Origin of the sequence: Bartonella rhinolophi, assembly GCF_036576165.1 — a bacterium.
Lineage (GTDB): Bacteria > Pseudomonadota > Alphaproteobacteria > Rhizobiales > Rhizobiaceae > Bartonella.
Genome location: NZ_JBAFWY010000006.1, coordinates 1 through 106,088, shown reverse-complemented (window position 1 = coordinate 106,088; position 106,088 = coordinate 1). Strand labels below are relative to the sequence as shown.

General features: G+C 38.6%; 117 protein-coding genes, 2 tRNA genes and 2 pseudogenes. 35 read left to right on the top strand and 86 right to left on the bottom strand.

What is annotated here, in order from left to right; genetic code table 11:
* From V5N67_RS05245 to V5N67_RS05220, 6 genes are all read right to left on the bottom strand, one after another.
* A partial coding sequence (locus V5N67_RS05245; protein WP_332060670.1) for a phage tail protein occupies nucleotides 1–187 on the bottom strand: 187 nt, incomplete at its 3' end.
* A gap of 5 nt (nucleotides 188–192) precedes the next feature.
* Nucleotides 193–2,043 carry a phage tail tape measure protein gene (locus V5N67_RS05240; RefSeq protein WP_332060844.1) on the bottom strand — a complete coding sequence of 617 codons (1,851 nt, stop codon included), beginning with the start codon at nucleotides 2,041–2,043 and terminating at the stop codon, nucleotides 193–195.
* Nucleotides 2,040–2,102 (bottom strand): hypothetical protein, encoded by a 63-nt coding sequence (locus tag V5N67_RS06835; RefSeq protein WP_442879245.1) that lies wholly within the window; start codon nucleotides 2,100–2,102, stop codon nucleotides 2,040–2,042. Before V5N67_RS06835 ends, V5N67_RS05240 begins: the two co-directional genes overlap by 4 nt.
* A 74-nt stretch (nucleotides 2,103–2,176) precedes the next feature.
* Complete coding sequence (locus tag V5N67_RS05230; protein WP_332060843.1) at nucleotides 2,177–2,437, bottom strand: phage tail assembly protein; 261 nt, start codon at nucleotides 2,435–2,437, stop codon at nucleotides 2,177–2,179.
* Nucleotides 2,438–2,439: 2 nt separating this feature from the next.
* Nucleotides 2,440–2,946: a phage major tail tube protein gene (locus V5N67_RS05225; protein WP_332060842.1), complete on the bottom strand. Its 507-nt coding sequence runs from the start codon at nucleotides 2,944–2,946 to the stop codon at nucleotides 2,440–2,442.
* Nucleotides 2,946–4,337, bottom strand: coding sequence for a phage tail sheath subtilisin-like domain-containing protein (locus tag V5N67_RS05220; protein WP_332060841.1), 1,392 nt, complete (start codon nucleotides 4,335–4,337; stop codon nucleotides 2,946–2,948). Before V5N67_RS05220 ends, V5N67_RS05225 begins: the two co-directional genes overlap by 1 nt.
* A 133-nt stretch (nucleotides 4,338–4,470) precedes the next feature.
* On the opposite strand from V5N67_RS05220, the gene V5N67_RS05215 reads away from it, so the two are divergent.
* Nucleotides 4,471–4,722, top strand: coding sequence for a type II toxin-antitoxin system Phd/YefM family antitoxin (locus tag V5N67_RS05215; RefSeq protein WP_332060840.1), 252 nt, complete (start codon nucleotides 4,471–4,473; stop codon nucleotides 4,720–4,722).
* Nucleotides 4,723–4,767: 45 nt separating this feature from the next.
* Here the strand turns inward: V5N67_RS05215 and V5N67_RS05210 are convergent, their stop codons facing one another.
* Both V5N67_RS05210 and V5N67_RS05205 read right to left on the bottom strand, forming a co-directional pair.
* A complete protein-coding gene (locus V5N67_RS05210; RefSeq protein ID WP_332060839.1) occupies nucleotides 4,768–5,094 on the bottom strand; it encodes a HigA family addiction module antitoxin in 327 nt (108 codons plus the stop codon).
* Nucleotides 5,095–5,117: 23 nt separating this feature from the next.
* Nucleotides 5,118–5,394, bottom strand: a pseudogene (locus tag V5N67_RS05205) (type II toxin-antitoxin system RelE/ParE family toxin).
* Between the two features lie 121 nt (nucleotides 5,395–5,515).
* Here V5N67_RS05205 and V5N67_RS05200 point away from each other — a divergent pair.
* Nucleotides 5,516–5,887: a helix-turn-helix domain-containing protein gene (locus V5N67_RS05200; RefSeq protein ID WP_332060838.1), complete on the top strand. Its 372-nt coding sequence runs from the start codon at nucleotides 5,516–5,518 to the stop codon at nucleotides 5,885–5,887.
* Here V5N67_RS05200 and V5N67_RS05195 read toward each other — a convergent pair.
* The 7 genes from V5N67_RS05195 to V5N67_RS05165 are packed head-to-tail and all read right to left on the bottom strand — an operon-like array spanning nucleotide 5,882 to nucleotide 13,388.
* Entirely contained in the window at nucleotides 5,882–6,802 is a 921-nt protein-coding gene (locus tag V5N67_RS05195; protein ID WP_332060837.1) for a Bgr_08870 family protein, read from the bottom strand. The two genes, V5N67_RS05200 and V5N67_RS05195, sit on opposite strands and share 6 nt — an antisense overlap.
* Nucleotides 6,803–6,813: 11 nt before the next feature.
* Nucleotides 6,814–9,954 carry a DUF4815 domain-containing protein gene (locus V5N67_RS05190; RefSeq protein WP_332060836.1) on the bottom strand — a complete coding sequence of 1,047 codons (3,141 nt, stop codon included), beginning with the start codon at nucleotides 9,952–9,954 and terminating at the stop codon, nucleotides 6,814–6,816.
* Nucleotide 9,955: 1 nt separating this feature from the next.
* Nucleotides 9,956–11,062: a phage tail protein gene (locus tag V5N67_RS05185; protein WP_332060835.1), complete on the bottom strand. Its 1,107-nt coding sequence runs from the start codon at nucleotides 11,060–11,062 to the stop codon at nucleotides 9,956–9,958.
* Nucleotides 11,062–11,889 (bottom strand): baseplate J/gp47 family protein, encoded by an 828-nt coding sequence (locus V5N67_RS05180; RefSeq protein ID WP_332060834.1) that lies wholly within the window; start codon nucleotides 11,887–11,889, stop codon nucleotides 11,062–11,064. Before V5N67_RS05180 ends, V5N67_RS05185 begins: the two co-directional genes overlap by 1 nt.
* Complete coding sequence (locus V5N67_RS05175; RefSeq protein WP_332060833.1) at nucleotides 11,886–12,227, bottom strand: GPW/gp25 family protein; 342 nt, start codon at nucleotides 12,225–12,227, stop codon at nucleotides 11,886–11,888. Before V5N67_RS05175 ends, V5N67_RS05180 begins: the two co-directional genes overlap by 4 nt.
* Nucleotides 12,224–12,865, bottom strand: coding sequence for a phage baseplate assembly protein V (locus V5N67_RS05170; protein WP_332060832.1), 642 nt, complete (start codon nucleotides 12,863–12,865; stop codon nucleotides 12,224–12,226). The genes V5N67_RS05175 and V5N67_RS05170 overlap by 4 nt, the downstream gene beginning before the upstream one ends.
* The gene (locus V5N67_RS05165) at nucleotides 12,846–13,388 is read right to left on the bottom strand and encodes a hypothetical protein (RefSeq protein ID WP_332060831.1); all 543 of its coding nucleotides are present in this window, start codon (nucleotides 13,386–13,388) and stop codon (nucleotides 12,846–12,848) included. The genes V5N67_RS05170 and V5N67_RS05165 overlap by 20 nt, the downstream gene beginning before the upstream one ends.
* Nucleotides 13,389–13,464: 76 nt before the next feature.
* On the opposite strand from V5N67_RS05165, the gene V5N67_RS05160 reads away from it, so the two are divergent.
* From V5N67_RS05160 to V5N67_RS05150, 3 genes are read left to right on the top strand one after another with little or no spacing between them, the layout of a single operon-like run.
* Complete coding sequence (locus V5N67_RS05160; RefSeq protein ID WP_332060830.1) at nucleotides 13,465–13,764, top strand: BrnT family toxin; 300 nt, start codon at nucleotides 13,465–13,467, stop codon at nucleotides 13,762–13,764.
* On the top strand, nucleotides 13,751–14,023 hold the full coding sequence (locus V5N67_RS05155; protein ID WP_332060829.1) for a CopG family antitoxin: 273 nt from the start codon (nucleotides 13,751–13,753) through the stop codon (nucleotides 14,021–14,023). The genes V5N67_RS05160 and V5N67_RS05155 overlap by 14 nt, the downstream gene beginning before the upstream one ends.
* A 27-nt stretch (nucleotides 14,024–14,050) precedes the next feature.
* Nucleotides 14,051–14,251 carry a hypothetical protein gene (locus tag V5N67_RS05150; RefSeq protein ID WP_332060828.1) on the top strand — a complete coding sequence of 67 codons (201 nt, stop codon included), beginning with the start codon at nucleotides 14,051–14,053 and terminating at the stop codon, nucleotides 14,249–14,251.
* Between the two features lie 64 nt (nucleotides 14,252–14,315).
* On the opposite strand, the gene V5N67_RS05145 is transcribed toward V5N67_RS05150, so the two are convergent.
* Nucleotides 14,316–14,846 carry an antA/AntB antirepressor family protein gene (locus V5N67_RS05145; protein ID WP_332060827.1) on the bottom strand — a complete coding sequence of 177 codons (531 nt, stop codon included), beginning with the start codon at nucleotides 14,844–14,846 and terminating at the stop codon, nucleotides 14,316–14,318.
* 28 nt (nucleotides 14,847–14,874) lie between these two features.
* Complete coding sequence (locus V5N67_RS05140) at nucleotides 14,875–15,084, bottom strand: hypothetical protein (protein WP_332060826.1); 210 nt, start codon at nucleotides 15,082–15,084, stop codon at nucleotides 14,875–14,877.
* 141 nt (nucleotides 15,085–15,225) lie between these two features.
* Between V5N67_RS05140 and V5N67_RS05135 the strand changes: the two genes are divergently transcribed.
* Nucleotides 15,226–15,489 carry a type II toxin-antitoxin system RelB/DinJ family antitoxin gene (locus V5N67_RS05135; RefSeq protein ID WP_332060825.1) on the top strand — a complete coding sequence of 88 codons (264 nt, stop codon included), beginning with the start codon at nucleotides 15,226–15,228 and terminating at the stop codon, nucleotides 15,487–15,489.
* Between the two features lie 90 nt (nucleotides 15,490–15,579).
* On the opposite strand, the gene V5N67_RS05130 is transcribed toward V5N67_RS05135, so the two are convergent.
* From V5N67_RS05130 to V5N67_RS05090, 9 genes are read right to left on the bottom strand one after another with little or no spacing between them, the layout of a single operon-like run.
* A complete protein-coding gene (locus V5N67_RS05130; protein ID WP_332060848.1) occupies nucleotides 15,580–15,933 on the bottom strand; it encodes a head-tail joining protein in 354 nt (117 codons plus the stop codon).
* Complete coding sequence (locus tag V5N67_RS05125) at nucleotides 15,933–17,009, bottom strand: major capsid protein (RefSeq protein WP_332060824.1); 1,077 nt, start codon at nucleotides 17,007–17,009, stop codon at nucleotides 15,933–15,935. The genes V5N67_RS05130 and V5N67_RS05125 overlap by 1 nt, the downstream gene beginning before the upstream one ends.
* A gap of 12 nt (nucleotides 17,010–17,021) precedes the next feature.
* Nucleotides 17,022–17,390 carry a head decoration protein gene (locus tag V5N67_RS05120; protein ID WP_332060823.1) on the bottom strand — a complete coding sequence of 123 codons (369 nt, stop codon included), beginning with the start codon at nucleotides 17,388–17,390 and terminating at the stop codon, nucleotides 17,022–17,024.
* A gap of 1 nt (nucleotide 17,391) precedes the next feature.
* Nucleotides 17,392–17,658, bottom strand: coding sequence for a hypothetical protein (locus V5N67_RS05115; RefSeq protein ID WP_332060822.1), 267 nt, complete (start codon nucleotides 17,656–17,658; stop codon nucleotides 17,392–17,394).
* Nucleotides 17,622–18,740, bottom strand: a complete 1,119-nt coding sequence (locus V5N67_RS05110) for a S49 family peptidase (RefSeq protein WP_332060821.1) — start codon at nucleotides 18,738–18,740, stop codon at nucleotides 17,622–17,624. The genes V5N67_RS05115 and V5N67_RS05110 overlap by 37 nt, the downstream gene beginning before the upstream one ends.
* Complete coding sequence (locus V5N67_RS05105) at nucleotides 18,730–20,277, bottom strand: phage portal protein (protein ID WP_332060820.1); 1,548 nt, start codon at nucleotides 20,275–20,277, stop codon at nucleotides 18,730–18,732. The genes V5N67_RS05110 and V5N67_RS05105 overlap by 11 nt, the downstream gene beginning before the upstream one ends.
* The gene (locus V5N67_RS05100) at nucleotides 20,277–20,525 is read right to left on the bottom strand and encodes a phage head-tail joining protein (protein ID WP_332060819.1); all 249 of its coding nucleotides are present in this window, start codon (nucleotides 20,523–20,525) and stop codon (nucleotides 20,277–20,279) included. The genes V5N67_RS05105 and V5N67_RS05100 overlap by 1 nt, the downstream gene beginning before the upstream one ends.
* Entirely contained in the window at nucleotides 20,522–22,444 is a 1,923-nt protein-coding gene (locus tag V5N67_RS05095) for a phage terminase large subunit family protein (RefSeq protein ID WP_332060818.1), read from the bottom strand. The genes V5N67_RS05100 and V5N67_RS05095 overlap by 4 nt, the downstream gene beginning before the upstream one ends.
* A 13-nt stretch (nucleotides 22,445–22,457) precedes the next feature.
* Nucleotides 22,458–23,000: a hypothetical protein gene (locus tag V5N67_RS05090; protein ID WP_332060817.1), complete on the bottom strand. Its 543-nt coding sequence runs from the start codon at nucleotides 22,998–23,000 to the stop codon at nucleotides 22,458–22,460.
* A gap of 88 nt (nucleotides 23,001–23,088) precedes the next feature.
* Between V5N67_RS05090 and V5N67_RS05085 the strand changes: the two genes are divergently transcribed.
* Both V5N67_RS05085 and V5N67_RS05080 read left to right on the top strand, forming a co-directional pair.
* Entirely contained in the window at nucleotides 23,089–23,355 is a 267-nt protein-coding gene (locus tag V5N67_RS05085) for a BrnT family toxin (RefSeq protein ID WP_332060816.1), read from the top strand.
* Nucleotides 23,333–23,638, top strand: a complete 306-nt coding sequence (locus tag V5N67_RS05080) for a BrnA antitoxin family protein (RefSeq protein WP_332060815.1) — start codon at nucleotides 23,333–23,335, stop codon at nucleotides 23,636–23,638. Before V5N67_RS05085 ends, V5N67_RS05080 begins: the two co-directional genes overlap by 23 nt.
* Before the next feature lie 76 nt (nucleotides 23,639–23,714).
* Here the strand turns inward: V5N67_RS05080 and V5N67_RS05075 are convergent, their stop codons facing one another.
* The 12 genes from V5N67_RS05075 to ssb form a co-directional block, all read right to left on the bottom strand.
* The gene (locus V5N67_RS05075) at nucleotides 23,715–23,990 is read right to left on the bottom strand and encodes a hypothetical protein (protein ID WP_332060814.1); all 276 of its coding nucleotides are present in this window, start codon (nucleotides 23,988–23,990) and stop codon (nucleotides 23,715–23,717) included.
* Nucleotides 23,987–24,745, bottom strand: a complete 759-nt coding sequence (locus V5N67_RS05070; RefSeq protein ID WP_332060813.1) for a phage antirepressor KilAC domain-containing protein — start codon at nucleotides 24,743–24,745, stop codon at nucleotides 23,987–23,989. Before V5N67_RS05070 ends, V5N67_RS05075 begins: the two co-directional genes overlap by 4 nt.
* A gap of 16 nt (nucleotides 24,746–24,761) precedes the next feature.
* The gene (locus tag V5N67_RS05065; protein WP_332060812.1) at nucleotides 24,762–25,385 is read right to left on the bottom strand and encodes an antA/AntB antirepressor family protein; all 624 of its coding nucleotides are present in this window, start codon (nucleotides 25,383–25,385) and stop codon (nucleotides 24,762–24,764) included.
* A 571-nt stretch (nucleotides 25,386–25,956) separates the two neighbouring features.
* Nucleotides 25,957–26,547: a hypothetical protein gene (locus V5N67_RS05060; RefSeq protein WP_332060811.1), complete on the bottom strand. Its 591-nt coding sequence runs from the start codon at nucleotides 26,545–26,547 to the stop codon at nucleotides 25,957–25,959.
* Nucleotides 26,548–26,550: 3 nt separating this feature from the next.
* Nucleotides 26,551–26,916 (bottom strand): hypothetical protein, encoded by a 366-nt coding sequence (locus V5N67_RS05055; protein WP_332060810.1) that lies wholly within the window; start codon nucleotides 26,914–26,916, stop codon nucleotides 26,551–26,553.
* Nucleotides 26,917–27,207: 291 nt separating this feature from the next.
* Nucleotides 27,208–27,477, bottom strand: coding sequence for a type II toxin-antitoxin system RelE family toxin (locus V5N67_RS05050; protein WP_332060809.1), 270 nt, complete (start codon nucleotides 27,475–27,477; stop codon nucleotides 27,208–27,210).
* Nucleotides 27,461–27,688, bottom strand: coding sequence for a type II toxin-antitoxin system RelB family antitoxin (gene relB / locus V5N67_RS05045; RefSeq protein WP_332060808.1), 228 nt, complete (start codon nucleotides 27,686–27,688; stop codon nucleotides 27,461–27,463). The genes V5N67_RS05050 and relB overlap by 17 nt, the downstream gene beginning before the upstream one ends.
* 184 nt (nucleotides 27,689–27,872) lie before the next feature.
* Complete coding sequence (locus tag V5N67_RS05040; protein WP_332060807.1) at nucleotides 27,873–28,001, bottom strand: AbrB/MazE/SpoVT family DNA-binding domain-containing protein; 129 nt, start codon at nucleotides 27,999–28,001, stop codon at nucleotides 27,873–27,875.
* A gap of 49 nt (nucleotides 28,002–28,050) precedes the next feature.
* Nucleotides 28,051–28,446 (bottom strand): type II toxin-antitoxin system HicB family antitoxin, encoded by a 396-nt coding sequence (locus V5N67_RS05035; RefSeq protein ID WP_332060806.1) that lies wholly within the window; start codon nucleotides 28,444–28,446, stop codon nucleotides 28,051–28,053.
* Nucleotides 28,446–28,643: a type II toxin-antitoxin system HicA family toxin gene (locus V5N67_RS05030; protein ID WP_332060805.1), complete on the bottom strand. Its 198-nt coding sequence runs from the start codon at nucleotides 28,641–28,643 to the stop codon at nucleotides 28,446–28,448. Before V5N67_RS05030 ends, V5N67_RS05035 begins: the two co-directional genes overlap by 1 nt.
* Nucleotides 28,644–28,775: 132 nt before the next feature.
* Nucleotides 28,776–29,345, bottom strand: coding sequence for a hypothetical protein (locus V5N67_RS05025; RefSeq protein WP_332060804.1), 570 nt, complete (start codon nucleotides 29,343–29,345; stop codon nucleotides 28,776–28,778).
* 10 nt (nucleotides 29,346–29,355) lie between these two features.
* On the bottom strand, nucleotides 29,356–29,799 hold the full coding sequence (gene ssb, locus V5N67_RS05020; RefSeq protein ID WP_332060803.1) for a single-stranded DNA-binding protein: 444 nt from the start codon (nucleotides 29,797–29,799) through the stop codon (nucleotides 29,356–29,358).
* Nucleotides 29,800–29,988: 189 nt separating this feature from the next.
* On the opposite strand from ssb, the gene V5N67_RS05015 reads away from it, so the two are divergent.
* The 6 genes from V5N67_RS05015 to V5N67_RS04990 all read left to right on the top strand — a co-directional run bounded on the left by V5N67_RS05015 (nucleotide 29,989) and on the right by V5N67_RS04990 (nucleotide 31,945).
* Nucleotides 29,989–30,270 (top strand): type II toxin-antitoxin system RelE/ParE family toxin, encoded by a 282-nt coding sequence (locus V5N67_RS05015; RefSeq protein WP_332060802.1) that lies wholly within the window; start codon nucleotides 29,989–29,991, stop codon nucleotides 30,268–30,270.
* A 16-nt stretch (nucleotides 30,271–30,286) separates the two neighbouring features.
* A complete protein-coding gene (locus tag V5N67_RS05010) occupies nucleotides 30,287–30,580 on the top strand; it encodes a HigA family addiction module antitoxin (RefSeq protein WP_332060801.1) in 294 nt (97 codons plus the stop codon).
* A gap of 175 nt (nucleotides 30,581–30,755) precedes the next feature.
* On the top strand, nucleotides 30,756–30,947 hold the full coding sequence (locus tag V5N67_RS05005) for a hypothetical protein (RefSeq protein WP_332060800.1): 192 nt from the start codon (nucleotides 30,756–30,758) through the stop codon (nucleotides 30,945–30,947).
* 102 nt (nucleotides 30,948–31,049) lie between these two features.
* Nucleotides 31,050–31,478, top strand: a complete 429-nt coding sequence (locus V5N67_RS05000) for a type II toxin-antitoxin system HicB family antitoxin (protein WP_332060799.1) — start codon at nucleotides 31,050–31,052, stop codon at nucleotides 31,476–31,478.
* A 63-nt stretch (nucleotides 31,479–31,541) separates the two neighbouring features.
* Nucleotides 31,542–31,784, top strand: a complete 243-nt coding sequence (locus V5N67_RS04995) for a hypothetical protein (RefSeq protein ID WP_332060798.1) — start codon at nucleotides 31,542–31,544, stop codon at nucleotides 31,782–31,784.
* A 14-nt stretch (nucleotides 31,785–31,798) separates the two neighbouring features.
* Entirely contained in the window at nucleotides 31,799–31,945 is a 147-nt protein-coding gene (locus V5N67_RS04990) for a type II toxin-antitoxin system YafQ family toxin (protein WP_332060847.1), read from the top strand.
* A gap of 132 nt (nucleotides 31,946–32,077) precedes the next feature.
* Here the strand turns inward: V5N67_RS04990 and V5N67_RS04985 are convergent, their stop codons facing one another.
* The 5 genes from V5N67_RS04985 to V5N67_RS04965 form a co-directional block, all read right to left on the bottom strand.
* On the bottom strand, nucleotides 32,078–32,611 hold the full coding sequence (locus V5N67_RS04985) for an antA/AntB antirepressor family protein (RefSeq protein WP_332060797.1): 534 nt from the start codon (nucleotides 32,609–32,611) through the stop codon (nucleotides 32,078–32,080).
* 273 nt (nucleotides 32,612–32,884) lie between these two features.
* Nucleotides 32,885–33,220, bottom strand: coding sequence for a hypothetical protein (locus V5N67_RS04980; RefSeq protein WP_332060796.1), 336 nt, complete (start codon nucleotides 33,218–33,220; stop codon nucleotides 32,885–32,887).
* A gap of 195 nt (nucleotides 33,221–33,415) precedes the next feature.
* The gene (locus V5N67_RS04975) at nucleotides 33,416–33,814 is read right to left on the bottom strand and encodes a hypothetical protein (RefSeq protein ID WP_332060795.1); all 399 of its coding nucleotides are present in this window, start codon (nucleotides 33,812–33,814) and stop codon (nucleotides 33,416–33,418) included.
* 52 nt (nucleotides 33,815–33,866) lie between these two features.
* On the bottom strand, nucleotides 33,867–34,928 hold the full coding sequence (locus V5N67_RS04970; RefSeq protein WP_332060794.1) for a DUF1376 domain-containing protein: 1,062 nt from the start codon (nucleotides 34,926–34,928) through the stop codon (nucleotides 33,867–33,869).
* Complete coding sequence (locus V5N67_RS04965; protein ID WP_332060793.1) at nucleotides 34,928–35,404, bottom strand: crossover junction endodeoxyribonuclease RuvC; 477 nt, start codon at nucleotides 35,402–35,404, stop codon at nucleotides 34,928–34,930. Before V5N67_RS04965 ends, V5N67_RS04970 begins: the two co-directional genes overlap by 1 nt.
* Nucleotides 35,405–35,528: 124 nt before the next feature.
* On the opposite strand from V5N67_RS04965, the gene V5N67_RS04960 reads away from it, so the two are divergent.
* The gene (locus V5N67_RS04960; protein ID WP_332060792.1) at nucleotides 35,529–36,377 is read left to right on the top strand and encodes a hypothetical protein; all 849 of its coding nucleotides are present in this window, start codon (nucleotides 35,529–35,531) and stop codon (nucleotides 36,375–36,377) included.
* Here V5N67_RS04960 and V5N67_RS04955 read toward each other — a convergent pair.
* A complete protein-coding gene (locus tag V5N67_RS04955; protein WP_332060791.1) occupies nucleotides 36,370–36,768 on the bottom strand; it encodes a hypothetical protein in 399 nt (132 codons plus the stop codon). The two genes, V5N67_RS04960 and V5N67_RS04955, sit on opposite strands and share 8 nt — an antisense overlap.
* A 60-nt stretch (nucleotides 36,769–36,828) precedes the next feature.
* Nucleotides 36,829–37,089 carry a helix-turn-helix transcriptional regulator gene (locus V5N67_RS04950; protein ID WP_332060790.1) on the bottom strand — a complete coding sequence of 87 codons (261 nt, stop codon included), beginning with the start codon at nucleotides 37,087–37,089 and terminating at the stop codon, nucleotides 36,829–36,831.
* Nucleotides 37,090–37,197: 108 nt separating this feature from the next.
* Here V5N67_RS04950 and V5N67_RS04945 point away from each other — a divergent pair, with 108 nt between their 5' ends.
* From V5N67_RS04945 to V5N67_RS04915, 7 genes are all read left to right on the top strand, one after another.
* Nucleotides 37,198–37,815: a LexA family transcriptional regulator gene (locus tag V5N67_RS04945; protein ID WP_332060789.1), complete on the top strand. Its 618-nt coding sequence runs from the start codon at nucleotides 37,198–37,200 to the stop codon at nucleotides 37,813–37,815.
* A gap of 166 nt (nucleotides 37,816–37,981) precedes the next feature.
* On the top strand, nucleotides 37,982–38,356 hold the full coding sequence (locus tag V5N67_RS04940) for a hypothetical protein (RefSeq protein ID WP_332060788.1): 375 nt from the start codon (nucleotides 37,982–37,984) through the stop codon (nucleotides 38,354–38,356).
* Nucleotides 38,357–38,464: 108 nt separating this feature from the next.
* On the top strand, nucleotides 38,465–39,223 hold the full coding sequence (locus tag V5N67_RS04935) for an antA/AntB antirepressor family protein (protein ID WP_332060787.1): 759 nt from the start codon (nucleotides 38,465–38,467) through the stop codon (nucleotides 39,221–39,223).
* 11 nt (nucleotides 39,224–39,234) lie between these two features.
* Nucleotides 39,235–40,026 (top strand): phage recombination protein Bet, encoded by a 792-nt coding sequence (bet, locus tag V5N67_RS04930; protein WP_332060786.1) that lies wholly within the window; start codon nucleotides 39,235–39,237, stop codon nucleotides 40,024–40,026.
* 1 nt (nucleotide 40,027) lies between these two features.
* On the top strand, nucleotides 40,028–40,651 hold the full coding sequence (locus V5N67_RS04925; protein WP_332060785.1) for a lambda exonuclease family protein: 624 nt from the start codon (nucleotides 40,028–40,030) through the stop codon (nucleotides 40,649–40,651).
* 114 nt (nucleotides 40,652–40,765) lie between these two features.
* Nucleotides 40,766–40,984: a hypothetical protein gene (locus tag V5N67_RS04920; protein ID WP_332060784.1), complete on the top strand. Its 219-nt coding sequence runs from the start codon at nucleotides 40,766–40,768 to the stop codon at nucleotides 40,982–40,984.
* Nucleotides 40,985–40,991: 7 nt separating this feature from the next.
* Entirely contained in the window at nucleotides 40,992–42,029 is a 1,038-nt protein-coding gene (locus tag V5N67_RS04915) for a tyrosine-type recombinase/integrase (protein WP_332060783.1), read from the top strand.
* 35 nt (nucleotides 42,030–42,064) lie between these two features.
* On the opposite strand, the gene V5N67_RS04910 is transcribed toward V5N67_RS04915, so the two are convergent.
* Both V5N67_RS04910 and V5N67_RS04905 read right to left on the bottom strand, forming a co-directional pair.
* Nucleotides 42,065–43,108 (bottom strand): DNA cytosine methyltransferase, encoded by a 1,044-nt coding sequence (locus tag V5N67_RS04910; protein ID WP_332060782.1) that lies wholly within the window; start codon nucleotides 43,106–43,108, stop codon nucleotides 42,065–42,067.
* Complete coding sequence (locus V5N67_RS04905) at nucleotides 43,101–44,012, bottom strand: type II restriction endonuclease (protein ID WP_332060781.1); 912 nt, start codon at nucleotides 44,010–44,012, stop codon at nucleotides 43,101–43,103. Before V5N67_RS04905 ends, V5N67_RS04910 begins: the two co-directional genes overlap by 8 nt.
* Nucleotides 44,013–44,173: 161 nt before the next feature.
* On the opposite strand from V5N67_RS04905, the pseudogene V5N67_RS04900 reads away from it, so the two are divergent.
* Nucleotides 44,174–44,371, top strand: a pseudogene (locus tag V5N67_RS04900) (tyrosine-type recombinase/integrase); the annotation flags it as partial.
* A 929-nt stretch (nucleotides 44,372–45,300) separates the two neighbouring features.
* Here V5N67_RS04900 and V5N67_RS04895 read toward each other — a convergent pair.
* The 3 genes from V5N67_RS04895 to V5N67_RS04885 all read right to left on the bottom strand — a co-directional run bounded on the left by V5N67_RS04895 (nucleotide 45,301) and on the right by V5N67_RS04885 (nucleotide 50,520).
* Complete coding sequence (locus V5N67_RS04895; RefSeq protein ID WP_332060780.1) at nucleotides 45,301–46,689, bottom strand: amino acid permease; 1,389 nt, start codon at nucleotides 46,687–46,689, stop codon at nucleotides 45,301–45,303.
* A gap of 546 nt (nucleotides 46,690–47,235) precedes the next feature.
* A complete protein-coding gene (gene hutH, locus V5N67_RS04890; RefSeq protein ID WP_332060779.1) occupies nucleotides 47,236–48,774 on the bottom strand; it encodes a histidine ammonia-lyase in 1,539 nt (512 codons plus the stop codon).
* Between the two features lie 1,669 nt (nucleotides 48,775–50,443).
* A tRNA-Arg gene (locus V5N67_RS04885) sits at nucleotides 50,444–50,520 on the bottom strand.
* Nucleotides 50,521–50,730: 210 nt separating this feature from the next.
* Here V5N67_RS04885 and V5N67_RS04880 point away from each other — a divergent pair.
* Nucleotides 50,731–51,504, top strand: a complete 774-nt coding sequence (locus V5N67_RS04880; protein ID WP_332060778.1) for an NAD kinase — start codon at nucleotides 50,731–50,733, stop codon at nucleotides 51,502–51,504.
* Nucleotides 51,505–51,653: 149 nt separating this feature from the next.
* Nucleotides 51,654–53,057 carry a DEAD/DEAH box helicase gene (locus V5N67_RS04875; RefSeq protein ID WP_332060777.1) on the top strand — a complete coding sequence of 468 codons (1,404 nt, stop codon included), beginning with the start codon at nucleotides 51,654–51,656 and terminating at the stop codon, nucleotides 53,055–53,057.
* Between the two features lie 58 nt (nucleotides 53,058–53,115).
* On the opposite strand, the gene gltX (V5N67_RS04870) is transcribed toward V5N67_RS04875, so the two are convergent.
* From gltX (V5N67_RS04870) to V5N67_RS04840, 7 genes are all read right to left on the bottom strand, one after another.
* Complete coding sequence (gltX, locus tag V5N67_RS04870; RefSeq protein WP_332060776.1) at nucleotides 53,116–54,498, bottom strand: glutamate--tRNA ligase; 1,383 nt, start codon at nucleotides 54,496–54,498, stop codon at nucleotides 53,116–53,118.
* A 10-nt stretch (nucleotides 54,499–54,508) separates the two neighbouring features.
* Nucleotides 54,509–56,170: an NAD+ synthase gene (locus V5N67_RS04865; RefSeq protein WP_332060846.1), complete on the bottom strand. Its 1,662-nt coding sequence runs from the start codon at nucleotides 56,168–56,170 to the stop codon at nucleotides 54,509–54,511.
* 123 nt (nucleotides 56,171–56,293) lie between these two features.
* Complete coding sequence (locus V5N67_RS04860) at nucleotides 56,294–57,673, bottom strand: class II 3-deoxy-7-phosphoheptulonate synthase (protein ID WP_332060775.1); 1,380 nt, start codon at nucleotides 57,671–57,673, stop codon at nucleotides 56,294–56,296.
* A gap of 74 nt (nucleotides 57,674–57,747) precedes the next feature.
* The gene (gor, locus tag V5N67_RS04855) at nucleotides 57,748–59,139 is read right to left on the bottom strand and encodes a glutathione-disulfide reductase (protein WP_332060774.1); all 1,392 of its coding nucleotides are present in this window, start codon (nucleotides 59,137–59,139) and stop codon (nucleotides 57,748–57,750) included.
* Nucleotides 59,140–59,323: 184 nt separating this feature from the next.
* Nucleotides 59,324–59,881, bottom strand: a complete 558-nt coding sequence (locus V5N67_RS04850; RefSeq protein WP_332060773.1) for a DUF2059 domain-containing protein — start codon at nucleotides 59,879–59,881, stop codon at nucleotides 59,324–59,326.
* Between the two features lie 107 nt (nucleotides 59,882–59,988).
* On the bottom strand, nucleotides 59,989–60,693 hold the full coding sequence (gene rpiA / locus V5N67_RS04845) for a ribose-5-phosphate isomerase RpiA (RefSeq protein ID WP_332060772.1): 705 nt from the start codon (nucleotides 60,691–60,693) through the stop codon (nucleotides 59,989–59,991).
* A gap of 326 nt (nucleotides 60,694–61,019) precedes the next feature.
* Nucleotides 61,020–63,314 (bottom strand): ComEC/Rec2 family competence protein, encoded by a 2,295-nt coding sequence (locus V5N67_RS04840; protein ID WP_332060771.1) that lies wholly within the window; start codon nucleotides 63,312–63,314, stop codon nucleotides 61,020–61,022.
* A gap of 113 nt (nucleotides 63,315–63,427) precedes the next feature.
* Between V5N67_RS04840 and gltX (V5N67_RS04835) the strand changes: the two genes are divergently transcribed.
* The 6 genes from gltX (V5N67_RS04835) to V5N67_RS04810 all read left to right on the top strand — a co-directional run bounded on the left by gltX (V5N67_RS04835) (nucleotide 63,428) and on the right by V5N67_RS04810 (nucleotide 70,104).
* The gene (gltX, locus tag V5N67_RS04835; protein WP_332060770.1) at nucleotides 63,428–64,855 is read left to right on the top strand and encodes a glutamate--tRNA ligase; all 1,428 of its coding nucleotides are present in this window, start codon (nucleotides 63,428–63,430) and stop codon (nucleotides 64,853–64,855) included.
* A gap of 261 nt (nucleotides 64,856–65,116) precedes the next feature.
* On the top strand, nucleotides 65,117–66,412 hold the full coding sequence (gene gltA / locus V5N67_RS04830; RefSeq protein ID WP_332060769.1) for a citrate synthase: 1,296 nt from the start codon (nucleotides 65,117–65,119) through the stop codon (nucleotides 66,410–66,412).
* A 581-nt stretch (nucleotides 66,413–66,993) separates the two neighbouring features.
* Nucleotides 66,994–67,746, top strand: a complete 753-nt coding sequence (locus V5N67_RS04825; RefSeq protein WP_332060768.1) for a transporter substrate-binding domain-containing protein — start codon at nucleotides 66,994–66,996, stop codon at nucleotides 67,744–67,746.
* A 77-nt stretch (nucleotides 67,747–67,823) separates the two neighbouring features.
* Entirely contained in the window at nucleotides 67,824–68,543 is a 720-nt protein-coding gene (locus V5N67_RS04820) for an ABC transporter permease (RefSeq protein ID WP_332060767.1), read from the top strand.
* Nucleotides 68,543–69,250, top strand: coding sequence for an ABC transporter permease (locus tag V5N67_RS04815; protein WP_332060766.1), 708 nt, complete (start codon nucleotides 68,543–68,545; stop codon nucleotides 69,248–69,250). The genes V5N67_RS04820 and V5N67_RS04815 overlap by 1 nt, the downstream gene beginning before the upstream one ends.
* Nucleotides 69,251–69,330: 80 nt before the next feature.
* Entirely contained in the window at nucleotides 69,331–70,104 is a 774-nt protein-coding gene (locus tag V5N67_RS04810) for an amino acid ABC transporter ATP-binding protein (RefSeq protein WP_332060765.1), read from the top strand.
* Nucleotides 70,105–70,141: 37 nt separating this feature from the next.
* On the opposite strand, the gene lpxB is transcribed toward V5N67_RS04810, so the two are convergent.
* From lpxB to V5N67_RS04745, 13 genes are all read right to left on the bottom strand, one after another.
* Nucleotides 70,142–71,308 carry a lipid-A-disaccharide synthase gene (lpxB, locus tag V5N67_RS04805; protein ID WP_332060764.1) on the bottom strand — a complete coding sequence of 389 codons (1,167 nt, stop codon included), beginning with the start codon at nucleotides 71,306–71,308 and terminating at the stop codon, nucleotides 70,142–70,144.
* On the bottom strand, nucleotides 71,301–72,173 hold the full coding sequence (locus tag V5N67_RS04800) for an LpxI family protein (RefSeq protein ID WP_332060763.1): 873 nt from the start codon (nucleotides 72,171–72,173) through the stop codon (nucleotides 71,301–71,303). Before V5N67_RS04800 ends, lpxB begins: the two co-directional genes overlap by 8 nt.
* 2 nt (nucleotides 72,174–72,175) lie before the next feature.
* Nucleotides 72,176–73,000: an acyl-ACP--UDP-N-acetylglucosamine O-acyltransferase gene (gene lpxA / locus V5N67_RS04795; RefSeq protein ID WP_332060762.1), complete on the bottom strand. Its 825-nt coding sequence runs from the start codon at nucleotides 72,998–73,000 to the stop codon at nucleotides 72,176–72,178.
* 22 nt (nucleotides 73,001–73,022) lie between these two features.
* On the bottom strand, nucleotides 73,023–73,490 hold the full coding sequence (gene fabZ / locus V5N67_RS04790) for a 3-hydroxyacyl-ACP dehydratase FabZ (protein ID WP_332060761.1): 468 nt from the start codon (nucleotides 73,488–73,490) through the stop codon (nucleotides 73,023–73,025).
* A 1-nt stretch (nucleotide 73,491) separates the two neighbouring features.
* The gene (gene lpxD / locus V5N67_RS04785) at nucleotides 73,492–74,538 is read right to left on the bottom strand and encodes a UDP-3-O-(3-hydroxymyristoyl)glucosamine N-acyltransferase (protein ID WP_332060760.1); all 1,047 of its coding nucleotides are present in this window, start codon (nucleotides 74,536–74,538) and stop codon (nucleotides 73,492–73,494) included.
* A gap of 66 nt (nucleotides 74,539–74,604) precedes the next feature.
* On the bottom strand, nucleotides 74,605–77,001 hold the full coding sequence (gene bamA / locus V5N67_RS04780) for an outer membrane protein assembly factor BamA (protein WP_332060759.1): 2,397 nt from the start codon (nucleotides 76,999–77,001) through the stop codon (nucleotides 74,605–74,607).
* A gap of 209 nt (nucleotides 77,002–77,210) precedes the next feature.
* Nucleotides 77,211–78,359 (bottom strand): RIP metalloprotease RseP, encoded by a 1,149-nt coding sequence (gene rseP / locus V5N67_RS04775; protein ID WP_332060758.1) that lies wholly within the window; start codon nucleotides 78,357–78,359, stop codon nucleotides 77,211–77,213.
* Nucleotides 78,360–78,374: 15 nt separating this feature from the next.
* Nucleotides 78,375–79,190 carry a phosphatidate cytidylyltransferase gene (locus V5N67_RS04770; RefSeq protein WP_332060757.1) on the bottom strand — a complete coding sequence of 272 codons (816 nt, stop codon included), beginning with the start codon at nucleotides 79,188–79,190 and terminating at the stop codon, nucleotides 78,375–78,377.
* Nucleotides 79,191–79,868: 678 nt separating this feature from the next.
* On the bottom strand, nucleotides 79,869–80,429 hold the full coding sequence (frr, locus tag V5N67_RS04765; protein WP_332060756.1) for a ribosome recycling factor: 561 nt from the start codon (nucleotides 80,427–80,429) through the stop codon (nucleotides 79,869–79,871).
* Nucleotides 80,430–80,466: 37 nt separating this feature from the next.
* On the bottom strand, nucleotides 80,467–81,186 hold the full coding sequence (gene pyrH / locus V5N67_RS04760; protein WP_332060755.1) for a UMP kinase: 720 nt from the start codon (nucleotides 81,184–81,186) through the stop codon (nucleotides 80,467–80,469).
* 159 nt (nucleotides 81,187–81,345) lie between these two features.
* Complete coding sequence (gene tsf, locus V5N67_RS04755) at nucleotides 81,346–82,269, bottom strand: translation elongation factor Ts (protein WP_332060754.1); 924 nt, start codon at nucleotides 82,267–82,269, stop codon at nucleotides 81,346–81,348.
* A 104-nt stretch (nucleotides 82,270–82,373) separates the two neighbouring features.
* Nucleotides 82,374–83,147, bottom strand: a complete 774-nt coding sequence (gene rpsB / locus V5N67_RS04750) for a 30S ribosomal protein S2 (protein WP_332060753.1) — start codon at nucleotides 83,145–83,147, stop codon at nucleotides 82,374–82,376.
* A 157-nt stretch (nucleotides 83,148–83,304) separates the two neighbouring features.
* Entirely contained in the window at nucleotides 83,305–84,129 is an 825-nt protein-coding gene (locus V5N67_RS04745; RefSeq protein WP_332060752.1) for an EipB family protein, read from the bottom strand.
* Between the two features lie 137 nt (nucleotides 84,130–84,266).
* Between V5N67_RS04745 and V5N67_RS04740 the strand changes: the two genes are divergently transcribed.
* Together V5N67_RS04740 and V5N67_RS04735 are read left to right on the top strand one after the other, a co-directional pair.
* Nucleotides 84,267–84,728 (top strand): RidA family protein, encoded by a 462-nt coding sequence (locus V5N67_RS04740; protein WP_332060751.1) that lies wholly within the window; start codon nucleotides 84,267–84,269, stop codon nucleotides 84,726–84,728.
* Nucleotides 84,729–84,858: 130 nt separating this feature from the next.
* Entirely contained in the window at nucleotides 84,859–85,281 is a 423-nt protein-coding gene (locus V5N67_RS04735) for an HIT family protein (protein ID WP_332060750.1), read from the top strand.
* Between the two features lie 9 nt (nucleotides 85,282–85,290).
* Here the strand turns inward: V5N67_RS04735 and clpA are convergent, their stop codons facing one another.
* Together clpA and clpS are read right to left on the bottom strand one after the other, a co-directional pair.
* Nucleotides 85,291–87,639, bottom strand: coding sequence for an ATP-dependent Clp protease ATP-binding subunit ClpA (gene clpA / locus V5N67_RS04730; RefSeq protein WP_332060749.1), 2,349 nt, complete (start codon nucleotides 87,637–87,639; stop codon nucleotides 85,291–85,293).
* 12 nt (nucleotides 87,640–87,651) lie between these two features.
* Nucleotides 87,652–88,017, bottom strand: a complete 366-nt coding sequence (gene clpS, locus V5N67_RS04725; protein ID WP_332060845.1) for an ATP-dependent Clp protease adapter ClpS — start codon at nucleotides 88,015–88,017, stop codon at nucleotides 87,652–87,654.
* Between the two features lie 240 nt (nucleotides 88,018–88,257).
* Here clpS and V5N67_RS04720 point away from each other — a divergent pair, with 240 nt between their 5' ends.
* Nucleotides 88,258–89,607 (top strand): SPOR domain-containing protein, encoded by a 1,350-nt coding sequence (locus tag V5N67_RS04720; RefSeq protein WP_332060748.1) that lies wholly within the window; start codon nucleotides 88,258–88,260, stop codon nucleotides 89,605–89,607.
* 32 nt (nucleotides 89,608–89,639) lie between these two features.
* On the top strand, nucleotides 89,640–89,918 hold the full coding sequence (locus tag V5N67_RS04715) for a hypothetical protein (protein WP_332060747.1): 279 nt from the start codon (nucleotides 89,640–89,642) through the stop codon (nucleotides 89,916–89,918).
* Between the two features lie 468 nt (nucleotides 89,919–90,386).
* On the opposite strand, the gene V5N67_RS04710 is transcribed toward V5N67_RS04715, so the two are convergent.
* The 14 genes from V5N67_RS04710 to V5N67_RS04645 form a co-directional block, all read right to left on the bottom strand.
* Entirely contained in the window at nucleotides 90,387–91,784 is a 1,398-nt protein-coding gene (locus tag V5N67_RS04710; protein WP_332060746.1) for an L-serine ammonia-lyase, read from the bottom strand.
* 333 nt (nucleotides 91,785–92,117) lie between these two features.
* On the bottom strand, nucleotides 92,118–92,807 hold the full coding sequence (locus tag V5N67_RS04705) for a nitroreductase (protein ID WP_332060745.1): 690 nt from the start codon (nucleotides 92,805–92,807) through the stop codon (nucleotides 92,118–92,120).
* Between the two features lie 601 nt (nucleotides 92,808–93,408).
* On the bottom strand, nucleotides 93,409–97,620 hold the full coding sequence (rpoC, locus tag V5N67_RS04700) for a DNA-directed RNA polymerase subunit beta' (protein WP_332060744.1): 4,212 nt from the start codon (nucleotides 97,618–97,620) through the stop codon (nucleotides 93,409–93,411).
* Nucleotides 97,621–97,796: 176 nt separating this feature from the next.
* Entirely contained in the window at nucleotides 97,797–101,948 is a 4,152-nt protein-coding gene (gene rpoB / locus V5N67_RS04695; RefSeq protein WP_332060743.1) for a DNA-directed RNA polymerase subunit beta, read from the bottom strand.
* Nucleotides 101,949–102,005: 57 nt separating this feature from the next.
* Complete coding sequence (locus V5N67_RS04690; RefSeq protein ID WP_332060742.1) at nucleotides 102,006–102,167, bottom strand: hypothetical protein; 162 nt, start codon at nucleotides 102,165–102,167, stop codon at nucleotides 102,006–102,008.
* 61 nt (nucleotides 102,168–102,228) lie between these two features.
* Nucleotides 102,229–102,600, bottom strand: coding sequence for a 50S ribosomal protein L7/L12 (gene rplL / locus V5N67_RS04685; RefSeq protein ID WP_332060741.1), 372 nt, complete (start codon nucleotides 102,598–102,600; stop codon nucleotides 102,229–102,231).
* A 103-nt stretch (nucleotides 102,601–102,703) separates the two neighbouring features.
* Nucleotides 102,704–103,222, bottom strand: coding sequence for a 50S ribosomal protein L10 (gene rplJ / locus V5N67_RS04680; RefSeq protein ID WP_332060740.1), 519 nt, complete (start codon nucleotides 103,220–103,222; stop codon nucleotides 102,704–102,706).
* A gap of 366 nt (nucleotides 103,223–103,588) precedes the next feature.
* On the bottom strand, nucleotides 103,589–104,287 hold the full coding sequence (gene rplA / locus V5N67_RS04675; RefSeq protein ID WP_332060739.1) for a 50S ribosomal protein L1: 699 nt from the start codon (nucleotides 104,285–104,287) through the stop codon (nucleotides 103,589–103,591).
* 4 nt (nucleotides 104,288–104,291) lie between these two features.
* Nucleotides 104,292–104,720, bottom strand: coding sequence for a 50S ribosomal protein L11 (rplK, locus tag V5N67_RS04670; RefSeq protein WP_332060738.1), 429 nt, complete (start codon nucleotides 104,718–104,720; stop codon nucleotides 104,292–104,294).
* 12 nt (nucleotides 104,721–104,732) lie between these two features.
* Complete coding sequence (locus V5N67_RS04665; protein WP_332060737.1) at nucleotides 104,733–104,873, bottom strand: hypothetical protein; 141 nt, start codon at nucleotides 104,871–104,873, stop codon at nucleotides 104,733–104,735.
* Complete coding sequence (gene nusG, locus V5N67_RS04660) at nucleotides 104,870–105,400, bottom strand: transcription termination/antitermination protein NusG (protein WP_332060736.1); 531 nt, start codon at nucleotides 105,398–105,400, stop codon at nucleotides 104,870–104,872. Before nusG ends, V5N67_RS04665 begins: the two co-directional genes overlap by 4 nt.
* Nucleotides 105,401–105,420: 20 nt before the next feature.
* The gene (secE, locus tag V5N67_RS04655) at nucleotides 105,421–105,633 is read right to left on the bottom strand and encodes a preprotein translocase subunit SecE (protein ID WP_332060735.1); all 213 of its coding nucleotides are present in this window, start codon (nucleotides 105,631–105,633) and stop codon (nucleotides 105,421–105,423) included.
* Nucleotides 105,634–105,827: 194 nt separating this feature from the next.
* Nucleotides 105,828–105,903: transfer RNA gene (locus V5N67_RS04650), tRNA-Trp, on the bottom strand.
* A gap of 48 nt (nucleotides 105,904–105,951) precedes the next feature.
* Nucleotides 105,952–106,088: EF-Tu C-terminal domain-related protein (locus V5N67_RS04645; RefSeq protein ID WP_455708587.1), on the bottom strand; the 137-nt coding region annotated here is incomplete at its 5' end.

Below are 106,088 nucleotides of genomic sequence, written 5' to 3'. Positions count from 1 at the left end.
CACCTTTAAAGTCTGGATACACCACCCCTGTTAAAGAAAATTCCGCATTGGCAACAGCTGGCAACTGAAGTGCTGCCTTGCGCCCCAATCGCCCTTGCTCTACCCACGGAATATCATAAGACATGTTAAGTGTTTGATACGCTGCCGTTTCAACCGAAAAAATAAACTGTCCCAAAGCCAACATCATGGTGATTAATCCGAAAAGCTTGATGCTATAGCCAAGCGCTGCTGTTTGGCTTGACGTTCAAGGACTTGATTGACCGCAGCCTGAATTTCATCCGCAGAGCCTCTTCCCCCCGAAATATTCAAATTGCTAATAGTGATAGAAGCATCCACTTCCGCAGGCTTTTGAACCATAATCGTCTCGGAAGCATTTAAAGCTTTAATCTTTGCTGCTTCAACGGAGTTTATATGCGTGCTGCTGTTGCGTTGTTGAGGTGGGGTGTTCGTAACAACGGTTGCATCGGTTATTCTTTTTGCGCGTGTACTTGTTTCTTCGGTAAGACTTTTAATCGTCTCAGTTGAACTTTTATCGATTGTAGCGCTAAACCCGAGCTTTTCTTTCATCCAGCTAGGCATCCAACTCGTTAATTTTTTAATCGCACCGCTAAGCCAATTATACATTGTCTGCCACGCGCTTTTCATGCCCTCCCACAGCCCACTAATCAGATTAGCTCCTGCATCCATTAAGTTGACCCCAAACAACCAGTCAATCAATGAATTGATTTTTGTTGCTATCCAATAAAGTGGCGAAAAATCTTTAAAGAAAGTAAAAAGGTTATCAAAAACATCGCTGCATAAAGCAACAAAGGAATCCCATAACTTGCTTAGATAGCTTGTTACCGTATCCCAATTTTTGTAGAGTAGATATCCAGCCCCAACAAGCAATGCAATACCGCCAAGTATCCAGCCTACAGGCGTAGTCATTATAGCTGCCCCAAGTGTGATAAACGTGGTGCTCAGTGCAACTAAGGATGCAATGAGAGGACCAAAAATAAATGCGCTAAGTGCCACAAGACCAACCTTAAACAGGCTTATTTCACCAATCAATGGTTCCATCCATTTAAACCACCCTTTGATTCTTTCCGTGATCCCACTGATATTTTGTCTCAAATCAGAAGTAGGATCACACAAAGCCTTCAAGACGTCTTTTAAAGATTTTGCCCACTTTGTGACGGTTGTTTGAATGAGATCACGATTTTCATCAATCAATGCTGAAAAAGCATCAATCAAATCATTGAGAACTGGCATGAAACGCGCACCAATAAAACTGGCAATCCCACCTAGTTGGCTTTTAAAGGCACCAAGCTTGTCACTTAAATCTGCTGCATACTCTGCAACATCGGCACCTATCATCCACTTTCCTTTTCGCGCATCTGCAAAGAGGTCTTTTATTTTTCCCATGCCTTGCGAAAGCATGGCAGCCATTTCTTTACCATCCCCACCAAAAAGCAGAGCTGCAATATGTTGTCTTTGTGCTTGATTGTTCATCTGACTCATCTTGTCGGTAATTTCTTCCAACAAAATGGAATTGGATTTCAACTTCCCAGAAGCATCTTTGACAGAAATACCAAGCGCCTCAAATCCCATAATACCTCTTTTTTGCCCCGCAAAAGCTTGTGCAGAACGCCTATTCAATACCGCTAAAGATTGTTGAAAAAGTGCAGAAGAAGTCCCCGAATTATCCGCTGCATCGCCCCATAATTGAAGCGCTGCAACACTCATGCCTAAATGCCGTGACGCATGATGAAGACTATCCCCCATGTGCATGGTTTTCATGGTGACAGCAGTCAAGCTTGCCACAAGACCACCACCTGCAAGCCCTAAAGCCCCTGTAAAAATTGAAGCACGACTTGCTGCCGTGCTAAGAGCACCTTGAACACCTTTCAGGCTTGCTGTCATGTTTTTGACCGCAGCAGAAAAGCGAGGAACACCCAATTTATGCGATAAGTCTTGAAACCTCCCTTGTAGACGCTTCAAAGGCGCAGTGATTTTATCCTCAAGCGTTAATCTGACTTTCGCATCGGCAACTTTTTTCGTCATTTCGTTTTATGCCTTTCTGCTGCTTGTTTGCGCCAAAAAATCAATTCTTGTGGCTCCATTTCCATCATGTCTGACAGTGGCCAATGAAAAACTATCGCTATATCCCCTATCAGTTTTGCGGCGGTTTCCCAATCTAGGTATCCCGCCGCTTGATAAAAGACTCCAAGATTTCTCCAATGCCTGACAAATCCTCAATGTCGATTTCTCCCACGGCTTCATAAGGCCAGCTCGAAAGGCGTGCGATCATTGCTATGGTTTGCTCGATACCTTCCTTTTTGTCGACCGCTTGCAAATCCTTTGTTTTGGCACGACGTAAAATGATTTTGGTGTGTTCTTTTCCTTCAAAAAAAACAGGGATGGACAATTTATATGTAATACTTGTTGCTGCTATCATTTTTACATTCCTAAAAATTCTCTATGTTTTGCCAATTGGTCTACACCATTGAATTTCCTCACCATGTTGAGAGCATCTATCTCAACAATCTCAACCTCCTTCTGAACATATTTGAAGTAATGCAGTGTGAATGTCGCTGTAGAGGTTGCTTTGCCTCCTGCTTGCCATTCTGCCATTTCAAAACCTTTGCAAAGCCCTTGCATGGTGATGGCAACACCTTCTGCGGGCGTGCCTTGCGCTTGCATTGAGCCCCGTAGGGAGATGTCAACATCAGAGCGCCCCAGCTGTGTCATCAGCTCTGGTGAACAATCAGAAATCGTCATGGTCAATGTTAAAACCTCAAGCCCCATATCAATCTCAATGGGTACATCCATGCCACCACCACGATAGCTTTCAACGGTGAAATTCAAATTCGGCAAAGTCACGCTTTCACACTTTGCCTGATAGGGAATGCCGTCGACATAAATGTTAAAATATTTCAAAACCCTTGGTAAGACTGGTACTGCCATTACGCCATCTCCTCTAAGTAATCATTGGTAATTTGTGAACGGAACGTGATATGTTCTGCTGGGGTTGTTGGTGTGAACTCCACATTGAAATAAACTTTGCCATCTTCGATCGCACTTGGTGTGTTGAGTTCTGGATCGGGGATGCAGTGCCCACCAAGAATTGCCCCTTGCGCTTTTAAATCACGCAAATAAGCATTGACGCTTTCGCTCACATCGCTCATGTAGGTTTTCTTGATATTTTTATCGACTGCCCACAAATGCCCGCGTAAAATGGCATCGTTAATCATATCTGCGGTTCTCACCACCGATAAAAAAGCAAATTTTCTATCACTTGAAAGGGTACGGTTCCCCCACAAGCGATAGCCATTTTCGCGGATAATTGTTGTAATGTTTTGTTCATTGAGCAGGTTGGCACGGCTTGATCTATCACCGATAGAAAAGTCAATCGGGCGAGCAATGCCAACAATGCCATTGATCACTTTATTGGAAGGAGAATGCCAAAAGCCATGCTCAAAATCCGTTCTAGCAATCACCCCTGCAACGGCTGCACTTGCTGGCTCTTGTGAGATTTTTCCATGACGATTCACTGCCACAAAAGGATCAACGATAATAGCACGCTTTGAATCAAAATCCTTGGCTGTGCTAAGAGCTGCTTCATCTGTTGTGTTTGGTGCATCAAGCACCACAATGGCACGCAGACGTTCAGCAATACCAAGCAACTCTGCTGCTACGGGATTTGATGTGGTGCTTATTTCTGCCCTAGCTGTTGCACCAGTGCCATCACCTTCAATCGTCACACTTGGTGCAGTTTGGTAATCAATGCCATTCTCCTTGAGAACAATAGACGTGATTTTCCCATCGGAAATGACAGCTTCTGCTTTGGCTCCCCCTGCAATTTTAACCGTTGCTTGACTATAACCACTGCCTTGGTTGGTAACATTAATCTTGCTAAGGGTTACAGGGCGTTGATGAGTAAAGCTTGGAGCGATCAAAATGCGTGGTGTTTGCCCAACAATGGATTGTGCTCCAATCAAAGCATGGACACCTTCATAAGCTCCATCTGTATTGACACCACCAAGAACATTGGCAAGAGTTGTATTCTCGTTCTCACCTTCCTTCACCCGCACGACAACAACAATGGCACCCACTTGCTTAAAAATCAGGTCAAGAGCATTAGGCAAAGTGCCACGTCGCTTGCCTGTTTTATCAAGTTTTGCTGCTTGTAAAAGTGATCCCGAAACCAAAACGGGTGTATTCAACGGAAATGCTTGTGTATCGGCATCTGGTGCCGTCCCCACAATCCCGATAACGGCTGATTGAGCTGTACGAAGTGGACGCGTACCGTCATCGGACTCGATAACTTCAACGCCGTGCAAAAAACCTGTTGCCATTTTATGCTCCTTCAAATGATTGGCTGGGTTAAATAAATTCTGAAAAATTATGATGAGAGTGTCGCTCTTAAAAGCTGCTTGATGTTATACGAGTACGTACAACGCGTATTATTCATAATGCTGAGGTGTAGATATGAAGAAATATAGTTTTACAGATATGAACCGTGAAGCTGACAATATTTTGGATGAAGCTATGTCCAAGCCCATAGCTTTAACAAAACGAGGACGTGAGAAGATCATTATGCTTCCCGTCAGTTTATATAACGAATTAATAAAACCCCATTCTGCTATACAATCTTTTGTCTATGCAGACGCACCAAAGAATATATTAAACGAATTAGATTGTGGTTTAGATGATATTTTAAATGACAATGAAAATGTTTAAAGCTGGTAATGTTATTCGTACTGTTTACTTCTAAAGAGAAAGATTCTAGCGGCCATGTTCTATTTGCGCATCCACTCCACGAGCTGTTAATGTTGGAATGGAAGAAACATCAATATCCCGTAGCGCGTGCCATGTATCATAATTCGCCTGCAACTGTAACCATAAGGCTGGTCCATTGCCCAAAAGTTTGCCAATACGTGCAGCTGTAACTGCCGTAACAGGACGTTGTCCCTTAAGAATACTGTGCAAATGCTGTCGTGATATTTGAAGAATTTGAGCAATTTCAGTTTTACTTATATCCAAATTATCCAAGGCTTCAGCTAAGATTTCTCCTGGATGAGAAGGACAACGATCAGGATGGCGTGTAGTCATAGGTCAAACTCCTTCTGAAAAGCTCAATGATACTGTTCTAGAATCAACATGCATCACGTGACCGTCAACAAACTCGAAAGTAATGCACCACGGTCCATTAACATGGATAGTATAACGCGTTGGAGTAAATCCCCTCAGCATATGAAAATTATAGCCTAGTAAATTCACATCGCTCACTTGAGAAGCCGCTTCAAGAGCATCAAGACGACGAATGACACGCTGTTGAAGCCTGCTATCAATTTTACTCTTTCCTGTTTTCCAAAGAGATTGCAGGTCTTTATTTTTAAATGTTTTGATCATAGCAACTCAATGGCTTCATTTTAAATAAAATGTAATGTAATAAGTGACATTTGTCAACAAATATGTTACTATTTAAACAGTACGATGCAATTAACCCCGCTAAACTAAAGGAACTTTACAAATGGATATAAAGCCTATTCGTACTGAAAAAGATTATCAAGAAGCATTGAAAATTGTGTCTGCAATGTTTGACAATCAGCCCGAAATTAATACTCCAGAATTTGATAAAATGGAGGTTCTTGTTTTATTGATTGAAACTTATGAAGCTGAACACTATCCCGTTTCTCCTCCTCATCCAATTGAAGCTATTAAATTGAGAATGGAACAAATGAACTTAACCGCTAAAGACCTTGTCCCTGCGATTGGTCACTTAAATCGTGTTTATGATATTTTAAATGGCAAAAGAAAATTAACACTACGCATGATTAAAAACTTGCATCAGCAATTTAATATTCCACTGACAAGCCTTATCCATCACCATCAAACTTCATGACTTTATAGCATAAACAACTGTTGCATTCACAGGTCGTGTTTCTACTTCACCCGTTGAGGAAATAGTTGCCTTGTGCGTATGGGCACCAGCAGGTTGTGTGTTTGCTGAATCTTGGAAATTACCAAAAGCGGGATTCCTACCACCTATTTGACCAACACCTCTAGTTGTATACAAATACCGAAAATTATGCGTGTGCTGCCCTGCCGTTTCAAGAGTGCAATCATGCGTATGTGATCTGATGCTGTCTTGTTGCTCAGTTGCAAAATCTCTCTCTGGGTCTAAGCCACGACCACTATCTAAGCCGCGTAAAAACATTCCTCTAAAATCAGGAACTTTAAAGGTGGTCTCGCTGTCGGCTCCCCATTGCTCACCTATTGCCTCAAATAATTGCGGATACTCTTCACGCTCATAGGTCGCGCCATCACATAAAAGCCAGCCCCTTGGCACCTGCTGCATGGCAAATGTAGCAATGAATCCAGAAGGAAAAACTTCCCTGATCGCTTGCTTCATTTCATCATACATTTCTTGATAAGAAGCCTCAAGCCCAACGATATCTTCCATTTTATGCTGGTGTACACCCAACAGCGACTTAGCACTGCCAAAGGTAAAATGGTTATTGCTCGATTTGTAGAGTACATAATTATTCGCTGCATCTTGCGCACCTTCCACATCTGCCAAATCAGCAAAAGAGAAGGTTTTATCCGCTGACATTTTACCTTTAAGTTCTGTTTCAAGACCCGTGACATCACTTATCTCATGTGTGTGCTGTAAAGGAGCTTTCTCTTTTACTTGCTTATCAACATCCGCAATTGCCTGATCTATTATTATCAAATTCTCCCGCAAAATCGGAAATTCAGAGCTGATAAAGCGCCCTTCCTGAGGCAATTCCATATTTAACTTTTTTGTCTTTTCCATTTTCCCTCCAATCACAATATGCCTGCACCAAAATCACGCACCATCGACCGTGCCGCAGGACTACCAGTCAGTGTAAATTTCAACCGTGCTTGTTTGGCTGTTTTGTTATCACTTATGAACTTACGCTCCGTCCAAAGCGGCTCGCTCAATTGTTCTGTCTCTTCTAGTTTTAGTGACGTAAAATCACCGTCATCAAATTGAATATCCATTGAAAACACCGAACCACTCGGCAAAAAGGTCTTGATATAGCTTGTTAATTTTGAATTTTCTCCAAAAGCAAAGGCACGTGTAACGTAAGTGGCTTGCTTATGGATTTTGCCCGCAATGAGCTCAATAGGAGCAAACAAAACAGGCGAGAGCTTTTGCGTGCCCTTGAGGATGGCGCGCAGCTGAACTCTCTCACTGAGATATTCCGTTAGACTGAGCAATTGAAACGGGAGAAGCTGGTAAATTGTGCCATTGTTTCTTTCAATTTCAAACACAACAGAACAATCACTGGAAGGCAACTCTATTGCCGCACGCACTTGCAAGTCAGAGCAATCAACAAGATCAAACTCCCCTAACTCTACAATTTTTTCTGTTTGTGTGTAGCGTGCTGCAAGCACACGAAACGTCAGTGCTTCATCTTGGTGGGCTGTCCATGTTTGTGCATTGACTGAAGAAAAGCGCGGACCCGTCACATAAGGATGGCTAGACACGTATCTTTGCTTGTCTACATCAAAATCCCCAAGTTTTGCCAAACCAACCGAATGCTCACTGTCATCGGTCTTAATCACAAAAGCTGTGAGGCGGTCATTTGCCACCGTCAAGGGGACATCATAGCGCGCTTTTGCCCACCCCGTCTTGGCTTGCTTCATCGAATAAGGGGTTTGTGCTTGAACATCAGCAGTGGGAGTGCCATTGTCTGTTGTTACCAAATCAATCATCAAATCATTGGCAGGATTGCCAATTTTACAAAGGTAAAAATCAACCCCTGTTATTTGCCGCGTTTCATCGGGGATGAACACTTGTGCCTGTGGATCAGATTTTGTCCAGACACGCACCGTTGTGGTACGTCGCATCACTTGCACATCAATCACACCTTGCCCCGTAAAAAGACCCGTTGCTGTTGTTCCCCCTTTGCCCCTTGCCACAACATTTTTTGTGCCCGCAGTAATATTTTTAGGAATGCTAAACTTGCCTTCAATGATACCATGGGCATTGGCAGTGTGAAGAGTCTTTGGCAAAACACTCACACCATCAAAGGTAAGGCTTTCTAAGATTTCTCCCTTACCAAAACCTTCAATTTTAAACTCCAGTTCAATTTGCCTTAAGAAATCAATCTGCTCCTGACGCGCGCTCACCAAATTATCTCTGACTGATACAGTCGTGCTCCCTCTTCTCGCTCTTCCCATAAACAATTGATTGGTCATGCCAGAGAGCCATTCTGTGCGTTGTTCATGCCAAAAGTCTGTTGCGGGAGTGAGTGTGAGAGTACCGGGCAGTGGTGCAAAATTTTGATAAGGATTGATTTTTTCACAAGCTGTCTTTAGCTCTTGTGCAATGATGACTTCATTGTCCCAATCAAGGGTGACAGGGGTTTTTAACGTCGCGTAGTAAAATGTTGGCTCAATGGCAAGCTGCAAAATGCCGCTACCAATCGCGCCTGTTTGTGGAAAGCCCTCATCGCGATAGCTGTCATCAAGAAAAGGATCGGCAAACATGCCTTTCTTTGCCACAGGCTCTTTTGAATCCACATTGCTTTTAATGCGCTCTAACTGCATGAGACGATCAAGGGACAAAACCCGCTGAAAATAACGCCACATTTCATCATAGGGGGCAACACGAGTGCCATCATTTTTGACAATGGGGAAATCTATCCAATTGTTGGTTATTGTTGCCAAAGACAACACATCATCAGGCACACTGGGTGCCATGGGATCATCTGCGGAAACCCCTTTGATATAAACCACACTACCTTGCCCATTCATTCCTATACGATCGATACGAGGCAATTTATAAGTATAGCTGACAATAATATCACCCCCTTGCGCACCCTCTGAGAGCGTGATTTCTTGTGCTGTTATTTTATCAGCCATCACTTGTGCACGATAGCGATAAGTGACTGTATAACTACTGCCTGCACGTGGCTCATCACCCATCAATACCCAATCAATCGTATCACCCGTCTTTTTAAAATCTACGCCCTCGACAAATTCCTTGTCGCCTTGGACAACTTTTTCAAAAGACGTAATACTTTTATCAGGCATGCCATCGCGTCCTGAAGCTATCGCACCACGGGTTACATTCACGGTTTTTTCTTTGGTCAGCAAAAGAGAATGAATCGTGGCAAGAGGTGCATAGTAGGTCTTAAAGGTGAAACTTTCCTCCCCTTGCTTGGGAGAAAAAATATGCGTCTCACTTGGAACGACCCCTTCGGAAAAATCTTCCGCTTCTTCATATCTCAAAGCCGCAAGGCGCTTGCGTTTGAAACCATTAATATTGGCTTCCCCCTCTTGAATACTAAAAACCTGATTTCCTCCCTCTTTGCCTAATGCTGTAACACGGCAACCACTCACAATATAATGACCATGGGCACGATCGTAAGTGGCAATGGCTTGCATGGCAGGTTCAAGCAGAGAGGGTGATTTTTGGTCAATCAAAATCCCATCTTGCAGCACATAGACAGGGAAAAACGTGCCTTCCTGTGGATCGTCTTTAAGAGCCCATACAAGCTTTGCTGTCTCGCGTGCTGCCCCTGCTTCACCTTCTGCCAATGTCCCTGAAACTTGCCCTAATAATTGGGGATCATCTTCATGGGTGATCCATTTTTTTTGAAGTTTCACACCGATTTCGCTGCGCCCCATCATCGAAACATTCTCTAAGACAGCTTCTGAAACGGGGAAAATATCCCCTGCTATAAAAATCTTCCCCTCTGTCAATGTGACAGTTTGGCTGTCTTTGTGAATAAAAGCATCAGCACGCTCAATACGATCACCTTCTTTGGCAACCAATCGTCCCAAACGGTCATGGCGCCCTCTGATAATTGTTTGAACTTCATTTAACTCGCCACTTTGCAGAAACGGACGCTCCCCATAAAACACAACACTTTGTTGCTCATCTCTGCCCACCGATCGATCAATTGCAAAAGGTAAACCACTTTCATGCTTCATCTTAAAACCTCAATAAAATTTTAAATTGTGTGCGAACATCGGCTCGTAAAGGAATCTTTACAGGTGTTTTGATGATCTCAACGCCCCCGATGAGCTCCTCAGATTGTAGCCAAAGCTTTCCCAAAGGTATGTTTTTTGCTGGAGTTGCATGGACTAAAACAGAAACGGAAGCGGCTTTTCTGCCATCAACATCCTGAAAATCTGTACGTGCAGCCAGTAAGACCCTTGTGCCTGTTCTTGAAGGCTTCAATTGTTTGCCTGAATGGCTATAAACGCCCTCCAATGCCTGTTCGACGGGCTGGACAATGTTGCATCTGCGAATACCAATGAGAGCATTTTCCTCATCTCTCAACACAAGATAAAGGGTTCGCTTTTGAAACCATCCTGCTAAAAAGATACTCCGCTCATGCTGGTTGACAGACACCCAAGGAAAGTTCGCCCCCTCCCATGAATAGTGCAGCTCTTCCCAACTTAATTCTTCACCAGTATCATCTATCCAATTGCCAATTAATTCGCCTTCTTCTTTGCGAAGAGTGTGATTAATCTCTACATCTTGCCCAAAGGAAAACAGCGTATTGCTTGCCACCATACGCACACCGCTTTCGCGATCAAGCAGCGCATTGTCTAACCTTGACATGTTACCTTCAACAGCCCCAACGCTATAACCATGGGTGGCACGTCGAAAGTCAGAGCGCAAACTTTTCGAAAGGTTGGTGATCTCCACAATTGCTTTCAGTTGGCTTGGTTCAGGCAAGCGGTCAAAAGCAAGCTGGAAGGAATTCCACCATGCACGCCTTACCCATGCTGCTCTAAAATCTGCGGAAAGCCCTAGCCATGCTAACCCCATATCAATGGCTGCGAGAGAGCCACGTATCTTTTGCCATTGAGACCCTGTATCAAGCAAATCATAAAGATTGGGAACATAAGGGGTTAACTCACCAAGTCCGTATTCTTCAATCAGCCACGGCAAAAAGCGAGGGGGGCGTGTAACAAGTTTAGAGCGTGAAATCCCCGAAATAATGTCATCAACATCTTGATGAAAATCACAAACATCCGCAAGGCACCTCTCAAATTCTGTTGCATTGTTGGCAAGCAAAGACCCAACCATTAGCGTGCCCGACCTTTAAAGTTTAAGATCACTGTTCCAACGGACAACACTTCTTCCGCTGAAACTGCAATATCCTCCATGGGCTCCAGAGCAATCACTTTCTGCACACCAGCAATCATCAATTTTGAAACCCACCATGATAAACTCAACTGGCGACCAAGAACTTGTTCTTGCCTCCATGCTGCTCTTAAATTGGCTTCCATTTTTGTGAGAATGGTCAATGCTGTTTCTGGTAACAGCCAAACATCTGCCTCCAAATCCACCACCTTTGCCACAGCGGCGTGAACAATGATCGTATCATTGGTCATAATCACACTTTTCTCATGAAGGGCGTTTGAGACTTTCTCTAAAAGCTCTTGGCTCACGGTTTCTGCTTCATTATTGCCAAAAAGTGCAACATGAATGGTGGGGTCTCTCCCTTTCCGATAAATGATTGCATCCTTCACCCGATGATCGGCTGACAGAGCAACAAACTTGTAATAAGGCTCCGTCCCACTGGCTTTCCCGCTGCGCGCATGAAGCTTAATACGTTCACGATACCTATCATCATCCTCATCCTCCATGCGTTCAACACCGTGCCACTCTCCCAACTCATCAAGAGAACTGCCTGTAGAAAAATCAAGAATATTATCACGCGCAGCGTCATTAATGCGCTGCCTTAACAACAGTTCTCTGTAACTAAAAGCCTCAATCACTTTGACTGCGGGATCACTTTCGAGAAATGTATAATTAGGCAAAAGTTCTTTTAAATGCGCAAGAGCGCAAGCGCGTATCTCTTCAAAAGAAAGTTCTGCGATGATCTCTGGTTTGGTAAGTGCTTTACTCATTTTATCAGCAGTCCTTCCATGGTAATGGGCTTGCCCGATGGCAAATAAACCCCCGCAAACGACAAGGACACTTTGCCAGCCGCAACCCATTTCAAATTAATTTCCTTCAATTGAAAGCGTGGTTCCCACCGATCCAGTGCCTCTGCAATAGATGCATAAAGTGTGACAGCAAAAGCATCATTGACGGGTGCATCTATCAGTTCAGGCACACGTGAACCATAATCACGCCGCATTACACGCGTCCCAATGCGTGTGGAGAGAATATCAAATATTGATTGGCGCAAATGATCGATGCTCGAGAGGGATTTTCCTGTTTGCCGATCCATTCCTATGCTCACTTTGGCACTCCTGTTATCGAACCACCAGAAGCAACACCGCCGTGGACATGGGATGCCCCAACATTTTTACCATTATGGGTAAGAGAGCTACCATTGATGGAAACGCCACCCCCAGCTTTTAGGGAAATATTGCCATCGGCATTTAAGCTTACATCACTTTCTGACACAATCTTAATGCCATCAGGGGCTGTCAGCTCTAATGTGCCTCCCTCTCCTTTAAGGCAAACGCCATCAGCAATGTTCAGGATAAACTTGCCCCCTGATTTGATCGAGAGTGCATAGGTGTTTTGCGCATCATCATATTCAATGGTTGTCCCATCAGGATAGAGGGTTTTGTGGATACTCCCCTTATCGGCTACCTGATTGGCATCTGTATGAATGGAGCCAACAATCACCCCTTGTGATAAATCCCCCGATGAGGACACAACAACAACTTGCTCTCCCACATCACGTCCCTCATAGGAACAAGTATTCCCCGCACGGGCTTGGGTGTCTGGAAGCCAGTCACTTACCAAATTGCCACTTTTTACCCGATAACGTGCGTTTTTATGGTCAACATGGCTAATCTTACCCACCACAACCATATTTGCCACACGACGCTTGAGATCGGTGATTTCTTTATCGCGCCGCTCTCGCATGAAAAACCTCGATTTTTTGATATTTATCCTCGTTGCTCACCCCTGTTTCGGGATCAAATCCTATAAGGGGCTCAACACAACTTGCTGCTATGTTTCCTTCGTCTGCATCAGGAATATTCGTCACATAAATAACCTCAAAGGTTAAAATGGCTCCATGGAGTGCTAAAACACCATTATCACCAAAGGCAAAAGCAATATTTTGTAGCCGACAGCTCTCAACCTTGTTATTTAAATGGGGATTGGCATGGAAAACATTTTCGACTTCCCATGCCAATTTATCTACACAGCGCGCACCATTTTCTTCTGTTGCATAACATTCAACATCAACGGTTAAAATACGCCGCCTCAAACCATAATCATGTCCCTCATCCAACGTCTCGCTTTGTGTAGACACGTTAATGGCAGGCATGTTCTCAGACGAAAAATTAAAGTCCCGCATATTGAAAACACGCTCACCAGCAGATGTCTTGGCTGCCTTTATCAATGCAACAAAATTTTCTCTTATCGTCTCTCTTGGGAACATAAATGCTCCTATTTAATAATTTGATTTTTTTTTATTTTTGCTGTATTTGTGGATACATTTTAATATACATTACGTTATGACATTAAACATCAAAATTCATGGTATAAACTGGGATAAAGGAAATTGGCCTAAATGCGCTAAACACGGTGTCTCCAAAAAAGAAATTGAGTATTTATTTACTGATCCCAACAATCTTTTCATGGAGCAAGATCCTAACATCCAAGAAGAACGCTTCAGAGCTATTGGAAAAAACTATAATGAACGATATATTTTTTTAGTTTTTACCTTAAGAACAATAAATAACAAATTATTCGTGCGCCCTATTAGTGCCCGTTATATGCACCAAAAGGAGATCGATTTTTATGAAAACCTCTAAATTAAAAAAAATACCCATTTTCAAGACAGATGAAGAAGCAGAAAATTTTGTTGATACTGCTGACCTGACTGATTATGATTTAACTAACTTTAAGCCTGTTCATTTCGAATTTTTACCGAAAGAAGCTTCTGTTAACATTCGATTACCTCAAGCACTTATGAAAGCTTTAAAAGAAAAAGCTAAAAATCAATCTGTCCCTTATACACGCTATATAAGACACCTCATCGAACAAGACCTACAAAAAAGTCATCGAAAATAATTTTATCTTTATTGGAAAGAGCAAAACATGAACAATAATCACTATACATATCGTGTTTTGTGGTCACAAGAAGATGAGGAATATGTTGGTTTATGTGCTGAATTCCCATCCCTTTCATGGTTAAGCAATCAAGCCGAGGATGCTTTAAAAGGTATTATGAACCTCGTTTCAGAAATCGTTGAAGATATGCAACGCAATGGAGAAAATACCTCTATCCCTTTAAAATAGGTATATCTTTCTCCTGCTTTTAGTGAATCTCCCCACTTAAAAGAGGGGAGAATATTTTATGTTTTTAAGCTACTTTTTTTATAGGATTTTCTAAAACTCGTTTTGCTTCTGCAATTAACGCTTTATAGCTTTTGTTTTCTTCTTCTAATCTAAAAGCTTCAACAAGACGCGCATGAATAGGTCCCAAAAGATACAAGGCTTTTTCGGCAGGTCTCATCTCATCCCAATAGTGTGGCAAATCAAACCGTGTATCGCGGTCACAATCAACAGATTGGCTTTTTAATTTCTTCTCACATTCAATAAAATATTGACGGGCTTTTCTACCCTTCTCATTCCTTTCAACCATAGCAAGCTCTTTCGCCATATCTAAAGTGAGACGATATTCTGTCATGCTTACATTTTGACGCTCCCCCGTTTTGGGAAACGTTAAAATATAGTCTCTTTTAGAAACAAATTTATATGTTTTTATGCGATTTTTAATCCATGTTGTAAAATCGCGACCTACTTCTAAAAACGCATGCAATTCACGTGCATTGACCGTTTGAACAGTTTCCTGATCAATAACCTCTTCTGATATTGGTATGAGAGTGTTCATGATGAACTCCTATGCAGTTAGACGTTTTTCATTGACATCCAAAAAGAATGTCGGGTGCTGAAAAACACGGTGCATAGTCCGTCGTTACACCTTCCCCATAAGGGTATTGTATAGTGTAACCACACCCGACAGCATCATTATACGCAACAAGCGCATGACGAGTCAAAGTCTTTAATGTGCGGAGAAGAGATTGTATCGGCAATCCACCCGCTATGCATTTAAGGTGTTTTTCAGGCACCTGAATCAATATTAGATACATTATTACGATTTTGTCAAGAAAGAAAATTTCCTTTCGTTAAAATAATCAAAATGATACTGTACTTGAAATTAAATCATATTTGTATTACAGTGAAATACAAGCAATCTAGGAAAAATCATCATGGGAACTAGTCGTATGGTTCAAGCGCGCGTGCCAGAAAATATCCAGAGTGTTGCCAATAAGGTCATTCAGGAATCTGGCTTGTCCGTTAGTGATGTGATTAGAGTATTGATGACCCGTATCGCACAAGATAAAGCTATTCCATCCGTCTTGTTTCAACCTAATGCAGAAACAAGAGCGGCTTTTTCTGAACTCGATAAAAACAATCTAAAAAAGTTTCATTCCGTAGACGAATTATTTGATGATTTACATGCAGATGATTGAACGTAGCGCGTCTCGGTTCTCATTCAGAGCTTGATCTTTAACTTCCCTCCTATGATAAATGATAATACATCATTAAACAAAAGCGCATCGTTATTTTTCCTCACGCAAAATCAGCTTATACATGCCCGATTCTGAAGCTTGTACATCCGTCACAATGAAGCGCTCTTGAGAAGGAGCAGCTTCGTTGTTTTCAGGAGACATCACAACAACACTATCTTGAAGCTTTGGTGGCAATCCGCCAATATCATTGATGCAAACATCAAGTTCTTTTTTGGGGATTGTCGTGCGTGTTCTGCTTCCTGCTTCCGTTTCTGAATGTTGAATGCCGTAAATCGCTGTGATCTCAAAAGACTGCCCTGTCTCCTTTCTCGTATAGATGACAGGCTGTCCAAAACTGTTGCGTACATCTTCAACCATTTTTTTAAGCAGCCTGTGCCATCGCATCATTTGGCTCCTATAACGCCTTTAAAGAGCATCTCAGGGCGTGTGCAAATATAGAGTGGATAGCTGTATACTTCAGGTTTGACCCATGCATTACGATCGTGATCGACTATCAGCATCGTGTAAAGAGGCTTTCCAACCGTATTGGCAAAATCTAAAGATTCACCCGGTGCAAAAGTTTTCTGGAACACACCTGGGGCATCAACGGGTAAGAATTGACACTCATCAGGCTTAATCCCTATTGCACGTTTCGTACCCGCTTTAGCACCAATGTTATAATTATGAATGCTTCGATAGTTAATAAAAGTCACCCCAGCAAAATCAAAACTACCAAAGCTCCCTGCCCCAATAGCACTTGGTGTTGCAACACCTTTTGCACTGTTTAATGTCTGTGCCATCGCTGTATTTAAATAGGTTTCACGAATGGTTTTGTGGTTTTTTAACTTGGAAAAGAATTCATTTCCACAAAGCCCTATAATGCGCGAACGATCCGTAAAGGCACCACTTGAAACTTCAATCATTTTCATAATCACTTGATCGACAATATCAGCAACATCTGTCTCCTCTTTGTTCAGTTGAAAGTCGAGTGGCTCTGGTGGCTTGATTTCCCATTCCTTATACCAATCGACAATCACTGATCCGTCTGCATCAAGAACAACACCTTGAATAGCTCCAAGCTGCATATTTTCCCATGTCAGCTCAATTTCAGAAATCAACTTCTTTTGTTTTTGAGCAATATATTTCATTGCCGTTTCGAGTTGATCTTCTGTACCAAATTCCCGACGATTTTGAATCTCTTCTGATTTTACAGTATCACTCTTGGCAATACGGGTTGTTTTAAAAAACCGAAGATTACGATACCCTCTGTCCCCTTCAACTAAAGGAGCACCGCGTTCACTCGTTTGGATCAGTGACAAAGTATTGTCACGCCTTTCAATGCCTACAACTGTCGTGCTGGTTTCAACTTCCTCAAAAAGATTAAGAGAACTGATCAAGCTTGGCTGAAACTCATAATTTTCAATTGCTTTCATCATTGTTGCTGCTGAGAAAGCATCATGTTTAAAAAAGTTCATATCCATATGCGCATGCTCCTATCGCAACAGTATTTTGTTTTTTTGTTCTAAAGATTTAATGGCTGTTTCTTTTTGCTTATCCGTCATGACACTTGGCCATAACAATTCAGATGCTTTCACACTACACAAGCGCGCCGTAATGACTCCCCGCCGATCCCCACTGGTTGCATCAACATTGGCATAAGAAATGCCTGCTGGTATCTGGCTTCCATCTACAGCGGTGGGACGAAACGGTACATATTTCCCTGTTGTCGTCACCATACCCATGACAGTTCCTGCCGTAATCTCTGCTCCTGATGCGAAGGTAACCTCTTCATTTGATAAATCGGGATCATAGCGCCCAAGATATGCGCTATCACGCGTGTCTTCATAAAAAATATTGCTCATTTTACTTCCTTCCTAAGGCTGCTTTCCAAGCTTGTTGCCATTTTGCATGAATTTTTTCTTTGCTATTCCCATCACCATGAGAAGCATAAGGGGATGCTTTTAAAGACGCACTCTTGGAGGAAGCTGCTATCAAAACAGCATGACGGGCTTTCTCTACACTCATCCCACTGTTAATAGCTTTCGCAGCATCAAAAGATACACCCAAACGCTTTGCTTGCTTTTCAAGATTTGTTAATGCGCGTGCACGCTTTCTCTCTTGTTCACGCACTGTCTGAATGTTTTTGCGTGTGTCTTCATCACCATCTTCTTCGTCTTCTCCTTCTTCGTCATCTTCGTTGAAGGCTTCGGCATTAACATCGATGTCGTCTTCTTCTTCATCGGTGACGTCGATAATTTCTTTTTCCTCATCCTCTTGGATAATCTCTTCTTCGGCGCGGTATTTTGTGCGTGCCATGGGTTTGCTCCTTCTTCATCTATTGCTGTTGGGGGATGTTTTATGGAATCCATCAAGGCTTCCAAAGCCTGCGCAAATGTGCCTTGCGCATCTGCTAATCCAAGTCTAATTGCTTGAGTGCCTATAAAAGTGTCTGCTTTCGTCTCTCGAATGGCAGCAGCATTCATGGGTCTGTTTTGCGCAACCAAATCGACAAACATATCGTAGAGAAGCGCACAATCTGCTTGCATTTTTTCAAGCGCTCTCTCGGCTAATGGCTCATGAGGGTTGCCATGGATTTTATGGTCACCCTCAAAAACAAATGTCCATTTATACCCCTGTTTTTCATCCGCACGGGATTGGTCAAGATGGGCACAAACAACACCAATCGAACCCACAACCCCCGTGCGTGCAATCCAAATTTGAGATGCTGCGCAAGCAAGCGCATAAGCCGCAGAGCAAGCAAATTCATTGGCATGTGCCCAAACGGGTTTGTTATAGAATTGCGAAAGCGTGCGAAACTCTTCGACCAAATCAAACACGCCGCCTGCTTCCCCGCCACCGCTATCAATATCTAATAAAACAGCCCGAACATCAGGCTGTGCAATGGCTTCACGAAAAGAGTGCCCCAAACCTTCATAAGAGGTCAGTCCTGACACAGCACCAAGCCATGCACCACGGCGCACGAGCGTGCCATGAATGGGGATAATCGCAACATTGCCCCGCACCACATAAGTTTCAGGGGGAGTTAAAGCTGCCACGTCCTTTTCCGAGAAAGCTCCAACCGCAAATTTCTCCCCTTCAAAAAGACGCGGAGCAAGCGCATTTAAAATGACATCAAGCTTTGTGGAGGCAAGCATATGAGGCACACCAAAAAGGCGTGATGCCACAAAAGGCAGATCAAGGTTATTCGCCATGGCTTTGTGCCTCGCTGCCTTGATTGCTCTCATAGTCATCGTCAGAATCTTCAGAATCAATGGCTTTATAATCAATAGAAAAGTCTGCTAAATCCGTATCAAAGGATAAGCCGCGCTCTTGAGCATCTTTGCGCTCTTCTTCAAGTTCGATGTGAATGGTGTCAATGTCAAAACCGCGTTCAGCAAGCGCCATACGCCGTGTTTTTAGCCCCGCTCGAATTTCTTCTTTCTCTGCTGAAATATCCTTGCTTGGATCAATCATTTCGAGAGGCGGTGCAAAGCTTTCACATTGTATCCATGGCAAATAATTTTCTTCCCAGCCTGGCAAATCCACACGTCCAGAAAGCACTGCCATTTCAACAAAACGTTCCCAAACAATGCGGTTGAACTGAAAGGCTATAATATGTTCGCGCCATTGTTTGATCTGGCGTCTAAATTGAATGATCGATGTGCGCACATTGGAAAAATTCCCCCGTGTTACATCACCTGTCACAACCGCATAAGGCATGTTGAGTCCTTTGCAAATTTTCAAAGTAGTGCGATATTGAAAAGGCTCATAAGAACCGCCAACCTCTACGGGATTGGAAAATTTGATGTCCGTGTTCTCTTCCATTTCTTGAACAGCACCTGTCTCAAGTGGAAAAAGCTCTGCTTGCGGTTCCTTCTTATTGCTTTCTTCGCGATTATCAGATGCATACGCGTTACTAGCATTGGGATTAGACTTTATAACAAACGCCATGAAAAGGGCTGCGTTTCTTTTTCTATCAAGCTCTGCGTCATCGTAAGCCTCAAGCTGAAAAATTTTTGTCAAGCAGCGCGTTACTTTCGGCGAGCCACGCAATTGTCCTGCAATACGGCGTTCTTTGACATGTATCACCATTTCAGCAGGGACTCTTACACGCTCTTGATTTCCAAACGCTCCACTCAGTGGACTGCTATCATAAGGATGATGCTGCCAAAAATGATAAGCAACACGCTTACCACTGGCATTAAACTCAATCCCCATACGGATATAATTGCCTTCAATTTCAGCAACCCCGCTATAGGTTAAATCAAGCATTTCTGCGGGATAAATTTGCAATTGAAGAGGCACACCTGAACGCCCATAAAGGTCAACATAATGCAGCCTTACAAAACATTCACCCGTTAAAAAAACTTCTCGAGCAATGGTTGCTTGAAGACCATAAAAATTGGCATCTTCGTCATAATCAGCCTCATCAACCCATTGCCACCAAAGATCAAGCAGCTTCTTCTTTTCTTCTTGAAAGCCTTCAATTTTAGGATAAGGCTTAATCCCATCACTAACTGCTGCCGAGACCCATTCTTCTGTTGCAGAGCCATAAAGGGCTTCATTATCATAGAGCCACCTTGACCGTGCAATAATTGTATCGCCTGCTGCTTCAATTGCTTGGTTGATATGTTTTTTAGCAGGATTTAACCCGCGCATTCGGCGACTATAGCTAGCAGCTTCGAAAGGTGGATTATGGTCACCAGAAGCACGAAAAAGACCCGTTATTTTATTGAATAATCCAGCCATTAATAACCGCGCCTCGCATCAATATAAAAAATACGAGAGCTTCCATGTCCTTCGAGCTCTGCTATTTGCTTATCTAGCATGGCAAGTGCCTTGCGTAATTCCTCTACAGAACGGTTTCCCACTTGCTTGTCACCATGACGTACAAATTGCGCCCCTGAATAAAGAGTCTCCTCAAGTTGTTCACGTCGTTTTTTTAACTCCGCAATTTTTTCACTTTTGCTATCCAACTGACTCAAATTCTCACTCATAAATAATTCCAATCTTTTTGCATATATGGACTAACTGACCTCCTTAGTTGTTTCCTTTGAGGCTGTGGTGTCTGAAGCTGTGTTGGAAAAGATTCTGTATTCTCGGAAGATGCCTCCATATTTTTGAGACTTTCCAAGCGCTCTTCTAAAATATCAACTTCCTCATTCAGGTTTAGACCTGCTGAAATCAGACCTTGCAAAGCGGCATAAGCATAGACGCGGCAATCTAGAGCCTCGTTTCTTGCCTTCTCACTCTTTTGCCATTCTATCCGCTTAAAGCCTTTGAAATATTTGATGACCTTTTTTTCAGCTGTCAGCTGCTCGAAATATTCCTGATCGAGGTTTATATGAAAGTGCGTTGCACCAGCTCCTGAAGCCTCGGCACCCGATTTCTTGAACCGTGCTGTAATAATATCTTTGGCAGCATCAACCCCGATCACATAGAGATTAATCTGCCCTTTATTGTTCTTGCTCGGACGACGTGGCCAGACCGCACGCCAGCCTGCCTGCCCTTTAATTCCCCATATGCGTCTCCCCTCACGAGGGCGCACATAGTTATAAACCGCCTGTGTGTGACTGCCTCCTGTATCAATACAAGCAGCTGTGATCCTGATGCCATTTTTGTAACCTTGATGTGGCCAGCGTCTTGTCAAATATTCATCTAATTGATCCCACACTTCAAAGGAAGACGGATCACCAAGGATGACTTGATAATCAATATGCCAGCTTTCTTCACCACGCCCCCACCCCACAACTTCCAATTCTAACCGATCATTTTGCACGTCAATCCCCGCTGTCAACAACACAGCCTGTGGGGGTGCAATGGGGTAATCTTCACGCCGTGCATAAAGGCTCTCAGGATCAATAACCTCGCCCGTTCTATCTTCCCAAGGTTCGCCAAGGACAGTGTTAACAAAAGGCTGCAAAAGCGCAGGATCATCTTTGGCATCTAGAAATTCACGCGCACATTCTCCCCATGTCAGCCATGGCGAATAGAGTGCTGAAATATGATAAGAACGTAAATTGGGTCGGCTGGATTCACTGGTGGGAACCCAACATGCCCCCCGTTCTTCAGACATCAAATCTGCTTTTCGGTGCTCGGCATGTTCATGCCCACAATGGGCACAAACAAAAACTGCCTTTTCGGGGGATCCTTTTGGCCACTTAATTTGCGACCAAACAATCGGCTGTAACACACCACACCCATCACAGGGGATGTTGTAATATCTCTGATCCCCAAGTACAAAATCTTTGGCTATACGGCTTGTGTCACGATGGGTGGGTGTAGACAATTTAAAAATCTTTCTTTGCACAAAAGTCGAGGTACGCTTTTCGGCAATCACCACGGGATCACCTTCATTATCCACACTCAGAGGATAAGCATCGACTTCATCGAGGATCAAATAGCGAATAGGCATCGAACGCAGCCCAGCAGCACTGTTGGCTCCTGTCAGCATGAGAACACCCCCACTAAACTCTTTTGAAAACATCGTATTCCCACTGTCACGCGCGCGTGCTGGAGCAATACGTGCACTCAAAGCTGGACTTGCTGTAATCATTGGATCAAGACGCGTCTTAGACAGTTTCTTTGCTGTCTCAACAGTCGGCATCACATAGAGTGCGGGGCTCGGACTATAATGGATAGCATAACCACAGAAATTTAATCCTGCCTCCGACATGCCAACCTGCGCCCCTTTCATCACAACCGTTGTTTCAATCGGCACATAAGAGGAAAGATTATCCATGATCTCGCGCAAATAGGGCGTACGCTTGGTTCTCCATAATCCAGATTCAGCACTTGCTACGGTACTTAAATACCTATTCTTATCTGCCCATTCTGAAACCGTATAGGGTGGATCGGGTCGTCGCGCTTCATTGGCATGCGAAAAAAACTCTTTTACCGCACGATCATCATCCATTGTTCACTCACTCTTATTCAGAGGTGCTCAGATCATCATGATAAGGAACAGGAATATCAACGGCTTCAAGCAAAGCCTTTCGCATGTAATAATCAATCGCACCAATCAGGCTGGCTGCATCACACCCAATCTGGGCAGCAATGCTGGCACCAAAACGATGGGGAAAATTCAACATCGCATCACGATGCGCTTTTCCGAAATCATGCGCTGCTTTCTTCACCTCTTCCCGATCAACCGTTGTCTCACGCAAGCGTTCAAGCGCTATCTGTTCGCTTTCAAGCGCAACTTGCATCCTCTTGAGTTTGATTTCGTATTCATTGGCTCCATCCATGGAGTTCTGTTTAATCTTTGCATAAGGCTGACTGGCAGATTGTAACCGCTTTGTGGGGTTCTTATTCCATATGGCTCTCGCAACCGTTTCATTGACCGAACCATCCGCAAAAAGTGCCTCATCAAATTTGCCCGTTTTAAATCGAGAGACAACAGCATTGGGAGAAACACCCATCTTTTTGGCAAACGCACGAACCGATATCCCCTCACGACCCTTTTTATTCATTGAATATTTGCCTGTTTGAATAGTTTATAGGAATTATCGTACACTTTAATTTATTTACAGCATCATATTTTTAGTGTACATAAAATATATGAAGATAGTGTGGGATGAACCAAAAAGAGCTTTGAACATTGATAAACATAAGCTTGATTTTGCAGATGTTATTTATTTTGACTGGGAGCATGCTTTTATTGACGCAACACATTCAAACCGTATGAAAGCTATTGGACGCTTTGCTGATGGTACAACAGTTGTTATTTTTGTAAAGCTTGGCACTGAAGCAATATCCGTTATCAGTTTCCGTCATGCAAATAAGAAAGAAAGAGAGGTTTTCAATGACTATCAAAAAAACCTTTAAAGATGCACACGATTACACAAAAGAAGACTGGGAAGCTGTGAACTCACCACCTCTCACAGATGAAGAACTTGCACGCTTAAAACCAGCGAAAGAAGTTTTACCTGCTTCCTTTTTCAAATATATAGCAGAGGAACGCCGTAAGCGTGGGCGTCCACCAATTGAATCCCCCAAACAAGCGATTACCCTGCGCCTTGATCCCGAAGTTGTTGCCTCTTTTAAAGCGCAAGGCAAAGATTGGCGCACACGTATGAGTGAAACACTAAAAAAAGCAAGTGGTTGCTAAAATAGATAAATTTAAATACATGTCTTAACCACCTCTTCCCACCTGCGAAGATGGGAAGATGTAAGCTTCAGTAAGGTTAAGCCACTTTTTTAACTGGGCTTTCTGAACTAGGAGCATAAGCTTTTAACAAAGGATCAATACCCCGAGGAAACTCTGAATCCCCAAAATCTGTAAGAACTGCCAAAAGTTTAATAATATGTGCATCTTTCTTGATTTTTGAAACCAAAGCTTTTTCTACTGCACTCATGGTATTAACTATGGCAGTGCATTCCTCATCCTCAATACCATCGCGATTGCAAAGCTTAAACAACACCATCCACAAATCACACAAAGAATCGATACTGGTATTCATTGTACACCCCCATGAATTTGTTCTCTTAAGCATGCTAAGCCTTTTGTTGTGATCTTTGTTGAAGGAAGCACTTTCTCTGTTCCATCTTCTTTTTGAATTGTGATGGTTGGACAATCCATCAGACCTCTCTTGATCTTGTCCTGATAAGGTAATAATGGAGAACCTGGTGCACGACGATAAACCCAGTCATGTCCACGCAAATAATCAATTAAATCCTTTGGTCGCACCTCCAATACCTTCGCTGCTTCAGTAAGACCAAACAAACCATCAGAGCGTGTTAAACCTTCAAGTGCTTTTGCCTTGGGTTCTAATTGAGCAATAACACTGTCTTTCTGCTCAATTTGACTTTGTAGATGTGTCAAAAAGCCAAGCATTGCTTCAGGGCTTGAATAATCAATTTGCGGAGCAGCAATTTGCTTTTCCAATTCTTGCCAGCGGTCAATTATCTTTGCTCGCAGTGTAGTACTGTAACCTGATACAAGAATTAAACATTCTCGCTTGGGAAGATTATAACAAGGACGTGTTTTTCCTTGCTCATCAATGTAACTACTTGAAAAATTAGCCAGCCCAAATTTGGGCTCGCTAAAATCAACCGCCCCAAATTTGGGGACGTTAAGTTCTTCAAGCATTTGCTTAATATCACGCATAACATGTTTATGTTGCTTACCGCACAATTCTGCAATCTCACGGCTAGACATAGTCTGAACCGTCGCACCACTACAGGTGCTTTCTGTAATTTTTATAAGGGTATTCATGATGAACTCCTATCGATTAGATGTTTGTTAATGACACTCTAAAGAGAGTGTCGGGTGCTAACAAACACGGTCGATAGTCCGTCGTCACGCTTTCCCCGTAAGGGTATTGTATAACGTAACTACACCCGACTAGACCACTATACGTCACAGACATACAATGAGTCAAAGCCTTTAATGCGCGGAGAAAAGACTGTATCGGCAATCTATCCGCTATCGATTTAAGGTGTTTGTTAGGCACCTGAATCAACATTAGACACATTGTTACAATATTGTCAAGGAATAAAGATGCTTCAGGATTCGAATAGTCAATTTGCAGTGCAGATACTTCCTTTGCACGTCGTTCGCATTCGATAAAATACTGTCGTGCTTGTTTGCCTTTCTCATTACGCTCTACCATGGCAAGCTCTTTTGCCATGTCTAAAGTGAGAGCGTAATCTTTAGAAGGACGACCTCCTGAACTTTCGCTCAAAAATGAGCAAAAGTCATACCCTTCTTGAAACTTATAATCTTGAATGCGTCTGATAATCCAATCTTTAAAATTAGTTTTCACTTCCAAAAACGCATGTAACTCACGCGCGTTAACTGTTTGAACAGTCTCCTGTCCAATCGCTTGTTTTGATATTGGTATGAGGGTATTCATGATGAACTCCTGTGTAGTTAGATGTTTTTGATCGACACCCTTAGAGGATGTCGGGTGCTCAAAAACACGGTACACAGTCCGCCGTTACGCTTTTCCCATAAAGGGTATTGTATGGCGTAACCACACCCGACAAACCACTATATGCTACAAGCATATAATGAGTCAAAATCTTTCAATTTGCGAGAAAAGATTATTTCGGTAATCTTCCGCTGTGTATTTTTAAAGTGTTTTTGAAGCACCTGATTCGACAATAGACATCTTATTGCCATATTGTCAATAGGTGAAAATCGTTTCCTGTTAAAATAATCTCTGCTGTACAGCCTGTGCATTAAAACTGTACAGTCTGCACATTAAAAACATTTATTCTCAATGACTTATGTGTACAATGTACAGTCAATTTTAAAATTCTGTCGCTAGCGATAGTTCGCGCTGCCTTGCCCCGCAACAACCTAAATCCGCTGGGAAGTACCTTTCTTATTGATTTCATTGCCTTTTTTCTTAAAACCGCAAAACATTATTGATAATCTTGCCTTAAAAATTAAAATCACAACGTACAGCATATAGACATAGCTTAAGAACATGCCTTAGCCTTGTTCTTGGCAGCATACTCCTGACGAGCAAGCTGTATCTGTATATTTTTGGTTAATCTTTCATTGGCATATTCTGCAATAGAACTTGCAATCTCTGACTGAAACATGACCTCTGCAATGGAGACCCCCTCTTGTTTTGCAATGGGGAATTGATCTCCTTTAACTCTTTGGAACACGTTACCCCCCATCTTCAAATTAACACGCTGGGGAAATTTTCCACCTTGAATAAAACCATGAGGCAGAATTTTTTTCGTTCCAAACATCATGTAAGTCACGCCGCGTTTTGTTTCTTTTGCCTTAAAAAATTTAAGTGGCAATGGTGTTCCTGAACCAACAATATCCGCTTCAGGGAAATTCGTTGTTGCTTTTGATTTAATGTAAACACCTCTCTTGACGCGTTTTACTTTGGCTGATGCAACTTCAGAAACTTTCCGTTCTGTAAAACGCTCAACTTGCTTTGCCGCAGTATTCACAGCATTACGAAGTGCCCAATTAAGACGGGGTGCTTTAAGATTGGTGAAGGTATTCTCAACCTGCTGAAGATACCACTTTTGATGAATAGTTAACTTCAAGTGCTAAGCCTTCTTTGTAGAATTTGTTGATGGCTTAGAAGCTTTAACCACTTTCGGCTTTTCAGAAGCGATCGTTTCTATCTCTTCTTTCCCGTTTATTTCTACATCCTCTTTTTGCTTATCAAGCTTTTCTGCTGCATTTGTATCGAAAGCAATAATCTCTGTATTCTCTTGCTCACCTATCTTTGTCTCTTCTTTCTGCTCATCAAACTGCTCCTGATAAAGCCTCACAGCATTGGCACGTTTAAGACGAGAGTACACCGCATGAGAAGTCTCAACGAATGGATTATCTGGAGTTGAAGGTTCAAAACGGACGATGTCTTTATTATCACCCAAAACACACATTGGTTTAGTGATTACTACTTTCATAGCCACTCCTTTTAAGAGATTATTTAATGACATAATTGGTCATTTATTTATTTTTGTTATTTGAAAAAAAGAAAGAGCCAGTTTTCTTAGGAAAACCAAGCTCTCTAGCCACATTTAAGGCTTAATATTTTACCAATTTTTAAAGGGAAAATCTGAAATCTGGACACAATACAACCAGTGCAGTGGTGTCATTAAATACGACTTTTTATGCTATGTCAACATAAAAATCTAAATATTGTATTTTTTCTATCTAAATTTAGTATTTTCAATAAAAATTAAAGTCTATTTTTCTTAATCTGTATATATATTTTTTCTATGTCCAACAGCTAAAACCAATACAACAAGCTCTTTGTCGTAAAGATCGCATAGTATCCTATAATCCCCTACGCGATACCTCCATAAACCTGATAATTGTCCCCTTAAAGGTTTACCCAATACACGCACATTTTCAAGGGGAGCAATGCGCTTATCTAAAAAATCAACAATACGACGCGCTTCTTTTTTATCGCATTTTTTTAAAAAATCGAGGGCTTTCTTTTCATATCTAATCGTCCAAGCCAAGCTCTTTCCTTATTTCTTCAGAACTGTAAAAAGTAGCATCTCCATTTCGAACACGCTCTCTTACTTTAGAAGCTAAATAATAATCTTCCGCCTCTTCTATTCCACGTTCAATAATCTCGCGCAAATAAAAAGACTTTGTGCGTCCTGTTTTAACAGCCAAGTTGTTCAAGCGCGTTTCAAGATCGCTTGGCAAACGAATAGATATTGTCATAACGGAATCCTCATTTTTGTATTCAATGTAATACAAATACAATGCGTTGTACACAAAAACGTTTCACATTATGCTTTTCACTTTTTTACAGTAAAATACTTACACAACTTTTGCTTATAAAAACTCTGTGCTCGCAACCTGAAGTCGGATCAAGTAATACTTCACTAGATATTGCCCCACTTCATTACAATAGCTCTCTCCCAACAGCTTTAGTATTCAACCACTCCACATCCTCATCACTGAAATCAGCTAAAGGATCACATTGAGCTAACAGTTCATCAAGAATGTAACTTGGTAATATCTGTGATTCCATAATCAAATCAACCTTAGCATTTCCAACGAAATGATTTAAACTTAATTACCTAAATATTTAGTTCATGACGTGCTGCTGTTGCCAAAAAAGCAGACCTTGTTAACCCTCTTTCTTGTGCACAATCATCAATAGCACGCAAAAGCCCCCGTTCAATAGATATATTAGTGCGCACTACTTCAGCATCATTTTCAATAAAGGGAACTTGTATCAAAAAAGCCCCTTCTAACAAAGCGGCTTTAACAGCTTTTTGCTGTATTACTTCTTCAAATTTTAAAGGAATTGGCAAAGTATCCATGTCCTCGCAATATAGTTGAAGAGCTTCGGTTGCATTTGCAATTAAATCTTCTTCATGATCGGCAGCAGAAAAAAGTCCCTTAAAATCAGGAAACTGAACACCAAAAGCAGAATCTTCATCTTTATGGACAAGAGCAAAAAATCTTCTCATTATTCTTCTCCTTTTTTTAACCAGCCTGCTTGTTGTGCAATAGAACGCGCCGTACCTATCGGAAGATTTTTCTTAGGATGAGGAACAATAACCACCTTCCCATCTTTTTTTAACTTATGGTGTGAACCCTTTATTTTAACAAGTTCGAAACCATCACGCTTTAATTTTGCAATGATCTTTCGGCTATCTTGTTCCACTATACGCACTCATTATGTGTAAATATTTACACACTTTAACAATTTTTAATCTGAAGTCAATTTTTTTAACAGTAAAACACAAATGAAATGCGCTAAAAATGATGCACAATAAATCAAAATATTGCTTTAAGTTTATACCTTTACGCGTTTTTGTGAAAAGTGTTTATGAAGCGCATTGAGAATAATACGCAATGAATTAACGAGATATGACAATGATTGATCTTCTACAACAAGATATTGTAGCGCTGCATAAAAATTATGTTGGCGATATAAATATTGCGCTTCTTGAATAGCCTCTTGCATAGTCAAAAATTGTTGTGTTGCCATTTCGACCCATTTTTTTCTTGCATCATCATCAGAAGTTGTAGGCATTTCATCATAAATTGCACTAGGCAATGCTTTTGCACACAAATAATTGTTTCTCACTTCAAGATATTTTTGTGCAACATCATACTGGTCTTGACTAATGCCTGCTGCATTCTGTTTATATCCAAGCAAACAAAGTCGCCCGATATAAGTGCCAGAAAGTGGGTTCTTTGCCTCTTCTATGGTCAAGCCAAAGTGCTTAGCACGCATCTCTATAGTCAATTGATTAGCAGGCTCACGTGGTGTTTTTGCACGTGAAATCCGTCCATTTTTCTCTCTCATACATCCTTCAATCCGTGGGCGTCCACGTTTTTTATGTTTTCTTCTTTTTGCCATATTTTCTCAATCAAAATGGAATGTCGTTATAAGCAGATATGGTTGTGTGATTTTGTGTCGGCACTACATTGGTAGAGTGTGAAACAGTAGTATCAGAGGCATCACTATCTTTCTTTGCATCAAGCAAATACAATTCACTTTTAAACTGTGGCAACACAACTTCTGTAGTATAGCGATCGATACCTTTTTTATCTTGCCATTTACGTGTCTGTAATCGCCCTTCGATATATACCTTGCTCCCTTTTTTGAGATATTGCAGAGCAATCTTTGCAATGTGAGGATTAAAGACAACGATTGAATGCCATTCTGTTTTCTCTATTTTCTGATTGGTGTTTTTATCTCTATAGCTCTCTGAAGTTGCCATCCTAAAATTGACCACCTCTGTTCCAGAATCCATTGTTTTGCTTTCTGGATCAGCACCAAGACGTCCGATTAACGTCACCTTATTTACCATATTTTTATGTCCATTAAATTTGCGTTTTATACGGACATTATTATAACATAATTTGCTTATTTTATCAATATTTTCAATATGATATTATTGATAATTAACATATAACATTATGTTTTATAACGCTAATCATCCAACACTTGATTGACACAAGCTCATCGTGTATCGTGCCAAGTATCAAAAGGAGAATATGTGGCAATCGTTAGCTTTAAACATAAAGGATTAAAATTATTCTTTGAGAAAGGTGATCATAAAGGTATACAGCCTACACACGCTAAAAAATTAGCAAATATTTTGGTGATTTTAGATACAATATCTACGCCCGAACAAGTGACAATTAAATCATATCGTTTACATGAACTTACTGGCAATTTAAAAGGTTATTGGTCAATGCGTGTTAATGCAAATTGGCGTGTTACCTTTCGTTTCATTGGAACAGACGTTGAGCTTGTTGATTATCAAGACTATCATTGATTTTTGAGGTATTATTATGATGTACAATCCTCCACACCCTGGTGGCATTTTAAAAGAAGAATTGCTTGATGAATTAGGTTTAACTGTAACAGAAGCTGCACATCGTCTCGGTGTTGCACGTTTAACTTTATCACGTGTTTTAAACTGTAATGCAGCAATTAGCATCAACCTAGCTTTACGATTGGAAAAGGCTGGTTTAAATGACGCAGAATTCTGGCTTAAATTGCAACAAAAGCACGATCTATGGCAAGCACGACATAACAATCCAATCACACATGTCGCACCTTTAGAGCAAACAGGGCATTTTTAGAAAAAATTTAAAACAGTTTCTTTCGGTTTTGACTCATACTATTTCTTCTACTTATTTCTACCCAACAAATATCCTTTAAATAAAAATTCAAACGAACTTTTTTGTGCGAATTATTATTGACCATCGAACTTTTCTGTGCGATATTAGTTTTATATAGTAATGGGGGGGAATATACATGAAACGAGAAGCGCTACTTAGAGAGTTGCGTAAAGAAGCCAGAAAAAGGGGCATTTATTACAGTGAAGCTCCTGACGCAGGTAAAGGGTCACATTATTTGATAACTTTTGGAGATAAAACAACCGTTATAAAATCTGGTGAATTAACTCCCATTTATGTGAAAATAATAAAAAAGCAGTTGGGAATATGAATCTCCCAATTGCTTTTATTGCTCTTCGTTTCAAACATGTGCATGCCGACACAAAAAAATAATAAATAATAAAAAAGGCAAAGCAGAAAGGATAAAAATGACATGGAATACACATATTATGCACAACTTGAAGCTGATCCAGACGGTGGTTTTATAGTAACTTTCCCAGATGTACCAGAAGCAATAACAGCTGGAGAAAATCGAACTGAAGCATTAGAAAATGCTGCTGAAGCTTTAGGATTAGCATTACGGAGCTATCCTATACGCGGTCTGCCTTTACCTAAACCACAGCAACATCAAGGCCTTGTCGCAGTAACGGTAGATGCTTGGAATGCCTTTAAGCTAGCGGTAATAGAAGCTTTTAACGAAGCTAATATCACAAAAACAGAATTAGCTAACCGTCTGGGCAAAAAAGAAACAGAAGCAAGACGCATTCTTGACCCAAACTACCCAACTAAGCTTCAAACACTAGAACAAGCACTAACAATTCTTGGCAAACAGGTAGTTATTACAATTAAGGATGCGGCTTGAACTGCGCCCCTATCTATTCTTTGAAGAGTCAAGGATATTTTTAAGGTTAAGAGGAACATAGAGATGAAAGATCGTAATCATGATGACGCAATGGCTGAAATATTCCAGAATGATCCTGAAACAGCAGTAGCTACCCTTGATGCAATCCTAGCTGATGGAGATCAAGGTGAGCTACTTGTAACGCTTCGCCAAATAATGAAAAATCCTAATAAATTAACGATTGAGACACTGAAAAAAAGCGACGACAGAGAAGATGTATATGTCGCAAAGGATATAAACGATCTATTTCATGATTTGGGAATTTAAGGAAAGCCTCCACCATTCCGTTTAAGGATCATCCTCTTAAAGGGAATTGGTGTAACTTTCGAGATGTACATATTGAGCCAGATTGGATTCTGATTTACAAAATTAGTGATGATGAAATACGATTTGAACGCACAGGAAATCATTCCGATTTATTTAAGTAATGTGCATTTGTAATGTGATTTAACTTTCTTTTTCAGCTGTAAAACTAAAAATAAATACGATTCTAGCTATCAAATTTAATTTCTTCCCCGTTTTAAAAACGAGGAAGGTATTTTGTATTTCTTTAAATAAAACTAAGCAGCTTTAGTAACAGGATTTTCTAAAACGCGTTTTGCCTCTGCAATTAAGGCTTTATAGCTTTTGTTTTCTTCTTCTAATCTAAAAGCCTCAACAAGACGTGCATGAATTGGTCCCAAAAGATACAAGGCTTTTTCGGCAGGCTTCATTTCATCCCAGTAGTGTGGCAAATCAAATCGTGTGTCACGATCGCAATCAGCAGGTTGGCTTTTTAGCCTTTTCTCGCACTCAATGAAATAGCAACGAGCTTCTCTACCTTTCTTATTGTTTTCAATCATGGAAAGTTCTTTTGCTACATCTAAGGTAAGGTGGTATTCCTTGCGATTATGACCGCCTCTTCCTTTGCTTCCCAAAATAGGGAAGCAAATAAAATCTTGATTTTCAGTAAAATTGTATTTGTTGATACGTTCAGTAATCCAGTCCGCAAATTTTTTACCTACTTCTAAAAACGCATGCAATTCACGTGCATTTACTACTTGAACAATTTCTTGATTAACCATTTGTTCTGATATTTTTATGAGAATATTCATAATTGAACTCCTATCGATTAGATGTTTTTGATTGACACTCTAAAGGAGTGTCGGGTGCTCAAAAACACGGTCGATAGTCCGTCGTTACGCTTTTCCCATAAAGAGTATTTTATGACGTAACTACACCCGACAAGACCACTATATGTCATAGACACACAACGAGTCAAAGCCTTTAATGTGCGGAAAAGAGACTGTATCGGCAATCTATCCGCTATCGATTTAAGGTGTTTTTGAGGCACCTGTCCAGAAACAGAACATATTCCAGCATTATTGTCAAGCAGCATTTGACTGTTTCATTTTCTTTTCAATATTCTTGTTAATCTCATCTATAAGCGGTTCATAATTGATAACAGTTCTAGGCACTGCACCTCCGTAAACCCATGCTTTTACTTGCGCTTTGGTACTGAAATCTGCATTATTCGGCATGTCATGATATTGGCAACCATCGAACTCTTCATACTCTCTTGTGCCATCTTCATGCTCATACAGATTATAAAAATACTCGGCACAACCAAGTCCCCACGGAGCATGACCAATAGCTGTTGCAATAAACTTTTTTTGTATTGGCTGTTTGCGTTTTGTTAAGAACAAATGTTTTAAAATTCGCATGTTTAAAATCCTTTTCTACTAATGGATTTATTTGCTTGGATTGAACCGTACAATGTGGTCTTAGATTTTAATTTTTTATGGTTGTTCTCTTAAAAATCTTTCATCGCGTTGTACGGTGCATTTTTGTCGATTACGATGCCGATCTGATGCACAAATAATCACCACTTTGCACTAATTTGCTAAGTTAAGATACTCTCAAGCTGCGTTATCCTGCTGTGCTTTGGCAAAATACGCTTTTGCCTCTGCGGAATCTGAAGAATCAAGCATTCGCCTCAGTTCATCAAATTTTGCCGCAGAAATCGGCTCCTCTCCTTTTGGTTTTTGCTTAACCTCCGATCTTTCTAAATACTGAAATATGTTTTGAACGGCTTTTCGAACGCCATTTTCAAGCTGTTCACAATAAAGAAACAAATCTGTTGCTGATGGCATAAACGTTTTCGAAAAACCTTCTGCTTTACCTTTTATCACGTCTCTTATTGTCGTCTTAAGTCCCCACTGGCTCACCCCGTCAAGTGCAAAAAAATATCCAAGGGCAGTAGCCTTTTCATCTGCTGCAGTTGAGATTTTACGAGCACCAGATAGCACATCAAACATTAAACTGATCTCTTGCTCAGAAGCTTGGTTATCGAGTTGTTTTAAAGCCTCATTACCCAAGGCAATGACTTGCTCCGCTTCTGCAATCGATGGCTTTTGTCCCAGAAGCCAATGGAATGGTGGGTCTTGCGTCATCCTCGAAGAGAAATTTGTACGCACTGTCAGAATGTTTGATATTGCGTATGTGTTCAGCGACGCGGTGTCCCCAGCCACGCTGTTGACCTGTTTGGTAACTAGTTTCTTTTCCATAGTTGTTTCCTTTCGCTAAATTCTCGACAGTCCTACGCACCCAGTTGCGCCATGTCGCTGGCCAGTCATGTTTAGTCGCATCTTTCCCTGCCTTGGCATTCCAATAATCTCGAAATTTTGCAATCTCGAGATTAACGCGCTCTGGAGGCAAACCTCCCTGAATTGCACAATCGTAATCAGGCTCGAAATCATCTGGCAATCGACAACCCTGATCAGCTCTAGATCGTTTAACTTTTTTGGGAATATTCTCTTGCTCGTGAGTGGGAAATGATTTCACAGCGTCTGTGATTTTTGAACAATTGCTCGCATCTTCGTTTTGAACTGGAAGCGTCTTGAGCTCATCACTGCTATTTGGCTCGTGAAGGGGAAGAACAGTTTCTGAATCTTCGAAATCAATTTCTTTTTTTGCTAATACGATAGTATTAGTTTTTTTATTATATATGTTATTGTTAATGTGTTGTCGTGATGAAGTCATCATGACATCATCATGATCTCCTGATGAATTGTCTTTATGCTTATTATTTCTTCTAGTATTTGCAGCTTTTATCGCTTTTTCTGAAAGCTTATTAAAATTATCATTGCAATTTTTTAATTCTTCTTCAACTTGTGCACTCCATAAATTTCCATTTTCTAATTGAAGGATTAATTTTTTTCGTATGAGCTTTTCCAATGACTTTTTAAAAGCTTGCACTGAACAACCAACGGCGCGTGCTAAAACAGAAGTGTCATCATAAATCGGTTCACAGGCTCGATACATGAGAGCAGTGAGTGTACTATAAGCAGCTTTCTCTACTGCGTCAGTGCCAGCAAAGTCCATAATCCACTCTTGATAAAAATTACGCACCCAAGGTAGTTTATTTGCCATCAGTGATTTCCCCTTCTCTCCTTAATTAAATATAAAATTGCTAAAGCATCTGCTTCGTTATCATCTTGTGGCGCATGCCCTTTAGAACACACCGCCTTAATCATCTCTTCTTTCGAGGCATTCCCCTTCCCTGTCGTCGCTTTTTTAATCGTACATACTGGAATACCTTCATAAGGAATTTGGTGGTGTTCACACCAAGCCGTTAAGGTCGCTAAAAAACCACCATAAGCATGAGCAGCATCGGTACCAACGTGACGACGCACCTCTTCAAAATACACTGCATCAATGTGATTTGCTGCCATCATGATTTCTGTAAGCCATTGCTTAAAACGCAAGTAGCGCATCCCACCACCTTCAAAACGGCGTGGTTGAAAATTAACTGTTCCGCTTATTATGTGATTATCTGCACCACAAATCGCCCAACCCGTTTTGGTGCCTAAATCAACACAAAGAATGGTTTGTAAAGTAAAATCCATAATTCCCCCTGAAAAATATTGCGTGTTCGTATGTGCGCTATAATGGAGCGCTTAAACTGGCTCTCTTGCAAAAATGTTTTTGAAAAAATACCCTTTCGCTGATTCTAAAAAAGCGAGGGGAAGCATGATGCAAGATTGGATAGGTACACTTTTTACTGGTTTTGTATCATTTATTGTATCGCTTTCAGTGACACTTGTATCGTTTGTAGTAACACTTATTGTGAGAAGCAAAGACCGCAAAGCAGCAGCCAAAATCCGTGCAGATGATTTAGCAAGAACTGCAAAAAATAGAAAAGAAGATCGAGAGTGGGTAACAAAACAATTTATAGAAAGCCAGAAACAAACAGAAGCTCTTAAAGAGCAGGCTGAATCGACAAAGAGTCTTGCTGAATTATCACAGAAACATGTTGAAATTTTATTAGATAATAAAAAAGTACAGGACTTGGGTATACCACTGGTCGTATATATAGAAAAAGTATATTTCCCAACAGTGGACAATTGGAAAGTACTTTCCTTGAGGATAGAGAATAAAGCAGAAACTGCAATCCAGCTTTTAAGTATAAAGCTAAAAGACGATTCTCGCTTTATTCTTGGATATGAAATATACTGGTACGAGCCTAAAAGACCCCCTAGAACAACCCGATCACCATATATGGATCCTATAGATATTAGTGCTTTTGATGTCGTTCCTCTTCTTGCTTTTAATAAAACGCAAAAGAGAGAATCCATACCCCCCGCCACTTGGAAAAAAACAAAAAATTTTCGAACAGGACAAGAAATTAATTTTGATTTTTCTATACATCCCCACAAAAACACAAGTCTCTCTATTTCGGTAGCTGCACACAAAGAAAATATAAAAGAAAGAGTTACTTTACTCATTACTCACACATCCCCACTACAACCAGAAACAACAATGACTGTAACTATACAAACTAACCTCATGGATTTTAAGAAAGTGGATGAACTCATTTAGTAGACATGTTGAATGCATGATTTATGAATTTGATTTCTTTTTTTCTTTTTTCGATGAGCTGATCCCTTATGCTATTAAGCTCATTTTTGACTATAGCCATAAAAAAGACCAGCTCACTTAAGCGATCAAAAGATAACAAATCTCTAGAAAAATAATTATCAAACCAAGCAGTAAAAGCTTGCGTAAACACAGATGAAAACCATTGGTTAAAATCATCGTACGGATATAATGTAAAATAACTTCTATCATCATTCTCAAAGATACTGTGCAGCGTATAGAGAATAAAACTTGTTGATGGAAAATATGATCTTACTTGATAAGATGGTTCATTAAGCGAATGAGCATTGTAACACATATCTCTCTGTTCAATTTTATTAACAAGATCAATCATCTGGTCTTTGCTTATAGTGATCTGGTGCTGGTTATTTGCCATCTCTGTTTTTGCTCCAGTTTAAGAGTGTGAGCTGGGCTGTTGCTCATCGTTAACAGTAGAGACAGCAACTAAAGAAGACATAGAGCCAGAACAATCTGGCAATTGAGTCAGCTTTTGCTGCAACTTTAAATAATTTATTAGGGAGATAGAGCCTCTTTTTTCCCACTTACAAACAGCAGCTTGAGTTACACCAAGCATTTTTGCCATTTCTGATTGTGTCCAATTAAATTTGATCCGTACTGATTTAATAAGACTCTTAAAATTTTCTCGTTGATTCATTTAAAGGCTCCGATCATAACTTCACCCAAATAATTACTATAATTATAGTTATATAAAGTCAACAAAATTCATCTTTATCAATAATAAAAAAATAAGGTAAGCAGAACTATGAGTAATAAATCTAATATTATAAACCTTTTGAAAAAGATTTTAACCGAATTTAATTTAACGCAAGAAGATGTGGCTAAACGATTGAACGTAACACAAGCTTCAGTGTCAAAATGGCTAAAAGATTCCGATCCTCGAGGTTCTAATCGTGACGCTATTTTAAAACTATATAGAGAATTAACAGGTGAAAATCACTTCACAACCTTCGTGCCTCTCATGGGGTATATTGGAGCAGGAACACAAATAGATCCAAGTTTTGAGCAAATCCCCGAAGAAGGTCTTGCACAAGTAGAAATCCCCTTTGTTCTCCCTGATGATATGATTGCTTTTGAAGTTAGAGGAGAATCCATGCTCCCTGCTTACAAAAATGGAGACATGGTTATTGTTAGACGGCGCCAAACCAAAACAATAGAATCTTTTTTTGGTAAAGAAGTAGTTGTTTTAACACATGACAATAAAAGGTATATAAAGCAAATTAGTAGGGGAATGAATGGAGAAATAGATCTTCTTTCATGGAATGCATTACCTATTAAAAACGTTAAAATTATATGGATTGGAGAAATATTTGCTATTTTGCCGGAAGGTGCTTACGGCAAAATGATTCGCAATCATCCTTAATTATTACCTGAATTAAAAGTACACTTCCTTGCCTTTCCTACCCAGTAAAATGTCACTGTAGTTTTTAAATTATAATTTTTTATAATTTTTTACTTGATATTTTATAATTATAGTTATAAATATAAATCACATACAAGCAATCGCTTACAAGCGGAGGGGTAAAACTATGGAAAAGCCAATCTTTGTGAATTCTGATGAAATCTTGTTAGTCGTCTACAATAACGGTGAACACGTTGCTCAATCAGGACCATTCTATGATGAATTTGATATTTTGAAAGTTCTTGAAGGTACAGAAGGTGTAATCAAAGTCATTTGTATAGATAACTCAACCAAATACTGTGAAGACATCAGCGAAGAAATTGCAGAAGCATACATCAAGGAAAACGGTATTCTTCAATTCAACAGCACTGGACACCCTTTTATAGAAGAGAGCGATGCTTTTGATGCTTTTTGGGATGAAATAGCAAAACAAGAATATGAAGATGCACTGTACGGCACCTATGAGCAACAGCATCGCCTGCGTCCTTGTGACGTTCTGTAAAGTATACCTACGGGCGTTTTAGAGAGCGCTACCTTTCAATTCAATAAACATGAAATCCGCGATGAAAACGCTTATCGCTATTCTGCACAATGAATAATAGAGTTTATCATGCATAATCCTATAGCTATCACAAAAAGCACCATTAATGGTGAAACAATGCAAACAGTCAATGCACGTGAGTTGCATGCATTTTTAGAAGTGGGGAAACATTTTGCCACTTGGATCGCAGATCGTATTAATCAATATAAATTTGAAGAAGGAAATGATTTCATAAAAACACAAGATTTGCGGTTCCCAAAATCGGGAAGCGCAAAATCTAGAACTGTTATTGCAATTAACTACCATCTTACACTTGATATGGCAAAAGAACTTGCCATGGTAGAACGCAACGAAAAAGGCAAACAGGCACGACAGTATTTTATCGAATGTGAACGGCGTACAAAGGAAGTATCTGCACCAAAAATTGACTACTCGAGTCCTGAAGCGATGATTGGTTTTTTGACACACCTACAAGAAAAAATTGAACAGAAGAACAGTGTTATTGCTGAACTCAAACCAAAAGCAGAAGCGCTTGAGAGTTTAAAACGTTCTGATGGTTTGTTTGGGCTGACTGAAGCAGCAAAGGTACTGGAGGTGCGACCAAAGGATTTAATTGATTACTTGCGTGGACATGACTGGGTTTATCGTCGTGCTCCAAGTTCTCCATTGTTGCCTTATCAAGATAAGATCAAGAGAGGTCTGATGGATTGCCCAACCATTACTATTCAAAGACCTGATGGAACAGAGAAAATTCTTCCTTCAACAAAAATTACAACAAAAGGCATCAGCATTCTTTCTCAAGAGCTGAAAAGGCAAAGCATACATTAGAAGGATATTAAATGACCAATTCTCCATTAACAGTCATGGCGCAGAAATATGGTTTTTCCCATGACGAATTTCGACAAACAATTATCAAAACTTGTATCAATCATAACTTCTCTGACGAAGAATTTGCTGCCTTTATTTCTGTAGCCAATAGTTACGGTCTTAATCCGCTAACAAAAGAAATCTATGCACTTCCCAAAAGAGGCGGAGGCATTATACCCGTTGTTTCCATTGACGGATGGATTAAGATCATTAAATTAAATCCAAACTTTGATGGCATGACATTCCAAGATCAACTCGACAATAACGGTAATTTAGTTGCTATCAAATGTGCTATACGTTTGAAAGCTATTAAAGACCCCATCGAGGTCACTGAATATTTATCCGAATGCAAACAAAAAACAGACACTTGGCAAAAATATCCTGCACGGATGTTGCGTCATAAAGCGACCATACAATGTGCACGCTATGCTTTTGGGTTTTCTGGCATTTATGAAGAGGACGAAGCTGCACGTATTAATGGCGCAAACCACAGCCAACCGATTTCAAATGAAATGCTTCTAAAAATCCAAGAATTAATGGAGAAAACTCAAACAAAGGAAAAAACAGTACTTACTTTTGCAAAAGTCACAAAACTTACCGATATGTCTTATGAACAAGCACAAACGGTTTTGGATGGGTTGAAGAAAAAACAACACTTGCAAATAATTGAAGCGCAACAATCCTTACCACCGCAAGAACAACGAGACGCGTCTATACAAGATGCCGAATATGAACAAATTCAACAACAGACAACGGCGGTGTGAGATGGAACAAAGAACAGCACAATGGTTTCAAGCACGATTAGGCAAAGTCACCGCATCAAATATTTATAGCGTTATCAATAAAACCGCAAAAGGACTGCCTACAAGCAAATATGATGACTACAAAATCAAACTCATCACAGAACGCTTAACAGGAGAAATAAGCCCGTATTATGAAAGTGAAGATATGCGATGGGGAATTGAGCATGAAGATGATGCAATCGAAGAATATAGCTTCATTTATGATGCCAATGTAACAAAATGCGGCTTTGTGCCTCATCCTACAATTGCAATGGCAGGCGCAAGCCCTGACGGTCTGATTGGAGAGCATGGATTAATTGAAATCAAATGCCCAAAATCAACAACCCATATACGTTTCTTTATGGATCATGAAATCAAGCCTGAATATAGCGCACAAATGCAATTCCAAATGGCTTGTACAGGACGCAAATGGTGTGACTTTGTAAGCTATGATCCGCGTTTTACTGACCAATCATCACATTTGCGTCTCAAAATATGCCGCGTACACCGTGATGAGGAACAAATCGAACATATCAATAAAGCAGTCGAAGCATTTTTAGAGGAAATAGAACAAGACATGCAGCAGATATTGACTAAGGCTGCTTAACGTTATGGGGGTGCTATCTCCTCCCTAGCATCCCCACCCTCTTTCATAACAATTTTTCATTAAATGCGTGATTCACGTCACAAGTGAATTGCATCTAAAATTAGGAGACTCGATATGGCTCATCGTCAACCTACCATAACCCAACCAGCGATTGCTCGTGCTTTAAGAGAAGCCAAAAAACAAGGCGCAGAGGTTGTAGAAATCAAGCCCACTGGCGAGTTGTTAATCTATCTTAAAACTGGAATCGAAGTTCCTAAGACAGCTACCCCTCCAGACAGCTTATTAGACTTGTCAAAAGACGAGTATTACGAAGCTCTTCTCTCTAAGCTGTGAAACTCCCATGCCTAAACCACGTCCCCCTCATCTCGTTAAACAAATCACCCAGCATGGTAAAATTGTATGGTATGTACGTATCGGTCATGGATCACGACGTAGAGTACACGGAACTTACGGAACGCAAGAGTTTATCGACAGTTACAAAAGAGCGCTTGCTGAATTGCAAGGTATCATCCCTCCTAAACCTAAAGTAGGAAAACTTATTGAAGGTTCATTTGCATGGCTTCTCAAACAATATTTTAACAGCGTCGATTGGCATAGCCTAGCTAAAGGTACCAAAAAACAAAAAGAACTTATCTTGATGAAAGTATGCGACTCCATAGGAAATATTCCATACAGAGAAATCAAAAAAGCACATATTACAGCTGGAGTTGAACGACGCAAAGAAACACCAGCAATGGCTAGAAACTTTCTGAAAGCACTCAATGGTCTTTTTAAATGGGCAATTGATCAAAGTCTTTTAGAAAATAACCCAACCGTAGGAGTAAAGAGACCTCCCCTAAAAAATAAAGATGGCTTTCCTACTTGGACAGAAGAAGATATAGAGCAATATTATCAAAAATGGGCGATCGGTACACATGAACGTGTCTGGATCGATGTGCTTCTGTATACAGGTTTAAGACGTGGTGATGCAGTACGCATTGGCTGGAAAGATGTAAAAGATAATATTATTCATCTAAAGACAGAAAAAAGTAAATTTCAAACAGATGTCTTTCTTCCCATTTTACCTGAACTCACAGAAACCCTTAAAACTAATCCTACTGGAGATGAAACATTCATTTGTGGTAAAGAAGGTAAAAAATTAACTAAAGAAAGCTTTGGCAATCTATTTCGTGAAGCATGTAATGCAGCAGGAATAAAAAAGTCAGCACATGGATTAAGAAAATTAGCAGCAACACGTGCTGCCAATTCAGGTGCAACTTTATCTCAATTAAAAGCACTTTTTGGCTGGACAAATGACAGTATGGCATCTCTTTACACTAAGAGTGCTGACCGTAAAAAACTTTCTCTCGAAGCGATAAAAAAATTGCAGAAGAACTAAAAAAAATCTTCTATGACTTTACTTATAAATAAATCTCAAAGCAAGCCATTGCGGTGCGCTTCACATGCAAAAAAATTTGGCATAATTTTTTTACTACGCGAAAATTGTTCATGAGAGTTTATATTTTGATAATTTTCAGAAATCTTGATGTTTGCTTTCAATACTTTTTTCATTTCATTAGCTATAGCTCGAATAACAGGAACAGAAACACTATTACCAAACTGTTTGTATGCTTGTACATCTGACACAGGTATTGCAAAATTATCTGGAAATCCTTGCAATCTCGCAGCTTCCCTAGGTGTTAATTTTCGAGGATTTTTGTCACTTTGAGCTATCAAAATTTCACTGCCATCTTTGTAGTATCGTGCAGATATGGTGTTAGTATGCGAAGAATTTTGGTCTATCAAACTATAACCAAAACCTTTGCCATTTATTTTATTTTGTTTTTTTCGACGCTGATGTCCATCCCACAGTCTATCGCTAATCGTATATTTATCAGAAACATTAGTTTCTAAAATATCTCCTACTCTCGTTTGCACCAACAAAGGATCTGGAAACTTAAATTTTACAGATGAATCAGAAAAACCAACAATATAAATACGCTCTCGATTTTGAGGAACACCAAAATCACGCGCTCTGAGCACATCATAAAACACACTATACCCAACATCTCTAAGATGATGCAGAATTGTATTTAAAGTCTGTCCTTTATTGTGCCCCTTTAATTGCTTAACGTTCTCGAGTAAAAACGCTTGAGGTTTCCTATAAGATAAAATTCTTTTTATATCGAAAAATAAAGTCCCTCGTGTATCAGAAAAACCTTTTTTTAAGCCTGCTTGAGAAAAAGGCTGACACGGAAATCCCGCTAGCAAAATATCGTGTTCTGGTACATCGCATTCGTTAATTTGTGTAATGTCACCATAAATGAATTCATTACCAAAATTAGTTTGATACGTCTGTATAGCATGAGTATCAATTTCAGATGTAAAAACACACTGCACACCAGACTTGCTGAAAGCCTGCTCAAAGCCCAATCTTATCCCTCCAATGCCAGCAAATAAATCGATGATTTTAAGCATTTTTTCTCCAAAAATCAAAAACCTCTGGAATCGTTTCCAAAAAATATGTCTCAAAATCAATAATAAAAGGATTACACTTGAAACAACCTCTATTTTTGATTTCTCTTAAAACAACTAAAACAATATCCATCTCAGATATCTGCTGTACCATTTTTTCTTGCACAGTATCATCAATAGTCAATAAGTAAACACGATTAACTCCTAATCGCTGCTTTTCTTCCACAACCTCCCGCCAACGCTCTCGTAAAGTAGTTTTTATTGAACCAATTATAACCTTTTCGTGGCATTGCTTGAATTCTTCAATACCAGGCAAAATCGAATCAACGAGACTACTAGATTTACCAAAAATTTCACTTATTCCACTCTTCACTACACGTTGTGAAGCAAACGAATATTTGAAGTGATTATATAAGTAATATACAATATCTTCCAATGTTTTTCCAGCTCGTGATCGATTCGATTGTGTATTACTTACACAAAAGCTATAAAGATATGGACCCATAATCTCAGTATAATTGCCAAACGTTTCCATTAACTTTTCAAAAAAAATATTTTGATCAGTAGCATTAAACTCAAAAAAAGCATCAGCCAAATGTTTTATTTTTGAATTTTGAATGCCGAATTTTTTTCCTATTTCTCTAAAAACAACACCATTTAAAATTGCTTCCTTTTCCAAAAGAATTTTATAAGCTTCTCTTCTTAAGAAGCAAATGGTGTCGGAAATTCTATTATCTGAAAGATAATTAAATATAATACTTTCATTTTTTTGTATCACCGATTCCAATATTTCTTCATTAGAAGGTACGAGTAAACCTCTTTTTTTTTTTAAATAATTTTGGAATTCTTTTTTTTGATCTTCATTTAATCGAAAAGAAGATATTTTTAAGGAGGAGGATTGCGCCATTTTGAATCTCTGTAAATAAATATAGAATCTAATATGACGCTAATTAGCACGTTGCTAAAAATAGAAACAAGTATCAAGTTGATTTTCTGTTTATCTTTACAACTTTGCAAACAAAATAAAGACAATAACTCATAAAAAAATTTTATCGAACGTACGCACAAGCAGGCTTTTTTGAATCAGCACATGGATTAAGAAAATTAGCGGCAACACGTGCTGCCAATTCAGGTACAACACTTTCACAAATGAAGGCACTCTTCGGATGGACAAATGACAGTATGGCATCTCTTTACACTAAGAGTGCTGACTGTAAAAAATTTTCTCTAGAAGCGATAAAAAAGCTTCAAAAAAGTGAGGGATAGGATGCTAAAAAAATTAATAGAATCAATAACCATACAATTCCCTCACCTTGTAATAACCCATTGATTTTAATAACTTTATTCGCGCCTGTCACGCCCACCATTCTTTTTTATAAAGATAGTAAATCGATTTTAGTCGTGTATTTTTTATAATTAAAAGCTTGGCGTAAAAGTGCGAAAACAGATTTTTAAATTTACATTTGACAAAACGCATCAAAATCATCGTTAAAAAGCAGTTAAGCGATTAGATGATATAGAGATTATCATTCATCACAGATGAAGAATCAATAAATTAAGGATAACAATATTTAACTTTGTTTTTTGTCTTATCATAAAGACATTTTCAACGCTTTTTAACACTTTTTTAAATGGTTGTACAAAACTTATAAATGGAAAGATTTTGAGCTTTAAAATTCTCACAGAAATTCCAGTTTATTGCGAAAATCTGCTTGCATTAAACAGTTATTAATGAGCACATTTGCATTGATTTTTAAGTTTTTATAATTTTACATAGCTACCAAAAAAAATTTAGACTCCACGTTTTGACTTAAAAAAAATGAAAAAATTAACTGGTTCACTCTGAATTTTTTTGCAATAGAAAATGATAGTACTTCTTATAATTGCACTTCTCTATAAAGCAATATTTCTAATCAATAGATTGAAAAAACTTATATTATCCCTCACGACACCCTTCCTTCTGGTAAAAAATTGAAGTCTCCCGCACCCTTATTGTTTAATTAAGCTCTATTTATGGTATTTCATGACATTGTAAATCGTCAACAATCACCTATTAATTTGATGACTGTTCCCATTTACATAACTTTCCAGCCATTATTAGGCAATAACGCACAAATAGCTCCAAAATAAAATAACAAAGTTAGCGAACGTTATTTCATTGTGCAATCATCAACTATTCATTTTCAAATAAAGTTTTACTCATACTTTGATGCACTTTTCTCTTGTTTCGAATTAAAAAATTTAAGTGCATAAAAGCAAATAACAAGCCAAAAAATCCAACTGACACCTACAATCAAAACTGGTCGCGTACCATCAAAAAACCATAACAAACCAAAAATAAAAATCATAAACAAAATAGAAAAAATCGACCCTATTGGCCATAATGGAATTGGAAATTTTAAATCACGATGTACTTTCTTAGGCATTTTTAGCCGCATAAAAATTTGTGAAAGTAAAATCATCATCCAAACAAAAACTGTTGCAAAAGTAGCCATTGCTGTAATAAGAAAAAAAAGTTGGTCGTGGTATAAATAATTAAGAAAAACTCCAAAAAGAAAAATGCCCAAGATGAGTAAAATAACAAAAATTGGTATACCGTTTTTTGATAAATGTTGAAACTTCTTTAACGCATAACCTTCATGCGATAGCCCATGTATCATACGACCAGCTCCATACATTCCACTATTCATCGCCGAAATGGCTGCTGTAACAACGACAATGTTCAAAACATTAGCTGCTGATGAAATCCCAAGGTTTTCAAAAATTGAAACAAAAGGACTTTTCATAAGACCAATTTCATTCCAAGGATAAAGTGACATTAAAATGGCTAAAGTCATGATATAAAAAAGCAAAATACGAATCGGAGTAGAATTAATTGCCTTTGAAATAGTATAATGAGGATCTTGTACTTCCATCACTGCCATCCCAATGATTTCAATGCCACCAAAAGCAAAGACAACAACACTAAAACAAGCTAAAAAACCAAACCAGCCATTGGGAAAAATACCACCATTTTTCCATAAATTATGAATATTAACAGCAGAAGAAACTGTACTTGTGCCCCAACCAAATAAAATAATTGCTACTCCTAAAACAATCATAGCAATAATAGCAATGACCTTAATAAAAGATAGCCAAAACTCTAGCTCACCATATACTTCTACTGCTGCCAAATTAATACCAGTAATGATCAGTGTGATACTAAGTGCCCATATCCAAGGGGCAACATCAGGATACCAAAATCCCATATAAGTTGCAAAAGCTGTAATATCGGCCAAACAAACAAGAACCATCTCAAAGACATATGTCCATCCTGTTAAAAAACCAGCCAATGGTGATATGTAGTTTGCAGCATAACGAGCAAAAGAGCCTGGCAATGGATTATGGATAACCATCTCACCAAGAGCTCGCATAACCATAAAAATAACTAAACCAGCGATACAATAAGCAATTAAAACACTCGGACCCGCAAGCTTAATCGCTTGTGCAGACCCATAAAAAAGACCCGTACCAATAGCAGAGCCAAGAGCTAAAAAAATAACTTGGCGCTTACTCATACCTCGTTTAAGTTCATTTTTTACCATTTTTTGCCTTATTTAAAACGCGATCCCCCCCTTCATAAAGATAAAATTCATAAATTAATAAACATCAAAGTCAATCGAAGTGCGAAAAACCTCTAATGAATCTGAAAAACTTACAGTTTTGATTGCTTCATTTTCATAAAATAGAACAACATCATTTTGCGGTTAAAACGCATAACTTCATTTTAAACGGTGTGAATGCAATGGACGTTGACTATAACAAAAAAATAGCTCCCTTTTGTCCTCTTAATTTCTACAACTGAGGATACTTTTCACATATCCTCACAGCACTCAAATTTAACGTCTGTTGCATTTAGCAAAAAAACTTTTTAGGAGCAAGTATCATCAAACGCTCAACATAGTGATAAAAATTTCTCTGCATAACTATAATAACATCCGCCAACCTGTCATAAAAAGAATGAATATGCCATCAATCAATCAATGGCATATTCATTACAATATTCAAATATATCGTCGAGTCTCAAAATTCTGTGTGAGGAATCCTCAAAATTAAGTATCTCTCCTTTTTACTTGATTTCACAATAAATATTATTTTGGTTCTAGTTGTGGAAAAACTGTCTCTGGTAAAACGGATAGTAAGTGTCCTTCACTCACAAGCAAATGCCCTTTATGGAGATCTGGGGCCATATAGCGATCTGCCTTAAGAGTATCAATATCTTTGCGTAAATGCTCCATAACAGACTGTAATAAAGCGCTTGTTTTTAAAGGAGCACGATACTCAATTCCTTGTGCTGCAACAAGCGTTTCAATACCAATAATAGTAAAAAGGTTTTCACTCATTTCCAATAATCGGCGAGCGCCATGGCAAGCCATTGAAACATGATCTTCCTGATTTGCTGAAGTTGGTGTTGAATCAACTGATGCAGGATGTGCCATTTGTTTATTTTCAGACATTAAAGCAGCTGCTGTTACTTCAGCAATCATAAAACCTGAATTAAGACCCGCGTTTTGTGCTAAAAAAGCTGGAAGTCCATAAGAAATTGCTGGATCAACCATAAGAGCAATGCGTCTTTGAGAAATTGACCCTATTTCACATAAAGCAAGAGCAATCTGATCAGCCGCAAATGCAACAGGCTCAGCATGAAAATTTCCGCCTGAAACAACTGCACCATCACTTAAAATCAAAGGATTATCTGTAACTGCATTTGCTTCAATAATGAGTGTTTTTGCTGCTGCTGTAAGAACATCAAAACACGCACCCATAACCTGTGGTTGACAACGTATACAATAAGGATCTTGCACACGACTATCACCACGCAAATGTGCATCTCGAATTTCTGACCCCTCTACAAGCTGTTTTAGTGTTTGCGATACAACAATTTGCCCATAATGACCACGTAAAATATGGATATCAGGATGGAACGGCGCTGTTGACCCCATAATAGCATCTGTTGTCAATGCCCCTGCAAGAAGTCCACCACACAATGCCCGATAACCTCGAAAAAGACCCGCAAGAGCAAGTGCTGTCGATGTTTGGGTACCATTAATAAGAGCCAAACCTTCTTTTGCTTCTAAAACAATAGGAGATAACCCTGCTTTCTCTAAAGCAGCTGCCCCACTCATGCGCGTATTTTGAAAAAAAGCTTCTCCTTCTCCCATCATAACAGCAGCCATATGAGCAAGAGGAGCAAGATCACCTGATGCACCAACTGACCCCTTTTCAGGGATAACAGGAATAACCCCTTTTTCAAGCATATTTTCTAATAAATGCACCAATTCTAAGCGAACACCAGAAGCACCTCGCCCCAGCGAAATAAGCTTTAAGGTCATTATTAAACGCACAATATTTTCCGCTAAAGGCTTCCCTACACCACAACAATGTGACAAAATAAGATTTTTTTGTAAAACAGTCACGTCGTTTGTATCAATTTTAATCGAAGCTAATTTGCCAAAACCAGTATTAATGCCGTAAACTGGCTCACTCCCAGCTGCAATTTCAGCAATGCGTTTTGCTCCTTTTTTAATAGCGAAATGCGTATCACTATGAAGTTTGCTCACTTCACCATTTAAATAAACAGCCTCAAGTTCGTTAAGCGTTACCTTACTTGGATTTAGTATAATAGTCATAATTTTCTTTCTTATTTATTTAAAGTATAATACTTTGAATGTCGTTTGTTTATTCTATAAAACAAAAAAGAGTACAATAATTTTATAACACTTATATGATGAATTAAAACCAATTAGGTAAATAAAATTTACAAATTATTTTATTTACTAAACATAAATACTTTATGATTACCTTTTTTAGCGCATTATAGAAATGAAAATATCAAATAAATAATATTCAATACAATTAATTGATTCTAAATTTAAATGAAATTTTCTTATTAAATACCAAAAATAAAAAAATTTATTTTATAATAATTATTATTATACATAATTAGATATCGAAAAAATAAAATTATATACGATATCATTATTTACAAATTATTCATTATAAAATATAAAATTAACAAAAAATTATAATTTTTAAGTTAATATCAAATATTCAAATTTAATTAATATAAAATTATTTGAAATTTTAGTTTATAATTACTAAATGTACATATTATCATAATCAATGATATGTTATGGTAAGTATAATAGTTTGTTTATACGAATGAGTGAATAAAATTACTGAATAATTTTCATAAAGAAGTATCGGTACCATACACTCAAGAAAACAGCTTAAGGCATAATAGCAGCTAGAAAAAATATCAATGATCAAAACACTGTTCTTCACAGAGTCTATGATTAGAGCACCAATAACAAATTTGCTTCAGAGCTAAAATGGATGATGAAGTGTAAAACTATGACAGTAAATAAAGATTACCTCATTACAAAAAATGCAAATAGCTGAGCTTTGAGACTATGAGAAATGCTTGTCTTACGAATTATCGCTGTTCGTATGGAAGACGTAAAAATATATAAAACTGTAAGCAGTCTGCTAAAATTAAACATAAAAGGATCGTGCATATACACGCTTCAATATTGTTTACAGAGAAAAAAATAACCTATGACGGTATAATATTATATCAAATTAAAGCTTACAGAAACTTTGGAACTACTACGAAAGAAAAATAGGTGCCTAAATAGCATCCTGCAACATAAAGAGAATACGTGAATATCTAAAAATGCTAAAGTCTACAAAATGCGGTAGTTAGCAGTGCTATCAGAATTCTCAATGTTACTGATAAAACACGTATTTTTGAATTTTCTAAAGTTAGCGGCAGTACCACGCTTTCAATGAGAATCATTTTGCTGGTAATACTTTAATTTTTTGCAATACCATATTATACGGCAGTATCCATATTAGCGAACTAATACCAATTACTAAGATTAATGCAATAATTGTACTTCTTAAGTTAATACAGTTACTGTTTAAATGTTTTAATTGATGGGTGTTCAACGTCTATGGTACTTTTTAATTATATATATTTCAAAAAGTAAAAACTTCTTTAGTTAGTTTTTAGTGCACTAGCCCTTTACTTATAAATTTCAAAAATTAACTGCCTCTTAGGCTTCCTTTGCATAACCACCACTTACTTCAAGATTTTCTTGATAATCAAACTGTAAAAAACAAGTTTTTGCTTCTTTGTAAGTATTTAATTTTATTTTTATTAAAAATAACAACTATGCTCACATAGCCAATAATCCGCAATATTACGATAATCCACTTTCTTAAAATTAATGACAACTGAGCATTTTGGATCATGTAACCAAAAAAAAATTATTGAGTGAATTTTAAAAAATAAAGTGGTGCACCCGACAGAATTCGAATCTGTGACCTCTGCCTTCGGAGGGCAGCGCTCTATCCAGCTGAGCTACGGGTGCTTATAGCTAACTTCAAAATCAGCTGTAGTCTTTTAACTGATCATACTCTTAGCTTCAATGATGAATTATCATTTAAAAGAAATATTTAAAATACGCGTTTATGGTTTATACAATTCTGCAATCTTCTTATCCTATACAACTTTTATTATAATTTCAAAACTCTAAAAAATAAGTTAGAAGTAAATTGCAAATATATCAGGATAATTTTTAATGACTACATTACCAAGCCGCTTTCATTTCATTTCCGCTGAAACTCAAGAAGCCATTAAAGCTATGAATAAATTAATTTCCATTTATGGTCACTCTTCTCTTGAAGAAACTGATGTTGTTATTGCAATTGGTGGTGATGGAACAATGTTACAAACAGTGCGAAATGTTATGGACACTGGAAAACCTATTTATGGCATGAATCAAGGCTCTGTAGGTTTTCTTATGAATGAGTTTCATGAACAAAATCTGCCAAACCGCATTGCTGCCGCACATAAAAAAGAAATCCATCCACTGCGCATGATTGCAGAATCTGAATATCAAGGTTATGTTGAGGCACTCGCAATCAACGAAGTGTCTCTTTTTCGTCAGTCTTATCAAGCAGCTAAAATTCGTATCAGCATTGATGGTAACGTACGCATGGAACAATTAAGCTGTGATGGCATCCTCGTTGCTACACCAGCAGGATCTACTGCATATAATTTGTCAGCACACGGACCAATTTTGCCTCTCATGGCTCCCCTTATGGCACTTACCCCCGTTAGCCCCTTTCGCCCTCGACGCTGGCATGGAGCATTGCTTCCCAATACAGTAACAGTGCGCTTTGATATGCTCGAACCCAATAAACGCCCTGTAAATGCCGCAGCCGATAATGTTGAAGTTAAATCTGTTCGCTCAGTTACCATTGCATCAGCTGCTGAAGTAACAGCTTCAATCCTTTTTGACTCTAATCATTCATGGGACGAACGTATTTTATCAGAACAATTTCGCTATTAATTATTTATATTATGCATATTATACATATATAGTCGTTATAGTTGACTTTTTTGTAAATGCGCCTTAACCATCTTTAATGATGTAGAATGTTTAATCTTGCTAACAATTCGAATAACTAGGTTAAAATTCCAAAGCAATTGACAGGAAAAATGATATCACCTTCAAACAGTTTCGATGACTTAGGTCTTTCCGCAAAGGTTCTTAAAGCAGTAAAATCAGCGGGATATACAGCTCCAACGCCTATTCAGAGTAGAACGATTCCTCATGTTCTTCAAAAAAAGGATGTTTTAGGAATCGCTCAAACAGGAACTGGGAAAACCGCCTCTTTTGTTTTACCTATGCTCACATTACTTGAGAAAGGTCGTGCAAGAGCAAGAATGCCACGAACTCTCATATTAGAACCAACACGAGAGCTTGCAGCCCAAGTTAAAGAAAATTTTGATAAATACGGGATAAATCATCGTTTAAATGTCGCACTTTTAATTGGCGGTGTTTCTTTCGAACACCAAGATCGTAAACTTGAGCGGGGTGCCGATGTTCTTATAGCAACACCAGGACGTCTCCTTGATCATTTTGAGCGTGGCAAATTACTTCTAATGGGTGTTGAAGTTCTTGTTATTGATGAAGCTGATCGCATGTTAGATATGGGGTTTATCCCTGATATTGAACGCATCTGTAAAATAACTCCCTTCACGCGTCAAACTTTATTTTTTTCAGCAACAATGGCGCCAGAAATTACAAAATTGACAAAGCAATTTTTACATTCTCCTGTATCTGTTGAAGTGACAAAAGCATCCTCAACAGCAACAACAATTACACAACGACTTGTTAAATCTGGAAGTAAAGCATGGGATAAAAGAGCTGTTTTGCGAGACCTGATCCATAATGAAGGCGATGAACTTAAAAATGCTATTATTTTCTGTAACCGAAAGAGAGATATTTCTGAACTTTTTAGGTCACTCGTCAGACATAACTTTAGTGTAGGTGCACTTCACGGAGATATGGATCAGTATTCACGTATGAATACACTAACTGATTTTAAAGACAATAAACTCACACTTCTTGTCGCATCTGATGTTGCTGCCCGTGGGCTCGACATCCCAGCTGTCAGTCATGTTTTCAACTATGATGTTCCTACGCATGCTGAAGATTACATTCATCGTATTGGCCGGACAGGGCGTGCAAATCGTAGCGGAAAAGCTTTTACGATTGTCACAAAAGCTGACCAAAAATATATCAGTGCCATTGAAGAAATAAGCAACGAAAAAATTGAATGGTTGAATGGAGATTTATCAACCTTAATGACCAATGACCAAGACAATGACTCCGTTTTAAAAACAAAGCCTACAAGATCATCAAAGAAAACTCCTCGAAAAGGAGGGACAGCACAAGCAAAAAAATCCTTAAAAGATGACAAAGCAGATTACACTGAGAATATCAATAATAAAGAGAACCCACCTGAACGACACCGTACTCGGAAAAATAAAAATCAAACTTTCCTTGGATTTGGCGATGATATTCCAGCATTCATGCTTATCAAAATCCGCAATTAAATTAAATATTTGGCTTGATAATATAGAAAAATTGCTAAAATCTCCCGTATCGCTGCTTTCATCCCCCCCCTTGAATAGTCAATCTTTTTATTACCTTCTCACGCCCTAAAAGTTGCAAAAGTTTTCCCATTTCAGGACCGTGATCCATTCCAGTCAGTGCCTGACGTAATGGCATAAACAAGGCTTTCCCTTTACGACCTGTTTTTTCTTTTAACGTTGTTGTCCACACTTTCCAACTATCATCATTCAATGTACCCTCAGGTAAAAAATCAATCGACTGATGCACAAATGCACGATCTTCAAGTGCGGCTGTATTAAAATTCTGGTCATCATGAATAATTTTCCACCACAAAGCAGCATCATCCACTTTATCAATATTACCTCTTATCGTATTCCAAAAATATTCTGCTTTTTCCCCATCAATAAAAAGATTTTTAAGCCGTGTTTTAACTTCCTCATAGGTTAATTCATGAACAAGATGACTATTTAAAGCAAAAAGATCAACAACATCAAACTTTGCAACTGATCTTGACGTATCTTGAAGATTAAAATGCTCTAAAAGAGCTGCTTGATTGGGGTAAGCATGTACATTTTGTGACGTTCCAATCAAAACAGCAAGACACTGAACAGCCATAGATTCCATTCCCTCTTTCCGTAAAGAGCGAATGGAAAGATCATCATCACGTTTTGAAAATCCTTTTCCTGAAACTGTAGTCAATAAATTAATGTGACCAAACATTGGTGGACTTACCTTAAGAGCTTCAAAAAGAGCAAGCTGTGCAGCTGTATTGGTGATATGATCATCACCACGAATAATGTGTGTAACCCCCATATCTATATCATCAACCACAGACGGTAGTGTATAAAGATAGCTTCCATCTTCACGAATTAAAACAGGATCTGAAAGAGAAGCCAAATCAATCGTCTGCCTCCCCTTTACAATATCTTCCCAAGAGACTTCGGTTCGTTTTGTATGCAATGGATCATTTTCAAAATTAGGTAAAAGAAAACGCCAATGAGGTTTACGACCTTGAGCTTCAAATGCTTTTTGATCTTCTGGTGTTAATTTTAATGCTTCACGATCATAAACAGGAGGTCTTTTGCGTGAAAGCTGAATTTTGCGGCGCCGCTCCAATTCTTCTGCCGTTTCATAACAGGGATAAAGAAGACCGCTTTTTTTTAAAATTTCCGCAACTTTATGATATCGATTCACACGTTTAGATTGGTAATAAATTTCATCTGGTTTTATACCAAGCCATTCAAGATCAACCATAATACCATCAACATACTCTTGTTTAGAGCGCTCAACATCTGTATCATCGAAGCGCAAAATAAATACTCCATTATTCGCCTGTGCATAAAGCCAGTTAAACAATGCAGTGCGAGTATTACCAATATGGATATAACCTGTTGGAGATGGGGCAAAACGAACTTTTATCATTTAATAATGCTCAACTTTTATCACGAAAATGATTGACAATAGGATAACGACGATCGCGTCCAAAATTCTTATAACTAACTTTTACACCAGGAGCAGATTGTCGTCTTTTGTATTCTGCTAAATAAAGAAGGTGTTCAATTTTCTCAACCGTTTCTCTTAAATGTCCACGTTTAACAATATCACCAACACTCATGTCGTTTTCTATAAGAGATTGCAAGATATCATCTAGAATAGGATAAGGAGGAAGAGAATCTTCGTCTTTTTGATTCTCCCGAAGCTCTGCGGAAGGTGCTTTTTCTATAATATTGGGCGGAATTACAATCTCTTTTGGCCCTTTAAAATTTTGCAAATGGTTTTTATTGCGCCACCCAGCCAATGCGTAGACCTGCATTTTATAAATATCTTTAATGGGATTAAATCCTCCGTTCATATCACCATAAAGAGTTGCATACCCTACAGCCATCTCCGACTTATTTCCTGTTGTTATCACCATTGAGCCAAATTTATTCGAAAGAGCCATTAAAATAGTCCCACGTATACGGCTTTGAAGATTTTCTTCTGTAGTATCAGATGGTAACCCTAAAAAAACAGGAGCCATTGTATTTAAAAAAACCTCAACAGGTTGCGTAATCGATAATATTTCATAACGACATCCTAAAAAATGCGCGCAATCTTTAGCATCCTTCAATGATTCTTGCGAAGTATAATGATAGGGCATCATTACAGTACAAACTCTCTCAGCGCCAAGTGCATCTACCGCCATTGCAGCGCAAAGTGCTGAATCAATTCCTCCTGAAAGACCAAGAATAACATTCTTAAAGCAATTTTTCTTGACATAATCTCTTAAGCCCAACACACAAGCCTGATAATCAGCAGCTAACCCATTGAGAAGATCTTCATTTGGACCAGAAATACAGTGCCATCCAGTAAATTTTCGTTTCCAATGGCTCAAGGCAATATGGCTTTTAAAATGTTTCATTTGAAACACCATTTTACCCTGCTCATTCAACGCAAAAGATCCTCCATCAAAAACTAATTCATCCTGACCACCAACTTGATTAGCATAAATAATCGGCACACTGGATTGAATAGCTTGTGCACGAACAACCTCTATACGTTTTAGTGCTTTGTTACGACAATAAGGAGATCCATTAAGAACAAGAATAATTTCAGCTCCTTTATTGCTAAGCTCTGCACAAATAGAGGAATCATTCCAAATATCTTCACAAATCACTATTCCCAATTTTATTCCATGATAGATAATAGGCTCAGGACGTGGACCAGGAGAAAATACACGCTTTTCGTCAAATTCAGCATAATTAGGTAAATCAAACTTCAAGATTTCAGACACTATCTGCCCTGCATCAAGAAGCATAGCACCATTATAAATATTGCCGTTATGTCTTAGAGGAACACCAATTACGATTCCTGGTCCCCCTTCTGTTACCTTCGCTAATTTTTTAACGGCATCTTCGCATGCCTTTATAAAAGTAGGCTTCAAAACAAGATCTTCTGGAGGATAAGCACTTATAAAAAGCTCCGTGAGTAAAACAAGATCAGCTCCCTCTTCTTTAGCTTTTTGATGCGCCATCACTGCAAGAGAAAAATTTCCCTCAATATCACCAACAACAGGATTTAATTGGGCAATCGCTACCCGAAAATCATTTTTCATAAGTCTCTGTATCATCTCATCAGCTTGGCAATCACAGCTCTATTGTAATCACCCAAATACCCATTTTTTCAAAAAGCCACCCATAAATACCTAAAATAATAAAACGTTTATGTAATTTTCTGTTTAGCCATTCATGCCTACAGCTAATAGATCAGTATCACGATTTTTCTTAAGAAGTTCCGCAACAAGAAAGGCTAATTCCAATGCTTGATCTGCATTCAATCGTGGATCACAATGCGTATGATAGCGATTAGATAAATCTTCTACAGAAATAGCATGTGCACCACCTGTACACTCTGTTACATCACAACCAGTCATTTCAATATGAATTCCACCTGGATAAGTCCTTTCTTCACGGTGTATTGAAAAAAAATTTTCTACTTCCTTTAAAACATAATCAAAGGGGCGCGTTTTATAACCATTTATGGTAACTGTATTGCCATGCATTGGATCACATGACCATATAACTTTACGATTCTTGCACTTAACTGCACGGATCAGTTTTGGAAGATATTTCTCAATCTTATCATAACCAAAACGAGTAATGAGAGTCAGCCGACCCGACTCATTTTCAGGATTCAGAGTATCAATCAAACTTAAAAGCTCATCAGGCTCAATGGAAGGACCACACTTCAACCCAATAGGGTTTTTAATACCGCGGCAATATTCAACGTGAGCATGATCAATCTGACGCGTACGATCACCAATCCACAACATATGACCAGATGTCGCATACCAATCTCCAGAGGTCGAATCAATCCGTGTTAAAGCTTCTTCGTAACCAAGCAAAAGTGCTTCATGACTGGTATAAAAAGGTGTTTCACGTAATGAAGAGTTCGTTTTGGGCGTAATTCCTATAGAGCGCATAAAATCAATTGCTTCAGAAATACGCTCTGCCAATAGCTTATAACGCTCCCCCTGTGGGCTATTAGAAATGAAACTCAACATCCACGTGTGAACATTTTCTAAATTAGCATATCCACCTTGTGAAAAAGCGCGTAAAAGATTAAGCGTTGCTGCTGATTGACGATAAGCCATTGACATTCGTCGTGGATCAGGAATACGAGAATCCATACTAAATTCGATACCATTAATAATATCTCCTCGATAAACAGGAAGCTCGACTCCTTCTTTGCTTTCCATATTAGAAGAACGTGGCTTTGCAAACTGACCAGCAATGCGACCAACCTTCACAACTGGCTTAGAACTCCCAAAAGTTAAAACAATTGCCATCTGCAAAAACACACGAAAAAAATCACGAATATTATCTGCTTCATGCTCTGCAAAGCTTTCAGCACAATCTCCACCTTGCAATAAAAAAGCCTGACCTTCCGCAACTGCTGCTAATTCATTTTTTAAATTCCGTGCCTCGCCAGCAAAAACCAAGGGAGGATAGCTGCGCAATTTTTGTTCAATATCTTCTAACACAGATTTATCTGGATAATCTGGAACTTGTTTAATTGGCTTTGCTCTCCAAGAGTTAGGCACCCATTTTTTTATCATTGCACTTCTCTCCAGAGCTTAAACTTATAGCTTGTAATGTCAAAAGCTTTATTATTTACCATAATAGTTGCCGTTTAACTTTCCACTTTTTTCCCATTTTCATACACATAGCTTGGTTTATACATCGTTACCAGTTCTTCTGCTACAGTTGGATGCACTGCCATAGTTTCATCAAACACATCTTTGGTTAGTTTTCCTTTAAGAGATATTCCAATAAGCTGCGCCATCTCACCAGCACCATCCCCTAAGATATGTGCTCCCACGACAACGCGACTTTCACCATCAACAACTAACTTCATAAACATTTTTTCTGAACTTCCAGAGAAGACATTACGCATAGGACAAAAAGTCGTACGATAAATTTCAAGACGTTTATAGCGATGCACCGCATCTTCTTCTGAAAGACCAACCGTCCCAATTTCTGGCTGTGAAAAAACCGCCGTTGTAATTAAATCATAATCAGGGATAGTGGGAGTATTCTCAAATGCAGTTTTAACGAAACACATTGCATCATGAATGGCAACAGGTGTCAATTGGACGTGCCCTGTTACATCACCAACAGCCCAAATGTGAGGTACATTTGTTGTCATTTTTTCATCAACAACAACTGCACCAAACTCATCCAGTTTAACTCCTGCCCGCTCAAGTCCTAAACCTTCTGTATTTGGTACACGTCCTGTAGCTAACATAACTTGATCAGCACTAATAGTTTGCCCATTTGATAAAATAACATCATAATGACTCTCTGTAGCTTGAACTTGAGAAACATCCACCTCGCAGATAATAGAAATTCCTTTTTCAATCATTGCATCACTAAGCAACCGTCGCAAATCATAATCAAAATTACGAAGGATTAAATCACCACGATAGAGTAGTGTTGTTTTTACACCTAATTCATGAAAAATATTAGCAAACTCAACACCAATATACCCACCTCCAACAATTATTATTGATTTTGGCAATTTTTTAAGATCAAAAACTTCATTAGAAGTAAGACACAAATTACCGCCTTTGATAACAGTATTTGGTGCAGTTTTTGCTCCCGTCGCGATCAAAATTTTTTCTGCTCTTATCCGTTCACCTGTTGCAGAAATCTCTAGTGTGTGATCATCTATAAAGACAGCACGACTTTCGTAAATATGGACATTGTTATTTTGTAACCCTTTACGATAAAGCCCCTCTAATCTTGTTATTTCTTTATTTTTAGCTGTGACTAATTTTTCCCAGCTAAAAGTGGGATTTGCATATTCCCATCCAAAGCCAACGCTCTTACTGAACTCTCGCGCATATTGTGACGCATAAACATATAGCTTTTTAGGGACACAACCACGAATAACACAAGTCCCCCCTACACGATATTCTTCTGCTATCGCGACACGTTTACCAAGTCCTCCAGCGAGGCGCGCAGCTCGCACCCCACCAGAACCGCTTCCAATAACGAATAAATCAAAATCAAAAGATCCCACGAACTATTCCTTTTCATACATCTGAAACAATAGGCTATTGTCATTTATCATAAAATGAAAGTCCTTATTTATTTTCAAATATCACTTTCTATATAAAACAACACCTTAAAAAGCTATTTTCATTAAAAACGGCGGAAAACCGCCGCTTTTTTAATAAACAAAGAAAAACTCACTCTTGGAATGGTTATTTTGGATTCTCTGAAGAACTCGGTGTTGTAGATGTAGTGGACTTGTCTACATTTAGTGCTTCAGACATCTCTTTTTTCACATCCTTTATAAGATCCTGCAGGACAGCAGAACTCCATACATTAAATGTAGAATAAGCATCACGTGCAATACTTGGAACTTGTGTTAAAAACTTTTTACCAGTATCAGAAGTATAAAATGCCGTAATTGCGTCAAGTTCTTCCTGAGTAAAATATTTTGCGTATATATGAGCAACTTCTTTTTCTAAATCAGAACGCCGTTTAGCCAAAGCAAGCGCATGTTTGTCAACAATCTTAGAAATAACAGTTGCTAAATTTGGATTGTCAGTTGTCAGTTCATTTTTGAGATCACGTGCCGCTGTTGGTAAAAAGCTATCAAACTGATCAGTTGCATGAATGGCACTGATCGCCTTTCTAGCCGAATTCAAATGCTTATCACTCACATCATGTGCATAAACCATTCCAATATTTGCAACCAAAACGGCAATTGCACCCCAATATGCTACAAAACGCTGAAAAGAAAATATTATTTTCATTTAATGATTACCCCGATAGTTATTAATTGTAATTTAAATCCGTTATTTTACCTGAAACCTTGAACGCCTTTTATTGCGCCAAAACACCAACATGTAAACTCTCTTATCTAAAAATCAAATGGTTCTAAAATTTTTATTTGACCATCCTTCATCGCTATAATTGCACGCGAAGCCAATTTCAAAAAAAGACCGTGTTCAACAACACCAGGAACTGCAAGGAGTGCATCCGATAACAATTTTGGCTGTAAAATGTGCCCCCAAGACGCATCAAGAATAAAATGGCCACCATCCGTTTCAAAAGGACTCTCTCCATTCATCCGCAATGTGACTTTTCCTAAAAGTCCTAAATTATCAGCAACTTTTTCAATTGCTCTGCATGTAGCGTGCATACCAAATGGATTGACTTCTATTGGCAGTGCAAAAGCACCAAGTGTTTTTACTATCTTTGTTTCATCAGCAATCACAAGCATTGTACGAGATGCTGCTGCTACGATTTTTTCACGTAATAACGCCCCGCCACCTCCTTTAATAAGAGTCATCTCTGAACCGATTTCATCTGCCCCATCAATATCAAGGTCAAGTTCAGGTATTTCTTCTAAAGTAGCAATAGGAATTCCAAATTCACGGCAAAGTTTTTCGGAATAGCGTGAAGTAGGGACACCTGTCACACGCAAACCGTTCCTGATGCGTTCACCAAGAAGACAAATGAACTCATTTGCTGTAGAACCAGTTCCTATACCAATTCGCATACCATCTTGAACAAATTCAAGTGCTTTAGCAGCTGCCAACTTTTTTAACTGCTGACCATCCATGAATTATTTTATCCTTTCACCAATCAGCAATATTTATCAAACATTGATCACCACAATAACCTATTGCCTCAGTCCACCACAAATCTATTCGCCACCTTTTTGCTAAAAAAATACTAATTATTAAAAAACGTATGGTAACAATCAATATAGAATAATGAATAATTTTAGCTCTATTAAAATTTGTTTATGTTTTCCATGTTTAATAAGCATTTTCAATTTAGCCTATCATTATCGATAATGTAATCATATGCTTCTGTAAAATTACAAGTTGTTCAGATATCAAAAAAGTTATTTATTTTTAAAAAAATGCTAACAATTCGTCAATTTTAGTACAAATTGCGTGGCTTTTGTGAATACTGCCTATGCATATTCCACGGTCTATGGAATCCCTTAAAAGACCAAATGATATCTCCACTTTTTGTCATCATAACGCTTCCTCGTGATAACAATTGTTGAGGCATAAATATTATTGGTATTTTTTCATGACATATTTGCTTACTCATTGCAGATGTCTTAATCATGATATCTGTCTTTACGCATTGATCTGTTTTTTCACGTAAAACAGTAACTTTAAGCCCATTTTCTAGCATAGATGTACAAGCACGATCATCACAAATAAACTGCTCATTAAATGAAGGACCGTATTTTGTTGGCTTGATGAGCTCATTCACGCGAAATGATTTTTTCCATATGGATGTCGTGAACTTAGAGTGATAGTAACGATCAACATATAATCTTCCCTTATTCATAACACCTACCAATTTCATATCATCTGCTATAATTAACTGTACAGGTGAGTGTATCAAATAGACATAAATACCAACCAGCATAAAAAGACTAAAAAAGAATCTAATAGATGTTTCGCAAAAAGTTAGTCCAACTAAGCCTACACTAAATAAAATCAACGTAGACAACGGCACAAACCCAGGATTTAAAATAGGAGAAATATCTCTTATAGCGTAAGCAATTTTTGTTACAAGACCAATACCAAACCCCATGATTTGTAGAGGAAACCATTCAAGATTCACAAGCATTGCAAATACTGCTATTAATCCAAAAGGCATGATAAATATTGATATAATAGGCAGAGCTAAAGCATTGCTGATAATGCTAAGGAGTGCAATATTGGAAAAATGATAAGCAGCATAAATTCCACTCGCAAATCCCGCGACAAGAGAAGCTGCACATGTCGAAATAATCGATAAGAAAGCAAAATAAAATACTTTACCTCCCACATAAGACGGTGTTGTTTTTCTTGTAGAAGACGATAACCTCTTATTCCACCAACAAAAAAAAGCAATCAAAGCCGCGGTTGCAGAAAAGGACATTTGAAAGCTAGGACCTAATATTTCATGTGGAGTAATAGCTAAAGTTATCAAACCTGCAATAGCAAAATTACGCATTGTTACAGCAAAACGATTACACAATACAGAAACCAACATAACAGCAATCATTATAAAACTTCTTTGCGCTGATACAGCTGCACCAGATAATACTAGGTAAAAAGCTGTAGCCATCAATGCGGCAATAGCAGCAAACTTTTTAGCGGAGTAATAGGATGAGAAAACTGAAAAAAATGCTAAAAAACTGCGGATGCTAACAAGAACTAAACTGCTCAACAAAGTCATATGCAAACCAGATATGGATAAAATGTGCGCTAATCCAGCTGTACGCAATGCTTCATTTGTGTCACTTGCAATACCACCCCTTTGTCCCGTAATGAGAGCAGCCGCAATGCTGCCTTTTTCTCCACCAATCACCATACGGATTCTTCGAGTCATATTTGTCCGTAAATTTTCAATTTTTTGTAGGACTACACCCAATATTGTGTCAGGCTGTGGAATCGATATTTTGACTGGTTTTCCCAGATAAAATCCTAAAGCACCAATTCCTTTAAAATAATTATGGAAACTAAAATCGTAACTTCCTGGACGCACTGACCCAGATAATGCACGAATCTTAACTCTGCCGTATAGCCCATCACCAATTGCCAACCCCTCTGGCAAATGCCTTGTTGATAAACGAACATGATTAAGTTCATGACGTAATACCGGATTTTTTGTATTTAACACATTCAAGATTAAACGAAATCCTCCTTTTTGCATTGCCTCAATAGAAACAACTCTTCCCGTCAATGTAGTGAAAACATCATTACTTAACATTGGTGTAGATATCCGCCACGTTTCTATTTTTGCAGCTAAAGCACCCAATAAAAAACAGCACAAAAATCCCACGATAAGCCATATTTTTCGATATGAACGTAAAATATACAACATTCCGAGAAATATACTGGTCGATACGACAAACTGTCCCCAACTTGGTTCTCGGTCTAAACTGAAATAAAAAATGACGCCTGTGGAAAAAAATACTAAAATCAGCAAAAAAAGGAGACCCGCAGAAACTTCTCTGTTTATGCAATCTGCCAACCACTCCCAGCAAAAAATTATTGCCTTTTTAAAAGACGTAAATAGAAAAAAATTTGGTTCGTTACAATTTGCACTATTTGTTTTATTTTCACTATAAAAAATAAAGAAAACTCTTTGCCAGATTAGATTCAATTTTTTTCTTTCGCACAAACCTCTTTTTGATAAATCATCCTTAACTTTATTTTGACTTAACATCCGCATCTTCCCCTTTACTTGACAATGCGGCTATTGCACACTCTATTACCTATGCTAACATAACCTTTCTGTACAGTTTCATAAATAATATCTTAATTTAGAGGAAGATATCCGTGTCAGTTATTACCCGTTTTGCCCCCTCACCCACAGGCTTCCTTCACATTGGAGGCGCCCGTACTGCTCTCTTTAATTGGCTTTATGCAAAACATACTGGCGGTAAAATGCTTCTACGTATTGAAGATACAGACCGAGAACGCTCAACGGAAGTAGCTGTAAAAGCCATTATAGATGGCTTGCATTGGATGGGACTTAGTTATGACGGCGATCCTATTTCGCAATTTGAACGAGCAGAACGTCATCGCCAAGTCGCAGAACAGTTGGTAAAAGATGGAAAAGCTTATTATTGCTACGCTTCACCAGAAGAATTAGCTGAAATGCGCGAAAATGCCCGTGCAGAAGGGCGTCCACCACGTTACGATGGGCGTTGGCGCGACCGTGATATTTCTGAAGCTCCCAAAGGGGTAAAACCTGTTATTCGCATCAAAACACCACAAAATGGAGAAACGATTGTACACGACCGCGTTCAAGGTGATGTTTACTTTCCTAATAAAGATCTGGATGATTTTATTATTTTGCGTTCTGATGGATCTCCAACCTATATGCATGCCGTTGTTGTTGATGACCATGATATGGGAATAACACATATTATACGTGGTGATGATCATCTCACAAATGCAGCCCGCCAAACAATTATCTTTCATGCAATGGGATGGGATATCCCTGTTATGGCACATATCCCACTGATTCACGGCGAAAACGGTGCAAAATTATCAAAACGCCATGGTGCACTAGGTGTTGATGCTTATAGAACCATGGGATATCTTCCCTCTGCTTTACGTAATTATCTCGTTCGTTTAGGCTGGAGTCATGGTGATGATGAACTTATCTCAATTGAAGATATGATTTCTTGGTTTGATATTGATGATATTAATAAAGGTGCAGCGCGTTTTGATATCAAAAAGTTAGACGCAATTAACGGGCACTATATGCGCATGAGCAACGATAAAGATCTTTTTGATTCTGCTCTTAACATTTTACCAGAGATTGAAGGTGGATTAGAGAAAATTGAAAGACTTGATGAACAACGTCGTGCTCAATTTTTAGCAGCTATACCAAATTTAAAAGAACGCTCCAAAACACTATGCGAACTTATTGACAATGCCTCTTTCATTTTTACACAACGACCATTACTTCTTGATGAAAAAGCACAAACACTCCTAGACAAAAATGGTAAAGCTATCTTAAAAGATATTTATCTTATCCTTAAAACGTGCTCTAATTGGGATGCTAAAACCTTAGATGACATTCTTCGATATTATGTGCAAAAACAGAATCTCAAATTTGGAGTTGTTGCTCAACCGCTTCGAGCAGCTCTCACAGGACGTGCAACATCACCTGGGGTTTTCGATGTTCTTGTTTTATTAGGACAGGATGAATCTCTTAACCGTATTCATGACCAACTTGTTGAAGTTGCATGCTAATTTGCAATGTATACAGGTATGTAAACCGAATAATTATCTAAATAAAGATGTCTCAACGTGAACTGAAATTTATCTTCTATTTTAAGTAATCGAGATATATATTTGCTAAAATTGCAAATAAAAAATATTTTTAGATTGCATGAGCTTACTTTTAGAGTAAATCTACCTTCAACATAGGTAGAAAAAGCTTCAATTACATACCTCCATATCTAATGCACCGTCTCTTATTTTTAAGGGCGAAGGATCTGAAAGGAATATTTAATGTCTGAAAATAAGACACACATTATTGTAAATGGAAAAAAAGTAGAACTACCCATGCGTGAAAGCACTGTTGGTTCTGATGTTATTGAAATTTCTTCTCTCTACAAAGAAACAGGTACTTTTACTTACGATCCTGGTTTTACCTCAACTGCTTCTTGTGAATCAAAAATTACTTATATTGACGGTGATCAAGGAATATTGCTTTATCGTGGTTATCCTATCAGCCAATTAGCTGAAAAAGGAGACTTTCTTGAAAGTTGCTATCTTTTACTTTACGGCGAGCTACCAACAAAACAAGAAAAAATCAATTTTGACCACTGTATTATGCGACATACAATGGTAGATGAGCAATTTACACGTTTTTTCCATGGCTTCCATCGTGACTCTCACCCTATGGCTGTTATGATTGCATGCCTTGGTGCTATGTCTGCATTCTACCATGACTCTATTGATATTACAGATCCTCAACAAAGAATCACCGCTACTACTCATCTCATTTCAAAGGTTTCAACTCTTGCAGCTATGACGTATAAGTATAGCATCGGACAGCCATTTATTTATCCACGTAATGATCTTAGTTACGCTGCAAATTTTCTTCATATGTGTTTTTCTGTTCCTTGTGAAGAATACAAAATTAACCCTGTGCTTGCTCAGGCTATGGATAGAATCTTTACCCTGCATGCAGACCATGAACAAAATGCTTCTACGTCTACTGTACGTCTTGCAGGATCATCGGGAGCTAATCCGTTTGCATGTATTGCAGCAGGTATTGCATGTCTTTGGGGGACAGCCCATGGTGGAGCTAATGAAGCATGTCTAAAGATGTTACAAGAAATAGGTTCTGTTAAAAAAATTCCTGAATTTATTGCCCGTGCAAAAGATAAAAATGATCCTTTCCGCCTTATGGGTTTTGGTCACCGAGTCTATAAAAATTATGATCCACGTGCAAAAATTATGCAAAAAACCTGCCATGAAGTCTTAAAAGAACTCAATATCCAAGATGATCCGCTTCTTGATATCGCTATCGAACTTGAAAACATTGCTCTAAATGATGAGTACTTTATTGAAAAAAGGCTTTATCCAAATGTTGATTTCTATTCTGGCATTACATTGAAAGCTCTAGGATTTCCAACAAAAATGTTTACTGTTCTTTTTGCATTAGCGCGCAGTGCTGGTTGGATTGCACAATGGAAAGAAATGATTGAGGATCCTGCACAAAAAATTGGGCGACCACGCCAACTTTACACAGGTTACGCTGCACGTGAATATGTTTCCATAGACAAACGTATGAATTAAAAATTATAATCACTCAATAAAGCTTCAAATTACTGGAGCTTTATTGCGGATGATCAATCGCTCGATATCAAATGTTTTTATTGTAAGCTTCTATTTAAAAACTTCCTTATAGCTATCGCATCATCATAATAGCTACGATGGAAATTTTCCTACATAATAATAACTTAAGAGCTGTAAGGTGAACGCCATTATATGACAATCATAGTCACGAGCAAGCGTTCTTTTTAGGATCATCTCTTCGCAATATAATTCTTTTTACAAGAAAAGTATTCCATATCTACAAAAAACAAATTAATTTTATATGTTTCTCAAAATGTAAGCATTTTATAATATCTGTAAAAATATTTTTACTTTTTTTTTCCTAAAATTTAAGTTCTCTTGTGCTTAAATTTAATAATCTTTTTTAAGCCAGATTTTTAATTTTCGTAAATAAATAAAAATAAATAATTTCTTTGATGATGATATTTTCGTAATGGTAACAAAATTAATACTAATAAATTTTTGCATTGCTCCTCAAAGAGCTAAATTATAAAAACACATGAAAAACGCATATTTCTGCGCTTATCCAACAGGAGAATATAATGAAATCATTAGCAATAGCTCTTATAACAGGCGCAACACTTTTTACTCAATTAGCCAATGCTAAAATGCTAAAAATTGCAAGTGAAGGCTCCTATCCTCCATTTAGTTATATTGATTCAAATAATAAACTCCATGGCTTTGATATTGATATATCTTATGCACTTTGTGAAAAAATGAATGTCGAGTGCACTATCACTACTCAAGATTTTGATGGAATTATTCCTGGTCTTCTCGCCAAAAAATACGATGCTATCATTGCTTCCCTCGCGCCTACACAAGAGCGATTACAAAAAATAGACTTTACAGATGCTTATTATAACACAGAATTAGCTGTTATCGTTACCAAGAATTCAGGAATTAAAGAAATTTCAGCAAAAGCCTTTAAAGGTAAAAATCTTGGAGTACAATCAAATACAACACAAGCTGCCTATGCAGAAGATCATTATGCCTCTGAAGGAGTAAATATCAAACTCTATCCCACAGCAATAGAAGTTAATCGCGATCTTGTAAGCCATAGGCTTGATGTAATCATCTTTGATAAACTGCAAGCATTAAACTGGCTTGAAAATGAAGGAAAAGATTGCTGCCTACTTCTCGGGACCCTTCAAGGAACAAAAGCTCCTATCGCGATTGGTATACGTCAAAATAATAATGATCTCAAAAATAAGTTTAATGAAGCGATAAAGAAAATCCGTGCAGACGGGACTTATAATCGAATTATGAAAAAATATTTTACATTCGATATTTATTAAATATCAATATGAAACTAAAATTAGACAAACTGTTTAGTTCTAAAAATATTACCTAAATCTTTGTGAGGAGCGCAAGAATGGCTGAAAATTTAGCATTGCTATCATTTAGCAATGGTGGATGGGGTGTGGTTATACTTTTTAGTGCTGGAATGACATTATCACTGGCTTTGTGCTGCGGCATCTTAGGGCTTCCTTTAGGACTCTTAAGTGCCATGATGATTCGATCCAATATCAAAATAGCTAAAGCTATAGCTACTCTTTTTTCATCAGTGTTCCGTGGATTACCAGAGCTTTTAACCTTATTTTTAGTTTACTACGGCTTACAAAATGTGATTCAAGCTATTCTTGATTATTTTAGTATTGAAATAACATTTAGTATCAACGCTTTTATTGCTGGTGTTCTTGCACTTAGTATGGTTCTTGCAGCCTTTTCTTGTGAGGTTTGGCTCGCAGCTTTCAACATTTTTGATAAAGGACAATATGAAGCAGCTAAAGCTTTAGGGCTTTCACGCTCAACTACATTTTTTCGTGTTGTCTTTCCTCAATTAATCCGAAATGCCCTACCAGGTCTCTCTAATAATTGGCTTACCTTACTTAAAGATACATCCCTCGTTTCAACCATTTCACTCGTTGATCTTATGCGACAGACCAATTTAGCAGTTGCAGCCACCAATAAACCCATGTTGTTTTATGTTGTGGCATGCATACTCTATTTATTGTTTTCAGCGTTTTTTTCCGCAATTTTACGTCATCTGGAAACATGCGCTCAAACAGGATATAGAAAGGTATTGGTCTGATGATTCCTGAGTGGCTCTATTTCTTTTTTAATCCTGCTCTCTTGAACCGTTATGGACTAAAATTTATTGATGGATTTATTGTTACCTTTGAGCTTGTTCTTATTGCTTGCTCTATTGGTTTTTTTCTTGGCATTCTTATTACATTTGCACGCTTATCAAATAATAAGTTTTTGCAGTACTTTGCACATGCTTATGTTTATTTTTTCCGTGGTTCTCCCTTATTGGCTCAACTTTTTCTTTTTTATTATGGGCTTGGTTCAATGAGTGACTTCTGGCAACATGTTGGTTTATGGTGGTTTTTCCAAAACGCGTGGTATTGCTGTCTTTTTATTTTTGCACTCAATTCAGCTGCCTATCAATCTGAAATTTTTAAAGGAAGTTTTCTATCAGTAACGACTGGACAACGTGAAGCATCAAAAGCTTTGGGACTGAGCGATTCTGTAACATTTTTTAGAGTTATTCTTCCACAAGCGATGGTTGTAGCATTACGCCCTTTAGGCAATGAATTCATTTTAATGATTAAATCTAGTGCCATTGCCTCACTCGTTACTGTGTATGATTTAATGGGGATTGCTAAATTAACTTATTCACGTACATTTGATTTTCAAGTTTACGTTTGGGCTGCCCTTATCTATCTTCTTACCGTTGAGATCATTCATCGTTTTATTGTTCTTATCGAACGTCGTCTAACTCGATACTTACGATAAATAAAAATGATCATAAAAATCTTTACCAAACCAAAATGTTACATTAATCAATTTATTCATCCATGAAAGAATGCAACAAGATGAATTTGAAAAATAATAAACCTGTTCATACCGTTAAAACCCCTGTGATCTCTATTCGAGATTTGAATAAATGGTATGGGAACTTTCAAGTGCTACATGACATTAATTTAGATGTTAAAATTGGCGAACGCATCGTTATTTGTGGACCTTCTGGATCAGGAAAATCGACTCTGATTCGTTGTATTAATCAATTAGAACAAGCACAAGAAGGCTCAATTTGTGTTCATAATATTGATATCAATACTGCCCCTATACACCAACAAAAAACTGTTTTACGCAAAATAGGAATGGTTTTTCAGCATTTTAACTTATTTCCCCACATGACTGTTATACAAAATTGCATTTTAGCACCTATGGCAGTTCAAGGACTTTCTAAACAACAAGCAAAAGAACGGGCAATCCGTTACCTTACGCATGTTGGTATTGAAAAACACTGTGAAAAATATCCTTTACAGCTCTCTGGTGGGCAACAACAACGTGTTGCAATTGCACGTGCACTTTGCATGGAACCTGAAGTAATGCTCTTTGATGAACCAACATCAGCTCTTGATCCAGAAAGTGTTGGAGAGGTTTTAGAAGTTATGGTTCAACTGGCAAATACAGGCATAACAATGCTCTGTGTTACCCATGAAATGGGTTTCGCTCGCAAAGTTTCAGAGAGAATACTCTTTTTAGAAAACGGAAAAATTATTGAAGATACAGTATCTGAAAAATTTTTTACCAACCCTAAAAGCCAACGTGCTCACGACTTTCTTGCTAAAATTAAACATTAATTACCAATATTATTTAATTTACACAATTTTAAATATTTCAACTTTTTTCGAGAAGAGACATAATCGCTTGAGAAGCAACGACCCCTGACGGTGCTTCTGTCTTCATTTTTTGTTCCATCATATCAAACGCATCAAGTTGTGCCTGCCGTAATAAAGGGTTGTGCAAAAGTTGTTCTATCTGTCTTGCCAACATGCCGGGTCGTAAAAATTCATTAAAATACTCTGGTACAATAGGTCTATCTGAAATAATATTTGGAAGAGCAGCACTCCATAACATAAGTTTTGGAACAATAAATAATTTAGAAAAATGATCAAGTTTATAACAAAGAACCATTGGAATTTTTGCCAATGCTAATTCAAGTGAAACCGTTCCAAGTGCAGCAAGTGCAACATCTGCATCTGCAAAAGCACGCCACTTCGCATCTTCACCAACAGCAATCTCCACTTTGCTTTTCCAATCCTGTACAAAACAACGAATTTCATTCACCAAACGCGGTAACGTCGGTAAAATAATACGTAAATCAGGAATGCGTTGTGTAAGAATTTTTACTACTTCGCCAAAAATAGGCATTAAAGAGCGAATCTCTGAATTTCGTGACCCTGGCAAAATAATCAATGTGGACAATGATTCTTGTTTATCACACAAATGTTTTTTTTCTGATTGAACAGTCAAAAGCGGAGGATAAGTCAAAAGACGATGTCCGACATAGGTAGTGGCAGGTCCCTCTAAATCCTTCATCATTTTTTCTTCAAAAGGAAAAACTGCTAAAACATGATCAACAAATTTACGCATAGCTTTAGCACGCTCTGGTCGCCATGCCCAAATAGTTGGTGCAACGTACTTAATGATAGGAATAGAAGGTGCTAAAGTGCGCACCTTCTTTGCAACACGATGCGTAAAATCAGGACTATCAATAATAATTAAACAATCAGGTTGTTCTCGTGCAATAAATTTGGACAAATTGCGAATATGTATCAGCAACAATGGCAATTTTTTTAATACTGCCCCCAAGCCTATTAAGGCAATATCATGGGAATCAAAAAAGCTTTTTAAACCTAATGCTTCTAAATGCCTTCCACCAACACCAATCAAATGAATATTGCATCCTGTCTGTCGAGATAAACAGGAAATTAAATCTGCACCAAGAGAATCACCAGATTCTTCACCTGCAACAATAGCAATTTTAAAAAAACAATCATTCATGATCAAACTTTTCAAATGTTTCTATAAACAGTGAATGTTTGTTGGCTTTTTCTATTGTCGTTTGCACTGATAATATCAAACTTTTATTCGCTTCCATTGCGACACCAGATAATCCACTCTTTGCAAGGTTTATTATTGTCATGGGACCAATTGATGGCAAATCAACTCGATGATCTTGTTGTGGTTTTGCACATTTCACAAGAACACCGCCTTTAGGTGGAATTTGCTTTCTTTCTCGCATTTCACAAACCCGCCATAGCATATTATCAGTTCCTTCTGCACCCTCTACTGCAATTACCCTCCCATTGACAGCTACGGCTGCTTGCCCAATATCTAATCGACCTAAAAGCTTTGCAGCTTCAGCTGCTAATAAAATATCATTTTTTTCTTTTCGAGTAGAGCGCCGTAATGTTAAATCAAATTTCACTGGAGCTAATAAATCTGGTACTATCTCATGAACACCAACAACATGAAAACCATACGCTTCAATAATCCGTATAAAAGCTTTTAGTAACGCATCATCTCCGCTTCTTAAAGCCCAAAGTAACTTAGGTAAAGCTAAAAAAGTTGTCCAATTTGGTTGTAATTGCGTAAAAAGCGGCCTCTTTTTCACACCACCTGCCAAAACAATATTACAAATTGCAGCTTCTTTTAAGATTTTAATGAGCCGTGCCAACTCTACAATCGATAACTCACAATGCTCATAGCGATAAAGCACTGCATCCGCCTCATCACGTAAAAGTACAAGAAAAGGATTTTGTCCATCTTTCTCAAGTGCCTGAGCAACAGTGATAGGCAAAACACCATTCCCTGCTATGATAGCAGTTCGGCCGGAAAGAAAGCTTCTGGCACTAGGAACAGACATTTTTAATCCTTATTTACTTTTAGCCTGTCGTCTTGAAGTTTGGGTGTACAATAAAAACGTCTTCCTTCTTCCTTAATAAAATTAACTACGTCAAGAACAGACCGAGAAGTAGAATAGCAAGAAGAAACATCGCATACACGCTCTTTAAATGGTTTACTGCGATCAAAAAGCATAGCAACTGCATGACGTAGCGCATGAATATCTTTACGCTCAAGGCCCGCACGTTTCATGCCAATAATATTTAATCCAGCAAGTTTTGCCTGTACACCAACAGCTGTTCCGTAAGGAATCAAATCGCCAACCAATGCAGATACACCGCCGATAAATGCATGATGCCCAATACGAACAAATTGATGAACAGCAGAACCACCACCAATAATAACATAATCACCAACAGTAACATGACCAGCGATCATCGCATTATTTGCAAATGTTACATGATTTCCTACATGACAATCGTGAGCGACATGTGCATAACAAAAAAATTGACAATTATCACCAACTATCGTCATTCCTATACTCGAATCGGATCCTCTATGCATCGTTACGCCTTCACGAATTACGCAGTTTTTACCGATGGAAAGAGTTGTACACCCTCCTTTATGTTTATTATTTTGTGGCTCTTTACCCAAAACTGCATGTGAGAATACTTTACTATTGGCTCCTAATGTTGTCTTCCCCATTATCACAACATGACTCATTAAACTGCATCCATCACCAATGACAGCCTCTGAACCAATATGACAAAATGGACCGACTAGTACATTCTCACCAAGCTGCGCTCCCTTCTCCACGAGAGCAGTTGGATGGATTTTCATACCAGACATTTTTAAATTCCTATTGTACCGTTTATTCTGATTCGATAATCATCGCAGCAATTTCCGCTTCAGCAACGCGGACACTCTCTACTTCTGCAATACACAAAAAACGTCTCATACCAGACCGCTTCTTTAAAAGCTGAACATGAATCTTTAACTGATCACCAGGTATAACTGGCTTACGGAATTTCGCATTATCAACGGTCATAAGATAAACCAAATTTGCTTTCTTATTACCTAATTCTAAAAGTGAAATTGCTCCTGCTGTTTGTGCCATAGCTTCTAAAATCAAAACCCCAGGCATAACGGGATTTGCAGGAAAATGTCCTGTAAAATGAGGCTCGTTAATCGTTACATTTTTAATACCGATAGCTTTTTGTTCTCCATCAATTTCAACTATGCGATCAATCAACAAAAACGGATATCGATGCGGTAATATTGATAACAATTTTTCAATATCTATAGACTCTAAACTTTTAGTTTCTCCGCTGCTAATCATATTAGCGCTTCTCCTTTTTAGTCTTACTAATATTACGCAACGCCGCTACTTCACGAAACCACTGTTTAAATGGTCGTGCTGGACTGCCTCCCCATTTTTCACCATCTGGAATGTCATTCATAACACCACTCCTAGCAGCAATTTGAACATGCTTACCTATTACGATGTGATCCGCGATCCCAACACTTCCACCAAGCTGAGACATATCTCCCACGGATGCACTACCAGCAATTCCACACTGAGCAGCAATAAGACAATAGCGACCAATCTTCACATTGTGAGCAATCTGTACTAAATTATCAATTTTACTTCCTTCACCAATAATAGTATCTTCAAATGTTCCACGATCAATTGTTGTATTTGCGCCAATTTCTACATCATCGTAGATTATAACACGACCAAGCTGTGGGATTTTTTCAATCCCAGCAATACCGCCAACATAACCGAAACCATCTTGTCCAATGCAAACACCAGGATAAAGCTGAACTCTATCACCTATTAAAGAATATTGAACTGTCACCTTGGGAGCAATATAACATTCACGTCCAATACGACAGTTTTCACCGATAACAGCAGTTGATGAAATAAGAGTCCCAGAACCAATTTCAACATTTTTACCAATAACGGCTCCTGCTTCAATACATACATCATGCCCAAATCTAGCACTTGGATGAATATGCGCATGCGGTGAGATTTCTTTCTGCCCAAACCAAGGCATTGGCTTCACAGAATCAGGAAACAAGATACGACCAATCTGCGCAAAATCACGCCGTGGCGTAGATGTCACCAAAATTGCCATAGATTCAGGAACTTTTAAAACAATTTCATTCGTACAAAAAACAGCAACTGCAGAACTCCCCAATAAAGCATCAGAAAATTTCCGATGCTCTACGAAAACAAGAGAACCTTCTCCAGCACTTTCAAGTGAAGAAAGAGTATTTATAACTGTATTAGAAAACTCTGGATTAAGAAGCTTTGCACCTGTTAACTCAGCAATATTCGCAACTGTCAATCGCCGGGACGGCGTAAAAAAAAATGTATCCGCCATCAAAACACTTTCTCTCCCAGCCTAATTCATTCTCTTCACAATTTTTCCTTCTGGAGAAAATTCAAATCAGAACTTAGTAGAAATACCAAAATTAAATTGCTGCAAACGATCACCTTCCTGCTTCATTATCGGCCAAGCATAATCAAAGCGCAACGGACCAAATGGAGATTCCCACATTAAACTAGCACCTGCAGATGCACGCCATGCACTTTTGACATTTGTAACCACCGCTTCACCCTGAAAAACAGGTTTATAATTATTGCCATAGAGTGTTGCAATATCCGCAAATACAGCACCGCGCATCCCTAACCCATCAGGTAAAACAGGTATAGGAAATTGTACTTCAGCAGTCGCATTCATATACGTCGTACCCCCTAAGAAGTATACTTCACCTTTATTAGAGATTTGACGTGGACCTATTCCGTTGTATCTAAAGCCTCGGATTACATCAGGTCCTATCTTAAACATATCAAAGATACGAACACCCTCTTGGCTTATTTCATGAATATAACCACCACCAAAAGAAAGTAAACCGACAAGATCCATCTGGTCAGACAATGTCTTATACATCATTGCTTTACCAGTTGTCTTCAGGAATTTTGCGTTTCCGCCAATCCCTGCATATTCTTGAAGAATATGCATATACACCCCATCATGAGGATTTCTCATATTGTCAATAGAATTATAAGTCAAACCATAACTAATTGATGAACGCTTCCAAGGGCTATGCTTTGCAGCTTGAACAATCGCACCAGAATATTTATTATACAATTCTTTTATGACACCTTCATCTGTTAAGTCATAATCTCCACCAAAATCATATTCTTCCTGCACATAAGAATAAGCTAAATTAGCAGATAACTTATCATTAATAGGCATCCCTAATCGCAGCGCTCCACCTGTTTGACGAACATCATATGCTTTATCAGCACGGTAAGTACTGCGAAAAATATCAATACCAGCAGATAGACGATATCCTAAAAAATAAGGATCAACAAATGATAAATTATAATTACGAGACTTTTCTTGCCCAGCACCTAAACCCAAACGAACATACTGACCACGCCCTCCAAGATTACGTTCAGTAACAGATACCTCAAATGACATACCGGGACTTGTACCACCCGTTGTATATCCTCCAGACAGAGAAAGATCCCCCGTTGGGGCTTCTACGACATCTATCACCAAAATCACTTGATCAAACTGATCTGTCGGGGTCATTGAAATATTAACTGCCTTAAAAAAGCCCAAACTTTCCAGCCGACGTTTTGCCCGATACACTAAAGTTTGATTATAAGCATCCCCTTCATTCAAATCAATTTCACGACGAATGACGTAGTCACGCGTCTTTTCATTGCCGCGTATTTCAATACGCTGAACATAAGCCCGTGGACCTTGTTCAATGTTGTATAAAATCGAAATTGTATGATTCGCCAAATCACGATTTCCCCGCGGCTCAACTTTGGCAAAAGCATATCCTGAATCAGCAACTTTATCATTGATAATTGCAACAGACTTTTCAATATTTTCAGCGCTATAAATATCACCTGAGCGGGTTTTAAGCGCCTCTTTTATAGACTGCACATTAATTCCATCGATATCGCTCTCAACCTGAATATCAGCAATTTTATAACGCACACCTTCATCAAGAACGAAATCAATTTTATACGCATTACTCGCCGCATCAAAAGTTGCTTTTGATGAAAGAATTCGGAAATCTGCATAACCACGATTATAATAAAAGCGACGTAAAGCTTCTTCATCTGCAGCTAAACGCTCTTCACTATAAACATCACCTCTCATTAATAATGCAAATATTCCTGAAGGTTTTGTAGAAATCACATCACGTAAACGACGACTTGGAAAAGCATTGTTCCCTTTGAAGGTAATATTATGAATCTTCGTTCTCCGACCCTCAACAACATTAAAAACTACATTTACACGCCCTTTCCCAAGATTAATGGTTTGAACTGAAACAGTAATATTATTACGGCCAACAGTTTTATAAGCTTCACGTATTATATCTAAATCTGCTGAAAGTTTAGTAGGGTTGAAAGGTTCATTCGGCTTTAAAGAAATAAACCGTTTAAGATCAGGATCTTTGAAAGATCTATTCCCTTGAAATAATATCTGATTGACTACCTGATATTCTTTAACCAATACGACCAGCGTATCATTTACCTGATTTATTTTAACATCATAAAATAAACCCAATCCAAAAAGACGCTTCACCGCAGCATCCACATCACCGCTGGAAAAACTTTCTCCAACTCTGATATCCATATTGTCTCGAATTACCTGAGCACTTACAAATTTATTCCCGCGAATTTCGATAGAACGGACTACAGACGCCTGCGCCTCTCCAACCATCGCAATTGACACAAAGGCTGTTGTTGGTGCAACCACCCCCATAGCTAACACAAAAACAGATGCCACACTTAAAAATTTTGAATTCGTAGTCATTGGCTTCTTTTACCTTATCTTATTCCCTGAACACGATGTCTCAAAAAACTAACTGCCATAACAATTCTTTTATTCACAGCGAGACTTCCCACTCTTTAATTACTAACCATGGCGCACACTGCCACAATATTTCGCGGACATAGTAAACAAATTTTAACCCCTACCTCCTCTACTATTACTCAATTTTAAAAATGTTTTCCATAATTTAATTACCGAAACCAACAGAAATAATCATTAAATAGTGCAAAAATCATAAACGTGAAAACAATTAAGAAACCAAAATAAAAAATAATTCCCTGAACTTTCTCTGAAACTGTTCTTCCTGAAAAAGCTTCAATAATATGAAATAATAAATGTCCTCCATCAAGTGGCGGAATTGGACAAAGGTTAATAATTCCAATACTGATCGAAAGAAAAGCCGCAAACTGTAAAAGAGAAATAAAACCTGTTTCACTTACCTGCCAAGCAATTTTAATAGTCTTTGATGGACCGCTTAACCGACAATGATCTTCTTTTCCCCCTATAAAACGACTAACAAAAAAAACTGTTTGTCTAACAATAAATACCACACGCTCTGCTGCTTCTCTTATAGCTTCTCCAAAGCTGTAAGGAATATGTTTTTTATAAGCTGAATCTAAATGCATAGGATTATTAGGATCAACAGGCGCACCTACTCCTATCATTCCACTCTGAATCCGATTACCAAACCCATCATCTCGCTCAACTACCGTTGGTGTAATCACTGTCGTAAACACTTTTTCCATACGCCTTATTTTAAATTTTATAGGACTTCCCCCATGAAAAGTGACGTAGGATATCAAATCCTCAAAACTTTTTACTTGTCGACCATCCATTTCAACAAAACGATCGCCTAATACCAAGCCAGCTTGAACAGCAGGAGAATCTTTTACTAAAGAGCCAACAACAGGTTCAATGACTACACGTCCATAAATAAAGAAAAAAAACGTAAAAAGAACAATAGTAAAAAGAACATTAAATAATGGACCAGCAAAAACAGTTGCTGCTTTTTTCCAAGCATGAGCACTAGCAAATGAACCATCAACAACCGGAGATGATTGGGATGATGGCATGGCTGTATCATCTTCATCCCCAATAAATTTTACGTACCCTCCCAAAGGAATGAGCGATAAACGCCACTGTGTGCCACACTTATCTGTATACCCCATTATCCGTGGTCCAAATCCAAGTGAAAAAATTGATGCCTTAATACCACACCACCGCCCAATGAGATAATGCCCAATTTCGTGCACAAAAATAATAACCATAACAATCAAGAAAATATTCAAACTTCTCAAAAGCAAATCGCCTATAGTGATTATATGACTCACAAATTCCAAGATACCTTCTCCCGATTAAACCATTAAAAAAAGATTAAAAGGTGTATCCATACCAGACATAAACGAACCAATTAAATATAGAAAAGAAGCCGCTCCTATTAATCCATCCATACGATCCATAAACCCACCGTGCCCAGGTAATAAAGAACTAGAATCCTTAACAGAAAACTGCCTTTTTAGCCATGACTGCCCTAAATCACTTATTTGTGAAACAATTGATAAAACAAAGGCGAGAAATGGTATAAAAAAATTTGCTAAACTTGTGTTAAAAAAGACTAAAGAAATTAATATACCACCAAAAACTCCTACAAACGTACCACCAAGTGCCCCAGACCATGTTTTATTAGGAGAAAATTGTGGAGCCAATTTGGGACCACCAAATGCACGTCCACTAAAATATCCACCAATGTCTGTTCCCCATACTACTGCAAATAAAAAAATAACAACCCAGAACCCTGATATCCCATAGCCACGCAAAAAAGATAAAGCTACAACTGGAAAAGATGCGTATAAAAAACCAAAAAAAATCCAACCAATATTTTTAATGGATCCAATACTTAACAATGTTGCCAAAGCTATTAAAACACAAAAAATGAACGCAGCAGATACGTTCAATACCAAAAAAAAACCAAATACCGAATAAAAAATACTCGCTAACGCTTTTTGTAAAATACTCCACTTTTCCTTAGTAATGCTAATCCATTCATAGAGAATAAAACCACCAATTACCCATACAAATAAAAAAAATAAAACTCCCCCAACCCACGTTAAACATAAAGTAATAATACCAAAAACAAAAGCTGTCAGAATACGAGATACTAAATTAGACAAAACGATATCCAAATAAAAAAATAGAAAGCACAAACTCAAAAGCCGATGCAAAAAAGCTTTTCTCTATAGTATTTTTACATTTGCACTTTTGCAAACCTTACATATAATCTACCATAAACAATTCGATATACCAAGACGTCGCTCATGAGATTAACAATGAGTTAGAGCGAATGAAAAGGTTCATTTAACCGTGGTTAATTCCAAAATACATTGCTAAATATGCTACTAATCGTAAAGATAGACAAGCTCCCCTTACTGCTCTGTGCAAACTACTAAAATAAGACCTAATATTTACTTTATATTAGAGCATTTTTATCATATTATCAGTGACATCTTCAGAGCTTAAAAGACTATTGAAAGTCAATTACACAAAATAACATCCAATTCACCCATTTTACCATACCCTCTATAACTATGACAAAAACAACCAAACTAAGGCACTATTTTTTGCCTCACACTCCTTAACCAATCACTGACTATAAAATATTTAATTAACCGCTAATAATTGAAAATATTTTCATCACGAAAATTAATAAAACTACGCTAAAAAATTTTATCCATTCAATAAAGTAATGCTCTACAATAAGATAACCCTACCCATCCATAAATGAAAATTCAAAAACACCAATCTCCCAAATTAATCTTATCGATAAACTCATAAAATATAGTGAAACCGTCTTAAACGTGCATGATTTCAGATTCTTTTACAGCTAAAATTTTATCAATATCAGCAATAGTTTCATCTGTAAGTTTTTGGACTTTCTCAGACAAACTGTGAGCCTCATCTTTACCAATTTCACCTTCTTTTTCTAACTTTTTTAAATTATCCATGCCATCTCGGCGAACGTGACGAGTAGCAACACGAGCTTGTTCTGCATATTGATGTGCAATCTTTACGAGCTCTTTACGACGCTCTTCGTTTAATTCAGGTAAAGGAATACGCAAATTCATACCATCAGTAATAGGATTTAAACCAAGACCAGAATCACGAATAGCACGCTCCACAGCTCCCATCATAGTTTTATCCCACACAGAGACTGAAAGCATCCGCGGTTCTGGAACAGAAATATTTGCAATCTGATTTATCGGGACAACAGAACCATAAGCCTCAACTGTTAATGGCTCTAATAAGCTGGCTGATGCTCGCCCAGTTCGTAAGCCACCTAATTCATGTTTAAAAGCCGAAATAGCACCATCCATGCGACGTTTCAGATCATCCATAATCAATGTAACACTCATATTTCTGTCTCCTTTAATTACGCTTGGAAAATTATCTTCATTCCGATACTATTGTAAATCGTCCTGTTCCATTTAATACTTTAGCTAAACCGCCTTTTTCATGAATAGAGTATACAATAATTGGAACGTTATTCTCGCGTGCTAAAGTGACCGCTGTTGTATCCATAACGGATAGCCCCCACTGCAAAATTTCAACATGCGTTAACTGATTAAAGCGTTTCGCCGTAGGGTCTATTTTGGGATCTGCAGAATAAATGCCATCTACTTGCGTTCCTTTTAATAAAACATCTGCACCAATTTCTGCTGCACGTAAAGTAGCGGCAGAATCGGTAGTAAAAAATGGATTACCAGTACCACCCGCAAAAATAACAACTTTTCCTTGATTCATATAACCTATCGCTTTACGCTGTGAAAAGCTTTCACAAATTTGTGGCATAGAAATTGCAGACAATACAACCGTCTCAACTCCTAACTTCGTTAATGATGTTCGCAACGCTAAAGAATTAATAGCTGTTGCAAGCATCCCCATATGATCACCAGTTACGCGATCCCCACCATGCGAAGCAACAGCAACTCCACGAAAAATATTACCACCACCTATAACAATGGCAACTTCTACCCCCATTGCCCGTACTTCAGCAATATCAGCAGCAATACGATCTGCAACTGAAACATCAATTCCAAAACTCTGTCCTCCCATAAGAGCCTCACCAGAGACTTTCAAGAGAATACGTTTATACTGAAGAGCTAATGTCATTGATAATCTCCCAAAAAGCACATTTACTTTTTGCTTTCGATACCACTAAGGGCACCACTTTATTACGTGACGCCCTCTAAGCAACTAATACTTTACATCAGTGATTTTATACTCAATGATATAATTTCAAAATTTATAATCAATAATTTACAAAAACAGTTAGCCTTTTACAACCGCAGCAACTTCCGCAGCAAAATCAGATTCCTCTTTTTCCACACCTTCACCTAATGCAAAACGAATAAAACCTGTGATTCTTGCTGGCGCACCGATTAACTTTTCAGCATCCTTTAAAGCTGCCTCAACGGTAACATCAGGATTCATAACAAAAGCCTGGGACAGTAAAACAACTTCTTCATAAAATTTACGCATTCGTCCCTCAACCATTTTTTCAATGATATTTTCAGGCTTTCCAGACTGGCGCGCTTGATCTGAAAAAATCGCTTTTTCACGCTCAACAGCATCGACATCAATACCTTCCACTGTTAACGCCAATGGATTAGTTGCTGCAATATGCATTGCAACCTGTCGACCAAAAGTAGCAGCAGCTTCTTTATTTCCTGTAGTTTCAATAGCAACCAAAACACCCAGCTTTCCAAGCCCTTCAGCTACACTATTGTGGACATACGTAGCAACAACACCCTCCTCAACAGATAACTTAGCAGAACGGCGAAATGTCATATTTTCGCCAATTGTACCAACAGCATCTTTAATTGTTGCCTCTACAGTCTTCTCAGAGCTAGGATAAAAAGACATAGAAACAGACTCAACATCCCCCTGAGTACCCAAAGCAGCGGTTGCCACATTGCGTACAATATCCTGAAACATATCATTGCGCGCAACAAAATCTGTTTCAGAATTAACCTCTACCAAAACTGCGCTTAAACCCTCTGATACAACTCCAATTAATCCTTCAGCTGCCATACGACCAGCTTTTTTATCTGCCTTGGCTATCCCCTTTTTACGAAGCCAATCAACCGCAGCTTCTATATCACCATTAGTTTCTGCCAAAGCCGCTTTACAATCCATCATACCAGCGCCTGACAATTCCCTAAGTTCTTTTACTTGTGCAGCAGTAATGCTCATATTTGCCTCTTTATTCTGTAATAATGAAAGCGTGCAAGAGAACAATCTTGTGCACGCTTACAACCTTTCTTTAGAAATAAATACCCTAACAAACGTTTTAAATATTATTCAGAAACTGGAGCCGCATTTTCCAAAGTAGGCTCCACAAGCGTATCAGCTTGAGCTCCCAAATCAATACCCATTGCACCTTGCTGACGAGCAATACCATCAAGAGCTGCACGGGCAACAAGATCACAATAAAGGGAAATCGCACGCGAAGCATCATCGTTACCTGGAATCGGATGATCAATGCTATCAGGATCGCAGTTAGTATCAACAATAGCAACAACCGGAATCCCTAAACGTTTTGCTTCTTGGATAGCGATATTTTCTCTATTTGTATCAATAACAAATATAAGATCTGGAACAGACCCCATATCTTTAATACCACCAAGCGCGCGATTAAGTTTTTCACGATCACGTTCAAGATTTAAACGTTCCTTTTTAGTAAACCCTTGTGCTTCAGCAGCGAGAACTTTATCAAGCTTATGCAAGCGGTGTATAGAATTAGAAATTGTCTTCCAATTTGTAAGCATACCACCAAGCCAACGTGCATTAACATAATACTGCGCTGAACGATTCGCTGCATCTGCAATAATATCAGCTGCCTGCCGCTTAGTACCAACAAATAAAATACGACCACCACGCGCAACTGTATCTGAAACAAGTTTAAGCGCTTGATGCAAAAGCGGAACAGTCTGAGAAAGATCGATAATGTGAATATTATTACGCTGACCGTAAATATAAGAAGTCATCTTTGGGTTCCAGCGATGAGTCTGGTGACCAAAATGAACACCTGCTTCTAAAAGCTGGTGCATAGTAAAATCTGGTAGTGCCATAATCTATCCTTTCCGGTTTAACCTCCGCGGAAAAAGTAGGAAATCCTACTACCGGCGGACGTTTGCTAACCCTTTTCGCAAACACCCAAACTCCGCGTGTGGAATGAAGCAACCATACTAATATTTGATTCTTTTTCAAGTTATTTTCTACAATCATTTAATGTTTACATTGATCAAGACTCTTTTCAACATCAAGAAACTCAAGACTATTCAACTTTGCATGTACAGAAAAAGTCCCATAATCCACATGAAGATTACGCATGACACCATTTTCATGTAAAAAAAAGCTGGTACGATAAATAGGGAGACCATTTTTATTTTCCACATCATCAAAATAAGAAATCGTAACTGGCCAATACCCTTCCTCATTCAAATTTTCCAATTCCTTCGTTTCAGCATCAGGTATTTGAGTCTTCTTTTCTCCAATAACTACACTTTCTTTTATAACTTTGTCTGCTTTACCTGTCCCATCAAATACAGTGGTATAATAAAAATGGTGACCTGCTCTCGCATGCCGAATAATACTCTTCAACTGCATAATTGGAAATTCAGCTGTTACAAGCCTATATTCTTTTTCCTCAGGCTTTTTTAATTTCACTATAATCTCATTTTGAATACGCTCCGCCGATCCTTCAGCATTATGCGCAACATCTTGTCCAATCTTATCTGTAGTATTAAAGTGGAATGTACGACCGTCACCTGTTTCATAACTCGTAGTTTGTTGATCAGTTAGCCGCATTGGCGCATCCTCAATATGAACACGACTAATAAAACGAAAACGTGTAGTGTAACCCTGACATACTGAACCAGTAAGTTCGTAAACCATCCGCCCAGACATCCCTAAAATCGGCATTTCGTTAAAAGCACCATCAAGCTGAAAATCGTAAACTGCTCGATGCGGTGCAACAAAAATGGGCTCCCTAGCTCCCGCAGCATATACAAGAGAAACATATAAAATTATTACAAATAATGACCTCATCATTCCCTATTTCCAATTCCATTGCACAGCATACCATCATACAATAAAGCACGAAAAGCCAGCATCTTGATTAACTCACATTTTCTTAAATTAAAAAATAGTTTATGCAATAGCTATATTACAGTTATGGAGTTAAAATTATGACCAATTCGATTGAAAGCTATCTTCAAAAATTCAACATCACTATTCCTGAAGCAACGCAACCTGTTGCAAATTACGTAACAACATCGCAAAGCGGTAATCAACTTTTTATCTCCGGACAACTCCCTCTTCTTGACAAAAAACCCATAGCGATTGGTAAGGTTGGTGCAACTGTTAGCATAGAACAAGCAAAAAAATCAGCTGAAGTATGTGCTATCAATATTCTTGCACAAATAAAGGCAGCTATCGGTAATTTAAATAAAATAAAACGCGTAGTAAAAATCACAGTTTTTGTTGCTGTTGATCCTAAGTTTACCGATATTCCTCTTGTTGCCAATGGAGCGTCTGACCTTCTAACCAATATCCTTGGCGAAGCTGGAAAACACGCTCGTTCTGCTATTGGTGTCGTCGCTCTTCCTATGGATGTTCCAGTAGAGGTTGAAGCTATCATAGAAATTTAAACCCTTCATCAATGGCAGTGCAACTACATAAAATGTAAAAACACTCTCTAGTAAACACTTTACCAACTACCGTACTCTTCTGTCTTAAAATTAAAATTCTGAATCAGAATTAATAAAAGGGAATATTTATATGAAACAAATTTATGATGATAATAATATTTTTGCTAAATTGATTCGTAATGAAATACCTTCTGTTCGTGTTTACGAAGATGATGATACTATTGCATTCATGGATATTATGCCACAAGCGCCAGGCCATACGCTGGTCATTCCTCGAAAAGGTTTTAGAAACCTACTGGATGCGGATCCTGAAATATTGTTTCCAGTTATTAAAACTGTCCAAAAAATCGCTAATGCAGTAAAAAAAGCCTTTAACGCAGATGGTATAACAGTTATGCAATTTAATGAAGCAGCTAGTCAGCAAACGGTTTACCACCTCCACTTCCATATTATACCACGCATGGAAGGAGTAGCACTCACTCCTCATAACAACACCATTACGCCTACAGAAATACTTGAAGAGAACGCAAAAAAAATTCGAGCTGCCCTTTAAAAGTAAACTTCAGTTACTTAATTTTTTTCCCACACGCCTTTTTACAAGGCGTGTAGTTTTACTGCTTTTTGAACAAACTGGCATATTGGAAGATGAAATTTTTAACTGCAACTCCTCATCTTTCCCTTCTAGCTTGCGTGTTAACACATGAACCATACCACCATTGCGCAACTTACCGAATAAAATTTCATCAGCTAATGGCTTCTTAATATGCTCTTGTATAACGCGGCTCAATGGACGCGCACCCATTTGAGAATCATATCCTTTATTAGCAAGCCAAACCATAGCGGAAGTCGTTAATTCAAAGCAGATCCCCCGATCAACCAATTGTGCTTCAAGCTGAAAAATAAATTTTTGCACAATTTGACTGATTATTAACTGAGATAAAGGGGCAAACGGAATGATAGCATCTAGCCGATTACGGAACTCTGGTGTAAATAATCGATTGATTGCTTCTATATCATCACCGTCACGCTCCACTTTGCCAAACCCAATAGCCGACTTTGTCATATCGGAAGCACCTGCATTGGTTGTCATAATTAAAATGATATGACGAAAGTCAATTTTTTTGCCATTATGATCCGTTAACTTGCCGTAATCCATTACCTGCAATAAAATATTAAACAGCTCTGGGTGAGCTTTCTCAATTTCATCTAACAATAAAACTGCATGAGGATTCTGGTCAACTGTATCTGTAAGGAGACCGCCTTGATCAAATCCTATGTAACCTGGAGGAGCTCCTATTAAACGTGCAACCGTATGCCGTTCCATATACTCCGACATATCAAAACGTAACAGTTCAACCCCTAAAGAAGATGCAAGCTGCTTTGCAACTTCAGTTTTTCCTACACCTGTTGGTCCTGAAAATAAATAACTGCCTACGGGTTTTTCTGCTTCGCGTAATCCTGCTCGTGCTAATTTAATTGATGATACTAACGCTGAAATTGCTTTATCTTGTCCATAAACAACATGTTTAAGTTCCCTTTCAAGATTGCTAAGTATCTTCTGTTCATTGCTAGAAACTGTTTTTGAAGGAATCCTCGCCATACTGGCAACAGTGGCTTCAATTTCTTTAATACCTATACTCTTTTTTCGCTTTTTTTTGGGCAAGAGCATTTGTGCTGCACCACTTTCATCAACGACATCAATCGCTTTATCAGGTAAACGACGATCAATCATATACCGTGAAGATAGCTCTACAGATGCCTTCATTGCCTCATCAGTATATTTTATTTGATGAAAATCTTCAAAATAAGGCTTTAAACCTTGTAAAATCTTAATCGCATCGACAATAGAAGGCTCATTAATATCAACTTTTTGAAAACGTCGCTCTAAAGCTCGATCTTGTTCAAAAATTTTGCGATATTCTCTGTAAGTCGTTGAACCAATACATCGAATAGCTCCAGAAGATAATGCAGGTTTTAAAAGATTTGCTGCATCCATATTCCCCCCAGATGTCGCTCCTGCTCCAATCAATGTATGAATTTCATCAATAAATAAAATTGCATCTGGATATTGCTCAAATTCTTTAATAACTTGCTTTAACCGTTCTTCAAAGTCACCGCGATAACGTGTACCAGCAACAAGTCCTCCCATATCAAGAGAAAATATTGTTGCATTTGACAAAACTTCAGGCACCAGTCCATCAATAATGCGTTTAGCTAACCCCTCAATTATAGCCGTTTTTCCAACACCAGGATCACCCACTAAAAGTGGATTATTTTTTGACCTTCGACATAGAATCTGAATCATTCGTGAAATTTCCACCTCACGACCAATCAATAAATCAATCTTTCCACTACGTGCTTTGCAATTGAGATCAACACAATAAGCAGCAAGCGCACTTGTCACTTTTTCATCATTATCCAAAATTTGCTGATCTAATTGCTCTTCAAGATCCTCAAGTAACATGGATAATCCATCATCACGCTTGATCCCGTGTGAAATGAAACGCACAGCGTCATAACGCGTCATTCCCATCTCTTGAAGAAAATACGCTGCATAACTTTCACGTTCAGAAAAAATTGCAACAAGGACATTCGCTCCTGAGACTTCGTCTTTTCCAGCGGATTGAGCATGTATCACTGCACGCTGGATAACACGCTGTAAAAATGCTGTCGGCTTTGTATCGTCATCAGCTTTAATCTGTGCATCTAATTCTGACTGGATATAATTTGTTAAACGCTCTCGCAACTGCTCCAAATCTACTTGACAAGCCTGAATAACTGAACTTGCATCTACATCATCTAGCAAAGCAAGTAGAAGATGCTCTAACGTTGCATATTCATGCCGCGCTTGGGTAGCAATTGTTAATGCGCGATGCAAAACTTCTTCAAGACTAGGCGTAAAAGACGGCATAATCCCTCACTCCTATTCCATTACACATTGTAATGGATGTTCATTTTGATGTGCACACTCCATAACTTGCACAACCTTCATTTCAGCTACTTCATAAGTATAAGTTCCGCATTCACCCACCCCATTTTGATGAACATTTAACATAATGCGCGTTGCTTCTTCCAAATTTTTTTTAAAAAAATTCTTTAAAACAAAAACAACAAAGTCCATAGGTGTATAATCATCATTAAGTAAAAGGATACGATACAGCTTAGGCTTTTGAAGTTTTAGTCTAGCTTTAGGTATGATAATCGCGTCACATCTACTTTTTTTCCAACTCTTGCCCTTTTCATTGTGCATAGTATGACGTATGGAGTTCGTTGTTAGCTTTTTTACCATCATCGTTTCTCGTGCAACATACTTTTTATTAATCTTAAGTCTTTTCATAACTATTGCAATACCTGTTTATGTAAAGAAGGAGAAAGTTTTCCCTTATGATGAAGGTAGGAGCAAATATGAAAACTCACAAAATGATTTCTGTAAACAAATTAGTAACATCATTTCTCTAAATTACAAAAGAAGGGGATCTTGACAGGAATTTTCAGAGAAAATAAAGAAAAAAGAAGTAGGATATTACAAGTGTATATTAATTGCTCTAAAGCCGTGTGTTGCTACAAAAAACTAGCAATTGCCTTTATTATTTTAGCTTTTTCTTACTCTTGGGCATTAGCTACTCCTCAAGGAGCTTATCCCGATAAATATGCAGCTATCGTTATAGATGAACACACGGGAAAAACTTTATTTCAAGCTAATGCAAAACTGAAACGTTATCCCGCTTCTTTAACAAAAATGATGACACTGTACATACTCTTCGAATCTATGCATATGCGTCGCATAACATCCAATACACCAATTCCTGTATCTCGTCGTGCAGCAGCACGTCCACCAACAAAAATCGGACTTCAAGCGGGGCAAACAATTTCTGCAGAAGCGGCCGCCAAAGCACTCATTACAAAATCAGCAAATGATGTTGCTACTGCTATTGCTGAGTATTTGGGTGGAAATGAAAAAAAGTTTGCTCAAATTATGACAAAAAAAGCCCGCCAACTTGGAATGACAAATACACATTTTGCGAATGCTTCAGGACTCCCAGATGTGCAAAACTATTCTACAGCACAAGATATGGCCATTTTAGCATTAGCTTTACGTAAACATTTTCCAAAGCAGTATAAACTATTCAAGACAACAAGTTTTACTTTCCGTGGTCAAACAATTAATAGCCATAATAAATTAGTCAAAACAATGGAGGGTGTCGATGGAATTAAAACAGGCTACACACAAATGTCAGGTTCTAATTTAGCTACATCAATACGAAGTGAAGGACGCTCCATCGTTGCTGTTGTTATGGGAGGAAAATCAGCTGCCGCACGTGATAATCATATGGCCAGTTTATTGAAAAAATATTTGCCACAAGCAAGCCTCATGAAGAATGGTGAACGTTTAATGGCATCCACACACTATGACTTACCCACTGGCGTAAATATCCCTATACCAGTTTTCAAAGCTGATCCAACCGATTTTGATGACGAAATTTCTACTATATTGACAGCGCTTGCAGAACCATCTGAAAATTTCAATACAGCAATAGCCGCTGTAAACCAAGCAATTATACCAATCCCTAATCCTCAAAAAGCGACACCCATTAAAAATGCTGAAATAGTTAGAGCCTCTTTATCAACAAAGGCTGGATGGGCAATTCAAATTGGTTCCCTTCCTGATGAAAAGCATGCAAAAGCTTTGCTGCTAAAAGCAAAAAATGCAGCTTATTCAGCTTTAAAAAACGCGTCCTCACATATGCAATTATTTAAAAAAAGCGGGCGCCACTATTACCGTGCTCGGTTTATAGGTTTTCAATCAAAAAAAGCTGCATCCAATGCTTGCTCTACTTTAAAGAAAGCAAATTTTAACTGCTATGCTGTAGCTTATTAGAAATTTTTAAATTCTGCATTAAGGATAGTATCATGACATATAATGCTATTGCTTCATTTTCCGAAAAAGGAAAACGTTTGAAGCAGTCACCTCTCTTTTCATTGCGTTCTCTACACAATTCGGCGATAAAACTTGCTGACTTAAAACATACCTCCACTGCACTAAACACGCAATCTCTTGTCAATCTTCTCATTTTCCAAACCATTCGAAATCGTCGCCTAGCAACACCGCCTGTACGTATTCATTTACGCGTCGCAAGTCAAACTGGTAGTGTACCTATTAAAATCCGTCTAGGTGCAACAAATGTTTAATTTCATAGATAATTTTCACGAGAATTATTTTGTTAATAAAAATATTCAAATGTTGCCTACAATCTAAAAAGTCCCTACTAGGTGCGTTTTTTTTGCACCCACAAGATGACACTGCAGAATTTTGTTAAACTATCTGATTATATACTTTCAACTTTTAAAGTAAATCATCCTTTAAAAATATAAAACATCGATTACTCTTGGTAACACCAGAGATCATTTCTTAAAATTTTTCTATAACCTATGAAACACAATAGCTATTGGATAGCCCCTGACGCAAGGATTGTCGTGAACAATTTAATAGAAAAATAATTCACAGCTTCTCTCAAGAAACACAGATACTATATAATATGTTTGAATTTTTTTAATTTGTGTTTTTTAAACATATAAAAGTAATTTATAAATACAACCACTTTATCGACTAATAATTAATCAGCAACAATCTGCCAAATTAAATATCGTTTTTACACTCTAACAGAACGTTACGTTAACCGCGAGACCAGCTTTACTTGTCTCTTTATAGCGTTCACTCATATCATGCCCTGTCTGACGCATCGTTTCTATACAAGCATCAAGAGACACAAAATGCTTCCCATTACCATGTAACGCAAGAGAAGAAGCCGTCACCGCTTTAACAGCACCCATTGCGTTACGCTCAATACAAGGAACCTGCACAAGACCTGCAATTGGATCACAAGTCATTCCCAAATGGTGTTCAAGAGCAATTTCTGCAGCATTTTCAATTTGAGCTGGTGTACCACCCAACGCAGCCGTTAACCCCGCAGCTGCCATTGAAGATGCCGTCCCAACTTCACCTTGACAACCAACTTCTGCACCAGAGATAGAAGCATTATGTTTTATGACACCACCAATAGCTGCCGCCGTCAATAAAAAATTATGTATTCCCTCTCGATCTGAAGCATCATTAAACTGAAGATAATAACGTAAAACTGCAGGTACCACACCAGCTGCGCCATTCGTCGGTGCAGTAACAACTCGACCACCAGATGCATTTTCTTCATTTACTGCTATAGCATACACAGAAAGCCAATCATTCGCCAAAAACGGGTGATTGCGATTTTTCTTTCGATTCTCCAAAAGTTTATCATGCAATTCTTTAGCACGTCTTGGCACATGCAACTGACCTAGCAATTCACCTTCTTGTGAAAGACCCCTATCAATACAATTTATCATAGCTGAAAAAATTTCATCAAGCCCACTATCAAGAGCAGAACGCTCCATCTTTGTCTCTTCATTTATGCGTTTCATCTCCGCAATTGAAAGTCCTGATTTTTCTGCCATTAATAACATTTCACTTGCAGAACTAAAAGGATATGGAACCTCAGATGTTTCTGCTTGTCTATTACCATTCATACGATTTAACTCATCTTCGGTTACAACAAATCCTCCGCCGATAGAATAATAAATTTGTCGTAAAAGAACATTTTCATTACCATCAAGCCCCTCAAATGCAAGCCCATTAGCATGTCCAGGTAAGGTTATCTTTCGTTCAAAAATAATATCACTGCGCAAATCAAACTTATAAGCAGGGTGGCCTTCTGGCTGGACTTTTTTTTCACGCTCTACCTTTTCTAACAGTGACCCTATGTGATCAGGATCAACGGTAGAAGCTTTTTCTCCCAAAAGTCCTAGTATGATAGCTCTGTCTGTAGCATGGCCAATTCCCGTAAAAGCCAATGAACCATAAAGATAAGCACGTATATGAGAAACTTTAATGTGAGATGATGGAGAAAAATTTCGCGCAAGAATTTCTTGCAAAAACATATTAGCAGCAACCATTGGCCCCATCGTATGTGAACTGGAAGGACCAATACCAATTTTAAAAAGCTCAAAAACGGATAAAAACACCAATCACCTCAAAATCAAATGCAAAATCTGCCCTTGAGTATACGCTTTTTTATCACTTTTGTACCATTTAAAATTAAATTGTAAGATAAGTTAAAAAAATGACAGCAATAAACACAAATGTTGCTCTTCTTGCTACCACCCAACACTTTTTTTCTAGAGCGCTTTCCATAGCCAACCTTTGAAAAACTGACAATGATCTTTGATTCATCATTATCTTAATGCATCAAACGTAGTAAAATAAATGTTAACATGCAACATTAAAATGATATAAGAATGAAAAGTTCCCACCAAAATATTTTTCATTATGCTCCAAAGCTTTTACATAAAAATATTCTATGAATGTGATTTAATAAAACGTACAAAATTTTCAATGGGTTCGCGTTCAGTTTCAAAATTGTTTTCTGGGGCATTGACATCACGATAGCCAAGTGCCATACCACAGATAATATGTCGATCAGAAGGCACTGATAAAATTTTCCGAATTTGTTCGTGGTAATCAGCAAAAACAGCCTGAGGGCACGTATCTAATCCAAATCCGCGTGCCGCTAACATAATGGTCTGCATAAACATGCCCAAATCAAGCCAGCTCCCCATCTCCATGTCATGGTCCATTGTGAACAAAAGTCCGACAGGTGCGCCAAAAAATGAAAAATTCTTTGCTTTTTGATGAAGCATTTTTTCCTGCTCATCTTTTTGAATGCCAAGACTCTTATAAAGATCTAAACCCATTTTTTTACGACGAGAAATATAAGGCTCACGCCATTGACGTGGATAATAATTGTGTGCACGCTTTCCTTGTACACCAGATAGTACAAGCTGTGAAAGTTCCTGCCCTACTTGCTGTAGCACCTTCCCTGTGAGAACAATTACTTGCCACGGTTGAATATTTGCTCCAGATGGTGAACGCGTTGCCAACTTTAAAATTTCTTTGATAGTTTCCTGCGTAACTGGCTGGTCAGTAAAAGCTCGAATTGACTTTCGTGACAAAATAGATTGAAAAACTCCCATAACAGAATCCGTCATTTTTTTACTTTCTTTTTGCAGAAAATGAATCTAAATACCTTTGTTTATAATAAAGTCGACATAATGCTAAAAAATTTTAGCATTACTTTTATTCGGTCGACTCCTCTTTAATAACTTATATATTCCATGCCCTACAATGCTTATTAACAAAAAACGAGTACAATTTCCCTTTTAATGGGCAGAAAATATTCAAAAATAAGTAAATAAAATAAACTTCAGATTTAATAATTACCCCCCCCCCTATTTGGCTAAATTTTACAAAAACTTCTTCGACACACTCTCAATCAGAAAAGTCTATCAATAATATCGCCCCTCATCTACTGCAAATTAGCACATTTTTTATTAATCACTACAATAAATTCCTTAAGTGTTTTCATTTTCAAGTGGATTTTCAACCATGATAAATATATCAGATATTTTAAATAAGAAAAAATGAACTCTTTTAATTCGCAATATTTGCTTTTTATCTACAGTTACTTGTTTATATATAAAGCTAGCGTAACTCCTATACTAAAAAAATAAACTAGCCTCGCTTTAAGATTAAAAAACGCCTGAATTTTACATCCAAGCGTCTCTATATTACTTCTCTCATATATACAAACTATTCAGCAGCTGCGTCTGCCGCCATATTTGTTAGCATAGCTTTAGCTACCTCGTTATTATTAGATTTTCTCCGCTCATCTACGATTAAATCGTCACGAACTCCAGCAATACGACGAATTTGAGCAATAGTACCACCTGTACCTGCAGGAATAAGGCGACCAACAATAACATTCTCCTTAAGACCCTGCAAAGTATCAATTTTTCCAGAAACTGCTGCCTCAGTAAGTACACGAGTTGTTTCTTGAAATGACGCTGCAGATATAAAAGACGGTGTTTGCAGAGAAGCTTTTGTAATTCCAAGAAGAATAGGATTACCATATGCTGGTCTCTTCCCTTCAGCAATCAAATTATCATTGATTTCATCTAACTCAATACGATCAACATTATCACCAGGAATATAACCAGAATCCCCAGATTCAGTAATTTCAACTTTCTGCAACATCTGTCGAACAATTACTTCAATGTGCTTGTCATTAATTAAAACACCCTGCAAACGGTAAACTTCTTGAATTTCATTAACAAGGTAAGATGCCAAAGCTTCAACACCCTTAATCGCCAAAATATCATGAGGTGCTGGATTTCCATCAAGAATATAATCTCCTTTTTCAATCTGATCACCCTCTTGGAAGTGAAACAACTTTCCTTTTGGAATTAAGTATTCTACTGGCTCAAGAGTTGCATCATTTGGCTCAATAATAATACGGCGCTTATTTTTATAACCACGACCAAATCGAATTGTACCACTAACTTCCGCAATGATAGCGTGATCCTTTGGACGCCGCGCTTCAAAAAGCTCGGCTACACGTGGCAAACCACCCGTAATATCTTTTGTCTTGGTGCTTTCCATTGGCAAGCGTGCAATAACATCACCTGCCTTTACATGAGCACCAGGCTCAACAGAAAGAATGGTCTCCACAGACATCATGTAGCGTGCTTCTCCACCCTTATGCAATTTAGCAATATTCTCACCTTTTTTGTCTGCATGGATGATAATCGCTGGCTTCAGCTCGGCACCACGTGGGTTAGCACGCCAATCTATCACCAAACGCTTCGTAATACCTGTAGATTCATCAGCAGTTTCAGTAACTGATAAACCATCAATCATATCCTCAAAGCCTACATAACCTTCAACTTCAGTCAAAATTGGACGTGTATAAGGATCCCATTCCGCTATACGTTGGCCACATTTAATAATATCACCATCATCAACGAAAATACGCGCACCATAGCTAATACGATGCGCAACACATTCTTTTCCAGTCTCATCCTTGATAAGGATAGCCATATTACGCCCCATAACCACTAGATGACCTTCAGAATTGCGCACCACATTACGATTACGAATTTCTACTTTACCTTCATAAGATGCTTCTAAAGAAGATGAATCAACAACCTGTGCTGTTCCACCCAAGTGAAAAGTACGCATAGTAAGCTGAGTTCCAGGTTCACCAATTGATTGAGCAGCGATAACGCCAACTGCTTCACCTTGGTTAACTGGCGTTCCACGCGCCAAATCACGACCATAACACTTAACACAAACACCAAGACGCGTTTCACATGTTAAAGCAGAGCGGATTTGTACAGATTGAATTCCAGCTTCTTCAATTTTAGCAACATCAGCCTCCTCAATCATCGCACCACCTTCAAGGATAACTTCTCCAGAAACTGGATGTAAAATATCAACAAGTGCTGTACGACCAAGAATTCTCTGCCCAAGTGATGCAACAATTTGTCCCGCATCAACGATTGGCTGAATAGTAAGACCCTTTGCAGTACCACAATCAACAGCTGAAATAATAGCATCCTGCGCAACATCAACGAGACGCCGTGTTAAATAACCTGAATTAGCAGTTTTTAATGCAGTATCAGCAAGCCCTTTACGCGCACCATGGGTCGAATTGAAGTATTCGTTAACAGTCAGACCTTCTTTAAAATTTGAAATGATTGGCGTCTCAATGATTTCACCTGAAGGTTTTGCCATTAATCCACGCATACCAGCCAACTGCTTCATCTGATTAGCAGAACCACGTGCACCAGAATGCGACATCATATAAATTGAATTCATTTGTCGCTGACGACCTGTTTTAGGGTCAAATTCAACAGCCTGAATACGCTTCATCATTTCATATGCAACGCGATCAGTACATTTACCCCAAGCATCTACAACTTTATTATATTTTTCACCCTGCGTAATTAAACCATCATTATATTGCTGCTCATATTCTTTGGCCAGCGCTTCCGTTTCCGTAACCAAACGCGACTTACTGTCAGGAATCACCATATCGTCTTTACCAAAAGAAATTCCAGCACGACAAGCATGAGAAAAACCAAGCTGCATAATACGATCACAGAAAATAACTGTCTCTTTCTGTCCACAATGCCGATAAACCTGATCAATCATTTTAGAAATGTTCTTTTTTGTCATCTCTTGATTAACAATATCAAAAGAAATATTCGGGTTTTTTGGTAAAAGTTCACCAATAATCAAACGACCAGGTGTTGTATCATAAAGCTTAGCAACTGCTTTCCCGTCTTTCCCCATATTATAAAAACGACCTTTGATCTTTGTATGGAGAGTGATCACCTTGTTTTCCAAAGCATGATGCAATTCACCAATATCAGCAAAAGCCATACCCTCACCTGGTTCTTTTTCAGCAACAATCGAAAGATAATAAAGGCCAAGAACCATATCCTGTGACGGAACAATAATCGGCGCACCATTAGCTGGATGAAGAATATTATTGGTTGACATCATCAAAACACGAGCCTCAAGCTGCGCTTCAAGAGAAAGCGGAACATGAACTGCCATCTGATCACCATCAAAATCTGCATTGAACGCAGTACACACCAGTGGATGCAATTGTATAGCTTTCCCTTCAATCAAAATAGGCTCAAAAGCCTGAATCCCCAAACGGTGTAGTGTTGGTGCACGATTTAATAAAACAGGATGTTCACGAATAACCTCATCTAAGATATCCCAAACTTCTGGGTGTTCTTTTTCAACAAGCTTCTTTGCCTGCTTCACAGTCGATGAGTATCCCTTTGCATCAAGCCTCGCATAAATAAATGGTTTAAATAATTCGAGAGCCATTTTTTTGGGAAGACCACATTGATGCAATTTCAACTCAGGTCCTGTCACAATAACAGAACGACCTGAGTAATCAACGCGTTTCCCTAGCAAATTTTGACGAAACCGCCCTTGTTTCCCCTTCAACATATCTGAAAGTGACTTTAGTGGACGCTTATTAGCTCCTGTAATCACTCGACCACGGCGACCATTATCAAACAGTGCATCAACAGCTTCCTGTACCATACGCTTTTCATTGCGCACAATAATTCCAGGAGCACGCAACTCAATCAACCGTTTCAATCTGTTATTACGATTGATAACCCGTCGATAAAGATCGTTCAAATCTGACGTTGCAAAACGACCACCATCAAGAGGAACTAATGGGCGTAGATCTGGTGGAATGACCGGAATCGTTTTCATAATCATCCATTCCGGTCGATTTCCAGATTCAAGGAAATTTTCAACAATTTTGAGTCGTTTAATTAATTTCTTCTGCTTTAATTCTGAAGTTGTTTCAGATAATTCAATGCGCAAATCATTTGCAACTTTTTCTAACTCCATGCTAGCTAAAAGCTCATAAATCGCTTCAGCACCAATCATGGCTGTAAATTGATCTTCTCCAAACTCATCAACCGCAAGCATATACTCTTCTTCAGAAAGGAGCTGATAAAGCTTAAGAGATGTCAATCCTGGTTCCGTTACAATATAATTTTCAAAATAAAGAACTCGTTCAATATCCTTCAAAGTTAAATCTAAAAGAGTAGAAATTCGACCTGGTAATGACTTAAGAAACCAAATATGAGCAACGGGGGCTGCAAGCTCAATATGCCCCATACGCTCACGCCGTACACGCGAAAGAGTAACTTCTACACCACATTTTTCACAGATAATACCCTTATATTTCATGCGTTTATATTTGCCGCATAAGCATTCATAATCTTTAATTGGACCAAATATACGTGCACAAAAAAGACCGTCACGTTCTGGCTTAAAAGTCCGATAATTAATAGTCTCAGGCTTCTTGATCTCACCATACGACCAAGACAAAATCTTCTCAGGACTCGCAATAGAAATACGAATAGAGTCAAATGTCTGCGCTGGCGCCTGAGGATTGAAAAGATTCATGACCTCGTGGTTCATGCCGTTCTCCTTCAAAGATTTTTAAAACCTGTTACAATAGCTCTTAATTTCATCACAGATCTGAACTTAAAACCTGTTTCTATTTTTAAAGTCGCCTGTGCTATCTTAATAGAAATTTTTTTGTTTAGCCTCTCAGGACAATGAGAGCGCACTATTTCTAGTGCACCCTCTTTAAATTATTGTTCTGCTGTGTCAGATAATGCCCGTTGTGCAATAAATTCACGCGCATCATCAAGTTCTACATTAAGAGCAAGTGAACGCATTTCTTTTACCAGCACATTAAAGCTTTCAGGTATCCCCGCTTCAAATGTGTCATCACCGCGCACAATTGCCTCGTAAACTTTGGTTCGACCAGCCACATCATCCGATTTAACTGTCAGCATTTCCTGTAAAGTATATGCAGCACCATAAGCTTCAAGCGCCCAAACTTCCATTTCACCAAAACGCTGACCACCAAACTGCGCCTTCCCACCTAACGGCTGCTGCGTAACAAGTGAATAAGGCCCTATCGAGCGCGCATGAATTTTATCATCAACAAGATGATGCAATTTAAGCATATAAATGTATCCCACCGTCACTGGACGATCAAAAGGTTCCCCAGTACGACCATCATAAAGTGTCACTTGCCCTGAACTATCCAAGCCTGCATCTTCCAGCATCATGTTAATATCAGCTTCATGTGCACCATCAAAAACAGGAGTTGCAATCGAAACACCCTTCATCATCTGCTGTGCCAATTTATAAATGCTTTCGTTGTCATACTGGCGTACTGATTCATTACGATCATCATCAGGAATAAAATTCTCAATACGCTGACGTAAAGGAAGTATATCCCCCGTCGCTTGATAATGTTCCACTAAGTCACCAATCTTCTTGCCCATACCAGCACAAGCCCAACCAAGATGTGTTTCAAGAATTTGACCAACATTCATACGACTAGGCACACCAAGTGGATTTAATACAATATCAGCATGTGTACCATCTTCAAGAAACGGCATATCTTCCACTGGAACAATCCGCGATACAACACCTTTGTTACCATGACGCCCTGCCATCTTATCACCTGGTTGAATTTTGCGCTTCACAGCTACAAAAACCTTTACCATTTTCATGACACCAGGGGGCATTTCATCGCCCCTTTGAACCTTCTCAACTTTATCCATAAATCGACGCTGCAATGCTTCTTTTGACTCATCATACTGCTTGCGTAAAGCCTCAACCTCATTCTGAAGCTTCTCATCTTCAACCGCAAACTGCCACCATTGTGAACGTGGATAATCAGCCATAATCATGCTATCAAGCACATTACCTTTTAAAAATCCCTTCGGACCCTCTATAGCAACATTACCCGTTAACATATCAGCAAGACGTGCATAAACGTTGCGATCAAGAATCGACTGTTCGTCATCGCGATCTTTAGCTAAACGTTCAATTTCTTCACGTTCAATTGCCATCGCACGTTCATCTTTTCCCACACCGTGGCGATTAAAAACACGAACCTCAACAACAGTTCCAAAAGTTCCAGGAGGCATTCGCATAGAAGTATCACGAACATCTGAAGCCTTTTCTCCAAAAATTGCACGTAAAAGCTTTTCCTCTGGTGTCATAGGACTTTCACCCTTTGGTGTAATTTTGCCAACCAAAATATCACCAGGCTGAACTTCAGCACCAATATAAATAATACCAGCCTCATCAAGATTTCTTAACGCTTCTTCTGCGACATTAGGAATATCACGCGTAATTTCTTCTGGTCCAAGCTTTGTATCACGCGCAGCAACTTCAAACTCTTCAATATGAATCGAAGTAAAAACATCATCAGAAACGATGCGCTCAGAAAGTAGAATAGAATCTTCATAATTATAACCATTCCAAGGCATAAATGCTACAAGAACATTCCGCCCAAGAGCTAAATCACCAAGATCCGTAGATGGGCCATCCGCAATGATATCCCCTTTCTCTACTCGATCACCAACATGCACGAGAGGACGTTGATTAATACAAGTAGACTGATTAGAACGCTGAAATTTCTGTAAGCGATAAATATCAACGCCAGATTTTGATGGATCTAGGTCTTCTGTCGCACGGACAACAATACGCGTTGCATCAACTTGATCAACAATACCACCACGTTTTGCACCAATAGCAGCCCCTGAATCACGAGCCACTATTGACTCCATACCTGTACCAACAAATGGCGCTTCAGCACGCACAAGCGGAACTGCTTGACGCTGCATGTTCGAACCCATTAACGCACGATTCGCGTCATCATTTTCCAAAAACGGAATAAGAGCAGCAGCTACCGAAACCAACTGCTTTGGTGACACATCCATCAAATCAACATGATCGCGCGGCGCCATCAAAACTTCACCTGCATGACGGCAAACAACAAATTCTTCCGTAAAACGCCCTTCAGAATCCAATGAAGAATTAGCCTGCGCTACATAATGCTTTGCTTCTTCCATAGCAGAAAGGTAAATAACTTCCGTCGTCACTTTACCATCAATAATTTTGCGATACGGACTTTCAATAAAACCATATTTATTAACGCGCGCGAATGTTGCCAAAGAATTAATCAAACCAATATTAGGACCTTCCGGCGTTTCAATCGGACAGATACGACCGTAATGCGTAGGATGTACGTCACGCACTTCAAATCCTGCTCGCTCACGAGTCAACCCGCCTGGACCAAGAGCAGAAAGACGGCGCTTATGGGTAATTTCTGACAATGGATTGGTTTGATCCATAAACTGCGATAATTGCGAAGATCCAAAGAATTCACGAACTACCGCAGCCGCCGGCTTTGCGTTAATCAAATCCTGTGGCATAACTGTGTCAATTTCGACTGATGACATGCGTTCTTTTATCGCACGTTCCATACGAAGTAAACCAATGCGATATTGATTTTCCATCAACTCCCCAACGGATCGAACGCGACGATTGCCAAGATTATCAATATCATCAATCTCCCCACGACCATCACGCAATTCGACCAGCATCTTAACAACAGCAAGAATATCTTCTTGACGTAAAATGCGCACCGTATCTGGACAATCAAGATCCATACGCAAATTCATCTTAACACGCCCAACAGCTGAAAGATCATAACGCTCTGGATCAAAAAATAATGAATGGAACATAGCTTCTGCTGTATCCATTGTCGGCGGCTCACCTGGACGCATTACCCGATAAATATCAAACAATGCATCCTGCCGACTTTCATTTTTATCCGCTTTTAAAGTATTGCGAATATATGCTCCAATATTCATGTGATCAATATCAAGAATATCAACCTGATCAGCATTAACATCAAGCAAAATCTTTAAAGTCTTTTTATCAATCTCATCACCAGCTTCAAGGTAAATCTCACCTGTCTGATAATTGACTATATCTTCCGCGAGATAAGACCCTAATAAATCATCTTCACTAATTTTAACCGCCTTTAGACCTTTTTCTGCCAAAGACTTTGCAATACGAGCAGTTATTTTTTTACCGACCTCAGCAACTATTTCACCACTATCTGCGTCAACAAGATCAGAAACAAGCTTCATTCCTTTAAAACGATCAACAGTATAAGGAATACGCCACCCATCTCCATCTCGTTGATAAGTAATTTTATTATAAAAAGTCGACAAAATATCTGATGCATCCATACCTAATGCCATCAAAAGACTCGTAACTGGGATCTTACGTCGTTTATCAATACGAGCATAAATAATATCTTTAGCATCAAACTCAATATCAAGCCATGAACCACGATAAGGAATCACACGAGCAGCAAAAAGAAACTTTCCCGACGAATGCGACTTTCCTCTATCATGATCAAAAAAGACGCCTAGAGAACGGTGCATTTGCGAAACAATAACACGCTCCGTACCATTAACAATAAAGGTACCATTTGCTGTCATTAAAGGCATATCACCCATATAAACGCCTTGTTCTTTAATGTCTTTAATGTCCTTCGAACCAGTATCCTCATCAACATCAAATACAATTAAACGTAATATCACTTTTAATGGTGCTGCATAAGTTAAATCGCGCTGACGGCATTCTTCAACATCAAATTTTGGTAAATCAAATTCATAACCAACGAACTCAAGCATAGCTGTGCCAGAAAAATCCGAAATAGGAAATACCGATTTTAAAACAGCCTGCAAACCTTCATCTGGACGCCCACCTTTCGGTTCCTCAACCATAAGAAACTGATCGTACGATGCCTTTTGAACTTCAATAAGATTCGGCATCTCTGCCACTTCAGGAATCTTACCAAAAAATTTGCGCACACGCTTACGACCATTGAATTGAGATGTCATCGCTAGAGTCTGAGCCATCGTCGCTCCTCGATCTTTACTCTTCAAGGTAGACTAAACCTTGAAAGCTTTACGTCATTAATCTGCATATGCAGACCAGTTCATATGATACCCAGTAATGAGCATCACCACCCCACGAACACCAATTATCCATTTATCTGGCTTATGGTAAGGGGCATCAAAAATAACCTCATACCCGTCACAGCTAATGAACTGTTGGAAAACTAAGGCATCCGTCACCTCTCTTCTTTTCAGAAAAAAGGAAATCGACGAGCGCAAACGCTCGCCGATAAAATTAAGTTTACTTAAGTTCAACTTTAGCACCAGCAGCTTCAAGTTGAGATTTAATTTTTTCTGCTTCATCTTTAGAAGCACCCTCTTTAATAGGCTTAGGTGCTCCCTCAACAAGATCTTTAGCTTCTTTAAGGCCAAGCCCAGTAAGAGCACGAACTTCCTTAATAACATTGATTTTTTGAGCACCGCCCTCAACAAGAATAACATCAAATTCTGTTTTTTCTTCAGCAACTGGAGCACCAGCACCAGCAACAGCAGCAACCGCAACAGGAGCAGCAGCCGAAACTCCCCATTTTTCTTCAAGTAACTTAGAAAGCTCTGCAGCCTCCAAAAGAGTGAGGTTAGAAAGGTCTTCTACGATCTTCTCTAGATCAGCCATTTAAAAATTCCTTCAATTAAAAAGTTTGAACAATTATTTAAAACCCATTCAAAAAACAAAAAAAGCATTAATGCCCTTCCGCTAATATGAACACAAAACAGCCTTAAGCCGCTTTGCCCTCCTGAGCATATGCACCAACAACGCGTACAACCTGACCAGCAGGTGCATTAACAACCTGCGCAATACGGGTTGCAGGGGTAGAAATCATACCCACGAGCTTCGCCCGTAATTCATTCAATGAAGGCAATGAAGCCAAAGACTTCACAGCATCCACACTCAAACTCATTGCACCCATTGAACCGCCAAGAATGACAAACTGGTCATTAGTTTTTGCAAAATCAACAGCAACTTTTGGCGCTGCGATTGGATCTTCTGAATAAGCAATAAGAGTCTGTCCAGTAAACAAACTCATCATCGATTCAGATTCCGTGCCCTGAAGAGCGATTTTAGCAAGACGGTTTTTTGCGACTTTAACGGCACCGCCAGCTTCACTCATTTTTGAACGAAGACTGTTCATTTGCGAAACTGTCAGACCAGAATAATGTGCAACAACAACAGAACCAGACTTCCGAAAAGCCTCATTCAGCCATGTAACAAATTCGCGTTTTTCCGCTCTATTCACTGTCTCTCTCCATTTAACAGATTTGCTAAAAACAAATCTGTGGATTACCTTTGATAGCACAAAATATTTATACTATCGATGAGGATCCTGCCCCCTTCTTCACGCGTAGCGATCAAAGGCAACCTTGGCTCAAACCCTTTAAGTTTTTTAACTCTACAGTTCTTACCCCAGTCTCATGCAGGCTTTTTCTCGATTAAGATACTCAATGTATCACCCACAATCTCGGACAGGATATTCTGGAATTTCTTCCAGTATAACCTAAGCTCGACAAAGCTTAGATAGAAAAATGTCGACAAAAATCGACACCCTAAATAAAATTTCGATATTCACATACCCCAAAACAACATCAAAAACCTGCGCTTATATTCACTCCGAACGAACCGTTGCAGGATCAACTTTAACCCCAATACCCATAGTCGAAGAAACCGCAACACGCTTAATATATTCACCTTTTGCTCCCTGTGGTTTAGCTTTAATAACCGCACCAGCAAAAGCTTTAATATTTTCTACTATCTTTTCAACCCCAAAAGAGGCCTTACCAATACCAGCGTGCACAATACCAGCTTTTTCAACACGAAATTCAACAGCACCGCCTTTAGAATCTTTAACAGCACCAGCAACATCAAGCGTAACAGTACCAACTTTTGGATTCGGCATTAAGCTCCGTGGACCAAGAATCTTACCAAGACGACCAACTAAAGGCATCATATCTGGTGTAGCAATACAACGATCAAAATCTATCGTTCCACCATTAATACTCTCAAACAAATCTTCAGCTCCCACAATATCTGCACCAGCAGCCTTAGCTTCCTCTGCTTTGTCCCCACGAGCAAAAACGGCAACACGAATATTTCGCCCAGTTCCATTAGGTAAATGAGCAACACCCCGAACCATTTGATCTGCATGACGCGGATCAACACCTAAGTTCATTGAAATCTCAATTGTTTCATCAAATTTAGCAATTGCGCGCTCTTTAACCATTAAAACAGCATCTGTTAAAGCGTAAAGCTCATTAAAATCAACATCTTTGCGAATGTTTTTTATTCTCTTTGCTAGTTTTCCCATAACATTAGCCCACCACTTCTAAGCCCATAGAGCGAGCAGAACCTTCAACCATACGCATCGCTGCCTCAATGTCATTTGCGTTAAGATCTTTCATTTTTACTTCTGCGATTGAATGAATCTTATCACGAGAAATACTCCCGACAAATACTTTACCAGGCTCCTTCGAACCAGACTTCAAACTTGCTTCCTTCTTCAATAAAAATGATACAGGAGGTGTCTTAAGAGAAAATGTAAATGATTTATCTTGATAATAAGTTATAATCACTGGAATCGGCGCGCCTTTTTCCATTTCTTGCGTAGCCGCATTAAACGCCTTACAAAACTCCATAATATTAATACCACGCTGACCAAGAGCAGGACCAATTGGTGGAGATGGAGTAGCTGCACCTGCAGGAACCTGCAATTTTAACTGACCTATACTTTTTTTTGCCATAATAATTTGCCTTTAATTTGACTGGTAAACTGACAAACCGTCTTGCCAATCACCTGCCGCAGTTGTGTGGTACGGATCATAAAGTCGACAAAAACCAAAAATCACCTCCCACAAGTTACTTAAAGTGATTAAATCACTTTCAAGTTTAATCAAAGTTTTTCAACCTGACTAAATTCTAAGTCAACAGGCGTAGGACGCCCAAAAATCAACACCTCAACCTTAAGGCGAGAGCGTTCTTCTTCCACTTCTTGAACAATACCATTAAATGAAACAAAAGGACCATCAGCAACGCGAACCTGTTCACCAACCTCAAACAACACAGAAGATTTTGGAGAATCAACACCTTCCTGAACTTGCTTAAGAATTTGTTCAGCCTCACGATCAGAAATAGGAACAGGACGCGAATCTGAACCCAAAAAACCAGTCACTTTAGGAGTATTTTTAATAAGATGATACACATCATCTGTTAACTCAACGCAAAGAAGAATATAACCAGGAAAAAATTTACGCTCAGTATCAACTTTACGTCCACGACGAACCTCAACAACACGCTCAGTCGGAACAAAAATTTTTTCAAACAGATGGTCAAGCCCCTTTTGCTTAGCCTCCTTGCTGATAGCCTCCGCTACCTTCTTTTCAAAATTTGAATACGCCTGAACAATATACCAACGAGCAGCCACAGTTATACTTCCTTACACTATCAACTAAAAAGATACTTCAGAAGATCAATACCCTGCCACACACCAAAATGCATAACCTGATCTACTATAAAAAAGAAAGCTGAAGCCAGCGCCGTCACCAATAATACCATAACAGTAGAAATCACTGTTTCACGACGCGTAGGCCACTTCACTTTAGCCGTTTCTATATAAACCTGCTTAAAAAAAGTAATTGGATTGGTTTTAAATGCCATCAGTCACACTATATTCTTTCTAACCTTATTGTGATTTATACAACAAAAAAAATGCGAAAAGCCGACCTTCAACCTTTACATAATTCTGCACTCTTTATTCAATACTGATTCATGCACAAAAAAACAAGCCCTATGTAAAAAAGCAAAGAAGGTAATCAAACTCACCTTCTCAATCAATTAACCACACTCACCTCTGGCAGGGGCAGCAGGGCTTGAACCCGCGACCTGCGGTTTTGGAGACCGCCGCTCTACCAACTGAGCTATACCCCTAATTCGCAAAGAAAAAACACCTTAAAACACACCTTTAGTAACCATTATTTACTCAATAATCTTAGAAACGATACCTGCACCAACAGTACGACCACCCTCACGAATAGCGAAACGAAGTTTTTCTTCCATTGCAATTGGAACAATCAAAGAAACATCCATAGCAACGTTATCACCAGGCATAACCA

Coding starts and splice junctions, on each gene's coding strand:
- fabZ (WP_332060761.1), bottom strand. CDS start 73,490: ATGATTAGCAGCGGAGAAACTAAAAGTTTAGAGTCTATAGATATTGAA.
- V5N67_RS04740 (WP_332060751.1), top strand. CDS start 84,267: ATGACCAATTCGATTGAAAGCTATCTTCAAAAATTCAACATCACTATT.
- V5N67_RS05220 (WP_332060841.1), bottom strand. CDS start 4,337: ATGGCAACAGGTTTTTTGCACGGCGTTGAAGTTATCGAGTCCGATGAC.
- ssb (WP_332060803.1), bottom strand. CDS start 29,799: ATGGTAAATAAGGTGACGTTAATCGGACGTCTTGGTGCTGATCCAGAA.
- V5N67_RS05110 (WP_332060821.1), bottom strand. CDS start 18,740: ATGGCGAATAACCTTGATCTGCCTTTTGTGGCATCACGCCTTTTTGGT.
- V5N67_RS05145 (WP_332060827.1), bottom strand. CDS start 14,846: ATGAACACTCTCATACCAATATCAGAAGAGGTTATTGATCAGGAAACT.
- V5N67_RS05185 (WP_332060835.1), bottom strand. CDS start 11,062: ATGGTTGGGTCTTTGCTTGCCAACAATGCAACAGAATTTGAGAGGTGC.
- V5N67_RS04735 (WP_332060750.1), top strand. CDS start 84,859: ATGAAACAAATTTATGATGATAATAATATTTTTGCTAAATTGATTCGT.
- V5N67_RS04875 (WP_332060777.1), top strand. CDS start 51,654: ATGATATCACCTTCAAACAGTTTCGATGACTTAGGTCTTTCCGCAAAG.
- V5N67_RS04860 (WP_332060775.1), bottom strand. CDS start 57,673: ATGATAAAAAAATGGGTGCCTAACTCTTGGAGAGCAAAGCCAATTAAA.
- V5N67_RS04975 (WP_332060795.1), bottom strand. CDS start 33,814: ATGTTTGATGTGCTATCTGGTGCTCGTAAAATCTCAACTGCAGCAGAT.
- V5N67_RS04840 (WP_332060771.1), bottom strand. CDS start 63,314: ATGTTAAGTCAAAATAAAGTTAAGGATGATTTATCAAAAAGAGGTTTG.
- V5N67_RS04815 (WP_332060766.1), top strand. CDS start 68,543: ATGATTCCTGAGTGGCTCTATTTCTTTTTTAATCCTGCTCTCTTGAAC.
- V5N67_RS04850 (WP_332060773.1), bottom strand. CDS start 59,881: ATGAAAATAATATTTTCTTTTCAGCGTTTTGTAGCATATTGGGGTGCA.
- V5N67_RS04715 (WP_332060747.1), top strand. CDS start 89,640: ATGACATATAATGCTATTGCTTCATTTTCCGAAAAAGGAAAACGTTTG.
- V5N67_RS04940 (WP_332060788.1), top strand. CDS start 37,982: ATGGAAAAGCCAATCTTTGTGAATTCTGATGAAATCTTGTTAGTCGTC.
- rplK (WP_332060738.1), bottom strand. CDS start 104,720: ATGGCAAAAAAAAGTATAGGTCAGTTAAAATTGCAGGTTCCTGCAGGT.
- pyrH (WP_332060755.1), bottom strand. CDS start 81,186: ATGACATTAGCTCTTCAGTATAAACGTATTCTCTTGAAAGTCTCTGGT.
- clpA (WP_332060749.1), bottom strand. CDS start 87,639: ATGCCGTCTTTTACGCCTAGTCTTGAAGAAGTTTTGCATCGCGCATTA.
- V5N67_RS04820 (WP_332060767.1), top strand. CDS start 67,824: ATGGCTGAAAATTTAGCATTGCTATCATTTAGCAATGGTGGATGGGGT.
- V5N67_RS05240 (WP_332060844.1), bottom strand. CDS start 2,043: ATGACGAAAAAAGTTGCCGATGCGAAAGTCAGATTAACGCTTGAGGAT.
- V5N67_RS04945 (WP_332060789.1), top strand. CDS start 37,198: ATGAGTAATAAATCTAATATTATAAACCTTTTGAAAAAGATTTTAACC.
- rpiA (WP_332060772.1), bottom strand. CDS start 60,693: ATGGATGGTCAGCAGTTAAAAAAGTTGGCAGCTGCTAAAGCACTTGAA.
- V5N67_RS04895 (WP_332060780.1), bottom strand. CDS start 46,689: ATGGTAAAAAATGAACTTAAACGAGGTATGAGTAAGCGCCAAGTTATT.
- V5N67_RS05070 (WP_332060813.1), bottom strand. CDS start 24,745: ATGAATACCCTTATAAAAATTACAGAAAGCACCTGTAGTGGTGCGACG.
- gltA (WP_332060769.1), top strand. CDS start 65,117: ATGTCTGAAAATAAGACACACATTATTGTAAATGGAAAAAAAGTAGAA.
- V5N67_RS05170 (WP_332060832.1), bottom strand. CDS start 12,865: ATGCGAGAGCGGCGCGATAAAGAAATCACCGATCTCAAGCGTCGTGTG.
- V5N67_RS05130 (WP_332060848.1), bottom strand. CDS start 15,933: ATGCGATGGCACAGGCTGCTTAAAAAAATGGTTGAAGATGTACGCAAC.
- relB (WP_332060808.1), bottom strand. CDS start 27,688: ATGACAATATCTATTCGTTTGCCAAGCGATCTTGAAACGCGCTTGAAC.
- V5N67_RS04705 (WP_332060745.1), bottom strand. CDS start 92,807: ATGACGGATTCTGTTATGGGAGTTTTTCAATCTATTTTGTCACGAAAG.
- V5N67_RS05035 (WP_332060806.1), bottom strand. CDS start 28,446: ATGAGAAGATTTTTTGCTCTTGTCCATAAAGATGAAGATTCTGCTTTT.
- V5N67_RS05160 (WP_332060830.1), top strand. CDS start 13,465: ATGACATTAAACATCAAAATTCATGGTATAAACTGGGATAAAGGAAAT.
- bet (WP_332060786.1), top strand. CDS start 39,235: ATGACCAATTCTCCATTAACAGTCATGGCGCAGAAATATGGTTTTTCC.
- V5N67_RS05105 (WP_332060820.1), bottom strand. CDS start 20,277: ATGGCTGGATTATTCAATAAAATAACGGGTCTTTTTCGTGCTTCTGGT.
- V5N67_RS05225 (WP_332060842.1), bottom strand. CDS start 2,946: ATGGCAGTACCAGTCTTACCAAGGGTTTTGAAATATTTTAACATTTAT.
- rplL (WP_332060741.1), bottom strand. CDS start 102,600: ATGGCTGATCTAGAGAAGATCGTAGAAGACCTTTCTAACCTCACTCTT.
- V5N67_RS05055 (WP_332060810.1), bottom strand. CDS start 26,916: ATGAAAGTAGTAATCACTAAACCAATGTGTGTTTTGGGTGATAATAAA.
- V5N67_RS05120 (WP_332060823.1), bottom strand. CDS start 17,390: ATGAGCAATATTTTTTATGAAGACACGCGTGATAGCGCATATCTTGGG.
- lpxA (WP_332060762.1), bottom strand. CDS start 73,000: ATGTCTGGTATGAAAATCCATCCAACTGCTCTCGTGGAGAAGGGAGCG.
- hutH (WP_332060779.1), bottom strand. CDS start 48,774: ATGACTATTATACTAAATCCAAGTAAGGTAACGCTTAACGAACTTGAG.
- V5N67_RS04995 (WP_332060798.1), top strand. CDS start 31,542: ATGAAAGATCGTAATCATGATGACGCAATGGCTGAAATATTCCAGAAT.
- V5N67_RS04745 (WP_332060752.1), bottom strand. CDS start 84,129: ATGATGAGGTCATTATTTGTAATAATTTTATATGTTTCTCTTGTATAT.
- rpoC (WP_332060744.1), bottom strand. CDS start 97,620: ATGAACCACGAGGTCATGAATCTTTTCAATCCTCAGGCGCCAGCGCAG.
- secE (WP_332060735.1), bottom strand. CDS start 105,633: ATGGCATTTAAAACCAATCCAATTACTTTTTTTAAGCAGGTTTATATA.
- gltX (WP_332060776.1), bottom strand. CDS start 54,498: ATGATAAAAGTTCGTTTTGCCCCATCTCCAACAGGTTATATCCATATT.
- V5N67_RS05155 (WP_332060829.1), top strand. CDS start 13,751: ATGAAAACCTCTAAATTAAAAAAAATACCCATTTTCAAGACAGATGAA.
- V5N67_RS05230 (WP_332060843.1), bottom strand. CDS start 2,437: ATGATAGCAGCAACAAGTATTACATATAAATTGTCCATCCCTGTTTTT.
- tsf (WP_332060754.1), bottom strand. CDS start 82,269: ATGAGCATTACTGCTGCACAAGTAAAAGAACTTAGGGAATTGTCAGGC.
- V5N67_RS05215 (WP_332060840.1), top strand. CDS start 4,471: ATGAAGAAATATAGTTTTACAGATATGAACCGTGAAGCTGACAATATT.
- V5N67_RS04925 (WP_332060785.1), top strand. CDS start 40,028: ATGGAACAAAGAACAGCACAATGGTTTCAAGCACGATTAGGCAAAGTC.
- V5N67_RS04865 (WP_332060846.1), bottom strand. CDS start 56,170: ATGAAAAATGATTTTCGGGTAGCGATTGCCCAATTAAATCCTGTTGTT.
- V5N67_RS04950 (WP_332060790.1), bottom strand. CDS start 37,089: ATGAATCAACGAGAAAATTTTAAGAGTCTTATTAAATCAGTACGGATC.
- V5N67_RS05195 (WP_332060837.1), bottom strand. CDS start 6,802: ATGGAAAAGACAAAAAAGTTAAATATGGAATTGCCTCAGGAAGGGCGC.
- V5N67_RS04920 (WP_332060784.1), top strand. CDS start 40,766: ATGGCTCATCGTCAACCTACCATAACCCAACCAGCGATTGCTCGTGCT.
- V5N67_RS05135 (WP_332060825.1), top strand. CDS start 15,226: ATGGGAACTAGTCGTATGGTTCAAGCGCGCGTGCCAGAAAATATCCAG.
- V5N67_RS04955 (WP_332060791.1), bottom strand. CDS start 36,768: ATGATTGATCTTGTTAATAAAATTGAACAGAGAGATATGTGTTACAAT.
- frr (WP_332060756.1), bottom strand. CDS start 80,429: ATGAGTGTTACATTGATTATGGATGATCTGAAACGTCGCATGGATGGT.
- V5N67_RS05180 (WP_332060834.1), bottom strand. CDS start 11,889: ATGAGTAAAGCACTTACCAAACCAGAGATCATCGCAGAACTTTCTTTT.
- V5N67_RS04960 (WP_332060792.1), top strand. CDS start 35,529: ATGATGCAAGATTGGATAGGTACACTTTTTACTGGTTTTGTATCATTT.
- V5N67_RS04985 (WP_332060797.1), bottom strand. CDS start 32,611: ATGAATATTCTCATAAAAATATCAGAACAAATGGTTAATCAAGAAATT.
- clpS (WP_332060845.1), bottom strand. CDS start 88,017: ATGGTAAAAAAGCTAACAACGAACTCCATACGTCATACTATGCACAAT.
- V5N67_RS05165 (WP_332060831.1), bottom strand. CDS start 13,388: ATGTTCCCAAGAGAGACGATAAGAGAAAATTTTGTTGCATTGATAAAG.
- rplA (WP_332060739.1), bottom strand. CDS start 104,287: ATGGGAAAACTAGCAAAGAGAATAAAAAACATTCGCAAAGATGTTGAT.
- V5N67_RS05025 (WP_332060804.1), bottom strand. CDS start 29,345: ATGGCAAAAAGAAGAAAACATAAAAAACGTGGACGCCCACGGATTGAA.
- V5N67_RS05150 (WP_332060828.1), top strand. CDS start 14,051: ATGAACAATAATCACTATACATATCGTGTTTTGTGGTCACAAGAAGAT.
- V5N67_RS05125 (WP_332060824.1), bottom strand. CDS start 17,009: ATGGATATGAACTTTTTTAAACATGATGCTTTCTCAGCAGCAACAATG.
- V5N67_RS05005 (WP_332060800.1), top strand. CDS start 30,756: ATGAAACGAGAAGCGCTACTTAGAGAGTTGCGTAAAGAAGCCAGAAAA.
- V5N67_RS04910 (WP_332060782.1), bottom strand. CDS start 43,108: ATGCTTAAAATCATCGATTTATTTGCTGGCATTGGAGGGATAAGATTG.
- V5N67_RS05100 (WP_332060819.1), bottom strand. CDS start 20,525: ATGAGTGAGAATTTGAGTCAGTTGGATAGCAAAAGTGAAAAAATTGCG.
- V5N67_RS04905 (WP_332060781.1), bottom strand. CDS start 44,012: ATGGCGCAATCCTCCTCCTTAAAAATATCTTCTTTTCGATTAAATGAA.
- V5N67_RS04810 (WP_332060765.1), top strand. CDS start 69,331: ATGAATTTGAAAAATAATAAACCTGTTCATACCGTTAAAACCCCTGTG.
- V5N67_RS05210 (WP_332060839.1), bottom strand. CDS start 5,094: ATGACTACACGCCATCCTGATCGTTGTCCTTCTCATCCAGGAGAAATC.
- V5N67_RS04935 (WP_332060787.1), top strand. CDS start 38,465: ATGCATAATCCTATAGCTATCACAAAAAGCACCATTAATGGTGAAACA.
- V5N67_RS05075 (WP_332060814.1), bottom strand. CDS start 23,990: ATGAATACCAGTATCGATTCTTTGTGTGATTTGTGGATGGTGTTGTTT.
- V5N67_RS04980 (WP_332060796.1), bottom strand. CDS start 33,220: ATGCGAATTTTAAAACATTTGTTCTTAACAAAACGCAAACAGCCAATA.
- V5N67_RS05090 (WP_332060817.1), bottom strand. CDS start 23,000: ATGAATAAAAAGGGTCGTGAGGGGATATCGGTTCGTGCGTTTGCCAAA.
- rpoB (WP_332060743.1), bottom strand. CDS start 101,948: ATGGCTCAGACTCTAGCGATGACATCTCAATTCAATGGTCGTAAGCGT.
- lpxD (WP_332060760.1), bottom strand. CDS start 74,538: ATGGCGGATACATTTTTTTTTACGCCGTCCCGGCGATTGACAGTTGCG.
- V5N67_RS05085 (WP_332060816.1), top strand. CDS start 23,089: ATGAAGATAGTGTGGGATGAACCAAAAAGAGCTTTGAACATTGATAAA.
- V5N67_RS05065 (WP_332060812.1), bottom strand. CDS start 25,385: ATGAATACCCTCATACCAATATCAAAACAAGCGATTGGACAGGAGACT.
- V5N67_RS05095 (WP_332060818.1), bottom strand. CDS start 22,444: ATGGATGATGATCGTGCGGTAAAAGAGTTTTTTTCGCATGCCAATGAA.
- V5N67_RS05190 (WP_332060836.1), bottom strand. CDS start 9,954: ATGAAGCATGAAAGTGGTTTACCTTTTGCAATTGATCGATCGGTGGGC.
- V5N67_RS04825 (WP_332060768.1), top strand. CDS start 66,994: ATGAAATCATTAGCAATAGCTCTTATAACAGGCGCAACACTTTTTACT.
- lpxB (WP_332060764.1), bottom strand. CDS start 71,308: ATGAATGATTGTTTTTTTAAAATTGCTATTGTTGCAGGTGAAGAATCT.
- bamA (WP_332060759.1), bottom strand. CDS start 77,001: ATGACTACGAATTCAAAATTTTTAAGTGTGGCATCTGTTTTTGTGTTA.
- V5N67_RS05000 (WP_332060799.1), top strand. CDS start 31,050: ATGGAATACACATATTATGCACAACTTGAAGCTGATCCAGACGGTGGT.
- V5N67_RS04965 (WP_332060793.1), bottom strand. CDS start 35,404: ATGGATTTTACTTTACAAACCATTCTTTGTGTTGATTTAGGCACCAAA.
- V5N67_RS04970 (WP_332060794.1), bottom strand. CDS start 34,928: ATGGCAAATAAACTACCTTGGGTGCGTAATTTTTATCAAGAGTGGATT.
- V5N67_RS05200 (WP_332060838.1), top strand. CDS start 5,516: ATGGATATAAAGCCTATTCGTACTGAAAAAGATTATCAAGAAGCATTG.
- V5N67_RS04880 (WP_332060778.1), top strand. CDS start 50,731: ATGACTACATTACCAAGCCGCTTTCATTTCATTTCCGCTGAAACTCAA.
- V5N67_RS05040 (WP_332060807.1), bottom strand. CDS start 28,001: ATGGAATCACAGATATTACCAAGTTACATTCTTGATGAACTGTTAGCT.
- rpsB (WP_332060753.1), bottom strand. CDS start 83,147: ATGGCACTACCAGATTTTACTATGCACCAGCTTTTAGAAGCAGGTGTT.
- V5N67_RS04800 (WP_332060763.1), bottom strand. CDS start 72,173: ATGTCTGTTCCTAGTGCCAGAAGCTTTCTTTCCGGCCGAACTGCTATC.
- V5N67_RS05010 (WP_332060801.1), top strand. CDS start 30,287: ATGATGTACAATCCTCCACACCCTGGTGGCATTTTAAAAGAAGAATTG.
- V5N67_RS05080 (WP_332060815.1), top strand. CDS start 23,333: ATGACTATCAAAAAAACCTTTAAAGATGCACACGATTACACAAAAGAA.
- V5N67_RS04915 (WP_332060783.1), top strand. CDS start 40,992: ATGCCTAAACCACGTCCCCCTCATCTCGTTAAACAAATCACCCAGCAT.